Genomic DNA, 115,343 nt, shown 5'->3' with positions numbered 1-115,343 from the left:
TGCCTGTCCGCTCGCAGGCCTTGACAGACCTGGCCCACCCGCCCCAGTAGGTACCTGGAGAGCCTGTAGAGCCCATAAGCGACAATGCCTGCGAGAAGGCCTCCCGCCGTCAGCACAATTCCGCCCGCCACGGCGGGGGCCTGGTGCACGAGCACTAGGAACAGGGCCATGCCGAAAAGCAAGAGCAGCAGGGCCAGGCAGCCGCAGCCGCGGTAATCCTTTAACTGTCCCTTTCTCATCGCCTGATCCCCCTGTGTTGCCCCTGTTTCTTTTCCTGCCGGCTTTGCTGTTGCCTTGCCTTCTCCGCTAGCTTTTGCTCCTGCTGTTGTTTCATTCTCTCCGCCTGCTTCTCCTGCTGTTTCCGCTTCGCCTCCAGCGCCACCCTTTCCCGGGCCTGCTGCCGGATCGCCTCCACACTCCCCTTCTTCAGGGCGTGGCAGTAGGCGAAGCTTTCCTGCTGCTCTCTTTGGTAGCCCGTCTGGCGGTCGAACCGCTCCTCGCAGGCGCTCACGAAGGCCTCCCGGTCAAAGCCGCCCCTGACGGCTCCCTTCCCGGTGGCGCGGTGGTTGGTCATGGGGCTGAGCTTTATTTTGTTTTCCATGTCCTTGCGCGAGACGATGAGGTGGACGTGCATCTCTTCCCGCCCCGTCTGCCCGTCGCGCTCGTGGTGTACCTTGCCATAGTACAGGATGTCCTTAGCTTCCAGCCCCTTGTTGAAATTGGCCGCGTAGGCCGGCAGCACCTCCTCCCGCACGTAGGCCTTCAGCGCCCGGGCCTGCTCCTCCTTCGTTTGGCCCAGGTGCTTAAGCTCCCGCTCCGAGGGGCTGACGATCAAGGCGTAGAACTTGGCGTCGCTCTTCCCCAGCTGCCCCTTGTTGTGGTCGAGCCGGTAGATTACCTCCCGGGCGCTCACCCTCTCGCGCTCCTGGTCGAAGAAGGGCTCTGCGGCCTGCCCCTGCCGGAGGCGCTGCAGGTCCTCGTGCTGGAGGTAGTTGACCAGGGCCGCGCTGCTGCCCCGGTTTGCGTAGGTCCCTGAGCCGCCGCCGAGGATCTTGATGTTCACGGCTGGCCCCCTTCCTGGTAGAGTTTAGTGAGGTCCTGTAGAAAGCCGCTCTTGTTCTTGGCATCCACCAGGCGTGCCAGCAACTGCAGCGCCTCCAGCTCGCGCCGCGCGTGTTCAGAGAGCAGCCGCTCGGTGGCCGCCCTGGCGGCAGCTGCGGCCGGCACTAGCGTATTGAGCTGCCGGACCAGGCTAGCCAGGTGCTCCTCCAGGAGCTGCAGCTGTTTGGCCGTGGCCACGGTGTCCAGGCTGCGTTCGATGCGGGCCTCGCTCAGGCTCACGGCCTCGGTCATGGGGCGCAGCAGGTCGCTCTCCTGCTTGCGGATGAAGGCGATGACCTGGTCCACCCGCTTGATGAGCCGGTTCATCTCGGCCGTGGGGCTCTCGTGGGTCGCGGGGTTGAGGCCGTGCCGCTCGAAGTAGGTGAGCGAGGCGGCGATGCACTCGCCCAGGCCTAGGCCGTGGCGGGCGCAGTAGTGCTTGAGCCTGGCGTGCACGGCCTCGGGTATTCCGACTGTCTTCATAAGCGTTTTTATATAATTAGTTGTTAATAATCAGCTAGTTAGCTGTCTGTTTGTAACTGTTCTATAGATCCCGCGGCAGGCAGGGTGCCGGCAACCCCGCTTTGCAGGCGGCTATGGGCCTTTCGCCCCGCAGGGCAAGATTGAACCGGACGTCAGTCCTGTTCCATCTTGCTCTTTTCCGGCGGGCTTGCTTCGCGCCTCCCCCCCGGAAAAGACAGCCCCGGCTGGCTTTGAGCGGGGGGAGGTGCGTTGCTTGCCTGCCGGGAAAGCTCCCCCGGGACCCGCCGCTCCTGCAGGCTTGCTTCGCTCCCTGGGCAGGGCGGCCCTAGGCTCGCCCGGGGCCGGGGTGCATTGCTTGCCGGCAGGAGTTACCCTACAAGAGGCTGGCCAGGCGGAAGAGAAAAGGTGGGAGCAGGGCCATGGCAAAGTGCGTGTGGCTGGCCGTGCGTTGGAGAGAGGCGCCAGCAGCGCCTGGGGTTTTTGAAGCAGTAGCGATGGCAGCGGAAGGCCTCATGCCGGATCATCTTGCGGGTCGGGGATGTTGAGGACAGCGAGCTGGCGGATGATTTCGTCTAGGGTCTGCTCGCACTCGGGTTCGACCGGCCCCGGCCCCTCCCGCTGAACCTGCAGGCCTAGGAGGCTGAGCTTGAGGGCAACCTTTGAGCGCGTCGAAGGCTGTGTGCTTAGCCGGTGACATATTCGCATAGGTTTGCCCTCCCGAGGCCCCTTTGATGAGCCACTCTAGCGCACCCGTGCTCGCCTTTTCGGCAGATGCGCTGGTAGGCGTTCTCGCCTACTGCCAGACGGTCCCGCGGCTGGACCTCGCCTGAAGGGTTTTTCACCTGGCTTTTCGATGGGTTGGTGTTGGTTTCCATAATTATGCGGTTCGTTTTAAAGATTTGAATCGATGAAGTGGAAAGCGGGAGTAGGGACAGCCCTTGCCCCATAGCGACTTTTCTTTGACTCCCTCCAAAGGTGAGGGGCAAAGGCGGGGCGTGTTCACAAGGCAAGGCCGAGTTGGGGAAAACGGTACAGGCAATGGTTCTTTAGGTAGGATAATGGGGATTTGGCGGAAACAGCCCAGTTCAGGCGAATCTGGTGGGGTTAAGGGCTCGAAGGGGGGCTTACCTCCTTGTTTTTTACCCGGGAAAATTGTTTTTCACAAGTCGGGTTCAGCTTGTGAAAAGGGAGAGGTGAAAAAGGGCAACTTCACCCTATAACCAAAACGAGTAAAACGATGTCTGTAGAAATCATCACCAAGCAAGACCTGCAAGCCTTCCACCGGCAGCTGCTCGAGGACCTGGCCAGGCTGATCGGGAAGCAGCAGGCCGAGGCGCCGAAGAAGGTGCTCAAGTCCGCCGAGGTGCGGCGCATGCTGCAGGTCTCCCCCTCCACGCTGCAGAAGCTGCGGGTGGAGGGTACGCTGCCCTCAGTCAAGGTCGGAGGCACCCACTACTACCGCCTGGAGGATATCTCCAGGCTGCTGAACGGGAAGGAGGTTCGGTCATGGAGGTAAGTGCGCAACTGACGGGCTTTTACAGGAAAGCGGGAAGAGACAAGCGCCTGCGCCGCCCGCACCTGAACCTCTACATGGCGCTGCTGGTCCAGAGCCGGGGCGGCGGGGCTTTCCGGGTGAACAGGAAAGAGGTGATGGCATGGGCACGCATCAGATCCCGCACCACGTACCACCGCTGCCTCCGGGAGCTGGACAGGTGGGGGTATCTTTACTACCTGCCTTCCTATGATCCCTCCTCCAAAAGCTTGGTGTGCATCAGGCCCCTATCCAAAGAGGGTGCAGCAACTGAAACGGCCGGGGATGCTACGGTTATGAAGCTGGGTTTTTCCTGGAATTGAAATGTGAGCGGAGAGGCTGGGGGACTGCGTTGCCGCATCCTGCCAGCCTCCGGAAAGACGTTTTCTGGCAGCGGGAGGACAGCCTAGGCTTGCCTGTTTTTGATATGCACCGAATACCTTCTATCTTTATAGCGGATGTTTAGCTGCCTAAAGGTACAACCAGCTACGGGCAAACTAAGCTACGCTGAGGGGTAAGGTGGTTCACTTGTGATAAACAACTTTTTGCTTGTGAAAAACAAGTAGTTATTGATTGGTATTTTAAGAAGAAAATCGTAAATTAATCCTATGGAAACAACAGCCAGAAAACGACCGATCCACCTAGGCGATCACGTCCGCAGAATGCGTACTGCATTAGGCGCGAAGTAGTCCGCCCTAGCCAGTGAGCTGGGCACTACGCAACAGAACATTTCGCGTATTGAGCAAGACGAGGAGGTCGACAAATCTACGCTGGAGAAGATCGCTAAAGCTCTTGGCGTAACACCTGAAGCCATTGAGAACTTCTCGGAAGAAGGAGCGATGTTTAATGTACAAAATAACTATGAAGGGTCATCTAGTAATTATAGCGGACTACATCAGTGTACTTTCAACCCTATTGAAAAAATTGTGGAACTCTATGATGGCTTATTAAAAGCTGAACGGGAAAAAAATATGTTGTTGGAAAGAATGTTGAAGAGCCAGAATCTTGAGAAATAGTATCTTACAAATAAGTATACTTATAAGGCCTTTTAGATAATTGGTTATAAGTTAGAAATGTCGAAGTCACTCGAAAGAAAGCACTTTTAAGATAAAACTTAAAAGTGCTTTCTTTTTATGTCTAGAGAGGCTGTAAAATAAACTGTGTCAAAGGATTAGCAGTATTACCTTTAACACAGTCAACATGGAAGAGAAAAACGAGCTGGATCTGGAGAAGATCAAGCGCCAGTTCCTGGAGGAGTTCAGGAGCGGCAAACCCACCTTCGGCAAAGACGGCGCGCTTGGCCCCCTGCTGAAGCACTTTCTGGAAGCCGCCCTGTCGGCGGAGATGGACCTGCATTTGGATGCCCAACAGCGAGCGAAAGGCAACCGTCGCAACGGCAAAGTATCAAAGCAGGTGCGCACCTCGGACGGAATGATCGAGGTGGAATCATCCCGCGACCGCTCCTCAGATTTTGAGCCCTAAATCATCAAAAAAAGAGAGACGGTGCTGGCCGAGAACCTCGAGCCCCGCATTTTGAGCATGTACGGCTTGGGGATGAGTTTGCGCGACATCTCCTCGCACCTGAAGGAAATGTACGACATGGACATCTCCCATGACACGCTCGCTGCGCTCACCGAGAAGATCGTGCCCTAGGTCAAGGAGTGGCAGGCCCGGCCGCTGGACAGGCTCTACTGCATCGTCTGGCTGGACGCCATGCACTACAAGGTCAGACAGGAAGGGCGCACCGTCTCAAAAGCTGTCTACAACATCCTGGGCATTGACAGAGATGGCCACAAAGAACTGTTGGGCGTGTACGTCTCCGAAAGCGAGGGAGCTACCTTCTGGCTCTCAGTGCTCACCGACCTGCAGCAGCGTGGGCTACAAGACATACTTATTGCCTGCATCGACAACCTCAGGGGCTTTGCCGAGGCCATTGCCAGTGTCTTCCCGCAGGCTGAAGTCCAGAGCTGCATCGTGCATCAGATAAGAAACAGCCTCAAGTACGTGGGCTCCAGGGATCAGAAGGAGTTTATGCGGGACCTGAAGCCCGTCTACCGGGCAGAGACAAAGGAACTGGCTGAGCTGAGGCTGCTGGAGTTGGAGGAGAAGTGGGGCAAGAAATACCCCAAGGTGCTCGAGAGCTGGCAGCGGAACTGGGACAAACTGAGCACGTACTTTAAGTACACCGGGCCGATTCGCCACCTGATCTACACCACCAACACTATTGAGGGCTACCACCGCCAGGTGCGGAAGGTGACCAAAACGAAGGGGGCTTTCCCATCGGACATGGCCTTGCTGAAGCTGATTTACCTGGCGCACCAGAACATCAGTAAAAAGTGGGTCATGCCGCTAAGCAACTGGAGCCAGACGGCCCAGCAGCTCTCCATCTGGTTTGGGGAGCGGATGCAGCTGGACTTGAAGTGAGACGCACTTCAAAAGGTTGGCCCTGTTGCTGTAAGGATTCACACCACTACACCAACAGGGCCAGTAAACGAGGATATGGAAAGGACACAGTTTAAATTACACTCCCTCTAGAATTTTTACACTTTTTCCTGCCCATACTTCTTTACCAGTCAAGACATTTCAAACTAGATCAGCCTTAAACTTTACTGCTTTAACGTTCTATGATCGGTCGTTGGTAAAAGGTTATATGCGAAAATTCAGATCGATAAATGTGTTTTTATCTAAAAGCTTGTGAAGCCCAAGAGGGGAGAAGGAGAGCTTGTATACTTTTTCATTCTTCAAATGACACCCCATACTTCTTCACGTGTTGGTCATTTAAGTGCTTGAAATCTGACATATCTTTACTATAGCCATCTACATCCCCTAGCTTTTCTTTGGCTCTAGCGCTTAATGCATAGGACAAAGGGTGGTTCGGGAAAAGAGAAACTAATTTCGCGGCATCATCCAATGAGCCCTGAAAGTCATTTACTGCGAATTTTGCTTCTGAACAGCTTTTCAATGCGCCAAATAGCATGGGCTTGTATGCTGGATCTCGCTTAGCTTTACTTTCTTCTATTTCAATGGCTTTTTCTAAATCTGCAATAGCTTCCTTAAAGTCAGAGAGCTCGGCTTTGGCCTCTCCTCTAAATTGATAGGCATATGAGCTGTTATCATTTAAGGAAATTGCCTGACTGCAATCTTCTACTACACCGGTGTAGTCTTTGGCTTTCTTCTTGATAAGCGCTCTTGAGACAAAATTATCAGATGTCGGAGCAAGCTCTATCACTTTCGTATAGTCATCAATCTGGCCCAAAAGATCATCCAAGTGTCCTTTGCACAGCCCTCTACTAAAAAAGGTATCTTCGAGCTTTGGATTAAGCTCGATCACTTTTGTATAGTAGATAAATGCTTCCTGATAGTTCTTAATATTGAGCCTAAGATTTTGGGCGTGATTGTTCAACGCCTCGATGTAATCTGGTCTCAACTGAATCGCCTTCAGGTAAGACTCGCTCGCTGCTGTATAATTCCTCTGCTTATACTGCAGATCATTTCCTTCCTGGTAGTAGTGCTCTGCTTCCATTACCTTGCGGTTGCTATCACCCTCTTTTAAGGGTACAAAATCATATATTCCCATGTTTCCTTCAGCTATTTCCTAAAAGCTGGCACCCAGGCAAAAGCCAATCTTGTGCTTAATTATCCTCTACTTTTAAGACCTCCGTTTTTTGCTCTTTACAAGCTTGCTTTATTATATCCACAACCTGCTTATACTGTTCATCCCGAACAAACTCAAGTTTAGTCGATGCCAACAGAAAAAAGCCCAGGTGGCGAAGCACCTCTGCTTTCATAATCCGCTGCTCAGGGTCATTATCATCCAAGATACCCTCCAGTAGGGCCAAGTTTGTTTTCCATATCGTTTCCTCCCGAGGTGAGTTCACTAGGGGTTTACCTCGGCGTACACGATCATTGAATTTCCACCACAACTGTCTCCTCAGGTATAGCTCATCTTCCGTATTGCGGCTAAGGTTCCTCCTTAGTGCTTTGTCGTAATCCGTAATGGATAGGAACCGCACTGAGGGAAATTCTTTTTCACCGGGAAGCAGAGGCATAGGAAAGTACTCGCCTACTTCTTCCGCTTCATCTATCCAGAACAATTCTTTACAGGCTGGGCACTTGGTGATCTGCGGGAGCTCCGGCAGCATCGGTGCTTCCATCTTTCCATCAGTATAGCAAGCAGCTCCGAAGGTATTGCCAGAGTAAAGGACCTGCTTTTTCATCTGGTTCCCACACTTGGGGCACCTGATAACAACGGGTAGGGAGGGCATCATAATACTCGCATTTTAACCTGGCAGCCAATACTGCTCCAGCTCCCAAAAACACTCCAAATCAAACCGCTGCCTAAGCGAATTGATCAACGTGAAATACTCTGCTTCATTGAGCTTGGTCCATCTCACCTGGGCAACCTTTAGGTCTCTATGTTCTTTCGAAAGGTTCTTTAAAAGAATAGCGTCGATCGGGGGATGGGCCATTTTGCTCAGGCTGCATATCGGGTCAGGAATAACAAACTTTGTCTTTATATAAATGGCCATGATTTTCGCCACTCTTCCATAGGTGGCCTTGTGCGCGTTTGGCCCAAGCAAGGCCTTAAGCTGCTCAGCCATGGCGTTAACCGCCTCCTTGTGGAAAGAATCGAAAGTGGCTGGGCAAAGGGAACCGCACTCGGCTAACTGCTCCAGCATCGCCGGCAAACCGGATTCTTCAATGGCTTTTTGAACGGACTCAGTACCGATAAAGTCTCTGCTCACCGCTCTGGCGGCTGTCCAGACAGCGAAACGATGCGTGTGGGTGGAAAAGGTATAGGACACAATTGATATATACTTAGCTAATGAAGAAAACTTTCCTGAGAGAGACAGTTGTGCTAATTGGGAGCAAAAATGGCTGACGAATGCTCCTTATTCAAAGCCCAATCAAGAATAAACTAAGATCCAATGTATAAAATTAAAACATTATCATATTAGGTTTTTTATATACTTTAAAAAAGTAAATTGTCGAAACATTAAAAATTTCCCATATTCTTTCACTACTTTTGATTCAGGAGCACTTTAATTTTTCTTAAAGGGATTATGCTGAAAGCGTTGATAAAAGCACGTGGGGTAAAGCAAAAGTGGCTTGCCTCCAAGATGGGAGTGTCTGAGGTAACGGTAAGTAACTGGTGCAGCGGCAAAACCATGCCTAGTCCGGATCACCTGGAGAAATTAAGTGCCATCCTGGAAGTTGAAATAAGCGTGCTGAAGAATACAAATGGATAGGGAGAAGAAATACAGACTGTCTTTTACAGGGGCTTCCTTGATGCTGCCTGAAATGTCTGAGTTGGCTAGAGCCGGTTTAGAGCAGGGAATGGCAGGGATTGACAAGAGTTCTGTTGTGAAGGGGCAACGATCAAAAACCATCAGTACCCAGTTCAGAGAGATAAAACTCCGGATTGATACCCTGACAGGTGATCAGCTCGAAATCCTGGCCAACGGGGATATGGTGTCACAAAGGCAAATTGCCCTGCTTAGTGTATGCAAGGCATACGCCTTTATCAGAGACTTTGTGGTGGAGGCCGTTCGGGAGAAGGCCATTGTCTTTGATTACCAGCTCACAGAGGGGGAGTATGTTTCTTTCTTCAGAAGAAAGAGCCAGGCGCACCCCGAACTGGAAAACCTGACAGAAAACACAGCCAAAAAGGTAAGGCAGGTTACCTTCAAGTTTTTGGAGCAAACCGGGCTTATTGATAATGTGAAGTCAAGGAAAATTATCCCTCAGCTAGTGGACGAGAAAGTTGCACGGGCGGTGGTGGGGGATGACCCGGAGTGGCTGAAAATATATTTAATGCCGGACATGGAGTTGGTAAACAGAGCAAGTTAGCATGAACAGCGTAGCAGAAGGATTTGAGCATTTATATAAGGTAATATCCAGCAGCGACTTTCTGGAAATGAAGTCGCTTGGCGGTGAAATCCCCTTCTTTATTTCCCCCCATGAGGCGAAAGACCAGGTGGAGGTGGACAAAGCCATCAAAGGACTCCGGAACAAGCTGGAGAACCACGGTATTCCTGTGCTGGAGATAAACCTCTATGATCTAGCCATGATGATTATCAACCGGGAGCTGGGGCAGGGGGAGATTTTCGAGCTGGAGAAGGAAATGGACAAGGATGAGTTCAAAGAGGCGCTGCAATCCATACTGGATATTAATGAAGTGCTGATGCCTGCCATCCGGCAACTGATTGCCAGCAGCGGTGCCAAAGTGTACTTCCTGACCGGCATAGGCTTGGTTTTCCCTTTTATCCGCTCACACAACATACTCAACAACCTGCAAAACGTGGCAAAGGATGCCCCTACGGTGGCCTTCTTCCCTGGGAAATACAATGGGTACTCTTTAGAGTTGTTCGGCCTGCTGAAGGATGACAACTACTACAGGGCTTTTAACATCGACAACTACAAACTTAAGGCATGAAACTGCAAGACATTTTTGAGAGAGACATCACCCGAACCATCGAAACTGTTATCAAAGCCGATGACCAGGAGCACGTCTTTCAGGAGGTAGAGGAGTATGTGGTGACAAATGAGGTCTCCCGCAAGATCCGTGACTTCTTCGCCGCCTACAATGATTACCAGGGAGCCAACGGCGTTTGGATTTCTGGCTTCTTCGGGTCCGGTAAGTCCCACCTGCTCAAGATTCTCTCTTATGTGATGGAAAACAGGGAGTTTGACGGCTTTAAGCTTGGGGAGGTGTTTGCCAACAAGATAGAGGATGACGAAATGCTGAAGGCGGACGTGATCCAGGCAACCCGTATCCCTTCTGAGTCTATCCTATTCAATATAGACCAGCAGGCCCAGATTACGAGCAAGCAGGAGGAAGACGCTATCCTGAACGTGTTTTATAAAGTGCTTAACGACCACCAGGGCTTTTTCGGGGGGCAACGGCACGTGGCGGATTTTGAAAGGTGGCTGACCTCAAAAGGGGTTTATGCAGATTTCACAAAGAAGTTCGAGGAAGAGGCCGGGGAGTCTTGGTTTACGGGCAGGAGGAAGTACTTCGACCCGAAGGTTAAGGAGGCCATCAACAGAGCGCTTACTTCGCTGCTCGGCCCTGCCCAGGAAGGGTATCAGAACATCATCAAGACCTTGCGCGATGACAGCGCCATTTCCATCCTGGACTTTTGCGACAAGGTAAACGACTACATCAAAACAAAGCCCAAAGGCTTCAGGCTGAACTTCTTCGTGGATGAGGTGGGCCAGTACATCAGCGACAACACCAAGCTGATGCTCAACCTGCAGACGATAGCCGAGACACTGGCGACAAAGACAAAAGGCCAGGCCTGGGTGCTGGTGACCTCTCAGGAGGATATGGAGAAGGTAGTGGGCGACATGAACAAGTCCCAGCAAAACGACTTCTCCAGAATACAGGCCAGGTTCAAGATCAAAGTACCGCTTACCTCAGCCAACGTGGACGAGGTGATCGAGAAGCGTCTGCTCCAGAAGAAGGCGGAGCCAAAGGCCCTGCTGGCACATACCTGGCAAAAGCAGCACTCTAATCTCGAAACACTGCTTTCCTTCTCAGAGGTGGGAGTGCAGTTTAAAGGCTACAGGGAAGAGAAGAACTTCGTCAACAAATACCCTTTTGTGCCCTACCAGTTCGACCTGTTCCAGCAATGTATCCGGGCGCTGTCTAACCACAACGCCTTTCAGGGGAAGCATGCCTCGGTTGGGGAGCGCTCCATGCTGGGCGTGTTTCAGGACGTGGTGCTGCGCATGGCCGATTGCGATACCGATGCGCTCGTTACCTTTGATCTGCTTTATGAGGGTATTCGCTCCACCATTAGAGGGGAGATACAGACTTCTATTACCCTGGCAGAGAAAAACCTGGACGATACCTTTGCCATCAAGGTGCTCAAGGCACTCTTCCTGGTAAAGTATTTCACCAACTTTAAAACCACCACCCGCAATATATCGGTGCTGATGATCGACAGTATACATATCGATCTGAAGGCGCACGACAAAAAGGTGCTGGAGGCGCTTAACCTGCTGGAAGCACAGACTTATGTGCAGCGGAACGGTGACCTGTACGAGTTCCTGACCGATGATGAGAAGGACATCGAGCAGGAGATTAAAGCCACGGATGTGGATGAATCGAGTGTGACGCAGCTGCTGAACGAACTGATTTTTGATGAGGTTATCCGGGATACCAAGATCAGGTATGCGGAGAACAAGCAGGATTACGAGTTCACCCATAAGATAGACGGTGTGATACTTGGCAGGGAGAAGGAGCTGGTGATAGACGTAATCACGCCTAACAACGATAACTATGAGAACCCGGGCCTGCTGAGAGCGCAAACGCTGGGCTATAATACCATGATGATGGCCGTGCTGCCTGCCGATGAGCGCCTGCTAAAAGATGTGCGGCTTTACCTCAAAACGGATAAGTACATCAAGCAGAGCCAGTCCACCAACAACAAGGAAAGTATAAAGCGTCTGCTCTACGATAAGGGAACACAGAACGGAGAGAGAAGGCGCACCCTGAGACTACTCCTGCAGAAATTGCTGGGAGAAGCCGATATACTGTTGAACGGCAGCAAGCATGAGATCGGGAACACCTCGGACGGCAGGACAAAGGTGATCAACGCTTTCCAGGACCTGGTGAAAATCGCTTACCCAAATCTGAAAATGCTTGGTGCGACAGCTTTCTCTGAGGATACTGTTAAGCAGACAATCAAGACTAAGATGAATGATCTGTTCGGCACTGATGACAATACTATCTCAGAGCCTGAGAATGAGGTGCTCAACTATATCAACAGAAGAAAAAAGCAGTCTGACCGCACCTCACTGACCGATATCCGGGATCAGTTTGTGAAAAAACCCTACGGCTGGTACCCAAATGCCATCTGGACTGTGGTGGCCAGGCTTTACAAGCGGGGGAAGCTGGATGTTAGGCAAAACTCAAACCTCCTGGGCGATGAGGAGGTGCTAGCCTCGCTTCTGAACAACAGACTACAGCCTAACACCTTGCTGGAGCCGCAGATCGACTTTGACCCGAAGCAGGTAAGAGCACTGAAGGAAGTATATAATGAATTGTTTGATGAGACGTGTGCGGCTACCGAGGCAAAGGATGTGGCACTAGCCTTCAGAAGCAAGCTTAACAATGAGCTGACTTTTGTGAGGGACCTGGTGGCGCAGCGCAACAGCTATCCTTTTACGGCCTCTTTAGAGCCTTTACGTGATACGCTGGATAGGTTAGCCCAAAAAGAGCTCAACTACTTCCTGCTGAACCTGAAGGACTTTGAAGACGAGCTGCTGGATACCAAGGAAGATCTGCTGGACCCGATCAAGCGCTTCTGGAACAGTGACCAGAAGAAGATTTACGATGAGATAAAGGTTTTCCTGAACGGCGATCAGTCCAATTTTGAACATATTGAGGGGGACGAGCTGCAGACGCTGTGGACGGTTTACGCCGACAAAAAGCCTTATGCCGGTACAGGCATACGCGAAGCCAAGGCTGCTATGGAAGCACTGAGCAAGAAAGTGCTGAGCAAGCTGGAGGAGGAGAAAGAGAAGGCGGTAGAGACGGTGGAGCAGCATAAAGAGCAGTTATCTGCCAACGCTGACTTCCTGAAGCTTACCGAAAGACAGCAGGAGAATATTCTAAGGCCGCTGGATGAGGTGATCTATAGGATCAAGGGCAACCGGTACATCTCCAACATCAGGCAGTATGCCCTTGGTACAAACGACCTGAAAGTGCGATTGCTGAACGAAATTCAGAACCTACTGCCCAAACCAGATCCGGTGCCGGTGCCAGGAGGTAATGGCCAGAGTGGCGGTGGCGCGGGCAATGATGTGCAGGAGCGGCCGGTGGTATATGTACGACGCGCCAATGTAGAGGTAAAGTTCAAGAAAGGCACGCTAGAGACAGCCCAGGACGTGGACGATTACGTGAACACCATCCGGGAAGCCTACCTCAAACAAATTCAGGAGAACAAGAGAATTACGCTATAGCAGATGAATACCAATAAGCTAAAGAGATTTGCCCAGGAGGCGCGAAAGAAACTAATAGAGCAGGTAGGGGCCAAGCTGGAGTACGTTCTGAATACGGATACTGTAGAGCTTCGTGAGAAAGCAGTGCAAGTAAATGCGCTGAAGGAAGAGCTTGCCAGAACTAGTAAAGCACAGTTGATTGAGAAGGTAGCTTATACCTGGTTCAACCGCTTTATAGCGCTGCGATTCATGGACGTAAACAACTATCAGCCACTCGACATTCGGGTGATCTCCCCGAAGGAGGGCTATACCTTCCCGGAGTTGCTGGACGAGGCCAAGCAAGGGCACATCTCCGAAGACCTGAAGGTAAACGCCCAGCAAGTATACGACCTGTTGGATGGCAGGGTGCCGAGCGCTAACCCGCAGAATGAGGCTTATAAGGTGCTCCTGATCGCGGCCTGCAACCACCTGCACACGGTGCTGCCTTTCCTGTTTGAGCGCATAAACGACTACACTGAGCTCTTGCTGCCAGACGACCTGACCAGCGAGTTCTCCATTGTGCACGACGTGCGCGAAGGTATGGCCGACGAAGACTGCCAGCAGGTGGAGATTATCGGCTGGCTCTACCAGTTCTACATCTCCGAGAAAAAGGATGAGGTGTTTGCCTCCAAGGCCAAGGTGAAGAAAGAGGACATACCGGCCGCCACGCAGCTCTTTACGCCGCGCTGGATTGTGGAGTACATGGTGCAGAACACCGTGGGCAAACTGTGGCTGCAGAACAAGCCCAACTCTCGTCTCGGGGAATACATGCCATACTTTATAGAATCGGCTTCGCTGCAGAGCGAGGACTACCTGAAGATAAGCTCCCCGGAGGAAATCACCTTGCTGGACCAGGCCTGCGGCTCGGGGCACATCTTGGTGTATGGCTTTGAGTTGCTCACCAAGATTTACGAGGAGGAGGGATATAGCGCCAGCGAGATACCGAAGCTGATTATCCAGCACAACCTCTTCGGCTTCGAGATAGACGAGCGGGCAGCGCAGCTGGCGGCCATGGCCCTGATGATGAAGGCCCGCAGCTACCAGCGCCGCTTCTTCAAGAAAGGCGAGGTGCCACAGCCGCACATCCTGTGCTTCCAGGACCTGACGCTGGACGAGAAACAGGCAGCAAATGCGCTGGCAGGTATAGGCATAAGCCCATCCGATGAATTGCTGCACGACCTGAAGCACATGCGACAAGCCACCAACCTGGGCTCGCTGATTGTGCCGCATGCCGGTCTGCCGGAGATAGAGAATGTGCTGCGGAAAATTGAGGAGAAGCTGGTACAGGCTGATATGTACGAGCAGTACGATTTGCAGCAGCTGAAAATCACGATGGAGCAACTGCGCTTGCTGGGGCAGAAATATACCTGTATCGTGGACAACCCGCCGTACATGGGTGGTGGCAACATGAACACGTCACTTGCTGATTTCATAAAGCAAAACTATCCGGACAGTAAATCAGACTTGATGACTTGCTTTATGGAAAGAGCTTGGAATCAAGTAGTGATGAATGGTTTGGTTGGTATGATAAATTTACCATCATGGATGTTCCTGTCTTCTTTTGAGAAATTCAGGAAGAAATTACTAAAGACAGTCCAGATAGAAACGCTTTTACATTTAGGGAGGGGAATTTTTGGTTCTGATTTCGGAACTGTTGCATTCACTATTAAAAGGTCCTTTCAATTAGAAGAGAAGGGCATATATAGAAGATTATTCAAAAACCATGTAAATGTTCGTTCTGTTGATAAAATTAGGAGTCTATTCTTAGATAAGAACTATGGTTTTTATCTAACGAATCAAAGTGATTTTAACAAGATTCCAGGAAGTCCAATCGGCTATTGGTTGAGCGATAAGGTAAAAGATATCTTCTCAACTACCCAAAAGTTATCAGATGTAGGGGATGCAAAGCAAGGGTTAGCAACAGCTGATAACAATAGATTCATTAGGCTATGGTATGAAGTCGGTTTAGACCAAACTTGTTATAACGCATTAAATGCTCAAGATGCAAAACTTAGTAATAAAGTTTGGTTTCCTTATAATAAGGGTGGGAGTAAGAGAAAGTGGTATGGAAATCACGAGTACCTTGTGAACTGGTTTAATGATGGAGTTGAAATTAAAAATTTCAAAGATGATAAAGGAAAACTGCGTTCTCGACCACAAAACTTAGAGTATTTCTTCAAAGAATCTATTTCTTGGGGACTAGTAACGTCTGGTGGCTGTTCATTTAGGTATTTTCCTAAAGGTTTTATCTATGATATTGGTGGTATGAGCTATTTTGCTGATAAGAGAAGCTTGTTTATTTTAGGAATATTGAATACTAAATTTCATAGTGAAATAACCAAAGTTCTTAATCCCACTATAAATCTCCAAACTGGAGATATTGCTAATCTTCCTTTTACAGAGTTTGTGAGTGAAAGCTTCGAAAAAGCTGTGAGTAATTCTGTTGATATATCAAAAGCTGAATGGGATTTAAGCGAGTTGTCATGGAATTTTCAAAAAAACGAATTTGTCAAAATAAAGGGACAAGATTTGGAGGAAACTTACGACCTATTCCAGCAATACTGGAGTAATAAATTTTTTCAACTCCATAAAAACGAAGAGGAGCTTAACAAACAATTCATTGAAAATTACGAACTCCAAGACGAACTTACTCCTGATGTTCCCCTAGAAGACATCACCATCCTCCAACAAGAAACCAGCGTTGAAAACGGCGAATTAGTCTTTCATGCCGATGAAGTGATGGCCCAGTTCGTGAGCTACGCCGTGGGATGCATGTTCGGTCGTTACTCGCTGGACAAGCTGGGGCTTATACTGGCCAATCAGGGCGAAACGCTGCAAGACTACTTACAGAAACTGGAGAAGGAAGCACAGGAGGTCTCTTTCCTGCCCGATGCCGACAACATCATCCCAATACTCGACGACGAGTGGTTCGAAGACGACATTGTGGGCCGCTTCCACGAGTTCCTGAAAGTAACGTTCGGCGAGGCCAACTTCGCCAAGAACCTGGCTTTTGTGGAGGAGTGCCTCGGCAAAGACATCCGCAAATACTTCGTGAAAGACTTCTACAACGATCATGTGCGCCGATATAAGAAGCGCCCGATCTACTGGCAATTCTCTTCGCCTCAAGGGTCTTTCAACGTGCTGATTTACATGCACCGCTATACCCCGGATACAGTCAACAACATACTCAACAAATACCTGCGCGAGTACCAGGAGAAATTGCGCACACGCCGCGAGCACCTGGATAGAGTAGAGGTGAGCGGTTCTGCCACCGAGAAAACCAAAGCCATTAAGGAGCGAGCCAGGATTGACCAGGTGCTGCTGGAGCTGCAGGAGTATGAGCGTGAGATCCTGTACCCGCTAGCCACCGAGCGCCTTGCCATCGACCTGGACAACGGCGTACTGGTGAACTATAACCTTTTCGGCAAGGCTGTAAAAGCCGTTCCTGGCCTTAACGATGCTAAGACCAAAAAGAAAGTAGCGGAGTTTGACTGGGTAAAAACACCGGAGGTAGTATGAGCCAGATAGAAGATTCGCTACGCAAGCTTTTCGAAAGGTACAGGGTTATTTTCTGGCACGATGAGAAGGAGGAGCTAAAAGACAGGTTTGAGGAACTGGCCCTGCCTGGGGTGGAGCGCATTCATGTACAGAACAACGAGTTCTACATCAAGCATAAAGTTTCCAGGGAAGATACGGAAGGTCAGTATCTGATATACCGCACCTGCAAGCGACCAGCATATGTAAACAACTGGCTGCAGGACCTAGAGCTGGCGCACTACGAGTTCCATACCAACCAGGAGGCTACCTTCCTGCAGGAACTTGGCCTGGACTACGGCCTTAAAGACCTGGTAACAGAGCACATCGAGTTCTTCAAGAGCAAAGACCGCAGGCAGAAGCTGAAAGCCCTGTTGGGCAAAGAAGATACGTTCAGGGACATCCGCTACAAAATGCTGGCTGTCCTGTTCGGTACCAACACCATCAGTTTGACTGCCTTTATCCAGGCACACGCCAGCGCCTTTAACGATGGCAACGAGCGTCCGGATCGGGAGTTGGAGCGCTATAACCTGAACACGTTCTACTGGGGCCTAATTAGCGACAGCTTTAAGTATTATGCCGAGTCGCCTGGTATCTATGATTTCCTGCTGGAGGTGTTTTCTAATGTGTTCTCGCTTACCAAAAGCTCCGGCCTCACCAAGGATGCCAGCCTCTTATTATCGGTATGGAAAGACACCATCTCCTATCAGGAAGCCTTTCAGCAACTATCCGCCAAAATAGCGGAAGACCTGAACGTGCAGCCCCTGCTGGAAGACGCCAACCTGGAGGATATCCTGGAGGATGACCTTTTCCGTCTGGTAGATTTTAAAATCATACACGACCTGATTCACCTGGTGGTTAGCGAAAGCATTGGCAATGACAAAGCCAGCCAAGTGGTTAAGCACCGGGAGAACAAATACTGGTACCGAGAGTTCAAAGACTTCTATGCGGCCATCTCCCACGCTATGGAGATGATCTCGCTTGTGCGTAAATACGCTAGCGTAGCCTTTTCAAGTATAGAGCAGGGAGCCAAGCGCTACAGCCAGGATTTGCACCTGGTGGATTACAACTACCGTAAGTTCATCTGGCATTACCGCAATAAAAACCAGGATAGGGTGCTGAAGCCGCTCTTCGAGAAAGTAGAGAAAGTATACTCCAATGACTGGCTGCTGCAGCTAAACAACAACTGGCAGGCTGTGGTCGACGCTGCCCCGGAATGGCCGTTGCTGCCACGCGTGTCTCAGACTCGCTTTTATAAGGACCATGTAGAGCCAACCCTGAACAGAGGACAGCGTCAGTTCGTGATTATATCCGATGCGCTGCGCTACGAGTGCGGCTATGAGTACCTGCAGAAAGTGAACGCTCAGAACAGGTATGAAGGTGAGCTGCAGTACATGCTGACAGCCATGCCTTCCTACACGCAGCTGGGTATGGCGGCCCTGCTGCCTCACAAGTCGCTTTCTATAGTAGACGGCTCGGATGAAGTTTGTGTGGATGAGCTGCCGTGCCAAGGGCTGCAGGGAAGGAACAAGGTTTTGGCAGCGTTGGAAGGCTACAAGGCCGTTGGCATTCAGGCCGAAGACTTCATGAAGATGAATTCTTCTACTGAAGGCAGAGCCTTTGTGAAGCAGTACGATGTCATCTACATCTTCCATAACCAAATTGATAAGACCGGTGACGACAAGACGTCGGAGGACAAGGTGTTTGAGGCGGTTGAAAGGGAGCTGGTCTTCCTGATGGACGTGATCAAGCGCATTGCCAACATGAACGGCACCAATATGATCATCACCTCCGATCATGGCTTTATATACCAGCATACTGCACTGGAGGAGTCAGATTTCTCGGACGTGCAGGTAGACGGGGAAGTATGGAAAGAGAACAGGCGCTTTATCCTGGGCAGGAACCTGAAAGGCGACGCCAGCACCAGGCACTTTAAAGCGGGTGAGCTGAATCTGGCGGGAGACTTTGATGTGCTGATACCAAAGTCCATCAACAGGCACCGGGTAAAAGGGGCAGGTTCCAGATTCGTGCATGGCGGAGCTTCCCTGCAAGAGGTAGTTATTCCGCTGGTGAAAGTCACCAAGAAGCGCCAGGATACCCTCAAGCAGGTGGATGTGGATGTGATCCAGCAATCCAATAAGATCACTACAAACATCCTGTCCGTGTCTTTCCTGCAGACAGAAGTAGCCACGGATTCTATCCAGCCAAGAACTATACGGGCCGCCATCTTCTCGAATGACGGGGAGTTGCTGAGTGATCAGTTTAGCTATAATTTTGACATAGAGGAGGGCAGTGAGCGCCAGCGTGAGGTAAAGCACCGCTTCCAGCTGAGCAGTAAGGCCAGCGGCAAGTATAAAAACCAAACCGTGAAGCTGGTGCTGGAAGAGCCGGTGGAAGGATCCTCAAAATGGAAGCTTTACAAGGAGTACATGTATACGCTCAACATCTCCTTCTCCAACGATTTTGATGATTTTTAAGGATGAGTACCATTGATCAGCTTCTAAACACGCATTTCTCCGGTAAGGTGGTGCGCAAGGATCTCACTAAACTGGTGAAGGGAAATGCCATTGTGCCTACCTACGTACTGGAGTACCTGCTGGGCCAGTACTGCGCTACGGATGTGGAGGATACAATTGCAGAGGGCGTAGAGAACGTGAAAAACATCATCTCCAGGCACTTTGTGCACCGGGATGAGGCGCAGATGATCAAGTCCACTATCCGGGAAAAAGGCTCTCACCGGATCATCGACAAGGTATCGGTAAAGCTGAATGACCGAAAAGATGTGTACGAGGCCGACTTTGCCAATCTAGGCCTGAACAAGGTGGTTATCAGTGACCTGGTTGTGAAAGACCACAAGAAGCTGCTCTCCAGCGGGGTGTGGTGCATCGTCACCATGGGCTACATGCCATCCGATGAGCGCGACGTGTCGCCCTGGATCATCGATAACCTCAAACCAATCCAAATAGCCAACATTGATGTTGCCGAGTACAAAGCCACCCGCAGGCACTTTTCGAAAGAGGAGTGGATCGATGCGCTGATGCAGTCGATTGGCCTGAACCCAAAGGAGTTTTCTTTCCGCTCTAAGCTCCTCCAGCTCTCCCGATTGATCCCATTCGCTGAGAATAACTACAACCTGATTGAGCTGGGGCCAAAAGGGACGGGTAAATCACACATTTACTCGGAGATGTCGCCGCACGGCATGCTTATTTCCGGAGGCGAAGTCTCCAAAGCCAAGCTTTTCGTGAACAACACTACCGGTGACATTGGCTTGGTGGGCTATTGGGATGTAGTGGCTTATGACGAATTCGCTGGCAAGGATAAGCGGGCGGATCGTGGCCTGGTAGACATCCTGAAGAACTACATGGCCAACAAGTCTTTTTCGAGGGGTACGCAGGTATATGGCGCTTCTGCTTCCATGGTATTTGTCGGTAACACGGATCACTCTGTACCCTACATGCTCAAGCACTCTGACTTATTCGAAGCGCTGCCAAGAGACTATTACGATACCGCTTTCCTGGACAGGATACACGCCTACCTGCCAGGCTGGGAGGTGCAGAAGCTTCGCAACGAGATGTTCACCTCTGACTATGGCTTTATTGTCGATTACCTGGCTGAGGTACTGAAAGAACTGCGCAAAGAGGATCACACACATGCCTACACCGAGTTCTTTGAGCTATCCGACAGCATTACTACCCGTGATAAAACAGCCATTTCCAAGACCTTCTCAGGACTGGTAAAGGTAATCTTTCCGGATGGTAGTTTTGGTAAAGAAGATGCTCAGGAGCTACTGGAGTTTGCTATCGAATGCAGAAGGCGCGTGAAAGAGCAGCTTCATATCATGGATGAGACCTTTGAGAAGGTTGACTTCAGCTATACAGACAAATCCTCTGGCACGAAGAAGGAAGTACAGACGCTGGAAATTATCGAATATGGCGCTAAAGACAAGGCTCCGGAGCCAACGTTTGAAGCAGCATCTGAAAGCGATATAGTAGTAGCAACTAAACCAGAGGTTAAGGAGGCAGAACCGGAAGCAGGTCAAAAGATTATCCGAGATAACCAGACAGGAGTCTCCTATGAGAAACTGTTTGGTAGGCATCTGGCAGGAGCTACTGACATAAAGCTAACAGACCCTTATATCCGGCTGCCGTATCAGCTCCGGAATTTCATGGAATTCACCGCACTGGTCGCTAAAGTAAAAGTAGAGGGGCAGGAAATAAAGCTGCACTTGATCACCAGCAACAACGAAGACTATCTGGAGAATGCGAAAGGAGCCTTTAAAGAAATTATCGACTCGCTGGAGCCATCGGGCATCTTCTTCTCCTTTGAGTTTGATGAAAACATCCATGACCGCTCCATTGAGCTGAATAATGGCTGGAAGATTTTGCTAGGAAGAGGACTGGATATTTTCCAGAAAACTAATGGCAGGTGCGATATAGCGGAGTATTACCAGGAAAAGCGGTTGTGTAAGGCCTGCGAAATTACTTTTCTTTTTGATTCTAAAGTTTAAGCTTATTCAACTATAAGATTGATATTTTAGTTTATCATATGTATTTTGTAAACTTTAAAGTTGTATTTTGAAACTATGTTGTATACATTTGCGTTAAGGAATGGTAAGTAGAGAGGATGTAAAGAGATTCCTTAGCGATTTCCACACAAAGTTGAGCGTATTCAGTATTCTCTTCCGAGATGAGCGAGGAAAAAATAGCAGAGCCTTACTTGAGCTAGAGATTACCCCAACAAGCAGAAGGGAGATTATTGAGGAACTCGAGCTGAATGACTACTGTGAAGGACCGCTGGAGGATACCCTATATGGTGTTGCTCCAATGTGGGTGTTTGGCAAAGTCATACGCAAAAAAGAGGTCTATATTAAGGTTTCCATGGGCCGGCCGGGCTCCAATGTGATTTGTATTTCGTTTCATGTGGCCGAAAAGCCAATGGTGTACCCTTTCAAAAGCAAGTAATATGCAAAGCCCAATAACAGGTAAAGAGATGAAGTTAGTGATGGAGTCGGCAAAATTGCCATTCCGCAAGGAGGAGTTTGAGGTAATGTACCATTATTATTTGTGCGAAGACAGCGGAGAGCAGTTCACTGATGACATACTTGATTCCATCAACCTGAACCAGGTATACAACCAGTACCGTGAAAGATACGGCATCCCGTTTCCAGACGAGATCAAGGAGATCCGGGAGCAGTATGGTGTGTCGGCTAGTAAGATGTCTTTAATCTTGGGATTTGGTGCCAATCAGTATAGACTATATGAGACCGGAGAGATTCCATCCGTAGCTAACGGCCGACTTATCCTAGCCATTAGAGAGCCGGAGGATTTCATAAAGCAGGTGAAGGCAAGCGAGCATTTGCTTAGCCTTTCGGAAACGGAGAAATTTGAGCAGAGAGCTAAAAAGCTTATTGAGCATAGGGAAAAAAATCTTTGGGAATACCTGCTGGTAAGACAGATAACGCATGACGATTTGCCCAGCGAGTACTCAGGTTTTCATAAGCCGGACTTCTATAAGGTGGCCCAGATTATCTCATACTTTAGCCAAACGTTAGGAGTCACCAAGACAAAGCTGAACAAGTTGCTTTTCTACGCGGACTTCGGCTGCTACAAGCGGACCGGTTACTCCATAACGGGTCTTGAGTACAGAGCAATTAAGTTCGGACCGGTGCCTGCCGAATATGACAAGCTGTACGTGAAGTTACAGGAAGATGGCTTGGTTTCCATTGAACAAAGGTCGGTAGCAGACTACGTGGCGGAAAGCTTCTCAGGTTTACAGCCGTTTGATGCTTCCCTATTTAGTGCTGCGGAGCTGTCCGTTATGGAGAAAGTAAGGTCCAATTTTGGGAAAATATCAACCTCTGATCTGGTTGAGATAAGCCATGAGGAAGATGCTTGGATTAAAAACTATGAGGACCGGAAACTAATCAGTTACCAGAAGCACGCTTTTAAACTTAAGCATTTTAGCTGATCCTGCTTCGCCTTCCAGAAAAGCTGTAGCACTGCTTTGTGCTTGTGGAAAGGTGACAAGCACTTTATGGTTTATGACAATATGGCTGTTTATGCTCGTGCCATTTACACCTAAGTGATGGCATATATCTTAGAATAGGGAATTTAAAGAAATATTAATAATATATAGAAATAGGCAAATGTATGGCATGTTTCTTGCTTTAGTACAAAAAAACAAAACCAGCTCATCTATGCTAGCATAGTTTGCTGGTTTCTTTGGGTCAGAATCTTGCAGGATTCTGGAGTGAAGTTAGGGACTTCAATAATGGGAACGCAAAGGTAACAATAAGGTTGCAATTTGCAATACCTCTGAATTCTTCACTTGGTTTAGCCAGCCTGCCCTCCCGGCTATTTTCACTTATAACAGTTGCGGTGCGTTTTTAAGCACCATAGGTCATTCGTCTGCACCTCAATAAAGTCAGGCAAAGGTTTTAGAGCTCTTATATGACGAAACAGTAAAACCTGCATGTTGGAATCAAAACGGTACATGGGCCAGAGACATACATGTATCATGAATTGGCATGGGTGACATCCTTGCATCACGGATACCTGTATCCACAGCTGTGCTGTGGGCAGCTCCGTAACACAGGAGGTATGCTGCATCCTGCCATTTAGGATCTATAAAGCAACGCGTGCTGTCACAGCAATTCTTAGCCATTTAAATGGCCAAGGGATATCCATGCGCCAAGTCGGGCTGTGTGATCTATGGTGATAAATAGCTTTTTAAACGAATTGTTTATGGCAACTAACAAACCGGCCGGGGATGGCCACAGAAACGGAGCCGTAAGAGAGCGCTCCCAGACTTACAACCCGCAAAACGACCGCTGGGTGAAACGTGATTCAAATACTGGTCGCTTCATGGACCAGAAGTCCGATGGTAAGCCTTTTAAGGGTGTGCGTAAGGAAAAATAACCTTGCGAGAGCTGCTGTTGCGCCTATGGGTAACATAGACAGGAGAGCACCGGTTCTCTTGCATTTATTACTCAAGGCACAACAACAGCCTTATCAATGTGTGCTCTCGGGTTTAGGCCAGTTAAAGGGCACTTAGTGTATTTACTTAAATTAAACTTTTTAGCCAATGAAAAAAATTCTATCAATTGACGGCGGCGGTATTCGCGGCATCATACCCGGTCAAGTGCTGGTTGCTCTTGAGGAGAAACTACAGGTAAGGACAGGTAATCCCCAGGCACGCATTGCTGACTACTTTGACTTCTTCGCTGGAACCAGTACAGGCGGCATACTGACCTGTATCAGCCTTTGCCCTTCAAATGGGGACCCTACGAAAGCCAGATTCTCTGCCAAAGAGGCAGTTGACCTCTATGTGGAGAACGGAAAAGAAATTTTCGATGTGAGTATGTGGCAAAATATACACTCAGGTTTCGGCACGATGGACGAGAAATATAACGCTTCGGCTCTTGAGTCCCTGCTGGAAGGCTACTTTGGCGACCTGAGACTGAGCCAGCTGCTGAAACCCTGTCTGATCCCTGCCTACGATATCGAACGGAGAGTTTCTCACTTTTTCGCTCAGCATGACTTCGCGCAGAAGGGGAACGGAGGGGACTTCCTGGTCCGGGACGTGTGCCGTGCCACCTCCGCCGCGCCTACCTATTTTGAGGCAGCCCTAGTCAGGTCATGCAGTGGGATAAGTTACCCATTGGTGGACGGCGGGGTCTTTGCCAACAATCCTGCACTTTGCGCTTACTCGGAGGTGCGCAACGCAGTGGGTAAACCAAGCGCTAAGGACATGTTCATCGTCTCTATAGGCACAGGCAGTGAGCATACGCCCTATAGGTATCCTAATGCAAAGGACTGGGGTGCCATCGGATGGATTCGGCCGGTGATCGACATCATGATGGCAGGTGCCTCCGAAACCACAGACTACCACCTGAAAAAGATATTCTCAGCAGGTGGGCACGGGGACAACTACGTGCGGATCCAACCATCCAGAATGGGGAACGCCAATCTGGAAATGGACGATGCCAGGCAACCAAACATACAGGCATTAGTCGAAGTGGGAATCGAGACGGCGCAGAACTGCTCTCAGGAACTGGACCGAATCGTGGAGGTGCTGCTGCAAAGCTCTGACCCTGTGGAATACGCCCTTCCTCTTTACACTATCAATGAATCAAGATGAGAAAATCATTGAGAGGAACACTATCGTTGTGCGCAGCCGCAATGCTGCTGCTCATAACGAGCTGTGTCACTATCCCCAAGGCCTCCGTTGAGCTCAGCGGTGAGCTGACGCAAATGATCCTGCATGCCCGCGTGTCCCACCTGAGACTGCTGGACCAATACACCCGTCTACAGAAGGACAAGGTGGACAAGTTCATGGAGGAAGATTATGTTCCCTCCTTCACGGCCAATTTTGTTAAAGAGTCTGGAGTCTTAGCTAACATACAGTCTGCCAGCACCGATGAGGAAAAGGGGACAGAAATCATAGAGTTTGCCCAGGCAGCAATTCCGATCATTGATGGACGGAGAAGCTCCATGATGAAAGCCGTTGATGAGATGGACAGACTTATCCGCAGCCAAGTCGAGGCGCATTACCAGGAAATGCTGCATGTGAATCGAGCTTTGACAGCTCATCTGGGATCTGCTGCGGAGGTAGTTGAAACACGGAAGCAGCTACAGCGGCAGCTCAATGTGGACACGGAGAGCTTGATACCCATTGACAAGGTAAACCAGGTAATGGAGAAAATGCTGAAGGCAGGAGCAAAAGCTGAGGACATCCCTAGCCTAGTAAACGATTTCAAGGAAAAAGTAAACAAAGTAACAAATGGCAAAGCCGAATAAGTATGCAGCCGCTGCGCGCAGGGCGCAGCAGCAAACAGATGAGGAGTACCAGGCAATAATCTCTGGCATCACCCGACTTAAGGAGGAGGAAATCGAGGAGCTTTTCCCTGAGAAAGCTGACAAGGAAAAGCTACTGGAGCTGATAGCCCTTGTCAATTCCGGAACAAACGACAACCAGAAAGTCCTTAAACTGAAGGAAAACAGCGAAAAGTTCGGCTCAATAGCCATAAAACTCTTAAAGCTGTTAGTGTAAACCTTTCAAATTCATTATAACACGAAACGTTCTGCAGATGAACACTGCCGGGGAGATCGAGAAGTAATACCTATTATGCCTGTTAAAAGACCAAGAAAAGCCATTCCACAGGGCACGGCAAGAAAACTGTGGGTGAAATCAGCGGGACGTTGTCAGTACCGAGGGTGCAACATTGTGCTGTGGAGGGATTCCTTGATGCAGAAAGATATAAATAAGGCTTATATCTCTCATATCATTGCAGCTAAGGAAGATGGACCACGTGGAGACGAGGAGCTCTCCGAGAAACTTGAGATAGCTTATGAAAACCTTATGCTGCTTTGTGACGAGTGCCACAACAGAATTGATGAAGCCGATCCTAAGAACCATCCGGTAGCGTATCTTCAGGCAATGAAGGCCGAGCATGAGGAAAGGATTGAGGCACTAACCGACATAGATGTAGACAAGAGGAGTCATATTGTTGTCTACCGCGCTAATGTAGGTGAGCATACTCCTGTTCTCAACTTCGAGACCGTGAGAGGGTACTTGCCGCCTGAGCGTTATCCGGCAGCCCCTCACGCCATTGATTTAGGCTTGAGAAACAGTCCGCAGCGAGATAAAGACGACTTTTTTTGGCAGTCAGAGATTAGGAGCTTAGAGACCCTTTTCACCGAGCAGCTAAAGCCAAGGCTGCGTAGGGGAGAAATAGAGCACCTGTCCATTTTTGCCTTTGCGCCGATTCCGCTTCTGGTAAAGCTCGGGACCCTGATCAACGACATCCAGCACGCAGAAGTTCACCAGCCCATACGCAACCCTAAATCGTGGAAATGGCAACCAGATGGTGAATACAGTGATGTCCGCTACTTTGTCCACTCCTCCAAGGAAAAGCAAGCACAGGTGGCCCTAAATTTATCGTTGAGTGCTACTATCACCAACGACAGGATCCACCGAGTGCTTGGGGAGGACGTGGCGATCTTCACCCTCACTACAGAAGAGCCTTTCAATGACTTCCTCAAATGCATGAAACATTTACAGAGCTTTAGCAAAGAGCTCAGGCTTTTGCTGAATCAGATCAAGGCGCAGTACGGCTCTGAGGTGCCCTTGCACGTGTTTCCTGCTATGCCTATTAGCGCAGCGGTGGAGCTAGGCCGCTCCTGGATGCCCAAGGCAGATATGTCCTTGCTGCTGTATGATGAGAACACGGCGGCTGAGGGCTTTAGACAAGTTATTGAAATTCAAAACTACTAACCGAACATGCTATTTCCCTCACCTTTTAAAAAAACAGTAGGCACAGGTCAATTGTTAGAGCAAATCGCCGCTGCCCTTGACATTACAGAGGCACAATATCAAACCGTGGTGGACAGGTATACTGCTGTTGCCAAACACCTGTCGAAAGAAGGCTCCTCCCTTAGTCCTTATAATCCTGACATCAAACCCCAGGGGTCATTTCTGATAGGGACCATGATAAGGCCTCTCATCGAGGATGACGAGCTGGATGTGGACTTGGTCTGCAGGTTAAGCGGAAAAGGAGCAGCCTGGGCTCAGTGGCACTTAAAGCATGCCGTGGGTGGGCAGCTGAAGGCGGATGAAATTTATAAACGCATGCTTGATGAGGAAGGCAACCGGTGCTGGACGCTCGTTTACGCTGAGTCCGCTAAATTTCACATGGACATACTGCCCGCCATCGTAGGCACCGGCCACTATACCTTGCTCGAGAGTTCATTTGCCTCTTTGGACCAAAGCCAGGTGGATCAGCTGGCGCTCCGTATCACGGACAAGCGGCTTGGGAATTACACATCTGACACGAACACGACCAACTGGCTGAAGAGCAATCCATTCGGCTATGCGGCATGGTTCAAGGAAAGGTCGAGAGTTTCTCTGCTAGAGTCCCGCAGCATCAGGGCCTCCGTTGAGCCACTCCCAGTCTACGAAAAGCGAAAAGAGCCCCTGCAGAGGGTAGTTCAGCTTCTTAAAAGGCACAGGGACATCATGTATGGGGGAGACCCATGCAAGCCGATCTCCATCATCATCACAACTCTGGCCGCCAGGGCATATAATAGGGAGGCCGATGTTGCCCTGGCTCTCTCCAACGTGCTCCAGCGCATGGAAAGCTTCATAGAGGAGAGATACAGCCCAGCACTTGACAGGTACATCAAGTGGGTCGGCAACCCTGTTAACCCTGAGGAAAACTTCGCTGACAGGTGGTTTTTAGAGTCAGAAAGGGAGAAGAACTTCTATGAATGGCTCGAGAAAGCCAAAGAGGACTTTGCACTTCTTCTGTCATGCAATCTGACCGAGGCTTACAGATACTCCAAAGAGCTGTTCGGCACCCGATCGGTTAACGAGGCTGTAGAAGAGCTTGGTGTCAAAAACCTGATTACTGAGAGGTACCAGCAGCCATCCTATTTGCTAGCTGTTATAAACGCAGCCCATAGGCAGCAGCCTCAGTGGCCGGTTGTGATTCGCTATAAAGTAGAAATACATGGTCACTACAAAAACAGCAAAGGCAAGCGAGTTACTTTAACAGGGAATAATATTGTGCCTAAATATTGTGACATCTTCTTTGTCGCCTCCACCAACGTTCCTAAACCGTTTGATGTCTATTGGCAGATAGTGAATACAGGCGAAGAGGCAGAGAAGAACAAGGGACTGAGAGGAGGCATTTATCACTCTAGGACACTAGGCAAGGGAGGACTAAACCAGAAAGAGTACTCAAGCTATAAGGGGACACACTGGGCGGAGTGCTTTATCGTGAAAAACGGTGTATGTGTGGCCAGAAGCTATGAGTTCATCGTGAACATAGGTGAATAAGTTAAAGCACGTTTGTTCGTTCAACAGGGCAAAGTGTAAGCTAACAGAGAGATGGAGCGCAAAGTCATTGAATAGGCGCTCAGTCCCAGCCTCAAGCTAAATCAAATCTGAAAAGACGCTATAAAGTGATTAATTTATAAGTTCATAAACAGATGTGCATCATCAAACCTATAATTAGGTATTATGATACGGCATCTCTACAGGCGTTTCATCTTTACAAGCATGGACGGTATTCCAAGAATATTGTATAAATACAGGGATTGGGAAAACTCATTTCATAAAAATTTGTTAATTCAATTTGAGATTTTCCTGGCACCCGCCTGCTCGTTCAATGTTCCTTTTGATGCCTCATTTCCGCTTCGCTATGATCCTAAGGAATTAACCCCGGATAAGATTTTTATAAAGTATGTTCAATTAGCTAAATTGAATTATCCTCATTTCACTGAGAAAGAAATTCACGAGTATGTTTATAAGCACCAGTCTGAAGATTTATTGTTTGACGAGCATCACCTGGCGCGTCACAACGTGGAAAGTCAGGAGAGGTTTGACAGAGCTTTTGGAATCTTGAGCCTATCTGCAAAGCAGGATAATTTCCTGATGTGGTCTCACTACGCAAACTCGCATAAGGGTTTATGTGTCGGTATAGACAGTTCTAAACTCTTTGGCCAGTTAGGGGTAGCGCTCGGAAAGATCAATTAAGTGGAAGAGTTTCCTGCTTTCGGACTATTCGAGGACTATACATCACAGGCATACAAAAGTACGTTCTTCAAGTCCAGGAATTGGGCACATGAGGCTGAATACCGCTTGTTGAAAGGAGATCTGCCCGTATGAAGGCAAAGGAATTTCCAACAAGAGGAAGATACAATAGTGGAGGTAATCTTAGGTTTAAAGATGAGTTTCAACACAAAGAGGGAGATACTGAATCTGGTGCAACATAAGTATCCTGCTGCGGCAGTCTATGATGCTATTCTTCATAAATCCGAGTTTGCAGTGGAATTGATGCAGATCCGTTAGTAGGTTTTGCAAGTGTTGTAAGCTTCATCTTGCTGTATACGCTGTGAGCAAGTATCATCTAAGCAAATGTCTTCAGCCGAGTACTTAATCGGCATGGAGGTATCGCATAACAAGGGGTTAGCGAGAATATACGTTTTTTAACAAAATCCCAGCAAATGTCTTCTCGATGGGATGTGTCACTACTACCTGATATGGATGCGCAATTTTTGTAGCATCTGTAAAGTTCATAAGCTCTGTTGTTTTGAGATCTTAGTCTGATTAGCTAGGCTTTAATCAAAAGCGGAAGTATCAGCGATCACTAGGGGGTGTTACCAGTGGAGAGCATTTGGTACAAGTTCGAATAGTTTCCGGAGGTTGGGAAGCAGAGCAGACTGCCGCTGCATTTCCCGCCATACGGAGATATGCTGCTTCTTGAGCAACTCATTCCTGTATCGGAGAAGAGCACTTTCGGGTTCTTGCTCCCGGGTGGCCAGATAGTAGCTTTTCAGGCGTGCTGCAAAGTCCTGGAAGGCCTCCTCGCGCGCAACGCATAAGGGATCCTTGTTGATTTTCAGGATATCCCGTGTATAAATTGCCCTCGCCTCTTGAACCGGGTTTAATGTGGGTATCGGCTCATATCGAAAAGTATTACTCAAATCCAGGGAAAGATAAGCGAGCGGATCTTCCATTCGTGGATGCAGCAGGGCTTCCTGCCCAGCGGGAGGCAATGTGACAGGGGACTGCCTGTCACGTATCGCATGAGTAAGTTTACCGTTAGCATCCACGACAGCATAAGCGCTGTTTTTAGGGCCATTGCAAGGGCCACATGCGAAGAGGTAGTTGGCCGGATCAAACGCCTGATCCGGGAACCAGCTTTTGGGTCGAATATGTTCTATTTCATCTGCGAGCGAGTCCTCACAGTAATTACAACGCCTGGCGCCTGGGCAATTCTCTTCCAGCGCGCTGCGCACGCGCTGGAAGAGGGCCTTCGGTTTACTCTCCCAAAGCTTATCAGCACGCGACACCTGCATACCGTAGTTTGCCTCTTCGTCTATTTTCTGTTGGAGAGCCTGGAGTGCTGTCTGATCCTCCTCCCCAAGTACAAGCGGGATCTTTAAGTGGATCATATATCTCCCAATAGCTTTTTTATAAAGGCCTCAGAGTCACTGATTGGCAGCGCTGATCGTAATTGATCCCGTACCTGCTCTTCCTCATTTGACAAGCCGACTCGAAGTGCCTTTTCATTAAGAATGGCTAATTTTTTCGCCAATTCCTGACCAGTAGCGGATTGTGTGTGGGCTATACCAAAAACTTCCGTGCTATATGCTTCCAATACATTGCCATAGAGCAGACGGTTAAGTTCGGAACCTTTGACCATGCCCCCTGAGTCATCAGTTCCAGGGACTGGCAGGCGGAAAATAGAGCCTTTTTCAGCAGCCTGGCACACCAGTGGGCTATGTGTGGTGACCAAAAACTGGATGTGAGGGAAATGTCCCGTTAACCAATAGCCGATCTTCTTCTGCCATACAGGGTGCAGGTGTGCATCTATCTCATCGATCAACACCACTCCCGGCACTTTTACATAGATCTTGCCTGTCTCTGGGTCTAGCTCAAAGATCTCCTCCCCATACTGGTTCTCTAGTTGGCGGAGTAGCTCGAAAGTCAGGCTCAGTACGGAACGATAGCCGTCGCTCAACTCATAAATGTTCACCCTGCTTTGACTGGCATCGCAGAAGAAGACACCTTCAGAGGATACATCCTCCAATCGAGTACCGTGAGGCAAAAAGTCAGGTTGGTTGATAAATGCCTTCAATTGGTTCAAGAAATTTGCCGCATGTGACTCCAAGCTGCGGAATTTTAGTTCGCGTAGCCAGTTGAGTGCTTCCCCCAAGGCCACATTCTCCTTGAACAGGGATAAGTGGGCGGCCAGTCTCCTGTGTTTGGGCGCGTCTACCAGTTTCTCGTATTCAAGGTCGCTTCCCGTGAACCGCCTGAACGGACCGAAGCCGGCAGAGAACCACCCGCTGTTATTTCCCCAGATAGTTTGGTAGGAAAAGTCACTCCCGTTCTCCATCGCATTGGACCATGTAGTATTTGTGGTGGAGTTTAAGCCAAAGTCAATCTTCAATAAGTAACTCTGCTGAGGAGGAGTCTCCGCTTCAGCTGGACGAGCGGATAGATCAGTCTCATGGTCTTCATCAAATACTGCGGCCGTGGTGCTCTTAGGCTGCTGTCTTCCGTTTGTGAGGCCGGCAAAACCTGTCGCGATCACGGTTACACGAATGCGCTGACCCAGTGAAGGGTCAATACCGTGACCGAAGATGACCTCGGCTTCCTGACCTGCCTTGTCCTGCATGTACTCCGTGATTTCAACCAGTTCATCCATTTCCAGGTCTGCCTGCTCACCAGACATAATGGACAGCAAGATCTTCTGGGCACCGTAAATGTCAGTGTTGTTAAGCAAAGGAGATGCTAGTGCCTCTTGAGCGGCACGCAGGGCACGGCCCTGGCCCTCTGTGGTTGAAAAACCTATGACTGCAGTACCAGAGTCTTTCATTACAGCCTTTACGTCTTCAAAGTCAACGTTTACATCGGCTGTCACGGTTATGATTTCAGCGATGGCTTTAGCAGCTATCGCAAGGACATGGTCAGCTTTTGAAAAAGCCTCCCGAATGGTCAGGTTACCGTACAGCTCACGCAAGCTTTCGTTGCGTATAACCAGCACGGTGTCACAGTTCTCGCTTAGCGCTCTGATCCCACTTTCCGCAGATGACTGTTTTTTTCTGCCCTCAAAAACAAACGGAGCAGTCACAATGCCTATTGTCAAAATACCAAGTGCTTTGGCAATTTCAGCTATAACGGGAGTGGCGCCCGTACCTGTGCCGCCGCCCATGCCTGCGATGAGAAACAGCATCTTGGTGCCGTCATTGAGCAATGTACGAATTTCCTCCTTGCTTTCGAGCGCAGCGAGCTTGCCTTTTTCAGGGTTCGAGCCTGCACCAAGACCTTTTGTTAAATTAAGGCCAAGCTGTAGTATGTTTGGGATGCTGCTGCTTTTCAAGGCCCGAATATCTGTGTTGCAGATGACATAATCCACATCCCGGATGCCTTGGTGGTACATGTGGTTCACTGCGTTACTGCCACCACCCCCTACACCGATCACCTTGATGCCAGACCTTTTCGAGGTACTGCCGATCTGATCGACTGAATCAGGTTGAAGGGTTATAGAGATACTGGCCTCGCGGGCAGACTGTCGTATCCAGGAACTATAATCCACTAAAAGACCCGAGGAGCGCTCCAACCCGAGCAGGCCTACGGCTAGCGCTCGAAGGAAAGAAGATTTGCCAGAACCGTTGTCCCCCAGAATAACATGCCAACCCGCCGCCTGTCCATCTTCCGGTAGCTTCCAAATGAGTGTTTCAACAGACCTTATATTCTCAAGTTTGACTTCTGTAATCTTCATCTCTATATGGGTTGTAGATTGGGTGTGTAAGCGATGAACCCGCGAATTCCGGCGTATGGCTTAACATGGCATGCAAATTTAGCGGATATTTTGACATGGGGTTATTAATGGCTTCACGGCGGAGCTTCTCAAGTTATTAATAATAACTGAAGTGTGTCTCTGTCTTGTCCAAAGAGTGTACTGTTGCTGGGTAAACCCTATGGACTAAGGTTAAAAGATAACATTACTGCAGCTTCGGCTCAGGGTAGTTCTGAACGTGAGGCACGCTATACTTGGTCGGGATGTAGAAGAGCACCAAAATACCATCGCTTCTCCTACGACCTATACAGTCGTCCGTAATTTAAGCCGAAATGAAGAGTGGGGCTATTTCTATGGCAAATACTAGTTGTGAACCAAACGAGGTAACGGGATTGCTCTTTAAATCAGTTTTTCAAGTTTGTCAAGGAGAAGGTGATCCGTAGCAGAAGTTAAATCAGGTACAATCGAAGAGTACGAAATAATTAAATTGATTGAAGAAGCACAAGGCGAAAAGAATTTGCCTGATTTAAAATGGAAAAACTGAATTGAAAACAAAATTCGCTAACCACACCTATTAACCACACCTATAGTGCATAAATGCACCATAGCCAAACCGTTACCACAAATTAAAAGTATGAGATAAATTATTGTTTCTATACATTTTTGATAGCTGCATTACTGGGCTCATCATGGCCATAGGGAATTTCTTTAGAGTGTTACAGTGCTGGGCCTGGAAAAAGGCCTAGCGCAAGTGGGGCGACAAGAGAAGCTCGGCCGAAAATTGCAGAATGCTCAACTTTCAATGCGAAAGAGGGCTCCGAAGCATTCAAATAATACCTAAAAGAAGATGGCAAAGCTCAAGGTAATTAAAGCTATGCACGTGTACGCCGCCTAGGCCGAGCTAGGATAGCACCAATATATGGACACGCTGCATGCGAGCGTCGAGCAGGGTAAGGAAATTTTTTAAGCAATAACGAGTATACACTTTTTACTTTCTCAATTTGATGATTGTGAATTAAAGCGGTAATTTTGATTAAAGAAAATACTGAAATCCTCAGTAGGAGGAAAATTCGGGTGTCCGCTGTATTTGGGAGTAGTATGCGCTTGATGGTGAATAGGTTATGTGGAAAGTTCGAATCCCTGCATCTCCACTTAGTAACTTATCAAGTAGCATAAAAAGCCCTTAAATCAGCGATTTAAGGGCTTTTTTGTTTTTAGGCACCCGCCTATCCTCTGGTCATTGCAGCTGTTTATACCCCGAGCTTTCCCCAAACTTGAACAACGCATAGCCTTCGCCTTCCTTGTTTTTCTCCACTGCCTGCTGGCGCACCGGTGTTGTGAAAGGCATTTTACCGGTAGGGTTAAATTTCCCGGACACGACATCCAGCGATGCTTTGGAATCTACTCCAAAGGTGGCCGTTATCCCATTGAAACGGGTTCTTATCTGGCCATTATACACTTCATTGATCGCAAAGGGATTGGCATGGTTGATGACCAGCACAGTTGGCTTTTTGGCTGTGAGCGTGTTGACATACTTCATATCCATGGCGCAGGCTGAAAGGTTGACCCGCAGGGGAGAATCGTCCGCAGGGAAAAGCGGCCGGATGGAGGGCTTCAGCCAGAGCAGGATCACATCGGCTTCTGCGGGAGAGGAGACAAAAGTCAGTTCTTCATAGTTTCTCGCGTAGACCTTGCCCGGGCCCGGTGTTATTTTGCCATAGGTCTTGGCATACTCCTCAAAGTATACTTTTGTGTTTTTGGCTGACCTTAGTTGGCCCAGCGTGCCATGGTGTCGGCGGGAGCGGTAGTAGTGCGCCTGATAAAGTGGTGCATCTTATGCTGCGTAATTCCCTTGGTCATACCTACCGTGTTCATCACCGGAAAAGGGAGCGCCCCCCGGTAAACTGGTTTTTGTCGATGATACGCTCAGTGAAGACGGTGCTTGATGACTACTCCCAGGATTTATTTATTCAGGTAATCCAGGATGATTTGTACCTGGGCTTTCACCCCGTTCTGCAAGGCGTTTTCATCCACCGTAAATTTGGGGTTGTGGTTCGCGGCACCCTCACCGATGCCGAGCGTCATGAAACTGACAGGTGCTATTTTCCGGTAGTAGGCAAAATCCTCGCTGGCGGTCATCATCGGGGCATCAAAGACCTTGTCCTTGCCCAGCACGGCTGCCGCGCTCCTTCTGGCTAAGGAGTTCAGGGCTTCATCATTTTGGATGGCCGGGTAGGTAGAGATGTAATCCAGTTCGTAAGTAGCGCCATATGCCTTTGTGATGTTGTCTATGATTTCTTTTATCCTGGTTTCCACCAGCTTCCGGGTATCGTCTGAGGTGGTGCGTATGCTGGCAGCAAGCTCTGCCCTGTCCGCAATCACATTAAAAGCATCACCTGACTGAAATTTACCAATGGTCACCACCGTCATCTCCCCCGGCTCCACATTGCGGGATACGACAGATTGTAACGCGGTGACAATGGCTGCTCCTACCACAACCGGATCAATTCCAAGATGGGGCATCGAACCATGCGATCCCTTCCCGATGATGTGCAGATCGAATACATCCTGGGCAGTCGAGGCAGCGCCTACAGGCAAAATTCCCACATGCCCGGCCGGGAAGTTGGGCAGCACGTGCATTCCGAAAAAGGCATCCACATCCTTCAAAGCTCCAGCATTGATAATATCGACAGCCCCGCCCGGAGGAGTTTCTTCGGCGTGCTGAAAGATAAAGTACACCGTTCCCTTGATCTGGTCCTTCATTTTGGACAGGGTAGAAGCGGTTCCCAGCAGCATTGCCGTATGGGCGTCATGGCCACAGGAGTGCATCACATTTTCTACTTTGGAGCTATACGGCACCCCGCTCTCTTCCTGCATGGGCAAGGCGTCCATGTCAGCCCGAAAGGCAACGGTTTTGCCCGGCTTTGCGCCTTTCAGAATGCCAATAACGCTGGTTTTAGCAGGCCTGATAACTTCGATATTGGGCAAGGACTTGAGTACTTCCTCCACATACTTACTCGTGTTCTCTTCCTGGAAAGAAAGCTCCGGGTTCTGGTGGATATGGCGCCGCCACTGGATAACCTCTTCCGCCGGAACATTCTTTGCCCAGGAGACATTAGGCGTATTGCCGGCTTTTTTTGTTTGTGCATTGAGGGCTCCACTAAGCAGTAGGGCAAGTATGAGTGGTAGTACTTTCTTCATAGCAGTTATTAATAGTTTGGCTCATCTATTCGGTCCGTTCAAAAGAATACGGTTGCACTAAAGTGCCGCCTCCTTCCAGCTTGTACAGCCAAAGGAGAAGGGTGTTTTGGTCAGGTTTACCTATGCTGTACGCTGCTGCTTTACAGTCATAGAAACAAGACCAGGTTGTATAGGGTGATGGTGCTGAAGTTCAGAAGTGTGCAGCTGGTTATACGTTGCACGGTTCATACTTTATACGATGGACCCCTATACTTAACCGTGCTTTTCAGGAATTAAGGTCCAAAGAAATGCCGTCAGTTTATACTTGTATACTTGCAGGTGGAGGCATAAGGCCTGCTTCGCCAAAATAAGAGCGGGATCACTTCGATACCGTGGGCCTAATGCTTTATGACAGGAATCGTTACACATTCAAATTCGCCGGCAGGTTTTTTATAGATAAGCGACCCGGTGAGTTAGCGGAAGCCTGCCAGATAAAGTATAAATCCAATTGAAGTATAAATACACATAAAGTATGAATCCATCAAGTATAAATAAGGGTATGATGGAAGAATAAAATCTCCATCATACCCTCTGAAGTTATGCAGGCATGGCCTGCGGAGCGGGCGCTCCGGGCTTCAAACAGTTTAATGTTCTGCTGCTACAGCCGTGCCTGGTGTTTTGATCAAAGAGCCAAAGAAGATGGCATTGAAGAACAGGCGGTTGGTGCCGTACCAGGTGCCCCGGAAGTTGGGGTTATCGGCAAACAGAATCACACGCCCCTGTCCCTGATCGCTCACGAGCAGCGCCGCCGAGTTCCGAATCTTATCCAGGTTACTTTTCGACACGTAGCCGCTCAGCCATGGATCTTTGGTATACTGCGCCACGGTGCTGTACGGGTTTTTGGCGGGGGAGAGGATGGTGGTACTATTACGGTATACTGGTAGTTTACGACTCGTGAAGCCAAAGCCCAGCGGGTGCGTAATATCCAGGTCTACCTCGTAGATCGAGCCGCCAACAGACTGCGCCCCTTCCGTTGGGGCTGCATCAGCAAAAGCAATGCGCAGTTCCCCATTGGCTGTGTCACGCGCCGCAACCACGTTGCCCTGCGCTATCCCCTGTTTAATGGCCCACTCCGACGCAGACTTGAACGTGATGAGCGTTCCACCCTCCTGCACCCAACGTTTCAGTTTATCAGCCGCTGTTTTACCCAGGCTGTTGTATGCTCCGTTCACCAGCACAATCGTGTTGTAACGGCTCAGGCTGAGGCGCGGGAAGGAACTCAGATCCACTTTGGAGATAGGCATGTGGAGTTCCTGGTCAAGGAGGAACCATACTTCCCCTGCTTCATAAGACGTAACGCCCTGTCCGGTGAGAATCAGTGCCTCCGGCTTTTTCAGCGTCCGGATGTTGTTGCTGCCCAGGTCAATGCCCTGCACGCTCAGGCCAGTCTTCACCGACTCAAACGAGATCTGCTTCTTGGCTGCAACTTCCTGTATCACCTTATAAAGCGAGTCAGCCGAGATTTTCTGGGAAGCCACCGGTATGGTGATAGAACCCGGCTGGTAAGCTTTAGGGCCAGAAGATGTACTGGCCGTAAAGGGTTTGAAAACGGTCTGTGTGATCACACCTCTGTTCTGCAACAGGTATAGCGCGCCGGCTGCATTGTAATCTGCCCAGTCGAGCAGGTAGGCATACCGGGTTTGCTCCGGTACAGTAAAAGCGACAGGAGCAAGTTCGGTTACTCTTTTGCCTGCTGTGGCTTTGGATTTGAGTCCGGCATGCGGCAGGTTATAGGCCAGTGCCAGCGTCCAGGTAGAGGCATCGTAGAACACGCTGTCGTCAAACTCCTTATTCTTGGCAAAGATGGATTCCACCAGCCTGTACTGCGGCTGCTCGGTCGGTACCACATAGGCTTTGCCTTTCTCAAATTTCCTTCCGTCAGCTGTCAGCGGTTTTTCCAGCTCGTATACCTCGATGCGGTGGGCCAGCAGCAGCTCTGTGAACTTGCGCAGGCGGGTAGCATCATGGTTCTCGCCATACACATAAGCCCGCACGCCATTCTTGCGCCCGTCAGCCAGGGCCGACTGGTAGAACTCGCGCTGGTGCCTGAGCAGTGTCTCACGGTTCTCAGCAGAGGCCTTTACCGTAGCCAGCCCGGTAGCCAGGTGGTTGCGAATGGTGAAGGCGAAGGTGAGCACACCGAGCGAGTTCTCCTGCTTGTTGCCGCGGGAACTGGCTTGTTCAAAGGTAATGCCCACGCCGCCCTGAAAATCCGGATAGGTAGAGCCGTAACCGGGGTAGATATTGTCGTACTGCTCTTTGGTGAAGTATAGGGAACCGAGTTCGTCCAGGGCCTCAGCGTGGTACCTGGCCAGCAGCACGTTCAGCCCATCGTAGGTGCTGCGCGGAATCAGGCGGTTTTCGGAGCTGTAAGGCTTGCTTGGCTCAAAGTAGTAGGTGGAGTTGGTCCCCATTTCATGAAAGTCAATAAACACGTTGGGCAACCACTTGTGGTAGAACTCCAGCCGGTTCCTGCTCTCTACATGCGCCAGCGGTAGCCAGTCGCGGTTCAGGTCGAACCAGTAGTGGTTACCGCGCCCTCCAGGCCATACTTCGTTGTGCTCCCGGTCAGCCGGATCGCTTACGGCCGGGTTGCCCTGGTGCATGCTTACCCAATTGGTGTGGCGGTCGCGGCCATCGGGGTTCAGCGCCGGGTCGATGAACACCACTGCCTCCTGCAGGTGCTGCTGCGTTTCCGGGTCCTGGTTGGCAATGAGGTAATAGGCCGTCAGCATCGACACTTCGGTGCTCGACGATTCGTTGCCGTGCACGTTGTAGCCCAGGTGCACCAGCGCGGGCATGTTCGCCATGTCAGGGGCTGCTTTGGCAGGGTCTGTCAGCAGCAGGTGTTCCTGGCGGATCCGCTCCAGCCTGCCATGGTTCTCGGGCGAAGTGATGGTCAGGATGACCTGCGGGCGGTGTTCGTACGTATGGCCGATCGTCTCGATCGTAGCCTTGTCCGATACCCGGGCCAATTCCTCCAGGTAGGCTACCACACGGTCGTAGCGGGTTTGGCGCTCACCGATACCGTAGCCCAGGAAGGCTTCCGGCGTTGGGATGCTCGGGTCAAGGTTTTTAGCCTTCGGGAAGTAATAGCTGTTCTGCGCCAGGGCCGGCAGAACGAGTGCTCCCCAAAGCAGGAGCGTGGATAGAAGACCTTTAGCAGGTTTCCGGGTAAAAAAGTCCATCTGAATAGAAAGGGTAAAGTATGAATGATAATTTCAGGAAGAGGTATGCAAGCGTGTCCTCACAGGTGCATCCTCGCTTTCTGCTCTTTTGTGCTGAGCTGTAGGCAAGGCAACGCGTAGGGCAGGGGCATCCGGAAAGTAGTCAGCCAAAGCGAACAGCGGCTGTGGCAAGTTCAGGAAATGCCGGTGGGCTGCGTGCCGTCGTTTACCTGCTACAACAGCAGGAAAGGGAATAGGACGTAATGCTCAGGAATGAGATGAAGAAACTGGCGCGCCCTGCAAAAGGGCTTTGTGGAATTTTCATGATGCGAAACTTATAGGTCCCAAAATTGGGCAGGATGTAGCACCTGGTTCATCAACTGGTTGCTAGAGGGTCGCGGAGCCTGCTCTCTCACCTCTTCGGTATAAATTCACTGCAAAGGTATACCCACAGGATCCTGATTTGCAAATATTATTTTCACGGACCTCCTCCTGCTGCTACCCAAAGTCCCGCAAAGCCCCGCTTTAACCAGGTGGTAATGTGCTGTGAAAAAGGGCCAAAATCGTGGCTCAGCGGCCACTGCAAAACCATTTTGTGTTTTATTAAGTCACCCGAAAAAGCTTACCCGGGCGAGCTGTTTTAATTTTAGCATTAAAATATTTTTTGCAAAAAGCTTGCATCACTAAAAATCCTGCCCTTACCTTTGTGTCATCTTTATCGAAGATTTATAAAGAAGAGGTGAGAGAGCAGGCTCCACGACCCTCTAGCAACCAGCAGTGCAGACTGAAAAGGTGCTAACTCCTGCCCAATTTTGGGACATATAAATTGAAGCACATGAACACACAGCACACAACTCCAGCTTTTTTATCAACAGCCAAACTTCCTCATGCAGCGCCCGCTGTACGAATGTGCTGTTGCAGCTGTTGTTGCTAATCCTCTTATTTCTCAGGTTTTGCCATGCCTGCACCCGAGCGGTGTAAGGGCAGGTTGTTTACCTGACGCATTCAAATCAATCATTTTTTCAATCCAGACCATGGGAAACCTTCTACCCCAGCTAGTGCTGCGCCTTTATGCGGCAGCCTTTGCACAACGGAATCAGCAGTTGTTGTCCGTCCATATCATCACACCTGCCTGTAGGCGAATGCGCATGCGCAGCTACTGTTGTTAGTGCTGCGCCTTGTACTAATCCAATAATCTACATATAGTTTCTACCCTGACTGCAAGTATGCCAATTGCAGAACAGGGATGCTTTGTCCAAAATTTTATATAAAAATGCTAAATAATAGTTTAAATAGATTCGTGCGCTTACTCCTGTCGCTGGGACTCGTTCTGGTATCAGGTATGGCAGCACTCGCACAGGACGCCGTAACAAAGGGCGTCGTGAAGGATGGCAAGACAGGTGAGCCTTTGATAGGAGCCCGCGTACAGGTAAAAGGCACTGAAAAAGGCACCATAACGGGTGTGGACGGTAGTTTTAACCTGCCGGCAGAAGAAGGACAGACACTGATTATCTCCAGCCTCGGCTATACCCAGCGCGAGGTAAAGGTAGCAGGCGAGTCAGTAAGTATAGTACTGCAGGAAGACACTAAAGCCCTGAGTGAGGTGGTGGTGGTCGGCTACGGAACGCAGTCGCAGCGGGCCGTTTCCAGTGCCGTGACTTCCGTGAACCCAGCCGAGATGAAGGGTATCCCGGCTCCGTCGCCTGACCAGTTGCTGCAGGGCAAGGCCGCCGGCGTGCAAATTGCTGCGGCCAGCGGCACACCGGGAGGAGGCATCTTCGTGCGTATCCGGGGCAATACCTCTATCAACGCCAGCAACGAGCCACTCTACGTGGTAGATGGCGTGTTCATCAACAACCAGTCCCTTTCCGGCCTCAGCCTGGGGGGGCAGACCACGAACCCGCTGGCGGACCTGAACCCGGCTGACATTGAAAGTATAGAAATACTGAAAGACGCGAACGCCACCGCCATTTACGGGGCACGTGGCGCTAACGGGGTGGTGCTCATCACGACCAAGCGCGGCAAAACGAACGCCGGTACCCGAATCAATTTTCAAACCTATGCCGGTATAGCGAAAGCCCCTGAAATTTTTGAGACCGTGAATGGGCCACAGGAGGCGGAGCTGATCAACGAGACCTTTATCAATGATGGTGGTAATCCGGCTTTGGCGCCTTTCCGGCCGAAAAGCGAAGGAGGCCTGGGGTTGCCGGCGGAGCAGACCACTTATTCCCGCATACCGGATGTGTTCCAGACAGCCCTGACACAGAGTTACGACCTGTCGGCTTCCGGTGGCGGGGAGTCGAATCGCTTCTTCCTGGGAGGCGGCTACTTTAAGCAGGAAGGCATCGTAAAGCCGGCAGCCTTCGAGCGCTTCAGCGGCCGTTTCAATTACGATCACCTGGTGAACAATCGCCTCACCATCGGAACCAGCACCACGGTTTCCTACAGCAAGCGCAACCAGAGCCGCAACGACGACAGCGCCCAGGGCGTGATCAACTCAGCCCTGTATGTGCCGACCTATTTGCCGGTATACAACGAGGACGGTTCCTACGCCCGCCACTCGATATTCGATAACCACCTGGCCCTGATCGACAACCTGAATATACAGGGCGAGAGCAACCGGTTGATCAGCAACCTGTATGGCGAGTATGAGCTGCTGGATGGCCTGACATTTAAGTCGAGCTGGAGCCTGGACTACAACAGTTATTCCGACAAGGTATACAACAACTCGCAGATCAGCGTGGGCCTGCCAGCCGGTAACGCCAGCCGCACGGACACCCGCATGATTACCCTGTTAAACGAGCAGTTGCTGACCTATAACAAGCACTTCGGCAACGACCACTTCCTGAACGTGCTCCTGGGGAACACCGTGCAGCAGACAAAGTATAACACGCTGTCGCTGACCGGGCGCAATTTCCCGAGCGATGTTTTCCAGGAGATCGCTTCCTCATCCCTGCAGACCGGTTCCACCAACTCCAGTCAGAACGGCCTGGTTTCTTTCTTCTCCAGAGCAGGCTATACTTTTAAAGACAAGTATAGCGTGGACGGCAGTGTGCGTGCCGATGCCTCTTCCCGCTTCGGCGCCGCAAACCGCTGGGGTGTCTTCCCGTCGCTGGGCGCTTCCTGGATTGTCTCGGAGGAGGCCTTTGCCCGGGACCTGCCCTTCAACCTGATCAAGCTGCGCGCTAACATCGGTGTGACCGGTAACCAGAACGGCATCAACGACTTCGCCTCCCTTGGTTTGTGGAGAGCAGGCCGTAACTACGACGGGTTGCCGGGCATCAGCCACCAGCAACTGGCCAATCCGGACCTGAAGTGGGAGACTACCCGCCAGTGGAACGTGGGGCTGGACCTGGGCCTGCTGCAGAACCGCCTGAAGCTGGAGGTCAACTACTATAACAAGTATACCAAAGACCTGCTGCTGGAAGTGCCGGTGGCCGCCAAGTCAGGCTTCAGCAGCGTGTTTGAGAACCTGGGCGAAATCAGCAACAAGGGGGTGGAACTGAATATTTCTTCCACGAACATAGCGCGTGAGGACTTCACCTGGACCTCCAGCCTGAACCTGGCCCGCAACGTGAACCGCATCGAGAAGCTGCCTATCCCGATCAACCAGCACTCACGCGACTGGATACGCATGGAAGAGGGCGGCTCCGTGTATGATTTCTGGGTATACAAGCAGCTGTATGTGGACCCGCAGACAGGCGACGCCGTGTATGATGACGTGGATGGAAACGGGGCGATCACGGTGGCAGACCGTCAGATCGTGGCTAATGCGTCACCGGATTTCTTCGGTGGCCTGAACAACCAGATCAACTTTAAGCGCTTTGATTTTGGAGCCCTGCTCTACTTCGAGTACGGCAACGACATCCTGAACCTGAACCGCTTCTTTATGGAGCACGGGGGCACCCGCAACGGATCCATTACCTACCTGCCGGGACAGCTGGACAGGTGGCAGCAGCCGGGCGACATGACCGATGTGCCACGCCTGACCAGAACGGGCAACAACTACAACCTGCCCAACAGCCGCTACATCGAGGATGGTTCTTTCCTGCGCCTGCGCTCTGTGACCCTGGGCTATACGGTGCCAGCTGAGCTGCTGAGCAGGTACAAGGTATCAAACCTGCGCCTGTATGTATCCGGCACCAACCTATGGACCCTGACCAACTACAGTGGCCTGGACCCGGAAGTGAACGTGGCGGGCAACAACCAGAACGTGCGCGGCATCGACCACGCGGTGGTGCCACAGCCCCGCTCGTTCCAGGCAGGACTAAATGTAACTTTCTAACCATCGATTATCATGAAGCATATTTTCTATAACTACAAGGTACTGGCACTGGCTATACTTGTATCGCTCTCCAGCTGCGGCGACATTCTGGAACCACAGCCGCGCCTCGATATTTCCTCCGAATCAGCCATTACGGACAAGCGCGGGGCAGAGGCTGCGTTATTGGGTGCCTACAGCGAACTGCAAAGCAACAACTACTACGGTTTTGCCTATCCGGCTCTGGCTTACCTGTCAGCCGATGGCGTGGACTGGTCTGGCTCCTACAATTTTTACCAGCAGTTCGATCTGAACGCGATCCCTTCCGAGAACAGCTCCATCAAGTCCGTGTGGAGCCAGATCTACCGGGTGGTGAATGTGTCCAATAACCTGATTGAAAAGGTGCCTGGCATTCAGGACCGGAACCTGACGGAGGTGCAGCGACAGAAGCTGTTGGGCGAGGCCTATTTCCTGCGGGCACTGGCATACTTTGACCTGGGCCGCGCCTGGGGCGGCGTGCCGCTGGTGTTGCAGCCAACCGTTGATAAGAACAGCGGGAAAGGCATCGGGCGTGCCACACTGGAGCAGACCTACGGGCAAGTGCTGGCAGACCTGGAGCAGGCAGAAGAACTTCTGCCTACGCTCACGGTTCGCTCCAGAGCATCTAAGGAAGCTGTTTGGGCGCTGAAAGCCAGGTTATACTTGTACCAGCAGAACTGGGAGAAGGCAGAGGAGTACGCTACCCTGGTGATCAACAGCGGCAAGGCGAGCCTGGTGCAACCGTACAGCGCTTTTTATACAGACAAACTGACAGAGGAGAGCATCCTGGAGCTGGCGTACGACAACGCCGACCGCAACTCTCACGCCAACTACTGGCTGACCAGCAGCCGTGGTGGCCGCTACGAGTGGAAGCCATCGGCCAGCATCACCCAGGATCTGCTGAACCCGGCAATCGGCGGTTCCCGTAGCGCCCTGATCGGATCGCAGGTGAACGGTGGCACCGAGACCATTTACGGACAGAAGTATACAAAAGTAGCAACGGGAGAGGATGGAGCTTTTATCCTCCGGGTGGCGGAGCAGTACCTGATCCGTGCTGAAGCGAGGCTGAAGCAGAACAACCTGCCAGGCGGGCTGGCTGACCTGAACGAAGTGCGCGCACGGGCTGAGTTGCAGCCATTGGTTATACTTGACCTGCAGGCGGCGCTGCTGGCTGTAGAGCAGGAGCGCAGGGTAGAGCTGGCATTCGAGGGCCATCGCTGGTTTGACCTCATCCGCACGGACAGGGCAGAGGAGGTGCTGGGTATAAAGGACCGCAACAAGCTGCTTTTCCCTATTCCGAACAGCGAGCTACTGGCAGATCCGGACCTGGGGCCGGAAGACCAGAACCCGGGTTACTAACCCGATCGGCAAATGCTGCTCGTATGAAAGAGGGCGAGAGGACAGGGGCGTTTCCCCGTTCTTTCGCCCTCTTATACTTTAGAAGCAACCAGCCCCTTGTAGGCCCTGGCAGCGTTGCGGCACTGTTATTGTCATCGGTAAGTCTGCTGGTTTCGGTCCGGGGGCAGGCTGCTGTACTCTCGAACCCTTGCTCCCTGGCAGAGCAATGCACAGTGGTGTTTTCACGGGTTGTACAATTAACACACGACCAGGTATCTGCCTTAGGGTAAGGGCGAAATGAAAGTGTCCGGCCATCCTGGAAGGTATAGGACGCTATAGCAACCGGGAGTCACTCTGTTGATGCTCCTTGCGATTCGAATAATAAATTATACTTTTACCTCAGGGCCGGGGAAGTCTCCGGAGACTGTATTAAAAGTATGATCACAACAATTTTTGTATTCAAATATCGTATATTAAAACATATAGAAGTATAGATCCATGAAGAAACTACTATTCCTTTTGACGCTCCTTATTACAACTGCCGCTCATGCACAGGATTGGCCTAACCTGAACAAGTATAAGGCCTCCAACGAGGAAATCATTGCTTCCTCCAAATATCCCAAAGCCGTATTTATGGGCAATTCGATCACGGAGGGGTGGTGGCAGCAGCGCCCGGAGTTTTTTGCCAAGCATGATCTTGTAGGGAGAGGAATAGGAGGGCAGACCACGCCTCAAATGCTGGTACGGTTCACCCCGGATGTGATCGACCTGAAGCCTAAAGTAGTGGTTATCCTGGCCGGGACAAATGATATTGCCGGAAATACAGGCCCTTCCTCTGTGAAGATGATCACCGATAACCTGGCGGCTATGGCGCAGCTGGCAAAAGCAAACGGCATCAAGGTGGTGTTGAGTTCCATACTACCGGTAAAGGAGTATCCGTGGAGTAAAGACGCTGACGCGGTCGGGATGATAGCGCAGGTGAACGCGTGGATGAAGCAGTATGCTGCAGAGCAGGGATTTGTGTACCTGGATTATTTCCCCCAGATGGCAGACGAGGAGCAGGGGCTAAAAAAGGTATACTCCGGCGATGGCGTGCACCCGAACCTGGAAGGCTATGCCGTGATGGAGCCGCTGGTGTTGAAGGCGGTTGAAGATGCGCTGCAACAAGGCAAGGAGAACTCCGGGAAAAAGAAAGCCCACAGGAGCAAGAAAAAATAAGCTTTTTCCCTTCCTGAAGACGGACCAGCCTTAGGAGCTGTCGCAACGGCAGCAAATATCTCGTTCTCACCATGGATGGATTTATACTATAGCCAGCTCAATTATACAGTTTAAAAGCTCCCGCTCGCTACTGGTGGGCGGGAGCTTTTTTAGGAAACCCCGGTGCCCTGTTTATACTTTAGCCATACTTTTATACTTGAATTTATACTTGTAGGCAAACAGGCGGGGCACCACCAGGCAACTCACCTCCCGAAGGGCACCCGGAACGAGGGCCCTTGTAAGTATAAAAGGCTGATTGATTATCAGTATTATACTTTTATCGCTAACTGCTTACCGAATTTGAAACCCATACGACCTTCCATAAAAGACATTGCCGCTCATCTGAATGTCTCCGTGACCACCGTCTCCTTTGTTTTGAACGGCAAGGGGCCGGAGATGCGCATTTCAGAGGAAGTGATCCAAAAGATCCTCGGCTACGCCCGGGAGATCAACTATAGGCCCAATCAACTGGCACAAAGCCTTCGCACCGGCAAGACCAATGTCATCGTTTTTATGGTCGAGGATATCTCTAACCCCTTCTTCGCCCGGCTGGCCCGCATCATCGAAGTCATCGCCTACCAGAAAGGCTACAAGGTTATCTTTTGCAGCAACGAGAACGACGACCGGCACACCGGGGAGCTCCTTCAGGTGTTCCGGGATCAGCAGGTAACCGGCTATATCATCATCCCTTCGGCAGGGGCCAAAAAGCAGATCAAGGCCCTGCTCCAGGAGGGCGTCCCCGTGATCCTCTTCGACCGTTACTTCCCCGAGCTGGAAACGAATTATGTGGTGATAGACAATGAGAACGCCACTTACCAGGCAACAAAACACCTCATCGGGAATGGCTACAGGAAGATTGGATTTGTAACGATTGCCGCCAGCCAAACCCAGATGGTGGACCGCTTAAAGGGATATAAAAAGGCGGTGAAAGAGGCAAAATTGAGAAGCCGGGTGCTGGAGTTGCCCTTCGGGGAAGATGCTTCGGAAGGTGAGGAGCATATGCGGAAGTTTTTTGAGGCTAACCCGGACCTGGATGCTGTTTTCTTTGCCACCAACTACCTGGCCCAGCAGGGCTTGCTGGTAATGCGGGAGCATTTCCCCGGCAAGCTGCACGCGTGGGGGATTATGAGCTTCGATGACAATGAGTTTTTCCGGATCCATACACCCTCTATTTCGGCGGTAGCCCAGCCGCTGGAAGAAATTGGCAGCAAGCTGATGGAGATCATGCTGGATTTACTGAAAAATGAGAAGAAAGCCCTGCACCAGGTGGTGCTGACGGCCAGGCTGCAGGAGCGGGACTCCTCGCAGCAGAAGGATGTCAAGAGCCTTTGATCGTGTTTGATGCCGCATCCATAGCTTCCTGCCGCGAATCCGGGAAGAGTGTAAGTAATTACTTTCTTCGTCCTTGTAAAGCTGTAATCTGTGGGTGGAAATAACTTCATATTTGCAAATGGGTATTTTTTTCGCTTTTTTGCTAAAACGATTTAGGAATACGGTATGATCAAGAGTTCCCTCAAGGTTTTAGGAATTGTATGCAGCTTTATGCTGGGCAGCTGCGCTACCATGCAGAAAGCCGCCATAGAACCGGTAGACCAGGTTAATCCCTACATGGGAAATATAAGTCACCTGCTGGTGCCAACCTACCCTACCATGCACCTGCCGAACGGCATGCTCCGGGTATACCCCGAACGAAACGACTATACGGGCGTGCGCCTTCGCGGCCTTCCTGTGGCCGTTACCAGCCACCGCGGGAGCTCCGCCTTCAGCCTGAACCCCTACCAGGGGCCTGCATCAGGGTTGAGATCGGTTATCAAGTATAGCTACGATCAGGAGAAGATCACCCCTTATTCCTATTCCGTTTACCTCGATGAGCAGGAGATGGACGTCCGCTACGGCCTTGCCTCACAGGCCGCTCTCTATGAAATCGACTTTGGGCGCCGGGAAGACTCATACCTGGTGATCAGCTCCAGGCAGGGGGAAATAAAGTGGGATGGGGAAGCACTTTCCGGTTACCAGGAGCTGGCAAACAACACACGCATTTATGTTTACATAGCGCCTGAGACGCAGCCTTCGAAAGTATCTGTGTTGCAGGAAGGAAAGCTTTCTGCCGGAACTGCTGCTACTGGCCGCGAAGCCAGTATGGTACTGGAATATCCTGCCTCCCAGCAATCGCTGAGGGTTCGTTATGGCATTTCCTTTATTGATGCCGCCCAGGCCAAACAAAATATGCAGCGCGAGGTAGCCGGCAAAAGTATAGCCGAGTTACAGAACCAGGCGCGTAAACAGTGGAACGAGGCACTCGGGAAGATCAGCATTGAAGGTGGCTCTGCGGATGAACGCATGGTTTTTTATACTTCGTTATACCGTACGTTTGAGCGACCGGTGAACATCACGGAAGATGGCCGGTACTTCAGTGCATTCGATGGCAAAGTGCACCAAACGGAGCGCAATTTCTACACCGACGACTGGATCTGGGATTCTTACCGGGCGCACCACCCGCTGAACGTGCTCATCGATCCGGCTAAAGAGGAGGATATCCTGCATTCCTTCGTGCTGATGGCCCGGCAAATGGACAGGTTCTGGCTGCCCACTTTCCCGGAGATCACCGGCGACAGCAGGCGCATGAATTCTAATCATGGCGTGGCAACCCTGCTCGACGCCTGGCAGAAAGGCCTGCGCAACTTTGATCTGAAGGCAGGCTACGAGGCTGCCAAAAACGCGATCACAGAGAAAACACTGGCTCCCTGGTCGGCAGCGCCTGCCGGAGAACTGGACCGTTTTTATAAAGAAAAAGGCTTTATCCCGGCTCTCAGGCCCGGAGAGGGGGAATATATCCCGGAGGTGAATTCCTTTGAGCGCCGTCAGGCCATTGCTGTAACGCTGGGAACCGCCTACGACCAGTGGGCGTTGGCAGGAATTGCCGATGAACTTGGTTACGCCGCCGACGCGAAGTATTTTAAGGAGAAATCTTACAACTATAGAAACCTGTTTAATCCGAAAACGGGGTTTTTCCATCCGAAGGACTCAGCCGGAAACTTCATCGAGCCTTTTGATTACAAATTCGCTGGCGGCATGGGTGCCCGTGATTATTATGGGGAGAACAATGCCTGGACTTACCAGTGGGACGTGCAGCACAACGTAGCCGACCTGATCTCCCTGATGGGGGGACGCGAAGCTTTCCTGAAGAACCTGGACCAGCTGTTTGAGGAGCCGCTGGGCAGGAGCAAGTTTGACTTTTACGCCCAGTTACCCGATCAGACGGGCAACGTGGGGCAGTTCTCCATGGCCAATGAGCCTTCCCTCCACATTCCATACTTGTACAACTATGCAGGCCAGCCTTGGAAAACCCAGAAGATGATCCGCTTCCTGGTGGATACCTGGTTCCGGAACGACCTGATGGGGGTGCCTGGTGATGAAGACGGGGGAGGGATGTCTGCCTTTGTAGTCTTCTCGCAGCTTGGCTTCTACCCGGTAACGCCCGGCATGCCGGTTTATAACATCGGCAGCCCGGTGTTTGAGAAGGCGGTTGTGGATCTGGGGAATGGAAAGGAGTTCCGAATCATTGCTAAAAACTATGATCCGGAGCACAAGTACATCCAGTCGGCGCGCCTGAACGGGAAAGAGTGGAACAAGCCGTGGTTCTCGCATGAAGACATCAGCAACGGTGGGGAACTGGAACTGACCATGGGGCTAAAGCCTAATAAGAATTGGGGAACCGCTGTGGAAGCAGCTCCGCCTTCCTTGAAATAATGCGAAAACCGGCTTTTTATACTTTCATAATAGTACTCCTGCTGGGCATGGGCTTTCCGGCCTACGCCCGGCAGGAGCGGGACCTGGTGGCGTATGTGAATACCCTGCAAGGCACCAACTCGTCTTTCAAGCTCACCTACGGCAATACCTATCCTACCACGGCTTTGCCTTTTGGCATGCACACCTGGACCCCGCAGACCGGAAAGAACGGCAATGGCTGGAAATACCAGTATGCCAAGGATTCGATCCGGGGTTTTCAGCAGGCACACCAATGCAGCTCCTGGAGCGGAGACTACGCGGTTTTTTCACTCATGCCGGTTGTAGGGGAGTTGAAACTGCACGAAGAAGAGCGCGCTACCCGGTTCAGCCACGCTAACGAACTAGGCAAGCCCCACTACTATAAGGTCACTCTTGACAACCAGATCACCACGGAGATTTCCCCTACTGAACGTGGTGCTCACCTGCGCTTCAGCTTTCCTGAAGGAGCGAGATCATACTTAGTACTGGATGGCTACAACGGCCTCAGTTCCGTAAAGATCGACCCGGACAACAACCGCATTACCGGCTATGTTTCCAACGGCCGGCTGGTCGGGAAGCTGCTGAATTATTTTGTCATCGAGTTTGATCAGCCTTTTAAAGCCTACGGCACCTGGGACAACCGCAAAGGTGGGCAGTGGCCTGGAGAAACCGCTGCAGAAGGGAAAGGTGTTGGCGCTTATCTCGAGTTCGCTTCAGGAAAAAAAGTACAAGCCCGGACCGCCTCCTCTTATGTTAGTCTGCAGCAGGCCAGGCTTACCCTGGAACAGGAGCTCGGGAAACACACGGCTCTGGAGGACACCAGAGAGGCAGCCCGTAAAGTATGGAACAAGCAACTGGGGAAGGTGGTCGTGGAAGGCGGCACAGAAGAGCAGCTGCGCACCTTTTACTCCACCCTATTCCGGGCCAACCTGTTTTCCCGCAAGTTCTATGAAGTGAATGCAGCCGGAGAGCCGTATTATTTCAGCCCCTATGACCTGAAACTTCACGAAGGATATCTTTTTACCGATACCGGCTTCTGGGATACCTTCAGGGCGCAATTCCCCCTCAACACCATTTTGCACCCCACCCAGCACGGGCGCTACATGGCCGCCTTGCTGGATGTGCAGGAGCAAAGCGGCTGGCTGCCGAGCTGGTCTTTCCCGCATGAGAACGGCGGCATGATCGGGAACCACGCCATAACATTGCTTACCGATGCCTGGGTGAAGGGCATCCGCACTTTCGATCCGCAAAAGGCACTGGAAGCATACTACCACACGGCTACCAACAAAGGTCCCTGGGGGCCTTCGAACGGGCGGGAAGGCTGGCAGGAATATTACACCTTAGGGTATGTTCCCTATCCAAAGTATGAAGAAGGCACCGCCAAGACCCTGGAGTATGCCTACGACGATTTCACCGGCTACCAATTGGCTAAGATGACCGACAATGCCTTTTACCAAGGCGTCTTCGAGCGCCAGATGTATAATTACCGCTACGTGTTCGATCCTGCAACAGGCTTTATGCGTGGGCGTCAGGCTAATGGCAAATGGAACCCGGACTTTGACCCTTTCGAATGGGGAGGCCCCTTTACCGAAGCGAATGCCTGGCACTACCTCTGGTCAGTCTTCCACGATGTGCAGGGGCTGATCGGCTTGCTTGGCGGGGAGGAGCGGTTTGTGAGCAAGCTGGATTCGGTATTTTCCTCACCCAATACGGTAAACACGGGCTCCTATGGCTACATGATACACGAGATGACGGAAATGCAGCTGGCCAATATGGGCCAGTACGCGCACGGAAACCAGCCGATCCAGCACATGATCTATCTCTATAACTATGCCGGGCAGCCCTGGAAGGCGCAGTACTGGGCACGGCAGGTGATGGAGCGCCTGTACAATTCCACCGAGAACGGCTACCCCGGAGACGAGGACCAGGGACAGACATCTTCCTGGTATGTGCTGAGTGCCTTAGGCTTTTACAGTGTGACGCCGGGTACGGACGAGTATGTGCTGGGGAGTCCGGTTTTCAGGAAAGCGACCATTAACCTGGAAAACGGGAAACAATTTATCGTTGAGGCGGAAGGAAACAGCAAGGAGAACGTGTACATCCGGTCGGCCAGGTTAAACGGGAAAGCCTATTCGAAGAACTACATCCGGCATGCGGATATCGTGGATGGGGGGCACCTGAAGTATAAAATGAGCAGCAAACCCAACAAGTCGAGAGGGACCAAAGAAAGCGACAAGCCATACTCTGTTTCCCGTTGAGGTGAGGTTCAAATAGAAGTATAAAATCAAGCTTATAACCAGAGCTGCCATAGCAGAAGAAAGTGAAATAAGGAATCATATGAAAAGAAGAAACTTTATACAGAATGCAGCCCTTGCCGGAGGTTTTGTCATGCTGGACCCTTTGTCAGCCGTTGGGGCGCCGTCGCTGACCGATATTCTTTCCAAGCGTTTTCCGGAGGTGAGAACCCCGGAGGCGAAGCGTCATTTCAGCAGCAAGGTGATCGAGAAAGCCATTAAGGAGTTCGGCAAAAAGGTAAAGGACGAGGAACTGGCCTGGCTATTCAATAACTGCTTCCCTAACACGCTGGATACCACCGTTACCTATTCCGAAAAGAACGGCCGCCCGGATACCTATGTGATCACCGGCGACATCGACGCGATGTGGCTGCGCGACAGTTCGGCGCAAGTATGGCCCTACCTGCCGTTTACCAAGAAAGACAAGAACCTCAAGAACCTGATCGCGGGAGTCATCAACCGGCAGACCAGCTACGTCCTGAAGGACCCTTACGCAAACGCCTTCTACAACGATCCGACCCAGACAGGCCATTGGGTGAAAGACATCACCGACATGCAACCGGGCGTACACGAGCGCAAGTGGGAGATCGACTCCCTGTGCTACCCGATCCGCCTGGGCTACGGCTACTGGAAAACCACCGGAGATACGTCGCCTTTCAATGAGGACTGGCAAAACGCCATCAAGCTGATCCTGAAAACCTTTAAAAACCAGCAGCTGAAGGATGGGAAGGGTGACTATTCTTTTCAGCGGGAAACGGCCTCAGGTACCGATACCAGGGCGCTGCAAGGCTATGGTTATCCTGTCAAGCCGGTGGGGCTGATCGCTTCGGCTTTCCGGCCAAGCGATGATGCCACGGTGTTCTCCTTCCTGGTGCCCTCCAACTTCTTTGCCGTGGTTAGTTTGCAGCAGGCGGCCGAGATGATGACGGAGCTTGCCAAGGACAAGGCAACGGCTGACGAGTTAAAACAGCTGAGTGATGAGGTGAAAGTAGCCCTGCAAAACCATGCGGTGGTGAATCACCCTAACCACGGGAAAATCTATGCCTTTGAGGTGGACGGCTATGGCAACCATTTGCTGATGGATGACGCCAATGTTCCGAGCTTACTGTCCCTCCCATACCTGGGCGCTGTGGATAGCGAAGATCCTATTTACAAGAATACCCGCCGCTTTATACTTTCCCTGGACAACCCTTTCTTCTTTAAGGGCAAAGTCGCGGAAGGCATTGGTGGGCCTCACATTGCGGTCGATACGATCTGGCACATGTCCATCATCGTGCAGGCCTTGACCACTAAGGATGAGAAGGAAATCCAGAAGTGCATCGGTATGCTGAAGTCGACCCACGCGGGCACCGGGTTCATGCACGAGGCCTTCCACAAGGACGATGCCTCGCAATTTACGCGTAAGTGGTTTGCCTGGGCGAACACCTTATTTGGGGAGCTGCTCTGGAAGACGTACCAGGAAAAACCGCAATTGCTATAGGGAGAGTGGCTGTGGTCAGAATAAGTATGCTACAGCTAAATCAGAATGGATGAATGACAAAAGATAGGAAGATTGCCCTGGGAGTTGATATCGGGGGAAGCCACATTACGGCGGCGGCAGTGTGTCTGGACCAGTTCGAGGTCATTCCCGGCACCAGCATCAACCAGAAGCTTGATAGCAAGGCTTCGAAAGAAGCTATTTTGGAAGCCTGGGCCGGTACGATCCGGGAGGCGCTAAGCCACCGTGCATGTAATGAAAGTATGGAGCTTGCCGGCATTGGTATTGCCATGCCAGGTCCGTTCGATTACCCGAACGGTGTCGCGATGTTTGCCGGGAACGATAAGTATGAATGCCTTTATAGGGTGGACGTTCGCAAACCGTTGAGTGCGTTGATCAACATCCCGGAGGAGAAGATTCACTTCTTCAACGACGCCTCTTCCTTTGCGGTGGGCGCTGCCCTACAGCAGCAGGTGCTTCATAAAAGAACTGTGGCCCTCACCCTGGGCACCGGCTTTGGAGCAGCATTCCTGCTAAATGCCCTGCCCACGATCGAAGACGCGCTGATTCCGGAGAACGGGTGCCTGTGGGATAAGGAGTTTAAAGACGGCATTGCCGATGATTACTTTTCTACCCGCTGGTTTGTGCGTAAGTATAGGGCCATGACAGGAGAGACCCATACCGGCGTGCGGGAAATTGTGGCCTCACATAGTGAAGCAAAGCATGAGGTTTTCCAGGAGTTTGTGGAAAACCTGACCGTATTCCTGTCGCCGCACCTGGAGAAATTTAACGCGGAGGCGCTTTTGATCGGCGGGAACATCGCCAGATCACACCACCTTTTCGTGGAGGCATTGAGGGACACGCTGGGCGTGCCGCTTGGGCTGCAAATTGAGATTGTGGAGGACACCGAGAACTGTAACATGCTGGGCGCCTCACATTTGATGAAGCTGGATTACTGGAAGCAACAAGCGGCATTAAAGGCGTTCTTTTAAGGTTGGCTATACTTGTGGAACTGGCCTGTGCTAAAACAGACCTAACGTATTAAGGACCTGTTCGGTGAATCCGGGCAGGTCCTTATACTTTGTATAGTCACCTTAGTTTATACTTTAGTCCATACTTTCATACTTTATACTTCAGCCTATACTTATACTTCCTGGCTTTGCCCATGCTTTTATACTTTTAGCTACACCGCAGTGCGCGTGCCAAAGGTGTTCTAAATTCATACTTTCTGGTGATACTTTAGGCCGGTCCCGGGAGCAGAGTGTTCCTTTCGCTAGCTGCAAAGGTTTACTTCTTTAACTGACTTATACTTCTATACTTCCCATTGGCAGCCTCTGTCTGCTTGCTTATCCAAAGATGTCCCTTACCTGGCGTCAGGCGGTGCCGGATACTCCATGAATTCCTGAACGAAGGGGCTTATACTTTCAAATCCCTCCGGGGCTGGTCGGGTGCTGAGGGCGCGCAAGAACCAATCTGGCATCTGTATAACCTCACGATTTAAATGAATTTAATAGGGTTGAGTGGTTGATTACTATTATGTCAAACTGCTCCCTGAAATTCAGGTATCTCCCCTGTCGGGCCCGGCCTGACGAAGATCCTTCCACCGGACGGGGAGGGTGCTGCCCCGGCACTGTGGAGACTCACTCACTTTGGGATGGCCTTACTTCCATCAGATTCTCCAAAAGCCTGCCTTGGCATAGTATAATTGGGGCAGTCGCGCGCAGGCGGCAGCGGCAGGGCGTAGACGCCAGATTTGTATGGTAATATGACGGAAATTGCCCGCTGCCAGGCCTCATTTGGGAGCTGGTTACAGGCTGCCAGCCGGATATGTTTTTGGCCTCAGGAGGCCTCTAAGTGAGTACTAGCTCGCTTTATATATTTTATCAGCGATTTTCTAATATTTTGGTTGCATTTTACTAAAACGTTTTAGTACATTTGATTCTGTTGTGGAGCGATGCTTTTCAGCCACTTAGGGTTGATGCAAGGCCATAAAGGTTCAAAGTTCAATTAACATCCAAAAGTTATGACAGATATTTACTTTAACAGGCGTTTGCGCAAGGGATGGCGGTTGGTGTCTCTCGCTGCTCTCTTACCGCTCTTCCCTTCTCAGGCAAGTGCTACGTTCTACAAAGCGCCCGAAAGCGGTTTAGTCCTTGCATCCGTTCAGGACCGGACAACAGTTACGGGCAAAATAACAGACGACCAGGGGGTGTTACTTCCGGGTGCCAGCATCGTGGAGAAAGGAACTACAAACGGTGTAACGTCCGATTCCGATGGCAATTTCACCATTCGGGTGGGGCAGAGCGCCGTACTGGTTGTCACATACCTGGGGTATAAGCCACAGGAGGTAAACGTTTCCGGCCGAACTAACGTGACTGTTGCTCTGGAATTAGATGCAACCGGCCTGGGAGAGGTTGAGGTGGTTGCGGTTGGATACGGAACCCAGAAAAAGGAAAACCTGACGTCGGCTATTTCTACCATCAAAGCCGAGGACATCACCACCACTACCAGTTCGAGCCTGGCGCAGAGCCTTCAGGGAAAGGTCCCGGGACTGCAGATCCGCCAGCAGGACGGGGAGCCGGGTAGCTTTTCATCTTCCATCAATATCCGTGGGTTCGGGGAGCCGCTCTACGTGATCGACGGGATTGTGCGGGACGGAGGGGTAGAGTTCCAGCAGCTTAACCCGAACGATATCGAGAGCATCACCATCCTCAAGGATGCCTCTGCTGCCATCTACGGCCTGAACGCTGCCAACGGCGTTATCCTGGTAACCACCAAGAAAGGTGTTATCGGGAAGCCCACCTTTAACTATAATGGTACCGTAGGTTTTCAGACGCCCACCAACGTGCCGGAAATGTCGACGGCAGGGCAGTACCTCGAAATGTATAACGATGCCGTTTTCTATCGCGACGGCAACCACTACCTTTCGGCTGATGAGCTGCAGAATTGGCGCGAGGGAGGTGCCGGTTTCAGGAGCACGGACTGGTTTGACGAAACCTTCAAGGACTACGCTACCCAGCACCAGCATAACTTCTCCGTGCGTGGGGGCACAGAGAAGGCCGATTACTTCGTGAGCCTTGGAACCTTCTCCGAGGGTGGCTTATTCAAAAGCAACGACATCAATTATAACCGGTATAACTTCCGCTCCAACCTTGGCCTGCAGCTTACCGACAACCTGAGGGCGGAAGTGATGCTCTCCGGGAAGTATAGCGAAAGGGAATACCCGGGCGGTGACGGATTCATGTGGATCTACAAAGGCACCATCATCAGCCACCCGCACGAGCGTCCTTTCATCAACGATGACCCCAACTTCCCTGCCAACATCCACAACCAGCAGAACCCGGTGCTGATGGCTCAGGATAGCTATGCAGGCTACACCACCAACGAGAACAAGGACTTTACCTCCTCTGCTTCCCTGGCCTGGGATGTGCCCTTCCTGCAGGGGCTGGAAGCAAGGGCTACGGCCTCCTACGACAGCCGGAACATGTTTAACAAAAACGTATGGAAGAACTATACGGTCTACTCTCAGGACCTGGCGCCGCAGGTGATCAACCCGCCACGCATTGCCAATGCCATTGATGATGCCAACCGCCTGGTGTTCCAGGGGCAGCTGACGTATGAAAACACCTTCTTTGATAAGCACAACGTGAGTGCAACAGCGGTTTTCGAGCAGAAGCACTATGAGAAGAAGTACTCTTACCTGAAACGGGAGTATGACTTCTTCACCACCGACGTGGTGGACTTTGCCGGAGGTCTTCAGACCAATTCAGGCAGCGAAGTAGAGGAAGCCACCATGTCCTACATCGGGCGCGTCAACTACGACTTCGCAGCGAAGTACCTGGCGAGCTTTGCCTTCCGCTACGACGGCTCGTACCGCTACGCCCCAGGCCACCGCTGGGCTTTCTTCCCGACTGTATCTGCCGGCTGGAGGATTTCGGAAGAGAATTTTGTCAAAAACAACTTCAACTTTATCAACGACCTGAAGATCAGAGGATCTTATGGCCAGATTGGTGAAAACGTGGGCGCTGCCTTTCAGCACGTGCTGGGCTTCAGCCCTGCAGCCAACCAGGGTGCAGAATTCACCAACGGTATCGTGACGGGTGGCATGGTTGCCCCTGGGGTGATCAACCCGAACTTCACCTGGGTAGAGTCGACCATTGCCGATATCGGGGTAGAAGGTAGCTTCTTTAACGACAAGCTGAGCTTTGAGGCAGACTACTATGAGCGGGAGAAAACCGGGAAACTGAAAACCCGTGAAGGCGGCCTGCCCAACACTTTTGGGGGAGAGATGCCGATTGAGAACCTGGAGAGTGAACTGACAAGGGGTTTCGACTTCATTGTTTCCCACCGCAACAGCATCAACGATTTCACCTATGGCATCAGTGCCAACATGAACCTTGCCCGCACGATGCACAAGGTGGTGGATAAACCAGATCCGACCAGCAGCTGGGACCGCTGGAGACACGGTTTCCCGGACAGGTGGAACGACATGGTATGGGGCTACGACAGAATCGGGCAGTTCCAGAACCAGGATCAAATCAATGAGGGTCCGATCCATGGGGGCAACCTCGGCAACTCGCGTATCCTGCCTGGGGACTTCATGTATGATGACGTGAACGGCGACGGGATTATCGACGGAAAAGACGTGATGCCGATCTTTCGAAACGGTACGCCGAAGTTGTTCTATGGCTTCACGCTGACTGCCGATTATAAGAACTTCGATATGACTGCCGTGTTCCAGGGAGCGGCCCTGTACACCATCCGCTTCAATGAGGTATACAGCCAGATGTTCTTCAATGGCGGAAATATCCCCGCCTACTTCTACGACAGATGGCACCTGGCCAACCCGTATGACCCGAACTCGGAGTGGGTGCCCGGAAAATGGCCTGCCAACCGCTTTGCGGAGTACATGCAGTCTTCCTACAGGGAGAGCGACGCCTGGAGGATGAATGCCAGCTACCTGCGCATGAAGAGCTTAGAGGTCGGCTACACCATCCCGGCGCACATCACCGGCAAGTCTTTCCTGAATCAGGTACGGGTTTACGCCAACGCACACAACCTGCTGACATTCTCTGATTCCTTCCTGAAGCAATTCGACCCTGAGAAACACGAAGGGCAATATCAGGGCGGTTACAACTACCCGCTGATGCAGAGTTTCAACTTCGGCGTGAATGTTTCCTTTTAAATTAAATCGATCATGAAAAATAGAAGCTTTACATACTTGCTTATAGCGCTCCTGCTAGGAACCTTCAGCTCCTGTAATGATACCCTGGACGTGGAGCCGAAGAACAAGGTGCCTGCAGAGGCTGTGCTTTCCGACCCGAGCGGGATCAGGAGCTACCTGGCCAATATGTATTATGAGTTGCCTGTAGAAGATTTCGTGTACTTCCCGCGTGCCGGGTTCAACGCCCGCGGAAACACGGGTTCCCTGTCCTTATCCCAGTACGGCCTGGAGGCCATTCACTCCGAGTGGCCCAACTGGAACGAGTTCAACAACCAATGGTGGGGGCGGGGATACCAGCTTAACCGGGATATAAACCTGCTTGAAGAATCTGCGGCTAAGGTTGATTTCTCAGAAGCGGAAAGAAAGGGGATCGAAGGAGAGATCGCATTCCTGCGGGCCTATACTTACTATGGGCTGGTGAAGCGATATGGCGGGGTGCCCATTGTCACGGAGAACCAGGATTACACGACTGATTGGGAGAGCCTGCGTGTGCCGCGAAACACCGAAAAAGAGACCTGGGATTTTGTGCTGGCACAACTGGATATCGCCTTTGAAAAACTTCCGGAGACCCGGCAGAGCGTAGACGAAAGCAAGAGAAGAGCCACGAAATGGGCAGCGGCGGGCCTTAAGTCGCGCGTTGCCCTCCACGCAGCCTCCGTGGCGAAGTATTGGGATCGTGCTCCTCTTTCAGGCGAAGCTGTTTCCGCCGGATTGGTAGGGATGCCTGCCTCTGAAGCAAACCGGTACTACCAGGAGGCTATTGCGGCTTCCGAGGCAGTGATCAATTCCGGTCAGTTCGGACTATACATGTCGAGCCCGGCAAACCCGCAGGAGGCTGCCAAAAACTACCAGAAACTGTTCATGGAGCCGAATGACGCGCTGACGGAAGTGCTCTTTATGAAAGGCTACGGCTATGCCGGCGGACCGCTGGCGCACGACTATGATGGCTGGAACAATCCTAACCAGACCGGAGAGGGTTTCCCGCACGTAGGACGCACCAACCCTGTGCTGGAGCTTGTCGACCAATACGAGAGTTATGAGCACCCGGGAGAGGCTGCGCCAATTGTGACGACCACTGATGGGCAGGTACAGCTTGGGGAGTTCAATCCTTCAGCCGAGTACCTCCGGTTCGCTTCCCCGGAAGAGATTTTTGAGGGCAAAGATGCACGCTTCTTCGCTTCCGTCATCCATCCCGGAGCAGAATGGAAAGGCACGGAGATCGTTATTCAGGGAGGTATCGTCCGTCCGGATGGCAGTGTCCTGAGCACGAAGGGCTCCGTGGAGCACAATGGAACAACCTACCACGCCTACGGGGCTGCGACGACAAACCAATACTCGGGCTTTGACGGAACGCCAAACATGACGCGTACAGGCTTCCTGATGAAGAAATTCCTGGATGAGGGAGCTAGCATCAACACCTGGTTACAATCAACCACCGACTTTATTGACATACGGTATGCGGAAGTGCTGCTGAACTATGCCGAGGCGGTAGCCGAAAGCGGACTTGGGAATGCGGACCTTGCCGCCCAGGGGCTGAACGCCATCCGAAGAAGGGCAGGGCATACGGTCGATATCCCGCTGACGCTGGAGAATGTCCTGCGGGAGCGCTCTGTGGAACTGGCCTTCGAGAACAAGGAATACTGGGACCTGATAAGAAGACGCACTTACCACCAGATCTTTAACAACTACGTGAAGACGGCCCTGGTGCCCATGCTGGACCTACGCGGAGAGGAGCCGGCCTATATCTATATCCGGAAGAAAGTGCCGGGTGCGCAGCCTAACACCTTCCCGGAGAGAGATTACTACAGGAGCATCCCTGGTGTAAACAACAACGGAGTTATTCAGAACCCACAACATTAAGAAAGACGGTTATGAAAAGTATAAAGACCTTAAGCATTGCACTGCTCAGCCTGTTCCTTCTGGGGGGGTGTGAATTAAACGAGCTTGACAACTACGAGGGCCCGAACGCAAGCATCAACGGAGGGATCTATGACCAGGAAACAGGGGAACTGATTCAGCAGGACATCATCAACGGGATGCAGATCGAGTATACGGAGCACGGGTATGATAATCCGCAAATCCAGTATGTGGTGGTAAAGAACGACGGCACCTACCGCAACAACCTGATGTTCGCGGGTACCTATACCATCAGGCCGGTACGCGGAAACTTCGTGCCGGTGGAATCGGAGGAGATTGTGGTGAAGGGGAATACCGTGAAGAATTTTGAGGTACAGCCCTACATCCGCGTCCGGAATGTGCAGATCGAAAAGCAGGGAAACAAGGTCGTGGCTACGTTCAACCTGGACCAGACGGTGACGAATAAGGTCAGCCGGATTGGCTTATTTGCCCATCAGGAGCCGACCGTCGGGGCGCCCCTCAACGCTGTAGCGTCGGTGGTTAACTTCAACCAGGTGAGCAACGACGTGACGCAGTACAGACTCGAGATTAACCTGGAGGCCAACAGCGGCAATCTGAAGCCTGGCAATAAATACTACTTCAGGGTAGGAGCCTTGATTGACGCTCCCGAGGCAAAGTATAACTATGCGCCGCCCGTTCTTCTGGAAATATAATCTGCAAGGGAGTTAAAGCAGGAGCCTTTGCTAAGAGGCTCCTGCATGAAACTGCTTTAACTTGAAATCAATAAATCATTTGAAATTATGAGACCTTTTCTACAAGGACAAATGAAAGTGCTCCTGTACGTGTTACTGAGCCTTTTCACCCTGACGTCAGTATCCTGTGACAAAGACGATGATGTACAGGGCATTGAGCAGTCGGTGGTGTTGGATACTGACAAGGCAACGCTTCAGGTAGGGGATGAGCTGGTTGTAAAGCCCACCTTCACACCCAAGGTAAGTCCGCAGCGAACCTACAGCTGGGCAACCAATAATCCTGATGTGGCGGGCATCAGTATGAATGATGACTACTCCGCCGTGGTTACCGCCAAAAGAAGCGGGGTTGCCACCATGACTTTCTCCTCTTCCGACAGGAAGGTGAGTGCCTCTTTCGAGGTGACGGTTACTGGTCCGGAAGACGACGGCGTGATCAAGGTACTGGCCATCGGGAACAGCTTTTCTGAGGATGCCATAGAAAGCTACCTTTACGAACTGGCGGCGGCCGAGAATGTGCCGATCGTGATCGGTAACCTCTACATAGGAGGCGCTTCTTTGGATCTGCACTGGAGCAACGCACAGGGCAATGCCCCTGCCTATGATTACAGGAAGATAGAGAACGGAGAGAAAACAAGTACGCCTCAGACAACGATTGAATATGCGATAACCGACGAGAACTGGGATTATGTCAGCTTTCAGCAGGTAAGCGGCAACTCAGGGAAGTATGAAACCTTCACAACGCCGCTGCCCGCTCTCGTGAAGTATGTGAAAGAACACGCTACCAATCCGGAGGCGCGCTATATCCTGCACCAAACCTGGGCCTACGACGAAAGTTCCACCCACTCAGACTTTCCAAACTATGGGAATGACCAGAAGGTGATGTATGAGTCCATAGTGGAGGCGGTTCGGAAGGCAAAGATCGCCTTCGACATGGATTACGTGATTCCGGCGGGCACCGCCATACAGAACGGGCGCAACACCCTGATCGGCGACAACTTTACCCGGGACGGCTACCACCTGGACTTCGGGATTGGCAGATACACGGCTGCAAGCACCTGGTTTGAGGCGCTAACCGGAATCAATGTGGTGGGCAACTCCTATAAACCAGCTGGCCTGACGGAGCTTGATGCGGAGATAGCGCAACACGCCGCGCACGCCGCCGTGGTGAATCCGGATAAGGTTACCATACTTTCCGATTATCAGGCAGGGGAGGCCGCGCCGTTGACGGCACCGGTTTATGTGAACCTTGGGCACAAGATCGTTCCTAAATGGAACACGCTGGGAGACCATCACGAGGGAGCTTCCATTGGAAACCTGAAAGATGAGAATGATGCCTATACCAACATTTCCCTGGTTGTGACGCAGCGTTTCAATGCGATGAACGAGGCAGGGGAGAGTGTGACAAACACAGACTTCAACATGCCGGCTGAGGTTTCGACGCAATCATACTACGGGAATACCCGTGGCGTATGGCAGAACCTGGAGATCAGGCAGAGCCAGATCACCTTGTCTGGTTTGGATAAGAACACCACCTATAACCTGTGTTTCTATGGTTCAAGATCGGGTGTTGGCGATAACCGGGAGACGAAGTTCATCGTTGGCGGGGAGAACGCAAAAACAGTATACCTGCAGACGTCGAACAACAAGGACCAAACGGTGTGCGCAGATGGCATACAGCCGGATTTCAACGGAAATATCACGGTTACCGTGACGGCGGGCGAGAATAATAATAACGGGTCAGGGTTCTACTATTTTGGTGCCATGCGGCTCGCTCCGGGACAATAGGTTGATTGATTGTGAATAGATTGATTGGACCAGAGTTTACTTTAATGTGGACTCTGGTTCTTTTTTTAAGCTGTACCAAGTATAGTACACCAGTAAAAAGATGGCCATGAGATTTCTTTATTGCTTTTTGATGCTCTTCGCCCTAAGCTTCTCTGCTGGGGCACAGGAATACATTGCAGAAAAAGGGAAGAACCATGTAGTTCGGGCTGCCCCACTCAGAGGAGCTCACCCTGCGCAAGGGGAACGCGCCAAGCCAAATGTCATCGTTATATTGACTGATGATCAGGGTTCGATAGACCTGAACAGCTACGGCGCCACTGACTTACACACCCCCAACATGGACAGGCTTGCGAAGGAAGGCGTGAGGTTTACGCAGTTCTACGCAGCGGCCCCCGTATGCTCACCCTCCCGTGCGGCATTGCTGACAGGCAAGACCAACCTGAGGGCCGGGCTGCCCGATAATGTGCCTATCCCGGAGCGTGCGGATGAAAGAGGGCAGTACGGCCTGCCCACCGAACAGGTAACCATGGCCGAAATGCTGAAGAAGAACGGATACCATACTTCCCTCATTGGCAAATGGCATTTAGGGCATAGGCCACAGAACCTCCCCAATGCCCAGGGGTTTGACTATTTCTTTGGGCATCGCAATGGTGTTATAGATAATCACTCCCATTTTTTCTATTGGGATGGCCCTTTTATACACGATTTATACAGAAACGCTGAGGAGGTCTACAGGCCGGGAGAGCATTTTACAGATGTAATGGTGAAGGAGGTAAAATCCGTGATCGATAGAAATACCGCCACCCCCTTTTTTATCTATTGGGCATTCAACTCGCCGCACTACCCCTACCAGGGTGCTCCCAAGTGGCTGGAAAAGTATAAGCATCTGCCCACCCCCAGAAAGGAATACGCCGCCTTTGTCTCCAACACAGATGAGGCCATAGGCAAGGTACTAGACTACCTGGATGAGAAGGGCCTGACAGAGAATACGATCATCGTCTTCCAGTCAGATCATGGACATAGTAAAGAAGAGCGGGCTTATTGGGGAGGCGGCAACGCTGGGCCTTACCGGGGCAGCAAGTTCAGCCTGTTCGAGGGCGGGATACGCGTTCCAGCCATCATCAGGTACCCCAAAAAGATTCCGGCAGGTGAGGTGAGGGGCCAACTTACCATGCAGATGGACTGGTTCCCTACCATTGCGGAGCTGACAGGCTCGAAAGTCACAGAAAATATTGACGGCAAAAGCCTCATGCCTATAATAAAAAGAAGGAAGAAAAGTTCATCGCACAATATAGTTCACTGGCAGATAGGGAATTATAAGAGCGAGGAATCACAATGGGCCGTTAGAAAGGGGCCCTGGAAGCTGATTGGGAATGTAACGGAACCGATGGCAAAAGGAAAAAGCTCACAACTCCCTCAATTATTTCTGGTGAATGTAGAAGAAGATGTGTCTGAGAAAACGAATGTGGCTGCTGAGTATCCTGATAAGGTCGATGAGTTACTAAAGCTTCATCGCTCATGGATTGATCGGGTTCGTTCAGAAATGAAGATCGCAGATTAAATCCTTAGAATAGAAGGTGAAGGGACATTTGCCTCAGGGAAGCTGGCAACAGTGTAAGGCGGCAATTTGTAGAGGTAATGTTTTAAGGGATGCTACATATAGTTGCTACAAAAATACAATACACATATGAAAACTAATTTTCTTTTCGTGGTATTGGGTCTTTTTATAGGTTCCGCGGAAGCTCAGAGCCATTTGGTCAATATCGTTGCTAAATCTGAAGCTCAAGCTGTCACTCCTATGGGAGCCAGCTCAACTCAAAAGAATCAGGCTAAGCCAAATGTCATCATCATCATGACGGATGACCATGGTTCAATAGACCTGAACAGTTATGGTGCTAGAGACTTACACACCCCTAACATGGATAGGCTTGCGAAGGAAGGTGTGAGGTTTACGCAGTTCTACGCAGCCGCCCCCATTTGCTCTCCTTCACGCGCGGCGTTGCTGACAGGCAAGACCAACCTGAGGGCCGGGGTGCCCAATAATATGCCTCACCCTGATAACGCTGCTAAAACCGGCCAGTATGGCCTGCCCACCGAGCAGGTAACCATGGCCGAGATGCTCAAGGGGAACGAGTACCGCACCGCCCTAATTGGGAAGTGGCACTTGGGGGAGAGACTGCAGAACCTTCCGAATGCCCAGGGTTTCGATTATTTCTTTGGGCACCGGAATGGGTTTATAGATAACTATTCCCATTTCTATTATGGGCCTGGTATACACGATTTATACAGAAACGCTGAGGAGATCTACAGGCCGGGAGAGCATTTCACGGACTTGATGTTGAAGGAGGTAAAATCTGTCATTGACAATGATGCCGGCTCCCCCTTCTTTATCTACTGGGCCTTTAACTCGCCGCATTACCCCTACCAGGGTGCTCCCAGGTGGCTGGAACATTATAAAGACTTGCCTACGCCCAGAAAAGAATACGCCGCCTTTGTCTCGGATACCGATGAGGCGATAGGGAAAATACTGGATTACCTGGATGAGAAGGGCCTGACAGAGAATACGATCATCGTCTTCCAGTCAGACAATGGGCATAGCAAAGAAAGGATGGCTAATTGGGGGGGTGGCAACGCCGGGCCTTACCGGGGCAGCAAGTTTAGCCTGTTCGAGGGCGGGATACGTCTTCCGGCCATTATCAGGTACCCCAAAAAGATTCCGGCAGGCGAGGTAAGGGAGCAGCTTGTGATGCAGATGGATTGGTTCCCTACCATTGCGGAGCTGACAGGCTCAAAGTTTAAAGAAAGTATTGACGGCAAGAGCCTGATGCCCCTTATTAAGGATGCGAATTCAAAGACATTGCATGACGTGGTTTACTGGCAGATAGGAAACTACAGGAGTGAAGAGTCACAGTGGGTCGTTAGAAAAGGCTCCTGGAAACTGATTGGTAATGTGACAGAGCCTTTGGCAAAAGGAGAATCTTCAGCTGCAGAGCTTCCTAAATTATTTTTAGTGAATTTAGAGGAGGACGTGTCCGAGAAGAGGAACGTGGCCGCTGAGCATCCTGAAAGGGTTGAAGAGTTATTGCAACTCCATCAGGCATGGATTAAAAAGGTTCGGGCAGAGATGAAGAAGCCTGATTGAAGCATTAAGAAATCGGTTTTAAGTAATATCCATTGCATAGATGCCAGGAACCTTGTGATAAAGCAAAACCTAAGCATACTTTACCGGGTTTTATACTTTCAAAGATGATAAAACTTCAAAAGAAATGACCGCCGGGAGGCTATGTAGAAGCCCCCTCAAGTATAAACGAGACCGCAGGTGCCATCTTCTGTGGTCTGAAGAAGGCCTGACTGATCCCGATGGTATCTTTGCCTTTGCAACCGGAGAAAGACCTATACCCGGCTGATTAGAAACGCTCTGCCGGTTAACATATCAGGGAAGTATAAGAATTTCCCGCGTCGCCACATTGTACAAAGTATGAATAGGGGATCCCACGATAGCGTGGGTCCCCTATTCTTTTTAAAGCCTTGCCTTTGTCCTATCCCAGATTCCAGCTGGTTCTTTAAATATACGCTGCCTTCCTCAAGGCCCTTCTGTCGAAGGTTGCGGCCAAAGTATGGCCATACTTTATACTTTAGTTTTAGGGTGCCAACGGCTGTTATAACAAGAGGACATCAGCTTAACAGGCAGAACGACGTTTAAGTACGTGCTGTTGAAGCCTAAATAAATCCTGCTTTAAAAGAGAGGAAGCTTTACTCTTAATATTTAAATCTCTATATTGAAAGGCTTAAATGCTAATTTTCAGCCACCTGGCGTACAACCGGAATTGTGCAGAAAATCTAATCAAAACAAGAGAAGACCAGCCTACACTGCGCTTTCCTACCACTACCAACGCTAAAGGCAAGAAGCTACGATGAGCTCTCACGCCTGAACAGCGGCAAAGAACAGCTTACCTCCGAAGTGCCGCCGCCTAAAAGGGCCAGCACCTATTGGTTTCGGATTTTACGCTTACTGTTTGTTTTTACATGGCTCACCGCAGCCATATCCCTATAAAAATAAATTTGTAAAAATCTCTGTGCTTCATGAAACCAGACAAAGAGAACCCAAGACGAGACTTTATTAAGAAGTCTGCGATGGCTTTCGCCGCTTTTACCATTGTACCCAGGTTTGTGCTCGGCGGGAAAGGCTATGTAGCCCCTAGCGACCAGCTTACCAAAGGCGTAATTGGCGTAGGAGCCATGGGGCGCAACCACTTCGCTTATGCCGACACGAGGGTAGTAGCCGTCTGTGATGTAGACCAAAATCACCTGAAGAAAGCGGTGGACATGCTGGGCAAGGGCGTGAAAACCTTTACCGATTACCGGGAGCTGATCCAGATGCCGGAAGTGGATATTGTGCACATCGCCACTCCGCCGCACTGGCACGGCATTATGGCCGCGGATGCGGCCCGCGCCGGGAAAGACATCTGGTGTGAAAAGCCGATGACCCGGACGATAGGAGAGGGCAAGCGCGTGGTAGAAGCCGTGCAGCAGCACGGGCGCATCTTCCGCCTCAACACCTGGTTCCGCTTCGATGATATTTTCTACGGCATGGGCACCACTGTAAAGCCGATCAAGAAACTGGTGGATAGCGGCCTGCTGGGCTGGCCGCTGAAAGTAACCGTGGGCCGCGGCACCGGCTATGATTGGAAGTTCTATTGGGTAGGCCAGACCAATCTGAACCCGACGCCCGTGCCTAAAGAACTGGATTACAACATGTGGCTGGGCCCTGCCCCTTACAAGCCCTACAACCCGCACCGCGTGCACGGCACGTTCCGTGGCTACTGGGACTACGATGGTGGCGGCCTTGGCGATATGGGCCAGCATTACCTAGACCCCATCCAGTACTTCCTGGGCAAAGATAACACCAGCCCGGTTTCCGTGGAGATCGATGCGCCACAGCAACACACCGACGCCGTAGGAACCTGGCGCAGGATTACTTATACGTACGAAGACGGTTGCCAAATTATCCTGGATGGCGAGGGCAAGGAGGAAAACATTCCTTACATCGAGGGGCCTAAAGGCAAACTCTACCCGGGCTTCCGCTCCGACATTCCTGACCTTAGAAGGAAATTAGCCGCTTTCCCTGATCCGGAGCCACAGGTAACGGACTTTGTGCAGGCTGTGAAGAACCGCCAGAAGTTTGCCCTGAACGAAGAAAACGGCCACCGCTCCTGCACGCTGGTAAATATGGGCCTGGCAGCGTTGCGCTTAGGGCGCTCGCTCAAGTTCGACCCCGTAAAGCAGGAGTTCATCAACGACGAAGGGGCCAACCGCCTGGTATACCAACCGATGCGCTCCGACTGGACGCTGGTGTAACTGTTTGGCTAAGAAGTTAAAAGCATTCTTTAACAGGTTAGAATTATACTTTGCTAACATCATGAGAAAAATATCATTCGTGCTCCTGGCCTTGCTTCTGCTAAGCACAGGCGTTATGGGGCAACGCAAAAACGATCAGCGAACCCTTTCCACAAAGATCGCGGACTTACTGGCAGAACTGCCGGCCCGGGACGAGAAACACCTGGAAGCAAGTATGGCAGGCATCGCTGCCATGGGCGAGGAGGGAATCCTGCAAATGGCCGGCATGCTGTCGGCACCCGGCAAGGGCGACAATACAAGTATAGAGTATGCCTTGGGCGGCTTCTCTGCCTATGTGATGGAGTCGGAGCGGGAGGATTGGCGGAAAATGAGTGCCAACGCCTACTGCAAGGCCCTCCAGAGCACCGGGCATGAGGAAAACAAGGCCTTTTTGATCCGGCAGCTGCAAATGGTCGGTGATGATCAGGCTGTTGCTTGCCTGCAAGGGTACCTGGGCGATGGCCGTCTCTGCGGTCCCGCTGCCAGGGCCCTGACAAGTATAAACACTCCTGCCGCCAGCCAGGCACTCCAGCAAGCCCTGCAAAATGCGCAGGGTGATTGCCAGCTCGGCCTAGTAGGAGCTTTGGGCGATACACGCCATGCAGCAGCCGTGCCGGCCTTAACGCCCTTGGCCAACAGCCAAGACGAGAAACTGCGGAAGCTGACCCTCTACGCGCTGGCCAACATTGCGGATCCCGCTGCCGAGGCCGCCCTGACCAAGGCCGCGGAAGAGGATAACTACAAGTTCGACAAGGATAACGCGGTCGCCGCCTACCTGCTATATGCCAATCGCCTGGCCGAGAAGGGGCAGTCGGAGCAGGCTGTGCGTATCGCCCAGTCGATGCTGAGCAAAGCCACTACGGATGAACAGGTACACACGCGCACAGCAGCCCTGAAGCTTTTGAGCGATATCCAGAAAGAGCAAAGTATGCCGCTTCTGGTAAACGCAGCCGGTGACCCGAACAAGGAATACCGCGCCGCCGCCCTGAAGTTTGCCAGCCCATACTTGACAACAGAAAACACGGCACTGTGGGTGAAGAAACAGAAGAAGGCCGACCCGGCGGTGCAGGCAGAGATCATCACCATGCTGGGCAATAACGGCGCGAAAGGGGCTTTACCGGCAGTAGAAAAAGCATTGAAGAGCAAAGATGCCCAGGTGAGAATTGCCGCTATTGGCGCTGCCGGTAAGTTGGGCCAGCAAGAGGCGCTGCCCGCCCTGCTGAAAACCATGCGCAAAGGCGGTGATCAGGAAGCCGTTGCCGTTAGAAACGCTCTTTTGATTATGAAAGGAGATGGCATGACAGATAAAGTATCGAAGGCCCTTCCAAAAATGCCGGCGGTAGCGCAGGCGGAACTGTTAGCGGTACTGGGTGCTCGCGGTGAAAACAGGAGATTCCAGGAGGTGCTTCCGTACGCTAAGCATAAAGATGCTGCCGTGCGCAAGGCTGCGCTGGAGGCCCTTGCCAACATTGCCAGCAAAGAGAACCTGCCGCAACTGTTCACGCTCCTGAACGAAACCTCTCAGCCGGAAGAGCTTGCGGCGGTGCAAAAAGCCGTTGTAGCCGCCGTAGGGGATTATGAAAACCAGGCCGAAAAGGCAGATCTGGTGCTGCAAAAAATGAACGAGGCGCCGGCAGAAAAGCGGCCGGCTTACTTTAACATCCTGGCAAGTATAGGCGGAGACCAGGCGCTACAGGCGGTGGCACAGGCCTTCCAGAACGGTGATGCGAACATGAAAGCAGCTGCCCTGTCAGCACTGTCGCAGTGGTCGGATGTAAGTGCAGCAGAAGAGCTTTACAATATCAGCGCAAGTGCAAACAACAGCACCTACCTGGACCAGGCACTGAGAGGCTACATCCGCGCTGTAAGCATTGCGAAATATCCTGCCGACCAAAAGGTACTGATGCTTCGCAAGGCCATGGAGGTAGCTAAAACCACTGAGCAAAAGCAGCTTATCCTCACGCAAGTAGGCAGAAACCGGACCTTCCCGGCGCTGGTGTTTGCCGGCAAGTACCTGGATGAGCCTGCCTTGCAGCAACAGGCCGCCCATGCTGTCATGAACATCGCTTTGTCCAGCACTGATTTTCAGGGCAACGTGGTGCGGGAGTATCTCAACAAGACGATCCAGGTGCTGCAGGGGCCGGATAGCGAGTATCAGAAAGAGTCGATGCGCAAGTTCCTGGCGGAGATGCCAAAAGACGAAGGCTTCGTGCCGCTGTTCAACGGCAAAGACCTGACGGGCTGGAAAGGCCTGGTGGAAAATCCTATTGCGCGGGCAAAAATGGACAAGAAGACGCTGGCCCAGAAGCAGCAACAAGCCGATGAGCAGATGCAAAAAAGCTGGATTGTGGAGAACGGCGAACTGATCTTTACAGGTAAGGGAGACAACATCGCTACGGTTAAAAAGTATGGCGACATCGAAATGTTTGTGGATTGGAAAATCTTTGATGATGGACACAAGGAAGGCGATGCCGGCATTTACCTTCGCGGAACGCCGCAGGTGCAGATCTGGGATACTTCCCGTGTAGATGTAGGAGCACAGGTAGGTTCCGGTGGTCTGTACAACAACAAAGTACACCCGAGCAAGCCGCTGAAAGTAGCCGACAATCCTCTTGGCGAGTGGAACAATTTCCGCATTCTGATGCAAGGCGACCGGGTGACAGTGTACCTGAACGGAGAACTGGTGACAGATAATGTTATCCTGGAGAACTTCTGGAACCGCGATTTACCGATCTTTCAGGAAGAGCAGATAGAACTCCAGGCGCACGGCTCCAGAATAGCTTACCGCGATATTTATATCCGCGAGATCCCACGCCCGAAACCGTTTGAACTGAGTGCAGCAGAGAAGAAAGAAGGCTTTAAGGTACTGTTCGACGGTACCAACATGTACAACTGGCAGGGCAACACCACCGACTACGTGATAGAGGATGGGGTGATGGTGGTGCATAAGCCTAAATTTGGAAGCGGTGGTAACTTGTTCACCAAAGAAGAGTACGGCGATTTTGTATTCCGTTTCGAGTTTAAGCTTACCCCCGGAGCCAATAACGGGCTTGGCGTGCGTGCACCGCTTGAGGGCGATGCTGCCTATGAAGGGATGGAGTTGCAGATTCTGGACAACGACGCCGATATCTACAAAGATCTGGAGGAGTACCAGTACCATGGTTCTGTGTACGGTGTGCTTACCGCAAAGCGTGGCGCCTTAAAGCCGGTAGGAGAGTGGAACTACCAGGAAGTGATCCTGAAAGGGCCAAAGGTGAAAATCATACTTAACGGCACAACCATCCTGGACGGCGACCTTGCCCAGGCAAGCAAGAATGGTACGCTGGACGGAAAAGACCACCCGGGGCTGAAACGAGCAAAGGGCCACATCGGCTTCCTGGGACACGGCTCCACGGTTTGGTTCCGCAACATCCGCATCAAAGACCTGAGCAAGGACCAGAAAGCACTGTAATACTTTCGTGTAATTTATACTCTGAAGGCCGGCATGTACCGGCCTTCAGCCATTCAGAGGTTTAAAATTCAGCCATTCAGAGGCTTAAAACTACTTCAAGAAACAAGATGGCAAATATCAATACTTCTAAATTCGCTGACCAGACCTATGATGCCATCGTGATCGGGTCTGGGATTAGCGGCGGCTGGGCTGCCAAAGAATTCTGTGAAAAAGGCCTGAAAACCCTGGTGCTGGAGCGGGGCAGGAATGTGGAGCACCTGAAAGATTATCCTACAGCTACCAAAAATCCCTGGGACTTCCCGCACCGCGGTCGCCTGACGCAGGAACTCAGGGAGGAAAACCCGATCGCCTCCAGGTGCTATGCCTTTAAAGAGGATGCCACCCATTTCTTTGTGAAGGATCAGGAGCACCCCTACGTGCAGGAGAAGCCCTTCGACTGGATACGCGGCTACCAGGTGGGTGGCAAATCGCTTATGTGGGCGCGGCAAACCCAGCGCTGGAGCAAGTATGATTTCGAAGGCCCCGCCCGCGACGGCTTTGCCGTAGACTGGCCCATCCGCTACGAGGACATTGCTCCTTGGTACAGCCACGTAGAACGGTTCGTCGGCATCAGCGGAAACAAAGATGGCGTAGACACCCTGCCAGACGGGGAGTTCCTGCCACCCTGGGAGATGAACGTGGTCGAAAAAGCCATCCGCAAACGGATTGTAGAAACTTACCAGGACCGTCATGTGGTCATTGGCCGCTGCGCCCATTTAACCAAGCCGGAGGAAATCCATCACCAGCAGGGGCGGGGACAGTGCCAGGCCAGAACCATGTGCCAGCGCGGCTGTCCCTACGGCGGTTACTTCTCCTCCAACTCCTCTACCTTGCCTTGGGCTGCCAAAACCGGTAACCTTACCCTGCGCCCCGACTCCGTAGTACATTCCATACTTTATGATGAGCAAAAGGGCAAAGCCGCAGGCGTACGCGTGGTAGACGCGCACACCAAGGAAGTAACCGAGTACTTCGCCAGGATAATCTTCGTGAATGCGGCGGCACTGAACACCAACCTGATCCTGCTGAACTCCACCTCTTCCCGCTTCCCAAATGGCTTGGGGAACGATAATGGTCTTTTAGGCAAATATGTGGCCTTTCATAACTACCGGGGTTCGCTTTCGGCAAGTATGGAAGGCTACGAAGACAGCTATTACTACGGTCGCCGTCCGTGTGCGGTCATGATGCCCAACTTTAGGAACGTGCACAGGCAGGAAACTGACTTCCTGCGGGGGTACATGGTTTTTTATAGCGCTGGTAGGGGCAGAGCAGGCGCTGGCCCGAACGGCGAGCAGCTTGGAGCGGCCTACAAGGATGCGCTGTCGGAGCCCGGTGGCTGGGGTATTTACATGATGATGCAAGGGGAGACGATCCCGAAGGAGAGCAACTACGTTAGCCTTAGTACAACTGAAAAAGATGCCTGGGGAGTCCCTTTACTGAAAGTCTCGGTCGGGTATGATGACAATGACGAAAAATCCCTGAAAGATTTTCTGGTGCAAGGCGCAGAGATGCTGGACAAGGCAGGGTGCAAGAACATCCACGCCAATGACAGCAAACAGGCACCTGGGCTCGACATCCACGAAATGGGCGGGGTTAGAATGGGCCACGATCCGAAGACCTCGCTGCTGAACAAGTATAACCAGCTGCACGCCTGTCAAAACGTGTTCGTGACCGACGGGGCCTGCATGACCTCGACCGGCACGCAAAATCCTTCGCTCACCTACATGGCCCTGACGGCAAGAGCGGTGGACTATGCTGTTAGTGAACTGAAGAAAGGAAATTTGCAAGTATAAACTATGTAGTGCAGCGATCTAATCTGAAGATAAAGTATAAGAAGTATAAAGGATAAAAAGAAAACCACCTGCAGCGCTGCAGGTGGTTTTCTTTTATATACCTCGTTCTGCTAAAATGAGGTGTGAAGTATGAGGTATACCTACTTAATAATTAGGGTTTTGCTTCAGGGTAGATTCTCCGTTTACAGTCTGCAGGTCTATCTGTATTTGCGGAATCGGGAAGTACTCATTTTTCCCCGTAACAAAGTTTCCTCCTGCTACATCCGGTAGAATTGCACCTTCGTAGCTGAAGAAGGAGTTTAGCTCCTCTGCGGCCTTACCCCAGCGCACCAGGTCGAAGAAGCGATGGCCTTCCAGTGCCAGCTCCAGTTTGCGCTCGAAGTAGATTGCCTCCAGTGCCTGTTCTTTGCCAAGTCCTGCAAGATAGCCATCCGGATAAGGCGCCACGTTGTAATTGGCAGCCTCCTCGTTGGTGAAACCGGCTGTAGGGTTTGCCGGATCCTTGTAGTCATATACTTTGTTTACGGGCAGGGCAGCTCTGGCGCGCACCATGTTTACGTACTCCTGTGCCTGAGCCAGGTTACCTAACTGGGCCTCTGCTTCGGCGGCCATCAACAGCACGTCGGCATAACGGATCAACACCACGTTGATCGCTGAGCCCGGTGCCCAGGAACTTTGATCTGAGTAGGTGTCTGCCGTGGACTGCCAGTAAATGTGCTTTTTAGAAGAGTATGGTCCGGCAGTGTTCTGCTCACGTATCCAGGACTGGCCAGGATGATAGCCCCAATCCAGGAATGGAATATCACGACGGCCAACAGTCCAGTCCAGGCGCGGGTCCACAGGTTGTGCGTCCGGCGTAAATCCTGCACTGGACGAAATACCCTGATCGGTCTTCAAGGGCTGTGCGTTGTAGTTGTCCAGGTAAGGAAGGCCCTGGCTATTGGTGCGGAAAGAGTTCGCTAGGTCGAGGGTAGGCTGGAAGAAGCCGCAGCAGCGGAAAGGGCTGTTGTACGGATAGTTGAGCATTTCGCCCTGGTTGGCGTTTGAAATAGTACCCGTTCCATCATAGGCCACCATTTGTATGGCAAACACCGACTCCTTGTTATTCTCAGTCGAGGCGTCAAAGTTATCTTTAAACTTATCAACCAGGCCATACTTCAGGCCATTGGTCGTGACGCCCTCGTTGATAACCTGATCAAAGATGCTTTTGGCTTCCGCATACTTATGCTCGTACATGTACGTTTTGCCAAGGTATGCCGCCGCTGCCCATTTGTTGGCCCTGCCCACCTGCGCCTGCGTATTTGGCAGGTTATCCATGGCGAACTGGAAGTCGGCCTCAATCTTCGGCCAGATGTCCTGGTCGTTCGGCTGGGTATAGTCAGTGGTCGTTTCGTCTATCCACGGCACCATGTTGAACATCTTCTTCAACTCAAAATAATAGTGCCCGCGCAGGAAACGCGCCTCGCCTTCAATCCTCTGCCTGTCGGCGTCAGAGATATCGGTAGCCAGCGCCAAAAGCTTGAGCGTGGAATTAGCACGGGTGATGCCTTCGTACAACGCTTTCCATTTGGTGTTGAAGAAGCCGTTGCTTGGGTCCGAGATAAAGGTGGCGATAGAGTTGATGGCAGGCTGGTCGGCACCATCGCTGCCTTTGTGTGCCTCGCCGCCCGCTACGCTGCCGTAGATCCAGTTGGTAGGCGCTGCCTCCCACTGGCCACCGCCTGCAATCGCGGCGCCGTTGCCCTGCCCGTCCAGGGCGGCATAGGTGCCGATCAGCAGTTTCTCTACACCCACCTGGTTGGCGATGATGTCTTCACTTAAACCACCGATGGCGGGTTTCTCGAGGAAGTCCTCGCTGCAGGAGGTCGTTAGCTGCATAGAGCCAACACATGCAGCGGCTAACAGTAACAGTTTATATCTTTTCATACTTTTCAGAATTTAAAGTCTTAAAACTAGAAGGACAGGTTCAGGCCAACCAGGTACTGGCGCACGTTAGGGTAGTTGCCCTCGTCTATACCAAATGCAACTGTGCTGCCTGAGATCTCTGGGTCAATGCCGGAATAGTCTGTGATGGTGAACAGGTTTGTGGCCTGCAGGTACACTCTCAGGCTACCGATGCCATAGTTGTCCAGGATACTCTTTGGTAAAGTATAGCCTAACTGCATGTTCTTGGCTCTCAGGTAAGAACCATCCTCCACGAAGTAGGAGTTAGGAACGTTGGCGGAGCTGAAAGACCCGCTTCGCTCCTGGATAGGGGCGGTGGCGTTGCGGTTCTCCGGCGTCCAGGAATCATGCACGGCGGTTTTGCTCTTTGCACCCCCAAAGTTCGGGTAGAAATCTGTCCACCACTTTACCTGGTTCCATATCTCGTTACCCTGCGAACCATACAGGAACATGCTAAAGTCGAAGTTCTTATAGCTGGCACCAATGTTCAGGCCGTAAGTAAAGTCCGGGTTCGGGTTGCCAAGTATGGTCTTGTCATCCGGGGTGATGATGCCGTCGCCATCGGTATCCGCATAGCGGAAGCGTCCTACCGCTACGTCCGACTGATAAACTGCATTTGCATCGTCAGTGGCCGCCTGCGCCGCTTCGTTGGCTGCGTTAATCTCGGCTTCGTCGTCCCAGAAACCCTCTATCTGATAACCGTAGAAGGAGCTCATGGCATCGCCTACGCGGTTTCGGATAATGTTGCTGCCGTTGAAACGACGGGACTCACGATCAAAATAAGCTGAACTATTGGATACTTTCAGAATCTCATTGTCGTAAGTCGTCAACGTGCCGGTAATATCAAAACGAAGGTCGGAGGTTGCGTTGATATGGCCTGTGATTGCCAGGTCCAGGCCGCTGTTCTTCATCTTGGCGATGTTCACATTTGGCCTTGTTGCTCCTCCAGAAGTGGCCGGGAGTTCCGGGTCATACAGCATATCGTCGATCACTTTGCGATAATAATCCGCCGTAATGTCTATTTTGCCGTTAAAGAAAGTCGCATCAAAACCGATGTTGCTGTTGATGTTGGTTTCCCATACTGCACCCGGGTTACCAATGCGCGACTGTCGGAAGCCCTCTACTGTGGTTTTATTGGAGCCATCGATATCGTAATATGTCAGGTTCGGATCAGCGCCATACAGGTAAAAGGCATTTTCAGGAGCTACGTTCAACTGGTTACCCATCACGCCATAACCACCACGTATCTTCAGGTCGTTAACCCAGCTGATGCCCTGCATAAAGCTTTCCTCCGAAAGGCGCCAGCCGGCGCTTACTGCCGGGAAGGTGCCATAGCGTTTGTCGGCGCCAAACCTGGAAGATCCGTCGCGGCGGATGACAAAGCCCAACAGGTACTTGTCCATCAGGTTGTAATCCAGGCGCCCGATCAGCGAGTACAGCGCGTCCTCACCTCTTCCACTGAAGCTGTTGCGGGAAGTTGTTCCTGTGGAGAGGGTTGTGTAGTTCGGGTCGTAGGAGAAGTACCCCCTGGCCGTGCCGTTCAAATATTCCCAGTAGTTAGTGTAGGCCTCTGTGCCAGCCACCACAGTGATGTTGTGCACATCATTGAAGTTCTGCTTGTATGTCACGGTGTTGGTCCAGGTCCAGTTGTAGCCACTGTTTGCATTTTGGTCGAACTGGCTAAACGAGTTGTTCTCCGCGTTCTCATACTCCGGAAAGGTAAAGGCACGGCTGCTAGCGTTGTACATCTCACCGCCAAAGCTGGTGCGCAATGTAAAGTGCTGCAGCAGGTCCGCCTCCGCAAACACGTTACCAAACAGGCGGCTGCTCAGGGCTCTGTTGTTTTTAATTCGGTCGAGCTGTGCCACCGGGTTTCTGGCGTTACCCAGGCCATTGCCAAAAGAGCCGGCAAAGTTACCCATAATGTCATACACCGGGATGATGGTCTGCTGACGGTAGGCCATGTTAATCATGTTTTCGCCTCCGCCAACCATTCTGTTATTAATAATGGAGTAAGAGAGGTTCTCCCCGATGCGTACCTTCTCAGAAAGGTTGTAGGTGCTGTTGGCCCGTACAGTATAACGTTTGTAGTAGGTGTTCTTTAGCGTGCCCTCCTGGTTAAAGTAATTGGCGCCGAAATAGTAACTTCCCATGTCGCCGCCGCCGCTCACGCCTATGTTATGGCTGGTGATGGAGGCAGGGTTAAACACTTCGTCGAACCAGTCTGTACCTTCTTTGTTAGCCTTTACTATCCTGTAAAAAGAGCCCAGCTCGGAGCTTCCTCCAGTGTAAGAGGGATTTACGGAATAAAGCGACGGGTCTACTGCGGGGTCGCCTTCCATCAGGCCCGTCTGATTCCCTGCCACCAGGTAATCAGGCAGCGTGGGTGAGTTGCCCGATGTGTAGGTACCATATAATGGATCTACCGGATTTGGATTCTCTGGATTTGGGCTATTTTTATACACCATCCACTTCAGGTCGGCCATCTCCTGCGGGTTTGCCAGGTTCCAGTGGTTGCCTTCTGGTGGGCGTTGCGTGCCATAAAAGCCGTCATAAGTCACCTTAACTTTGTCCTTGCCCCTTTTGGTGGTGATGATGACCACACCGTTGGCGGCACGTGAACCGTAGATGGAGGCAGAACCGGCGTCCTTCAGCACCTGCATCGTTTCCACATCGTTCGGGTTCAGGTCGCCGATGTTCTGGGTTGGCACACCGTCCACCACGTAGAGCGGCGTGTTGTTGCCAAAGGTGTTAAAACCACGAATTCTAACTTGTTGTGATTCTCCCGGCTGTCCCGAGCCCAGAACAGTTACACCGGCCGCTCTACCCTGCAGCATACTTGTAACGGTGGGCTCCGGCTGCTTGGTCATCTCAGACACGTCTACCACGGCCACGGCGCCTGTCAGGTCTTTCTTCTCCTGTACCGCATATCCCGTTACCACCACTTCCTGAAGCGCCTTTGTGTCGGCAGCCATGGCTACGGTGATGGAGGCGCGGTTGTTTACCGGTATTTCCTGTGTCTTGTAGCCAATGAAAGAAACAACCAGGGTGCTGCTACCGTCTGGTACGCTCAGGCTGAAGTTGCCATTCACGTCAGTGGTCGTGCCGAGTGTCGTTCCCTTCACCACAACGGTGGCCCCCGGGATGCCTTCTCCGTCTTCGCCGGTTATCTTACCTTTTACCTCAACGTCCTGCAGCACCATGTCGCTCGCCGAGAGCAGGCTGCTTTCTATGGCGAAGGGGGCTGTAGCGGCGGTAGCGGGTGCCTGCAACAGACAGGCTAAAGCGAATGCCGTGGCCAGCTTCATCTGCCGGGACGTAAGCTTTGCATGTCTGCCCAATGGGGGAATCCATGCCTTAGAGTAATTCTGTTTCATTTTAGTAGGTTAGTTAGGTGAAATAGTATTGATGCTTTACAGAAGGTGTAAGCACACACCTTTAAGACTCTTGTAAAAGACTCTTGATTACCCGACAGATAACAGCAGGGGACCAGGAAGATTTGGGAATAGAGGTATTGATGTTACATAGGCATTAGCGTATAACTGAGTAATCAATCATATAAAATTGTTTATTTTTAAATAAAAAAGCAAGACTAGTCTGCTGTTATACTATCCTTTTATATAAAAGTATAGCAATATGCCCTGAAATTTAGTTAAGCGTAGGTTTTAGGGAGTTTTTCAAATAGGAAAGGCGTTGTGCAGGACGGCTAGCAGGCGGCATTTGTAGGTTGCTGGTGCCGTGGAATCTTAGAAAGGTCCGGTTGTGCAGATGTATGTGGTGATTAATCACATTTATTTTAGGCCGGTTTTATTTTTTGTAAAGCTCACGCATCTTATTATATTCGTGAGCTAGTAGCTTAAGGAAATGATGCCTGCATAAGTAGAACTTACCCGTCATAGCAGGTGTTGACCTTAGCGGCGACTCGTCTGGGTAGGCGAGACCAACACAATAGTATACTCTTTGTTATATACTTATGGATAGGCGATCGGCTGTAAAAGGCCTGTTGATTTTTGCGGGGAGCGTGGCCGTGCTGCCTTCCTGCGTGCTGGAGGAGGGTAAGGCCTCCATCCCGCTGGACCACCTGGATGTATCGGCCGGGGAGGAGGAACTGCTGGCCGAAGTGGTGGAGACGCTCATCCCCGCCACCGACACGCCCGGCGCCAAAGCCATGGGCCTGCACCTGTTCACGCTCAAGATGCTCGACGACTGCTATTCCAGGGAGGACCAGCAGACATTCATGACGGGCATGACCGCCTTCGCGGAGCTAGCAAAGGAACAGACGGGAAAGCGGTTTACCAAGTGTAGCCCGGAGCAGCGCCAGCAGGTGGTTGCCAGTGTAAACACCCGGCAGGCACCCGAGGAGGTGCTCACCTTCTACAACATCCTCAAGGGCGAGACGATCAAGGGCTACCTCAACTCCGAGCTGGTGATGACCACCCTCCGGGTATACGAGCTGGTGCCGGGTCGCTACGAGGCCTACTATCCTGTAACAGCAGAAGCACAGATAAGCTAATGGCGAATTTGAACATAGACAGCGTGAAAGCGCGCACCTTCGACGCGATCGTGGTCGGCTCGGGGATAAGCGGTGGCTGGGCAGCCAAGGAGCTGACGGAGAAGGGGCTGAAAACCCTGGTACTGGAGCGCGGCCGCGACGTGAAGCACAACCGCGACTACCCCACCACCAACAAGATGCCCTACGAGTTTGAGCACCGCGGGCAGGTGCCCCTGGAGATACGGGAGAAGGAGCCGGTGGTGAGCCGCTGCTACGCCTTCCGCGAGGATGCCATGCACTTCTTTACCAGGGACTCCGAGCACCCCTACGTGCAGGAGAAGCCCTTCGACTGGATACGCGGCTACCAGGTGGGCGGCAAGTCGCTTTTATGGGCGCGGCAAACACAGCGCTGGAGCGATTTTGACTTTGATGGGCCTGCCCGTGACGGCTTCGCTGTGGACTGGCCCATCCGTTACAAGGACCTGGCGCCCTGGTACAGCCACGTGGAGAAGTTTGCCGGCATCTCCGGTAACAGCGATGGACTGGCCGAGCTGCCGGACGGGGAGTTTTTGCCCCCTTACCCGCTCAACAGCGTGGAGAATTACTTCCGCCAGCAGCTCAAGACGCACTACGGCAACCGCCACGTCATCAGCGCCCGCTGCGCGCACCTGTCCAAGCCCAACCAGATCCACTTCGACCAGGGGCGTGGGCAGTGCCAGAACCGCACCCTCTGCCAGCGCGGCTGCCCCTTCGGCGGCTACTTTAGCAGTAACTCCTCCACACTGCCCTGGGCCGAGCGCACGGGCAACCTCACGCTCCGGCCGTTTTCGGTGGTGGAGTCGGTGATTTACGACGAGAAAGCCGGAAAAGCAACGGGCGTGCGTGTGGTGGATACCAACACCAAGGAGGTGATCGAATATTACGCCCGCATCATCTTCGTGAACGCCTCGGCGCTGCATACCAACCACATCCTGCTCAACTCCACTTCCGCGCGCTTCCCCAACGGGTTGGGCAACGACAGCGGGGTGCTGGGCAAGTACGTGGGCTTCCATAACTACCGGGCCAGGATATCGGCCGAGTATGACGGGCTGCTGCAGTACGCCACGGCAGGCCGCAACCCATCCGATGGGGGTTATATTCCGCGCTTCAGGAACCTGCACAAGCAGGAAACCGATTTCCTGAGAGGCTACGCCGCTGGCTTTGGGGCCCGCCGCTACCAGGTAGAGGACCGCTCCGGCTTTGGCGAGGACCTGAAGCAACAACTGTTGAATCCCACGTGGAGCAACTGGAATGTGGGCTCGCACATGATGGGGGAGACTATCCCGAAGGAGGGGAACTTCGTGGGCCTCGACAAGGACCAGAAGGACGCCTGGGGAGTGCCGCTCTTGCGCATCAACATCGGCTACGACGACAACGACGAGAAGATGATCAAAGACTACCTCGAGCAGATGACGGAGATGTTCACCAAGGCGGGCTTCACCAACATCAGAGCCACGGACTCGAAGCAGGCGCCGGGCCTGGACATCCACGAGATGGGCGGCGTGCGGATGGGCCATGACCCGAAGACCTCGCTGTTGAACAAGTATAACCAGCTGCACGCCTGCCAGAATGTGTTCGTTACCGATGGCGCCTGCATGACCTCGACCTCCACGCAGAACCCCTCGCTCACCTACATGGCCCTGACGGCCCGTGCCGTGGACCACGCCGTGAGCGAGATGAAGAAGGGGAATCTGTAAGCGTTATACTTTCATCAAACTATAAGTGTCTGCCGTTTCAGAACGGCAGACACTTATAGTTTATACTTTTCTATACTTTATACTTTCAGCTGCGATTCTCACGCTTCGTGAAGGTGTAGACCCACCCCTAACCCCTCCAAGGAGGGAATAATATCACAGTTAAGAAACTCCCCTCCTTGGAGGGGTTAGGGGTGGGCTCCTCGCAAATTGAGTTTATACTTTTAGCTACTCTTTGCCCGCCACATACTTGTACACCAACTCCGATACTTTCGCCATCGCCTCCATCCCGGCTTTCTCATCCTTTAAATCTTTAGATAAAAGCACCAGCACATACTTTTGTCCGTCGGGAAGTATAACAATGCCGGAGTCGTGGCGCACGCCGGTGATCCAGCCGGTTTTATGGGCCACCTTTACCTCTTTCGGCAATCGGGCTGGTATGATTTCCCGGTGGCGCTGGTCGAGCAGGATGCGGATCATTTCCTGAGAGGCTTCCGGATTTACGGCTTTGCCGGTAGCGATCTGCTCGAAGATCAGCATCAGGTCGTAGGCGGTGGTCGTGTTGTTGAGCCCCTGCTCGTAAGCCTTGCTGTCTTCCACGCCGCGCAGCACCTGTATATCCTGGGCGCCCAACTCACGCATGGTCTGGGTAACCTGCTTTGCGTCCAGTTCCTCTATCATCAGGTTGGTGGCCAGGTTGCTGCTCTGGATGATCATCTTGTAAAGCAGCTCCGACACGGGCCGCTTCTGTCCGACAAAAGTATAAAGCTCCTGCTCGCTGTCGTCCACGGGGCTGATGCTATACATGCTGCCGTCCATGATGCTCTTAAACCCGTTGCGGACAAGTATGGAATCTGACAAAGAGAGCTTCCCCGCAGCAGCCTGTTTGTAAGCCTCGATCAGCACGGGCGTTTTCATGGTGCTGGCTGCATGGAAGCTCTCCCGCTCGTTCAGCAGCAACTCCTCGCCAGTTGCCATGTCCTTGAACGCTACGGCAAAGGTTCCTTCCTGCTTTTCTAACTCTTCCGTTATTTGCTGGCGTAGCGCATGCATGGTTGTTTCGGGTTTAGACGCGGTGCAGCCTGCCAGAAGTATAAACAGGCCCGGCAAGTATAAAAGGGTACGTATCATCATTCGCATACGCTTAAAGGTTGCAGGAGAGGCTAGCGGAATTCCGGCCAAGGTCACAGCCCAGGCGCACCTCCTTTTCAAAGGGTAATGGAGCAACGAAAGCCTTGGGGATACGCTTAAGCAGCCCCAACTTATGAAATATTTAGTACATTTACAGTCGCTGTATGAACTGTTTTAGAAGCGCTGCCGCCAAGGAAAAATCTGCCAGGGTGACGTTACGATACATGCGGATCCAACTATAAATATACTGTTTTGATAGCCAATAAGAAGCGCCTCCTACTTTCTTCGTGCCTGTTGCTTTTAAGCTGCGCCCTTTTGCTGGCGGGGTGCAAGACTGTATCGGATAGGGGTACGGGAGCACCTGAAAACACACCCACGGTGCAGCACTTTAACGATGGCTGGGAGTTTGTCCGGGATGCAGACTCCGCCTCCGTTTTTTCAGGGCAGTCCAGCCTGACGTGGGAGCAGGTATCGCTGCCGCACACCGCCCGCCTGGAGCCCATCCGCAAAACAGCGCAGCAGTGGCAGGGAACAGCCTTCTACCGGAAATCTTTTAAGCTGCCGGCAGCCGACCAAGGGAAACACATCGCCCTGAAGTTTGAAGCCGCCATGCAGGTGGCCGATGTATACCTGAACGGGCAGCACTTTTTCCGGCACCTGGGCGGTTACCTGCCGTTTTACGTCGATATCTCTGATAAGGCAAAGTATGGCCAGGAGAACACGGTGCTGGTAAAGCTCAACAACGAGGACAACCCACGCGTGGCCCCCGGCAAACCCCTGGCCGACCTCGACTTCAACTACTACAGCGGCATCTACCGTAACGTATACCTCATCACCAAAGACAAACTGCATATTTCGGACGCCGTGGCTGCCAACCGGGTGGCTGGAGGCGGCGTGCTGCTGCACTACGAGCAGGTAAGTATAAATGGCGCCACCCTAAACGTGCAGACGGAGCTGAAGAACGACCACCCCGAGCAGCGGGAGGCGCAGGTCAGAGTCATACTTGCGGACAGCAGCGGCAACAAGGTAGGGGAGGCGCTCTCCGAAAGTATACTGGTGCAGCCGGGCCGGTTCGGTACGCTCAAACAACGTATCACCATCACCAACCCGAAGCTGTGGTCGCCGGTTGCGCCCTACTTATACAGCGTAACGGTGGAGCTGCTGCATGAAGGAAGGTTGATTGACCAACAAAGTATAAAAACAGGCGTGAAGACCTTCCGCTTCGCCAAGGACGGCTTTTACCTGAACGGCGTGAAGTTATACCTGCGCGGCACCAACCGCCACCAGGAGTATCCTTACGTAGGCTATGCCCTTTCCGACAATGCCAACTACCGCGATGCTTATAAGATAAAGGAGGCCGGTTTCAACTTCGTGCGTTTGTCGCATTACCCGCAGTCGCCGGCGTTTATGGAGGCTTGTGATGAACTGGGGCTGCTGACGATGGATGCCCTGCCGGGCTGGCAGTTCTTCGGGGATAGTGTATTTCAGAAAAACGCCCTGCAGGATGTGCGCGACATGGTGCGCCGCGACCGCAATTATACTTCCGTTATACTTTGGGAGGCCTCGCTGAACGAATCGGGGATGACGAAAGAGTTTATGCAAAAGGCCCACCAGGCCGTGCACGAGGAGCTGCCCTTCGATAACATTTATACTTGCGGCTGGCTCAACGACGTGTACGATGTGTTCATCCCCGCCCGACAGCACGCCAAGGCCCCCGATTACTGGAACAAGTATAGCCAGGACAAGCCGCTGCTTATTGCCGAGTACGGCGACTGGGAATACTACGCGCAGAACGCCGGCTTTAACCAGAAAGAGTTTGCCAACCTGAAGGAGGAGGAGCGCACCAGCCGCCAGTTGCGCGGCGCGGGGCAGAAGCGCTTGCTGCAGCAGGCCCTCAACTACCAGGAGGCGCATAACAGCAACCTGCAGGGCCCGGCCGTAGGCGATGCCAACTGGCTTATGTTCGACTACAAGCGCGGCTACGCCGACGACATCGAGGCCTCCGGTATCATGGACATCGTGCGCCTGCCCAAGTTTGCCTACTACTTCTACCAAAGCCAGGCCGGTCCGGACCTGAGCGGGAAATCCGCCTTCCATAAACCGATGGTTTTCATCGCCAACTACTGGAACGACCCGGAGAGTAAGACTGTGAAAGTATACAGCAACACCGAGGAGGTGGAACTGCAACTCAACGGCAAAACCATCGCCCGCCAGAAGCCGGATCAGGACAGGAATTCCACGCACCTGCCGCACCCACCGTTCACCTTTGAGGTACCCACGTATGAGCCCGGAAATTTAACTGCCATCGGCTACATCAACAACCAAAAGGTAGCCACGCACGGGCAACGCACGGCAGGCAAACCGGCTAAACTCATACTTCGCGCCGATTACAGCGGCAAAAAACTGCAGGCGGGCGTAAACGACGCGGTGCTTGTGTATGCCAGCGTAGCCGATGAACATGGAACGGTGGTGCCGGATGCCGTGAATGCAGTACGCTTTGCTGTAGAGGGAGATGCTGAGATTATAGGCGCAGAAGTGGTAGAGGCAGAAGCCGGCATTGCCGCCATACTTGTAAAAGCCGGAAAGCAGGCAGGTACGATTAAAGTAAAGGCGCAGGCGGATGACCTGGAAGCCGCGACTTATACTTTGGAGGCCGTGAAAGGGATAAAATAGAATATACCTTGTAAATTGCCCCTTGGGAAAAGGAGAGCGGAAAGCTCCCTGACAGCAAAAGCCATACTTACAAAAGATGTTACAAGAGATTAAAGATAAATTCAAAGAACTGTACGAGCAGGAGCCGCTCGTGGTGCGTTCACCCGGAAGGGTAAACCTGATTGGCGAGCACACCGATTACAACGACGGCTTTGTGCTGCCGGCCGCCATCAATAAGGAAATATACTTTGCCGTGGCGCCCAACAACACCAACACTTTTAGAGCCTACGCTTACGACCTGCAGGAAGGAGGCGAATTTGACCTGGGCCAGGTGCAGCGCTCTGAAAAGAGCTGGGCCAATTACCTGCTGGGCGTGGTCGCGCAACTGCAACAGGCAAAGTATGAGGTGAAGGGCTTCGACCTGGTGTACGGCGGCAACATCCCGATCGGGGCCGGGTTGTCGTCCTCAGCGGCCGTGGAGTGCGGGCTGGCCTATGCGCTAAACCATATCTTTGGGTTCAACATTCCGAAGTTCGACCTGGTGAAGATGGCGCAGCTGGCCGAGCACGAGTACGCAGGCGTCAAGTGCGGCATCATGGACCAGTTCGCCAGCATGTACGGCCGTCAGGACCACGCCGTGAAGCTTGACTGCCGCTCCCTCGACTTCGACTACTACCACCTGGAAATGGCCGATTACCGCATCGTGCTTTGCGACACGCAGGTGAAGCATAACCTGGCCTCCTCGGAGTACAACACCCGCCGCCAGGAGTGCGAAGCGGGCGTGGCGCTGCTGCAACGCCACTACCCGCAGGTAAAGAGCCTGCGCGATGTGACAGTGCCGATGCTGGAGCTGCACCAGGAGGAGTTTGAGCCTACCGTGTACAGGCGCTGCACCTACGTGGTGCACGAGAACATCCGCGTGGAGGAGGCCTGCCAGGCGCTGGAGCAGGGCGATATGAAAACCTTCGGCGAGAAGATGTACGCCTCGCACCGCGGCCTGCAGCACGACTACGGGGTGAGCTGCCCGGAACTCGACTTTTTGGTGGACCAGGCGCGGGAGATGGACAGTGTGCTGGGCGCGCGCATGATGGGCGGCGGCTTCGGTGGCTGCACCATTAACCTGGTAAAGCTGGAGGCGCTGGATGCCTTCATTCAAAGTATGGAAGAGGCCTACAAACTGCAGTTCGGCATCGCGCTGAAGACCTACGTGGCCGAGATCGTGGACGGCAGCAGCCTGGTGGAGCCAAGCCAGATTTAGAACCTTTAGCAATTAACCCAACTCCGGGGAGCAGGGCTGTTGAGCTCTAACTTAGAGCGCTGATTCATGACGTTAGAGCTGAAAATAGTTAGAGCCAGAGTCTCCCCTTGAGGGGAGTTAGAGGGGTGTCAGAACTTAGCAGATGACATTTGCCGCTGGCTTTACACCCCTGTAGTCCCCTCAAGGGAACAGTTTCTGTAGAACTTAACAGCCCTGCTCCTGGGAGGGAATAGAGGTGAGTTCACTCCTTAATAACAATAGTTAATCGTAACTTAAAGTATAAATGCCCCCAGCGGCATCAAATAAAAGAAGAATACCAATGCCTACGTTTGATTTAGCGGAGCACCCGCACAGAAGATACAACCCGCTCACCGGCGAATGGGTGCTCGTGTCGCCGCACCGGGCCAAGCGCCCGTGGCAGGGGCAGCAGGAGGAGCAAAGCCCCGACACGCGCCCTACCTATGACCCCAGCTGTTACCTTTGCCCCACCAATACCCGCGCCAACGGCGAGCAGAACCCGGATTACGCGTCCACTTATGTGTTTGACAATGACTTTGGCGCGCTGCAGGAGGAAACACCCGACGGAGCTTATGTGGTGGGCGATCTGATCCGGGCCGAGAGCGAGCGCGGCATCTGCCGGGTGATCTGTTTCTCTCCGCGCCACGACCTGACGCTGGCCGATATGGAACCCCAGGACATACGCAAAGTGGTGGACCTGTGGCAGCAGGAGTATGCCGAGCTAGGTTCAAGGGACTTCATCAACTACGTGCAGATCTTCGAGAACAAGGGCCAAATCATGGGTTGCAGCAACCCGCACCCGCACGGGCAGATCTGGGCGCAGCGCACCGTGCCCGTGGAGCCGGCCAAGGAGACCACGCAGCAGGGTTTATACTATGAGCAGCACCAGCGCAGCCTGCTGGCCGATTACCTGGCCCTGGAGCTGGAAACGCGCGAGCGGGTGGTGGCCGAGAATGAGCATTTCGTGGCGCTGGTGCCTTTCTGGGCCGTGTGGCCTTTTGAGACGATCCTCATCAGCAAGCGCCACTTCCAGCACATCGGGCAGATGCATGAGGAGGAGAAGAACAGCTTTGCGCAGATCATTAAGACCCTCACTGCCGCCTACGATCAGGTGTTCGGCATCTCGTTCCCGTACTCCTCGGGCATTCACCAAAGCCCCACTGACGGGCAGGCGTACCCGGGCTGGCACTTCCACATGCACTTTTACCCGCCGCTCTTGCGCTCGGCCACGGTGAAGAAATTCATGGTAGGCTACGAGATGATGGGCAACCCGCAGCGCGACATCACCCCGGAAGCGGCCGCCCAATTGCTCCGCTCCCTGGTGCGTTAAACCAGGGCCGGCTATACTTTGCTATACTTTTATCAGGCAGCTTCATAAGTATAAGCAGTTGTAAACGCGTGTATTAGGCGTTGCGCATGTGTTTTAAATATATCCTCCATATTAAGATTATAGACTAAATCCTCTATATTAGGCACCTAAAACGAACCTTACATGAATCTTTCTACACTCGACATTGCTATTTTCCTGGGGTATTGCGTGCTCATCATTGTGGTGGGCCTGTGGGTTTCCAGGGAGAAGAAAGGGCACGTCAAAAACTCTACCGACTACTTTCTGGCCAGCAAGTCGCTGCCCTGGTGGGCTATCGGAGCCTCGCTGATCGCCTCTAACATTTCGGCAGAGCAGTTTATCGGGATGTCGGGCTCGGGCTTCGCCATTGGCCTGGGCATTGCCAGCTATGAGTTCATGGCGGCTGTTACCCTGCTGTTGGTAGCCAAGTACTTCCTTCCTATTTACATTAAGGAGGGTATCTTCACCATGCCGCAATTCCTCAAGCTGCGCTACGACGACCGCATCCGAACCAGCCTGGCCGTTTTCTGGATCATGCTCTACATCTTCGTGAACCTGACCACCGTTTTATACTTGTCGGCGCTGGCGCTGAGCGTGGTGCTGGACATCAGCACGACAAGCGCCATCATCGGCCTGGCGGCGGTAGCGGTGACCTACTCTGTTTACGGTGGTCTTAAGGCGGTAGCCTGGACGGACGTGATCCAGGTGATCTTCCTGATCCTGGGCGGATTGGTAACCACTTACCTGGCGCTGGATGCCGTGAGTGGCGGAGAAGGCCCGGTTAAGGGCCTGGGTATGCTCTTTGAAAAGGCGCCGGAGAAATTCGATATGATCCTATCGGAGGACAATCCGTTTTACAAGGACCTGCCCGGCATGACGGTGCTCTTCGGCGGCATGTGGATTGCCAACATCAGCTACTGGGGCTTTAACCAGTACATCATACAGCGTGCGCTGGCCGCTAAAAGTATAAAGGAAGTACAGTGGGGCCTTGTGTTCGCTGCATTCCTGAAGCTGTTGATTCCGCTGGTAGTGGTGCTTCCTGGTATCGCGGCCTTTGCGCTGAATGCCGAGATCAGCCGTTACGACGAGGCTTACCCCTGGTTGCTGGGCAACCTGGTGCCTACCGGTGTCAAAGGGCTTGCGTTTGCAGCGCTGATTGCAGCGGCTCTGTCCTCACTGAGCTCGATGATGAACTCCACAGCCACCATCTTCACCATGGACATCTACAAGTCGCACCTGAAGAAAGATGCCTCGGAGACCCAGATGGTGACGGTAGGCCGACTGGTGAGCCTGGTTTCGATCATCATTGCGGGGCTGGTGGCCGAACCACTACTCGGTGGCGAGGAACAGATCTTCCAATTCATCCAGAAGTATACCGGCTACGTGAGCCCGGGCATTGTGGTCTTGTTCGTATTCGGCCTGTTCTGGAAGCGTGCTACTTCCAACGCGGCCCTGGCAACAGCCATTGCCTCGGTACCATTCAGCATCATCATTGACCTTGCTTTCCCAACCATGCCATTCCTGGATCAGATGGGGCTGGTGTTCCTGTTGCTGTCTGCGCTGATGGTGGGCATCTCTTTGTGGGAGAACAGCCGGGGCAAGTATCCGGAATATACGGTTAGCCTTGATAAAGGGCTTTTCCGCACGGACAGCGTCTTTAACGTGTCTGCCACTGCCATCTTGTTTGTAGTGGCCGCTATTTACATTGTGTTCTGGTAGAGGGACAAGCCTCCTATTTAATAGAAACAGAAACAGCCGGTACAAATGTGCCGGCTGTTTCTGTTTCATACTTGCCTGATGCCTGGCAGAAGGAACCAGGAGAAGCAAGACGTAGTACTGCTGTCCTCCGTCCGCTTAGCGAGAGGTAGTGTCTGCCTCTGTTTGGCTGGAGACGGTGTCTACCTCGAGGCGTCTGTTCTCGCCGCTATCCAGTTCAAGCTGTGGCGAGATCTCTTCTCCCGAGCCGATCTCCACGCTCTCGTCAATATTAGTCTCTTCCATCGTTGCCTCCTCCGCGGTGGTATTGTCCGAGGCATCGGAACAGGCAAAGGTGAAGGCTCCCAAGGCAATAAATAGTATCTTTTTCATAGCATAAGTCTTTGGTCTGAGTTCAATTTAACGCAGTGCAGGACAGATAGGTTATCACCAGTAGCTTCAAAAATGGTGTTTATCAGGCGGTTATACTTTGTGTAAAAGTATGGGAGCCATGCATGAGATAAGGGAAAGGATAGCGTTTTTATACTTTGGAGAGTTCAGGAAAGTATGGCTTTGGCAGGAAAGCAGAGCGCCCACCCTCCGAAGAAGGCAGGCGCTCCGTTTTATACTTGATCCACCGCAATGGTAGCACAAAGTATGGTTTTCTTACTTCAAAGCCTTTGTTTTGCGGGCGGAAGGGTAATCCGCCGCAGACACATCCTCATCGGCCTCCAGAGACCAGCCTGTTTTCAGGCCGATCACGAACCAGGCCAGCGCCACCACGCCACCGGCGAATATAGTGTCACCTACCACGCGGAGCCAGCGCAGGAGCTCCATCGTATCCGTCTGCATAAACTCCATGGAGCGGGCGTACCACAGGCCGTACTCCACGCTGGCCCAGGTTTGCAGCAGCCCGATCGGCAGCACGCTTATCAGCACCATCAGCATCAAACCGATGTTAATGGACCAGAACGCGAAGCTGATCACCCCATCCTTCCAGCGGCGGCGGGCCGAGAGGCCCTTCAGCACGAACAGCATCAGGCCGATGCCCAGCATGCCGTAGACCCCAAACAAGGCCGTGTGCGCGTGAACCGGTGTGGTATTGAGTCCCTGCATGTAGTAGAGCGCAATCGGCGGGTTGATCACGAAGCCGAACACACCGGCCCCCACCAGGTTCCAGAAGGCCACGGCCACAAACGAGTAGATCGGCCATTTGTAAGCCTTGATCCACTGTGTGGCGCGGCTGAGTTCGAGGTTATGGTAGGCCTCGAAGCCGATGAGCACGAGCGGCACCACTTCCAGCGCGCTGAAGGTGGCCCCCAGCGCCATCACGGCAGTTGGCGTGCCGCTAAAGTATAAGTGGTGGAATGTGCCGATGATACCCCCAAACAGGAAGATGATGGTGGAGAACAGCACCGTTGTGGTGGCCATTTTGGTATCCAGCAGGCCCATGCGCACAAACAGGAAGGCGATCACCACGGTGGCAAATACCTCGAAGAAGCCTTCTACCCACAGGTGTACCACCCACCAGCGCCAGTACTCGGCAATGGCCAGGTTGGTGTGCTGTCCCCACATCAGGCCGGAGGCGTAGAAGATGGCGATGGCAGCCGAGGAGATCAGGAACATGCCCAGCAGGTGGCGGCCTTCCACGTCATTTCTAAAGGCAGGCATAATGGCGCGCACCATCAATGCCAGCCACAGGAACAGGCCCACCAGCAGGAAGATCTGCCAGAAACGACCTAAATCCACATACTCGTAGCCCTGGTGGCCGAACCAGAAGTTCTCTCCGTAGCCCAGCTTCTGCATCACGCCGTACCACTGCCCGGCCAGCGAGCCCGCCACAATGATCAATAAGCACGTGAAGAGGAAGTTGACGCCCAGTTTCTGGAACTTGGGCTCGTGGCCCGACACGGCCGGGGCAATGTATAAGCCGGTAGCCAGCCAGGACGTTGCGATCCAGAAAATAGCCAGCTGCACGTGCCAGGTGCGGGTGATGGAGTAGGGGAGGTAATCAGCCAGCGGGAAGCCGTAGAGTGCCTGGCCTTCCACGCCGTAGTGCGCCGTCACCACGCCCAGCGTTACCTGCACCAGGATCAGGGCCGTCACGATCCAGAAGTATTTCAGCGTCGCCTTCATGGAGGGCGTAGCCTTCAGGCCCAGCAGCGGGTCCTGCTTCGGCAGTTTGGAGGTGTCGATCTCCTCCTCGCGGTTGGAGGCATAGTAATAAGCCAGCAGCCCCACGCCAGCGATAAGTATGATCACACTGAAGCCTGTCCAGATGATGAGGTCAGAGCTGGGCTCGTTGGCCACCAGTTTCTCGGCGGGCCAGTTGTTGGTATAGGTGATGTTCTTGCCGGGGCGCTCGGTAACGCAGGCCCAGGAAGTCCAGAAGAAGAAGGCGTTCATCTTGCGCATGCGCTCCGGGTCGCTCACCGTGTTGTCCTTCATGGCGTAGGCATCGCGGTACACGGCCAGCGCCGGGTCATTCATAAACAGGCCGGTGTAATGGCTGCTGACATCGGCAATGGCCGCCGCGCGCAGGTCGGACACGGTGAGCACGCCTGTTTCAGCGTCATAGGTGTTGGCCCGTATCTGCTTTTGCAGGCGCGCCTGCAGCATGGCCTGTATTTCCTCGTCCAACTCGTCGTGGGTTACGCCTTTCTCCTGCTGTGCCCAGGTATCCAGAAAGAACATGGCCTCTTTGTGCAGCCACTCGGCGCTCCAGTCGGGGGCAACGTAGGCGCCGTGGCCCCAGATAGAGCCCAGTTCCTGTCCGCCAACCGACTGCCATACGTTCTGCCCGTCCTTGATGTCATGTGCGGTGAACAGCACCTCGCCGGAGGCGGTTATCACTTTGTCGGGAATAGGCGGCGCTTGTCTGTAGATCTCGGTTCCGTAGTAGCCGAGTACAGCAAAGGATCCCACCATCACAGCGATGAATCCCAGCCAGAGTTTTTTATACTTCATTAGAGTAATGGTTAAATAGTAAACGTGTTTGTATGTAAAAATTGAGTGTGATTTAGCGGATAGTGGCCCTGCAACTCAGCTGTGGCTGCGGTGCGGGTTTCGGCCTTAAAACAAGTATGCCAGGCTGACAGGAGTCAAGGCGGTAGGTAAAGTCGTTTTTAAGGCCTAGCTTGCCGAGGTATGAAGTATGAATTCCAGTGTCGATATTATAGCTGCCGTTGCAGGCCTGGCTGGTAACTGGTATGGTCAAGAGGGCAGCAAGAAGTATGAACAGCCTTTTCATGCCTGTAACTCGTTAAAAGTATAGAGAAGCCCTGTGCGCTTCGCGCAGAGGTGGCTGGCGGCATAGGACCGGTCTGCCTGAAAAAGCATGTGGATGTCGGTACTGCTCAGTGGCTGCACCACTGCAATTACGACCAGCAACATCCATACAACACGCTTCATGCCTTCACCTATCAGGGTTTGGGCTCAAAGGTCTTATCAGGTGATTTCTGGAAAAATGACTTATGTCATCATTAAAAGAGATAAAGGTCTTTTGTTGGACAGGCCAACATGTATACTTTTGTACCGTAAACAATCACTTAAATTCCTAAGCACTAATTAAAATTTACGCAGACATGAGAAAAAATCCAAGTGAATCGATGATGACCAAATTGTTTAAACCACTGCAATTAGCCGTTATGGCCATGCTGTTTAGTACCGTGCTTTTCAGCTGCTCCTCAGGAGACGGCGAGAACACCGCTGCCACCGATCAAGAAGAGAGCGGGCTGGCTAACCAGGCTGAAGCACCTGCTGAGGACGATGGAAAAGGAGTAGGTCCTGTTACGTCTGTGGAAGTGGGTGAGGGAATAGACGAGGCGCTCGCCGCTGAGGGCAAGACTATCTTCGAGGGCAAGTGCTCGGCCTGCCACCAGTTGTCTGACCAGAAGATCGTGGGCCCTGGCCTGGCTGGTGTAACGGATCGCCGCAAGCCAGAGTGGATCATGAACATGATGATCAACCCAGAGGAGATGACCAAGAAGGACCCACAAGCCAAGAAACTGCTTGCTGAGCACTTAACACAGATGACAAACCAGAACATCACTGAGTCTGATGCCAGGGCCCTGCTGGAGTTCCTGAGACAGAACGACCAGAATAGCTAACAGCAACACTTCGATAATAAGCAAAAACCCATAATCATTATGGAAACCCTGATCAGTAAATTCAAGAAAGTAGCACCTAAGGCAGCCCTTCTAATGGCGGTGGCTGCCGGTGCGGCGCTACAAGGTTGTAACAAAACCGGCGGCGACGACAGCGATAAGGCTGTTGACTCTGATGCAGCCTCTGCCGTGTATGTGGCACCAGGCGAGCACGATGAGTTGTACTCCTTCCTGTCTGGCGGCTTTAACGGCCAGATGTCCGTGTACGGCATCCCTTCCGGCAGGCTGCTGAAGATCATCCCGGTATTCTCGCAGTTCCCGGAGAACGGCTACGGCTACAACGAGGAGACCAAGCCGATGCTGCAGACCTCGCATGGCTTTGTGCCCTGGGATGACCTGCACCACCCGAAACTGTCCCGTACCGACGGTATGGCCGATGGCCGCTGGCTTTTCGTGAACGGTAACAACACGCCGCGCGTGGCCCGTATCGACCTGAAAACCTTCGAGACCGTGGAGATCATGGAGATCCCGAACTCAGCAGGTAACCACTGCTCCCCATACCCAACCAATAACAACGAGTACGTTATTGCCGGTACACGCTTCTCTGTTCCGCTGGATATGAAAGGCGGCACTGCCGACGTAAGTATGGAAGAGTACAAGGACAAGTTCAGAGGCTCTATCTCCTTTATCAAGGTGGATAAGGAAGATGGCGACATGGAGCTGGACTTCCAGGTGCTGGTGCCAGGCTTCGACTACGACCTGGCCAACGGTGGCAAAGGCCCGTCTAACGACTGGGTGTTCTTTACCACGTACAATACCGAGAAATCCGCTACGCTGAAGGAACTGGGTGCTTCCCAGAACGACAGAGACTACCTGGCGGCCATTAACTGGAAACTGGCAGCCAAGTATGCGGCAGAAGGAAAGGCACACGAAATGCCGGCCAACTACTACCACAACAAGCTGGACCACGGTTCTTTCCAGGCTAAGTCCGAAGTGAAGAAAACCGTACGCTACCTGCTTCCGGAAGAGTGCCCGGGCATGATGTACCTGCTGCCGGCGCCTAAGTCACCGCACGGTATCGACGTAGACCCAACCGGCGAGTACATGGTGGTAAACGGCAAGCTTGCCTCTTCGCTGCCAGTGTTCTCCTTCTCTAAAATGGAGGAGGCGATCAAGAACAAGGACTTTGACGGTGAGGTGAACGGTATCCCGGTGTTCAAGTATGAGTCTGTACTTTACGGCGAAGTAAAAGAGCCGGGCTTAGGACCATTGCACACCGAGTTCGACGGCAAAGGCAATGCCTACTCTACCATGTTCGTATCGTCTGAGGTGGTGAAGTGGAACGTGAAAGACCTGAAGGTGACGGATAGGATCCCTGTGTACTACTCCCCAGGTCACTTGATGATCCCTGGTGGTGACACGGAGAAGCCTTATGGCAAGTACCTGGTGGTGATGAACAAGATCACAAAAGACCGCTTCCTGCCAACAGGACCGGAGTTGATGCACTCTGCCCAGCTGATCGACATCAGCGGAGAGAAAATGAAGATGCTTCTTGACTTCCCGACAGTAGCCGAACCGCACTACGCGCAGGCCATCAAGGCAGACTTAGTGGCACCGAACAGTGTCAAGTTCCACAAACTGGACGAGAACACGCACCCGGAGGCAGTTAAGAATGAGAAGGACGTGAGCGTGACCCGCAAGGGAAAAACAGTTACCGTGAAGATGACCGCCATCCGAAGCCACTTAACACCGGACAACATCGAGGGAATCCAGGTAGGCGACACCGTGCTCTTCCACGTGACGAACCTGGAGCAGGACTGGGACGTGCCGCACGGATTCGCGGTGATGGGCGCCAACAACGCCGAGACCCTGATCATGCCGGGCGCTACACAGACACTGCGCTGGGTACCGAAACAGGAAGGTGTGTTTCCGTTCTACTGTACTGACTTCTGCTCTGCGCTTCACCAGGAGATGCAGGGATATGTCAGGGTGTCCCCGAAAGGATCAAACGTGCCAATCAAGTTCAGGATGGGCGAGAAAAGGCCCGTTCCACCCGCAACGGCAAGTGTTAACTAACCATTTGCATCGGGCATAACCAAAGCGGAGGCTGCCCAGGCAGCTTCCGCTTATTTTTTGTAGCATAGTACCTAAAATTAAAAAGGATGAAAGCTCTAAGCAGAGTGCTGATGATCATAGCGGCACTATCATTAGGCTTGTTGTTCCTCTTTCCGATGTGGAAGATCTACCTCGAAGCCCCACAATACCCCGAAGGACTGGAAATGCATATCTGGGTGAACCAGATCTCAGGCAGCTCCGAAAGCGTCCTGCAAAACTTCAACATACTCAACCACTACATCGGCATGAGGCCGATCCACGCGGAATCGTTCGCAGAATTAAAGATCATGCCCTACGTTGTCATCTTCTTCATGATAACAGGGGTTATAGTAGGGCTGGTAGGCACACGCAAACTGGTCCTGGCCTGGGTGGCACTGCTGATGGTAGGCGGGGCTGTGGGTATACTTGACTTTTACCTGTGGCTGGTTCGGTTCGGCACGAACCTGGATCCAACCGCGCCTATCAAGATACCGGGCATGACCTACATACCGCCTTTGCTTGGTCATAAAGAATTGCTGAACTTTGATGCGCTCTCGCTACCCTCAACCGGCAGCCTGGGAATCCTGCTGGCCATCGTTTTTGCAGGTATAGCCTTTTATGTCAGCCGAAAAAAAGAAGTTAAAGAAAAGATAACCGCATAGCCATGAAACTGTTAGTAAGTAGCGTAAGCCTGCTTTTTATACTTGTAATCCTTGCCGGCTGCTCCGTGGAGCCCAAGCCGATCCCTTATGGGGAGGCCAACTGTGCCCATTGCAACATGACCGTGTCTGATAACCGGTACGGGGCAGAACTGGTGAATGAGAACGGCAAACCCTACTTCTTCGACTCTGCCGAGTGCCTTGCGGCCTACGTGGCAGAGCAGCCGGAGGTAGGCGACAAAGCGGCTTACCTACTTGTAACAGATTTCACCAACCCTGGCGAACTGGTGGATGCGCACAGCGCGCACTTCCTGCAAAGCGAGGCGCTGCCAAGCCCCATGGGGATGAACCTCACAGCCGTGAAGGATGAGGCGGCCGCCAATCAGATGCAACAGGAGCATGACGGCCAATTGCTCAACTGGGAACAGGTTGTTTTAGCTGTAAAGAATGATGACAAATTTCAGTAAATATACTTTTTTCATACTTGCCGCTGCTTTGCTGCTGTGGGGCCAGACGGCCTCCGGTAGCACCCTGAAGGTCTGTCCGAGCTGTAGCTATACTTCCGTAAAGCAGGCCGTGCAAAAGGCAAAGCCCGGAGATACCGTACTGGTGGACGGCGGCGTGTACCAGGAGTCCGGGATAGAGATTAATGTACCCCTCACCCTGATCGGGAAGAACAACCCTGTGATCGACGGCAACTTTACCGGGCAGCTTATCACCATCACGTCCGACGATGTGACTGTGCAGGGGCTCACGTTGAAAAACGTGGCCACCAGCTACAGGCAGAACGACGCCGCTATCCGGGCCAAGGGCAGGCGCAACCTCCGCATCCTGGACAATACCATCCTGAAGACCTTTTATGGTATTTACCTGGAGGGTTCAGAGGGTATTGTGATAAAGAATAATGTGGTGCAGGGGGAGAACAAGGATAAGATGGAATCCTCACTGGGCAACGCCATCCATTTATACTATACCGACGAAGTAGAGATCAGCGGCAACGATGTGCAGGGCCACCGCGACGGGATTTACCTGGAGGTGGTGAAGGACAGCCAGGTGCGCGATAACCTGAGCCATAAGAACCAGCGCTACGGGCTGCACTTTATGTTCTCGGACCGCAACGTGTACACCCATAACACCTTCCGTAGCAACGGGGCGGGCGTGGCCGTAATGTACACGAGCAACGTGCAGATGGAGCATAACACCTTTGAGGATAACTGGGGTGCCGCCTCCTACGGCCTGCTGCTGAAGGAGATCCGGGACAGCGTAATCCGCAACAACCACTTCCGGCGCAACACCACGGGCATCCACATGGAGAGCTCCAGCCGGCTGGATATAAAAAACAACGATTTTGACCGAAACGGCTGGGCGATAAAAGTGATGACCACGTGCCTGGAGGATACCTTCCGGCTAAACAACTTTACCGGAAACTCCTTTGACGTGAGCACCAACGGCAATTCGCAGCACAACCATTTTGAGAACAACTACTGGGACAAGTACAGCGGCTACGACCTGGACAAAGACAAGGTAGGCGACGTGCCCTACCGCCCGGTAAGCCTGTACTCGATGCTGGTGGAGCGGGTGCCTCCCTCCGTGATGTTTATGCGCAGCTTTATGGTAGACCTGATGGACAACATAGAAAAAGTGCTGCCGAGTTTTATACCTGAGAACCTGGTTGATGAACAACCAATGATGAGCAAAATAAATCATGATAACGATAGAAAACTTACGCAAGTCGTACGGGAAGCTGCAGGTGCTGAAGGACGTTAGCGTTAGCTTCGGCGCAGGCAGGGTAGTGTCGGTCATCGGCCCGAACGGCTCCGGCAAAACCACCATGAGCAAGTGTATCCTCGGCATGGTGTTACCCGACAGCGGGGATATTAAGATAGAGGGCGAGAGCGTGCTGAAGAAGTATGCCTACCGCAGCCAGATCGGCTATATGCCGCAGATAGGCCGCTACCCCGAGAACATGAAGATCCGGCAGGTGATCCAGATGATCCGCGACATCCGCAAGGATGCCAAGGTGGTGGATGAGGAGTTGATCGGGCTGTATGGCCTGGAGGGGATGTACGAGAAGCGCATGGGCTCGCTTTCTGGGGGCACCAAGCAGAAAGTAAGCGCCGCGCTGGCCTTCATGTTCGACCCGAAGATCCTCATCCTCGACGAGCCAACCGCCGGCCTGGACCCCATCTCGGCCGAGATTCTCAAGTGCAAAATTCTTAAAGAGAAGAAAAGAGGCAAGCTGATACTGATCACCTCGCACATTATGAGTGAGATAGAGGAGGTGGCCGATGAGGTGATGTGCATGATGGACGGGCATGTGAAGTTCCATGAGACCATCGCAGACATCAAGGCCCACACCAACGAGGAGCGCCTGGGCAAGGCCATCGCAAAAATTATGGAGGAGGAGTAAACCATGAACAAAGTTCTCAAATACGTTTTCTACGATATCATCCGGAACAAAATAGTGCTGGCGTATGCGGTGTTTTTGCTGCTGCTCTCCATCGGGTTGTTTAACCTGGGTGGCAGCCCCGACAAGGCCATACTTAGCCTCCTGAACCTGGTGCTGCTGACGGTGCCGCTGATAAGCATTGTGTTTGCCACCACGCACTTCTACAACTCCTATGAGTTTATGGAACTGCTCGTGGCGCAGCCCATCAACCGCAAAAAGATCTTCCTGAGCGAATACCTGGGCGTAGCCTGCTCGCTCTCCGGCGCGTTTTTGCTGGGCGTGGGCGTGCCGGTGCTGCTGTTCGGGGCCAGCCTCACGGGGTTGTACCTGGTGCTCACGGGTGTGTTCATCACGTTTATCTTTGTGGCGATGGCGTTCCTGGCCTCGGTCATCACCCGCGACAAAGCCAAGGGTATCGGTATTGCGCTGATGCTGTGGTTTTACTTCGCCCTGATCTATGACGGCATCGTGCTGTTTATACTTTACTCTTTCGGCGATTACCCGCTGGAGTATGCCACGCTGGTGATGACGGCACTCAACCCGGTAGACCTGGGCCGCATCATCGTGTTGCTGAACCTGGATGTGTCGGCGCTGATGGGCTACACCGGGGCGCTGTACAAAAGCATACTGGGCAGTCTGTGGGGGATAAGCATGGCCTTTGGCCTGCTGCTGCTGTGGGTGCTGGTGCCTTTCCTGAGTTCCAGAAGGATTTTCTCCAGGAGGGATCTGTAGTATAAAGTATAAAATGCCTGCCCCGGCGGGTGTTTGGAATTGATGTTTTATGATTTTCAGCGCGTAGGGCCACTGCCCTACGCGCTTCTTTTCTTACAGGCTTATGTCCGCGGGTGCCAGATACGTATGAGCTGGTAAGTATAAAGGATGGCAAGTTCACCCCTCCCCAACCCTCCCCTAAGAACAGGGGAGGGAGCTCTGCAGTACCGAATCCAACCACCCCTACCCCTCCTTATCCAAGGAGGGGAGCTTTGTAGTTACTCTGGTTAGGTACAAGTTTTATAGTTTCTGTCTCTGCAAAGTATGAATCCACCCCAGGCACCTCCGAGGAGGTGAATTTATACTTGTAGAGACACTTCATTGTCATCTCGAGCAGGGCGAGAGATCTATCCAGAATTCTAAAGAGATATCTCATTTCATTCGAGATGACAAAAAGGTGGCTATCGAATCTGTTCCAGTCTTTGGGTTGAGCGCCTATGCGAGTTTTTCCGGTGCCGAACGTGAGTGAGGCATTGCGACGTTAGGAGCAAAGGAAAAGCTCCCAGCGCGATGCCCAAAGGCGAGGCCTCCCGGCCATGAGGGCACCAAGGCAGGAAATGAAACTGTAGGTTTGTTGGAACTACAGGATCAGCGGCAACTAACAAGGATAGCTTGGTTCCAGTTGCAGGAGGCAGCGGCAAAGAAAACATAAGCCAGCAAGTATGAAGTATGGCTCACGCGGATTGCAAATCCGAAAGAGCGGTGAAAGTATAAATCAGCAAGTATAAAAGTATAACCAAAGCAAGTATGGCTCAGCGAGCCAGTCGAGGCACAGACTCGACACCATAGTAAGACACAAGTCTGGAGACTTGCGCCAGAGAGGCTTCAAGTATAAAAAGACACAGGCGGACACCCCAAAATGCTCCGCGACTTTCAGCTTGGGCCAGGGAAGTATAAAATGTAGCAGGAGCAGCGAAAGCCGGCGGACCAGCGGCAGAAACCCCTCGTTGTCAGTGGCAACATCAAATATTACCCCCGGAAAATACATCTTTTCCTTACCAAACTCAGTATGTATGGTTTAGCGGCACCCGCACTATAAGCTGCTGCCCTTTAAAGCGTTAAAGGGCCTTTCGTGTTATCTAACCACTTCAGCCTATGGCCACTACCGACATTACCCACAGCGGGGTGCATCCTGTACACGAGGAGCACGAGCATCATAAGCAGAATTTTTTCGAGAAGTATGTTTTCAGCCAGGATCACAAGACCATCTCCAAGCAGTACCTGATCACGGGCATCTTCTGGGCCTTTATCGGCAGCTTTTTGTCGGTGATCTTCCGCCTGCAGCTGGGCTGGCCCGAGGCAACCTTCACGTTCCTGGAGCCTATCCTGGGTGGCTGGATCGAGAACGGCAAAATCAACCCCGAGTTTTACCTGGCGCTGGTTACCATGCACGGCACCATCATGGTGTTCTTCGTGCTGACGGCGGGCCTGAGCGGCACCTTCAGCAACTTGCTCATCCCGCTGCAGATCGGGGCCCGCGACATGGCCTCCGGCTTCATGAACATGCTCTCGTACTGGCTCTTCTTCCTCTCCAGCCTTATCATGTTCTGGTCGCTGTTTCTGGATACTGGGCCTGCCGCCGGCGGCTGGACGGTGTACCCGCCGCTCAGCGTTATGCCCGAAGCCATCCAGGGCTCTGCCGCCGGCATGACGCTCTGGCTTATCGCCATGGCGCTGTTCATCGCCTCCACGCTGCTGGGCGGCATCAACTACATCACCACGGTCATCAACCTCAGAACAAGGGGCATGTCCATGACTCGCCTGCCGCTGACTATCTGGGCCCTCCTCCTGACGGCCATTGTGGGACTTTTGTCGTTCCCGGTGCTGCTGTCGGCAGCCATCCTGCTCATCTTCGACCGCAGCTTCGGCACCAGCTTCTTCCTTTCCGATATCTACATTGCCGGGGAGGCGCTGTCCAACTCGGGCGGCAGCCCTATCCTTTTCCAGCACCTGTTCTGGTTCCTGGGGCACCCGGAAGTATACATCGTGATCCTGCCGACCTTTGGCATCACCTCCGAGGTGATTGCCACCAACGCCCGCAAGCCTATTTTTGGCTACCGGGCCATGATCGGCTCGATGGTCGGTATCTCCGTGCTGTCCATCGTGGTGTGGGCGCACCACATGTTTGTGTCGGGGATGAACCCGTTCCTGGGCTCGGTGTTCATGTTCCTCACGCTGATCATCGCCGTGCCGTCGGCGGTGAAGGTGTTTAACTGGCTGGCTACGCTCTGGCGCGGCAACATCCGCTTTACCACCGCCATGCTGTTTGCCATTGGCTTCGTCTCTATTTTTATTTCGGGGGGCCTGACGGGCATCATACTCGGAAACGCCTCAGTTGACATACAGGTGCACGACACTTACTTTGTGGTGGCGCACTTCCATATGGTGATGGGGGCAGCGGCCTTCTTTGGCATGTTCTGCGGGGTATACCACTGGTTCCCGAAAATGTTTGGCCGCATGATGGATGAGAAACTAGGCTTTGTTCACTTCTGGCTTACCTTTTTGGCGGTGTACCTGGTATTCATCCCGATGCACTACATCGGCATAGCCGGTTTCCCGAGGAGATACTATAACTGGACGGGTTTTGAGACGTTCAGCACCTTCACGGACCTGAACACCTTTATCAGCATTGCGGCGATAGCGGGCTTCTTTGCGCAGTTCGTGTTCCTCTTCAACTTCCTGTACAGCATCTGGCGCGGCAGAAGGGCCTCTGAGAACCCGTGGCACTCCAACACGCTGGAGTGGACCACGCCTGTGGATCTGGGGCACGGCAACTGGCCCGGGGAGCTGCCCACTGTGTACCGCTGGCCCTACGATTACAGCAAGCCGGGCGCACCGGAGGACTACATCCCGCAAACAGTGCCCTACTCGCAAACGGCCTCCTCCAACCTGCCCCACGACAAGGACACCGATTAGACTATGGCTGATAAAACACAGGCCGGCCAAAGTATAATTTATACTTTGGCCGGCCTGCTTTCAGGGTTTTATACTTGGTATGCTATAGTTTGCGCCTGCGCATCTCCTTTTGCAGCAGCGCCAGTTCGCGGCCCATCTGCCCGGCGATGGAGGTGTTCTCCTCCGCCCGCCGGATAAGGTATGGCACGGCGGTGGCCACCTCGCCGTAAGGCAGGTACTTGGAGGCATTGTAGCCGGCGGCGGCCAGGTTATAGGTCAGGTTGTCGCTCATGCCGTAGAGCTGCGAGAAATGGATGCGGCTCCGGTGGTTGCTGATGTGCTCCCGCTGGATGCGCTCCGTCAGGTAGGTAATGCTCTGCTCGTTGTGGGTGGCGGCGCACAGTTCCACGCGGTGCAGGTTCTCCAGGCAAATGTCGATGGCATCGTTGAAGCTTTTGTCCGTATCCGCTTTCCGGAGGAACACGGGGCAGGGGTAATCCTGCGCTTTTGCCCGCAGCTGCTCCTTCTCCAGGTAGGCGCCCCGCACGATCTTGATGCCAAGTATAACAGGCTCGCCCTCGAAACGACGAATGCAGGCCTTCAGGTAAGCTACCCGATCGGTGCGGTACATTTGCAGCGTGTTAAAGACCACGGCCCGGTTTTGGTTGTAGCGGCGCATCATTTCCTCGGCCAGCTCATCCATCGGGTTCTGCAGCCAGCTCTCCTCCGCATCCAGGTATACGGTAATGTCAGCGGCGGCGGCGGCCCGGCAAATAGCATCCAGGCGCGTGGTGGTCCTGTCGTAAGCGGCCTGCTCGTCGGGGCTCAGCGTCTTCCGCAGGTGCAGTTTGTTAAAGATGCTGTTGCGGCCGATGCCCGTCAGTTTCACGCTGATGCAGGAAAAGCTCCGGCTGTCGCGGGCCAGGGCAATGTTACGCAGCACCTCATCGCGCACGGCATCAAACCCGGCTTCCGTGTCCTGCGCCTCGGCGGCATAGTCCAGCACGGTCTGCACGTGCGCACCCGCCATTTTCTGCACGGCCTTTTGCGCCTCCTCCACGGTCTCGCCGCCGCAGAAATGCTTGTATATCGTGTTCCGTATCAGTCCTTTGACTGGCAGGCCCAGGCGCAGCGCCAGAGTGGTGGCCGCGCCGCCGGCCTTCACCAGGGCGGGTTTGCCCATCATGCTGAACAGGAAGTAGGCCAGCTTCATTTCGCTGTCCGTTTTGTTGCAGAAGGTTACCTGCAGGTTCTCCGGGTCGAAACGCCCGGGTAGGGGTTGGGTGACAGTAGCCTGCTCCATTGTGTTAAAATTAAATCGTTCTTAGTTCCAGATGTTGATAATTACTTGCGTTTTTAGCCCCTTAGATAAGTTATGAGGACAGGGGATGAGGTTGTTCCAGCGGGGCGGCAGCTTCAACTCCGGTAGAAAGGTAGGCAATGTTATGCGGCGCGCGGATGAGGTTGGTCAGCTACAAAAATGATTTGTGTCACTTTCTGCCAATGGAGCAAACCGGCCGGCAGGAAGTATGGGAGTATCCTGGCAAGGGTGATGAATATCATTTTCTGGCTGAGGAATTTAGCCTACGTTTGTATGAACAAATAATAGACTGATGAACACCTCAATCATAACGAAACAGGAACTGGTGAACCCCATGACCTACCAGGAATTTAAAGCGCTAACAGACGAGCTGGTGGTACAGAACAAGACCACAGGCGAGGAGCAGAGCGAGCAGCGAATTAACTTTACCAAACTGAACCAGCAGCGCATGAAGCGTGTGGAGAAACAGTTTGTCTTGCAGCCCGAGCTAAAGGCCCTGCTGGAGGAGAACCAGCAGCCCTGGGAGTGGCTGGTGCTGGTGGAGGCCTGGTGCGGCGATGGCGCCCAGCTTTTACCGGCCATCGCGGCCATCGCCGAGGAGGCGCCAAACGTAACGCTGACCGTTTTGCTGCGCGACGAAAACCCCGCCCTGATGGATACCTGCCTGACCAACGGAAGCCGCGCCATTCCCAAACTGATCTGTATGGATGCCACGACCGGGGAACGCGTGTTTACCTGGGGCCCAAGGCCGGCGGCCATTCAGGAGCAGGTAAGGCAGCTGAAAGCCGCAAAGCCTGACGTGAGGCACGACGAGCTGGTGCAGCAGGTACAGCTCTGGTACGCCAAAGACCGCAGCCAGTCGCTGCAGCAGGACCTGGTGCAGCTACTGCAGGAGGCCCCGGCCCTGGAAGTATAAATTATGAAAGTATAAAGCAGGGGTAATCCACCTTGCTTCCTGAAGTATCAACCTTAACCTTTATACCATGAAATACGCTTTTATACTTTTGGCCATGGCAGGGATGCTGTTTTCCTGCTCGCAGGGCCACGGCGATGAAGCCAGCCACAGCGAGGCACACGCCACGCCCACCGCGCTTGCCCTGAATGACGGGGAGCGCTGGCAGGCCGACGAGCCCACCAATGACAATTTGCAGCAGCTGCAGCAACTGATGGAGGACCACCTGAACCAGCCGGAGGCAGACTCGATAGACGCCATCAATGAGCTGGGGCGCGGCATGCAGCTTGGTTTCCAGGAGGTGTTTAAGGAGTGCCGCATGCAGGGCACCGAGCACGACATGCTGCACGCCTACCTGATGCCGATGCTGGAGGATGTAAAGGCCCTTGAGACGAACAACCCGGAAACGGCCCTTGCCGCCCGCGACCGCCTGGCCGAAAGACTGGGTGAGTACCAGACATACTTTAAATAATGCCCCAAACCGGAGGAGAAATTGCTGGCGCAAGTATAAACCGTTGGCGGCTTCCGCTACTGTCGGCCTTGCTGAGCCTGGTGGTGATTGCGCTGCTGGGCCTGCTGCTGCGCTGGATGCTGGTGGCGCCTGTGGCAGGGCTTAATTACAAGCACCTGCTGCACGCCCACTCGCATGCGGCGCTGCTGGGCTGGCTGTACCCGGCGCTCTTTATTGCTTTGCTGCACGCCTACCTGCCCCCGGAGGTGCGCTGCCGGAAAGTATACTTCCGGCAGTTCTGGCTGGCGCAGGCGGCGGTGCTGGGCATGCTGCTCAGTTTCCCGGTGCAAGGTTACGGTGCGATTTCCATCACGTTCTCCACGGCGCACATCCTGCTGAGCTACTGGTTTATACTTTGTTTCCTGAAAGACGCCAGGGCCGCGCGCGTAAGCCAGGGGGTACATACCCTGTCGTTCCGGTTCATAAAAGCGGCCCTGTTTTTCCTGGCGCTCTCGTCGCTGGGCCCGTGGGCGATGGGGCCGATCATGGCCACGGGGCACAGCGGCTCGGCGCTTTACTATAACGCCATCTACTTCTACCTGCACTTCCTCTACAACGGCTGGTTTACGTTCGCGGTGCTGGGGCTACTGGTCTGGTTGCTCGAGAAGTATGAGATCGGCTTTAGTCAGAAGTATGGCCTGCTTTTTTTCAGGCTGATGTTCTGGACCTGCCTGCCTGCCTACCTGCTCTCGGTACTCTGGATTAAGCCCGGTGCTATGGTATACGTTGTAGGAGGACTGGCCGCGTTGGTGCAGGTGCTGGCGCTGGTTTTGCTGGTGCGGGTGCTGTGGCCGGTGCGTGGGCAGGTCTATACCTTGTTCCCGGGCTGGGGGCGGGCCATACTTATACTTGCCGCGCTGGCGTTTATACTGAAGACGCTGATGCAGTTCTCCACCGCCTTCCCCTACATGGCGGATCTGGCCTATAACCTGCGCTTCTTCATCATCGGGTACCTGCACCTGGTGCTCATCGGGTTTGTGAGCTTCTTCATACTTGCCTGGCTGGCGCAACAGGGTTGGGTGGAGTTTGAGCTAAGTATGAGCCGCTGGGGCATGGGTCTGTTTATACTGGCCTTTATAGGCAGCGAGGCATACCTTTTCGCGCAGGGGCTGTTCCTCTGGCTGGGGCTGGGCGCCATACCTGACTTCAACGAGTTGCTCTTTGGGGTAAGTATACTTTTGCCCGTGGGCATCGGGCTGTTCTTCCTTTCCCAACTGCGGCAAAAGCATCATCCTGCTCCCCAACAGGCTGTTGAGGACGTGGGTAGCCACGCTGCAACGACAGCAGCACGCGGCTAGGCGCCCACAGCAGCACAGCACACTGCAAGTATAAACGAACTGCCTTTACAGCAGGCTAATTCCGAAGCTAACCAGGAGCGCTAATTTGAGCACCTCGGCACCAATGTAGTAGAAATGCAGCGTTGACTTAGGGAGTTCCGCCCCTGCGATAGCCCGCTCAGCCCGCTTGTTCATGGCGGGCAACAGCCAGATGGTCTGCAGCAGCAGGAGCAGCAACGGGATGTACAGCAAGTATGAATTGCTCCCGCCCAAGCCCCCTCCCAGGAAAAGCAACAGGAAAGATGCCAGGCCAAAGACCCACTCCACACTGTTTAATCCCTTAAAGACCAGGCGGCCGATGCTCAGGCCGATAGGAAGCGTTACGCCCGGCGCCCGGAACTTCAGCCAGGCCTCCATAAAGCTGATGGCGCTCACGAATCCCACCCACACAAAGATGACGGGAATCACATACGACTCGTAGTTCATGTATAGCTGTGGTTCAGAGAATCGTTCTGCCGCTGTTTTGCTTGTAATATTCTATCTTGGAGGCAAACATATCAGCCATTTTCTGGGCGCGCCATTTCGCCTCCTCTGCCTTCTCGCCGGAAAACAGTTCGTCCAGCGTGGTATAGAAGATCGAGATCCACCTGTCGAAGTGCTCGGCGCCAACAGGCAGCGTGATGTGCTTGGTGCCCGGGCTGCCGTGATAGGTAAGTTCCTCCAGCAGCACCGTCTGCCAGAAGCGGTACATGATGTCGAGGTGGCGCGCCCAGCGGTCCTGTATCCTTTCGTCAAAGATCGGCCCCAGCAGCGCATCAGCGCGCACGCGGGTGTAAAAGGTGTCAACCAAAAGCTTCACGTCGTCCAGGGTTAGTATGTCTTGTTTATTCGTCATCGTATAAAGTTATGTCAGCATCAGGATCTACAGCCTCCCTTAACTCCCTCCCATGCTTTTAGTAGAGGATGAGAGGCGCAGATCCTGATTCTAACAATTAATCATCAGAAATAAGTCATTCGTATCAGGAACTGCTCCTAGCTGCAACCGAGGCTATTGCCACAGTTCAGGCATTTGTAGCAGGTGCCGGAGCGGATGGTGATGTGGCCGCAGACGTTGCAGGCCGGCGCGTCGCCCATCATGCTGGCGAGCACCTGCTGCGTTTGCTCCATCAGCACGGTCCGGCTCTGCGATACTACCTTATAGCTTTTGCCATTGCTGGCAGGCGTTGCCACGGGAGGCTCAACTGCTGCCTGCAGCGGCGCTTCAGCAGCCATGATCTCCGGGTCTTCCGGCTTCACATGCACCAGGTCGGTGCGGTTGAGGTACTCGTAGCCCAGCAGCCGGAACATATAGTCGAACACCGAGGTGGCCGATTTGATGTTGGGGTGCTCCACGCGGCCGGCCGGCTCGAATCGGGTAAAGGTAAAGCGGTTCACGAACTCCTCCAGCGGCACGCCATACTGCAGCCCCAGCGACACTGAAATGGCAAAGCAGTTGAGGATGGACCGGAACGAGGCCCCTTCCTTGTACATGTCGATAAACAGTTCACCCAGCGAGCCGTCGGGGTACTCACCCGTCCGCACGTACACGGTATGGCCGTCAATCTTGGCCTTCTGCGTGAAGCCGGTGCGCTTGTCGGGCATCTTGCGGCGCTCCACCATGCGGGCCAGCTCCTGCCGGAATCCCTCGTTGGCAGAATCGGCCAGGATGGACTGCGCTGCCTTGAGCACCTGCTCGGCGTTATACTTCTCGTCGGCGGTTACGGGGCTGGAAGCTTCCTCCGGCTCATCCTTCTCCTCGGTTTGGCTGCTTTTGGAGGTAAGCGGCTGCGAGAGCTTGCTGCCGTCGCGGTATATGGAGCAGGCCTTCAGCCCCAACTCCCATGACAACTCGTAACAGCGGGCCACGTCCTCCACGCTCACCTCGTTTGGCAGGTTGATGGTTTTGGAGATGGCCCCGGAGATGAAGGACTGCACGGCCGCCATCATGTAAATATGGCCCTCGGCCTTGATGAAGCGCGTACCCTTGTTGCCGCAGCGGTTGGCGCAGTCGAACACCGGGTAATGCTCCGGCTTCAGGAAAGGGGCTCCCTCCACGGTCATGGTGCCGCATACGTAGCTATTGGCCTCGTCTATCTGGCGGGCCGTGAAGCCAAGCGCCTGCAGCAGGTTAAAGTCCGGGTTGTTATACTTTGCCGACGTATAGCCTAGTCTTTCCAGGCAATCCGCTCCCAGGGTATACACACTGAACAGCGAGGCCACATCATAGGCTTTTGGCAGGGCCGCCTCCAGTTGCGCGACCTCCTCCGGCAGGAAGCCTTTTTGGAGCAAGGTCTCCGGGTTGATGTGCGGAGCCCCGTTAAAGGTGCCGTGGCCTTTGGCATAGTTCACGATCGCTTCGCGCTCCGCCAGCGTATAGCCCAGCTTCTGCAGCGCCACCGGTATGGATTGGTTGATGATCTTGAAATAGCCGCCCCCGGAAAGCTTTTTATACTTTACCAGCGCGTAGTCGGGCTCCACGCCGGTGGTGTCGCAGTCCATCAGCAGGCCGATGGTGCCGGTTGGCGCGATGACAGTGGCCTGCGCGTTGCGGTAGCCATACTGCTCGCCCTGCGTCAGAGCCTCATCCCAAGCTTGCCCCGCGGCCTTCAGGAGCTGTGGCGGGCAAAGCTGCTGATCCAGCCCAACAGGTTTTATACTTAGGTTTTCATACTTGCCAGCCTCGTCGTAGCAGGCGTGGCGGTGGTTGCGGATCACGCGCAGCATACTTTCCCTGTTCTGCTCATACTTGGCAAAGGCGCCCAGCGTGGCCGCCAGCTCTGCGGAGGTTCTGTAGGCCACGCCCGTCATAAGCGAGGTGATGCCGGCGGCCATGGCACGGGCGGCGTCGCTGTCGTAGGGCAGGCCCTGCACCATCAGCAGTGCACCCAGGTTGGCATAGCCCAGGCCGATGGTGCGGTAGTCGAAGGAGCGCTGCGCCACAATTTCGGAAGGGAACTGCGCCATCAGCACCGAGATCTCCAGCACCACCGTCCAGAGGCGGCAGGCGTGGGCAAAGGCCGCTACATCAAACTCCTGCTTTTCGGCGTCAAAAAAGCGCATCAGGTTCAGCGAGGCAAGGTTGCAGGCGGTATTATCGAGGAACATGTACTCTGAGCAGGGGTTGGAGCCCTGTATCTTGCCTTCTGCCGGGGAGGTATGCCACTCATTAATAGTAGTGTCGAACTGCACGCCCGGGTCGGCACAGGCCCAGGCGGCCTCGGCCACTTGCCGCCACAGCTTGCGGGCAGGTATGGATCTCAGGATACTGCCATCGGTACGGGCGGTCAGGTGCCAGTCGGCGTTTTGATGCAGGGCCTTAAAGAAGCTGTTGGGCACGCGCACCGAGTTGTTGGAGTTCTGGCCCGACACGGTCTGGTACGCCTCGCCCTCGTAATCGGAGGAGTAGCCGCCGGCGATCAGCGCCGCCACCTTTTTCTCCTCGTCCTTTTTCCAGTTGATGAATTCCTCAATCTCGGGGTGGTCCAGGTCCAGGCTCACCATTTTGGCTGCCCGGCGCGTGGTGCCGCCCGACTTGATGGCCCCGGCCGCGCGGTCGCTCACCTTCAGGAACGACATCAGGCCCGAGGAGCTGCCACCGCCGGAGAGCGGCTCGTTCTTGCCCCGGATGCTGGAGAAGTTCGTGCCCACGCCCGAGCCATACTTAAAGATGCGCGCCTCCTGCACCAGCAGGTCCATTATGCCGCCCTTCTGGGCCAGGTCGTCCTCCACCGAAAGTATAAAGCAGGCATGCGGCTGCGGGTGCTCAAAGGCCGAGTCCGACTCGCGCAGCTCCCCGTTGGACGGGTCTACGTAATAGTGCCCCTGCGCTTTTCCTGCTATCCCATAAGAGGCAAAAAGGCCCGTGTTGAACCACTGCGGCGAGTTAGGCGCGGCGTACTGGCCCAGCAGCATGTACACCAGTTCATCATAGAACACCTGCGCATCGTCCTGCTTTTTAAAGTAGCCATACTTCAGGCCCCATTGCTGCCAGCAGTTCACTAGGCGGTGCACCACCTGCTTCACCGATTTCTCGGAGCCGGTGCTGCCATCGGGTTGCGGCACGCCGGCGCGGCGCAGGTACTTCTGGGCCAGGATGTCGGTGGCTATCTGCGACCATTGCGCCGGCACCTCCACGCCCTGCAGCTCGGCCACCACGTCGCCGGACGGGTTGCGGATGGTGGAGGAGCGGAGCTCGTACGCGAATTGGTCGTAGGCACTCTGGCCTTGTTTGGTGAAGTGGCGGGAGAAAGGGAGGCCGGTGCCTGCAGCTGGTTTTTTCATGAGGGATTTCCTGTTTAAGGGTAAGGGGATATATCTATATAGGTATAAGAATACTAAGCTAAGGCTTGCCCACCTCGGAAAGGATGAGCAAGGTCAACTGTAAAGATGACATCGGTCATTTTCGCCTACTATACTTTCAGTTATACTTGTAAATGTTCTTTAAGTGACTGTGAGCCATGGTTATACAGCCATGCTTAAGGAGCCCGCAGTAAAAAGCAGGCGGCTTTGGAACCTGTTGTAAAGGTAATGCGTTGAATAAAATAATAAAATACCTTTAACTCTTTTATTTTTAAAAACCGTCTTTTACCTTTACAGCGGTGATTGATTAGAAACCCAAAAAATTTTTACCACAATGGCAATTACACAAACAATAGAAACACTGGACGTAACCGTACTGGAGCCACGCATGAAGCACCCAACCATTTTTCAGTGGTTTGACAAACTCAAAGGTGGCGAGGCCTTTATCATTCATAACGACCACGACCCGAAGCCGCTGTACTACCAGCTGCTGGGCGAGCGCGGCAACGTGTTTAAGTGGGAGTACCTGGAGCAGGGCCCCGCAGTATGGGAGGTGCAGATCTCGAAGCTGACGCCGGAAGAAGGGGAGAGCGTGGGCGAGCTGGTAGCCAAAGACTACCGCAAAGCGCAGGTGTTTAAGAAGTATGGCATCGATTTCTGCTGCGGCGGTAAAAAGTCGGTGAAGCAGGTGTGCGCCGAGAAAGGCATCAGCCAGGACGAACTGGAAGCCGAGCTGATTGCTATGGACCAGGCCGAGAAGGAGCGCGATGCGGAGTACGACAAGTGGGACCTGGGCTTTTTAGCGGATTACATCGTGAACATGCACCATAAGTACCTGCGTGAGGCGATCCCGGCCCTATATGAATACACCACCAAAATTGCCCGCGTGCACGGCAGCCGCCATCCGGAGCTAGTAGAGGTAGTAAAGCACTACACCAACGTGGCCAACGAGCTGGAGGCGCACATGCCGAAAGAGGAGCGCGTGCTGTTCCCATACATCAAGCAGCTGGAAGAGGCCAAGAAGAGCGGCGTGAAACTGGAGCCGGCCGGCTTTGGCTCTATCCAGAACCCGATCAACATGATGGAGATGGAGCACGAGAGTGCGGGCGGTGAGATGGAGCGAATCCGTGAGCTGACTGACAACTATACCTTGCCTGCCGATGCCTGCGCCACCTACACGGTTGCGTTCAAGAAGCTAAAGGAGTTCGAGGATGACCTTTTCCGCCACATCCACCTCGAGAACAACATCCTGTTCCCGAAGGCGATCGAGATGGAGAAGGAAGTACTGAAGTAAGATACCCTAGTACCCTAACCCGGCCCTCCCCTGAAAACAGGGGGGAGCCAAGACTAACTCCCCCTCCTGTTTTTAGGAGGGGGTTAGTTAGGGGGAGGTAAAAACCATTAATACCCACGATCATGAAAAAGACGATGGCACCCCAGAAAAGGGATAAAAGCCTGGTTCCGCTGTCACGGGAGCACCACTTTGGGCTGCTGTTTTGCTGGAAGCTGCGCCAGGGGCTGAAGAACGGGACTGATCTGGAGGTGATGCGCGCCTACGTGCGTTATTTCTGGGAAAACATACTAAAGGAGCACTGCCAGGAGGAGGAGTGGCTGATGGAAAGGCTGCTGCCCCACGAGGACACCCAACGCACCAGGATGCATGAAGAGCATAAGCTGATCGAGGCGCTGGTGGAGCTGATAGAAGAGGGCAGCCCGATGAACAGGGACCTGTTTAAAGTGCTGGACCAGGACCTGACCGACCACATCCGCTGGGAGGAAAGAGAGCTGTTCCCGTACCTGCAGGCCGCAGCCCATTCGGATGAACTGGAGCTGGCCGGCCAGCTGCTTGAGCACAAGCACGACCCGCGCCTGGACAACTTCACACCGGAGTTCTGGGTTAAAAAAGCCAAAGTCGCCTAACCATGCGCATAGCAGCCAACACCAAGATATCAGCCCTGATAAAAGAGAATCCGGCTGCCATAGAAGCCATCGCAAGTATAAACAGGCATTTTGAGAAGCTGCGCAACCCGCTGCTGCGCAAGGTGCTGGCCTCCCGGGTAACCATCGCGGATGCTGCCCGCATCGGGGGCTGTGATGTGGAGCGCTTCTATGAAAAGCTGAGGCCGCTGGGCTTTACCGTCAGTGATGAGACAACTACCAAAGGCATGACACAGTCCCAATCCATACCTGCTACTACCGGAATGCCGGCTTTCCTGGTCGAGCTGCCCGCAGAGCGCCTGCTGCAGCTGGATGTGCGCGAGGATATTGCCACCGGCAGCGACCCGTTTCTGAAGATAATGGACGCCGTGGACGGCATAGACGCCACCAACGCGCTGCTGATCATCAACACGTTCGAGCCCACACCGCTCATCGCCATACTTAAAAAGAAAGGCTACGGCTACTTTACCGACACCAAGTCACCAGACCTGGTTTATACTTATTTCTGGCTGGAGAAAGCGCCGGAGGCCACAGCAGTGGAAAGTATAGCTCCTGCCGGAAACGACTTTGAAAAGACCCTGGCCAGGTTTGCCGGCAAGGTGAAACGCGTGGATGTGCGCCACCTGGAAATGCCGCAGCCTATGATCACCATTCTGGGCGAGCTGGAAAACCTGCCAACCGAGGAGGCGCTATACGTGGTGCACAAGCGGGTGCCGCAGTTCCTGTTACCACAGCTGGAGGAGCGTGGCTTTAAGGTAGCCATAAACGAAGTCGGCCCGAACGAAGTATACCTTCTTATTTACAGATAACGAATTACCATGAGCACCGCCACTACATCTAACTCGCCGGGAAAATGGGTTGTGCTGCCGCACTACGCCTTTGCCTCTCTGGCATTTGTGGCCCTGAGCGTGTTGCTGCTTTTCTCCACCGATGCCTTTAGCGGCCACTACTTCCACCCTAAACTGCTCACCCTGACGCACGTGGCGGCACTGGGCTGGGCTACCATGCTTATCTTCGGGGCCCTGTACCAACTGCTGCCGGTGGTGCTGGATTGCAAGCTTTACTCAGAGAAGCTGGCCGTAGCCGCCTTCGCGTTCCTGGGCGTGGGATCCATCCTTCTGGCCTGGTCCTTCTGGAACTTTGAGCTGGGCTGGGTGCTGCACGTGGCAGCCTGTAGCCTGGTCATCGCCTTTATACTTTTTAACATCAACGTGGCGCAAACAGCCCGCAAGGCCCCCAAATGGACCGTAGAGTCCGATTTTATCGTTACCTCGGCTATCTGGCTGCTGGTAACCGGGCTGGTGGGGCTGCTGATGGCGGTGAACTTCACGACGCCGTTCCTGCCGGTGGAGCACACGCACTACCTTAAGCTGCACGCCCACATCGGCATGGCCGGCTGGTTTCTGCTGCTCATCATCGGGGTGGGGTCCAAGCTGATTCCCATGTTTTTGCTGGCGCACCACGAGGACACCAAAAAGCTCAGCTGGTCCTATAACCTGATCAACGCGGGGCTGGTCCTTTTCATCATCGATCACCTGCTTTTCCAGACAGCTCTGCTGCCGGTATACGCGGCGTTGGTGATAGGCGGCGTGGCGCTGTTCCTGTTATACCTGCGCGACGCGGCCAGGACCCGCCAGCGCCAGGACCTGGACCTGGGCATGAGGCAAACCTTTG

The 115,343-nt window shown here is 52.8% G+C and carries 76 protein-coding genes, 2 pseudogenes and 2 riboswitches (2 of these 80 running past the window's edge); of the genes and pseudogenes, 57 read left to right on the top strand and 21 right to left on the bottom strand.

The window, feature by feature from the left end:
• The 3 genes in view from A3841_RS01625 to A3841_RS01615 are tightly spaced (each overlapping or abutting the next) and all read right to left on the bottom strand, a layout consistent with a single transcriptional unit that may run on beyond the window.
• Positions 1 to 239, bottom strand: the 5' end (the start) of a protein-coding gene (locus A3841_RS01625; protein WP_073850533.1) for a type IV secretory system conjugative DNA transfer family protein. Its footprint begins 1,429 nt before the window's first position; 239 of the gene's 1,668 nt are visible here — the first part of the coding sequence; it begins with the start codon at positions 237 to 239; its stop codon lies beyond the left edge, outside the window.
• The gene (locus A3841_RS01620; protein WP_073850532.1) at positions 236 to 1,063 is read right to left on the bottom strand and encodes a DUF5712 family protein; all 828 of its coding nucleotides are present in this window, start codon (positions 1,061 to 1,063) and stop codon (positions 236 to 238) included. The genes A3841_RS01625 and A3841_RS01620 overlap by 4 nt, the downstream gene beginning before the upstream one ends.
• Positions 1,060 to 1,584, bottom strand: a complete 525-nt coding sequence (locus A3841_RS01615; protein ID WP_073850531.1) for a BfmA/BtgA family mobilization protein — start codon at positions 1,582 to 1,584, stop codon at positions 1,060 to 1,062. The genes A3841_RS01620 and A3841_RS01615 overlap by 4 nt, the downstream gene beginning before the upstream one ends.
• Before the next feature lie 1,237 nt (positions 1,585 to 2,821).
• Between A3841_RS01615 and A3841_RS01600 the strand changes: the two genes are divergently transcribed.
• The 4 genes and pseudogenes from A3841_RS01600 to A3841_RS01585 all read left to right on the top strand — a co-directional run bounded on the left by A3841_RS01600 (position 2,822) and on the right by A3841_RS01585 (position 5,539).
• Positions 2,822 to 3,100: a helix-turn-helix domain-containing protein gene (locus A3841_RS01600; protein ID WP_073850528.1), complete on the top strand. Its 279-nt coding sequence runs from the start codon at positions 2,822 to 2,824 to the stop codon at positions 3,098 to 3,100.
• Positions 3,091 to 3,438, top strand: coding sequence for a hypothetical protein (locus tag A3841_RS01595; RefSeq protein WP_073850527.1), 348 nt, complete (start codon positions 3,091 to 3,093; stop codon positions 3,436 to 3,438). The genes A3841_RS01600 and A3841_RS01595 overlap by 10 nt, the downstream gene beginning before the upstream one ends.
• A gap of 381 nt (positions 3,439 to 3,819) precedes the next feature.
• A pseudogene (locus tag A3841_RS01590) lies at positions 3,820 to 4,131 on the top strand (helix-turn-helix domain-containing protein); the annotation flags it as partial.
• A 184-nt stretch (positions 4,132 to 4,315) separates the two neighbouring features.
• A pseudogene (locus A3841_RS01585) lies at positions 4,316 to 5,539 on the top strand (IS256 family transposase).
• A 310-nt stretch (positions 5,540 to 5,849) separates the two neighbouring features.
• On the opposite strand, the gene A3841_RS01580 reads toward A3841_RS01585, so the two are convergent.
• Genes A3841_RS01580 through A3841_RS01570 form a run of 3 tightly spaced genes read right to left on the bottom strand, consistent with a single transcriptional unit; the run spans position 5,850 to position 7,920 of the window.
• Entirely contained in the window at positions 5,850 to 6,692 is an 843-nt protein-coding gene (locus A3841_RS01580; protein WP_073850526.1) for a tetratricopeptide repeat protein, read from the bottom strand.
• A 55-nt stretch (positions 6,693 to 6,747) separates the two neighbouring features.
• Positions 6,748 to 7,383, bottom strand: coding sequence for a hypothetical protein (locus A3841_RS01575; protein ID WP_073850525.1), 636 nt, complete (start codon positions 7,381 to 7,383; stop codon positions 6,748 to 6,750).
• 12 nt (positions 7,384 to 7,395) lie between these two features.
• A complete protein-coding gene (locus A3841_RS01570; RefSeq protein ID WP_083610130.1) occupies positions 7,396 to 7,920 on the bottom strand; it encodes a hypothetical protein in 525 nt (174 codons plus the stop codon).
• A 258-nt stretch (positions 7,921 to 8,178) separates the two neighbouring features.
• On the opposite strand from A3841_RS01570, the gene A3841_RS01565 reads away from it, so the two are divergent.
• From A3841_RS01565 to A3841_RS01495, 15 genes are all read left to right on the top strand, one after another.
• A complete protein-coding gene (locus A3841_RS01565; RefSeq protein WP_073850523.1) occupies positions 8,179 to 8,364 on the top strand; it encodes a helix-turn-helix domain-containing protein in 186 nt (61 codons plus the stop codon).
• Positions 8,357 to 8,965 (top strand): DUF1819 family protein, encoded by a 609-nt coding sequence (locus tag A3841_RS01560; protein WP_073850522.1) that lies wholly within the window; start codon positions 8,357 to 8,359, stop codon positions 8,963 to 8,965. The genes A3841_RS01565 and A3841_RS01560 overlap by 8 nt, the downstream gene beginning before the upstream one ends.
• 1 nt (position 8,966) lies before the next feature.
• Positions 8,967 to 9,551: a DUF1788 domain-containing protein gene (locus tag A3841_RS01555; RefSeq protein ID WP_073850521.1), complete on the top strand. Its 585-nt coding sequence runs from the start codon at positions 8,967 to 8,969 to the stop codon at positions 9,549 to 9,551.
• Positions 9,548 to 13,087, top strand: a complete 3,540-nt coding sequence (gene brxC, locus A3841_RS01550; RefSeq protein ID WP_073850520.1) for a BREX system P-loop protein BrxC — start codon at positions 9,548 to 9,550, stop codon at positions 13,085 to 13,087. The genes A3841_RS01555 and brxC overlap by 4 nt, the downstream gene beginning before the upstream one ends.
• Before the next feature lie 3 nt (positions 13,088 to 13,090).
• On the top strand, positions 13,091 to 16,624 hold the full coding sequence (pglX, locus tag A3841_RS01545; protein WP_073850519.1) for a BREX-1 system adenine-specific DNA-methyltransferase PglX: 3,534 nt from the start codon (positions 13,091 to 13,093) through the stop codon (positions 16,622 to 16,624).
• A complete protein-coding gene (pglZ, locus tag A3841_RS01540) occupies positions 16,621 to 19,116 on the top strand; it encodes a BREX-1 system phosphatase PglZ type A (RefSeq protein ID WP_073850518.1) in 2,496 nt (831 codons plus the stop codon). Before pglX ends, pglZ begins: the two co-directional genes overlap by 4 nt.
• A 2-nt stretch (positions 19,117 to 19,118) precedes the next feature.
• The gene (brxL, locus tag A3841_RS01535; RefSeq protein ID WP_073850517.1) at positions 19,119 to 21,146 is read left to right on the top strand and encodes a BREX system Lon protease-like protein BrxL; all 2,028 of its coding nucleotides are present in this window, start codon (positions 19,119 to 19,121) and stop codon (positions 21,144 to 21,146) included.
• A 455-nt stretch (positions 21,147 to 21,601) separates the two neighbouring features.
• Entirely contained in the window at positions 21,602 to 22,606 is a 1,005-nt protein-coding gene (locus A3841_RS01525) for a type II toxin-antitoxin system antitoxin SocA domain-containing protein (protein ID WP_073850515.1), read from the top strand.
• A 776-nt stretch (positions 22,607 to 23,382) separates the two neighbouring features.
• Positions 23,383 to 23,556 (top strand): hypothetical protein, encoded by a 174-nt coding sequence (locus A3841_RS20170; RefSeq protein WP_170866126.1) that lies wholly within the window; start codon positions 23,383 to 23,385, stop codon positions 23,554 to 23,556.
• A 166-nt stretch (positions 23,557 to 23,722) separates the two neighbouring features.
• The gene (locus tag A3841_RS01520; RefSeq protein WP_073850514.1) at positions 23,723 to 24,778 is read left to right on the top strand and encodes a patatin-like phospholipase family protein; all 1,056 of its coding nucleotides are present in this window, start codon (positions 23,723 to 23,725) and stop codon (positions 24,776 to 24,778) included.
• Positions 24,775 to 25,437 (top strand): hypothetical protein, encoded by a 663-nt coding sequence (locus tag A3841_RS01515; RefSeq protein ID WP_073850513.1) that lies wholly within the window; start codon positions 24,775 to 24,777, stop codon positions 25,435 to 25,437. Before A3841_RS01520 ends, A3841_RS01515 begins: the two co-directional genes overlap by 4 nt.
• Positions 25,421 to 25,690 carry a hypothetical protein gene (locus tag A3841_RS01510; protein WP_073850512.1) on the top strand — a complete coding sequence of 90 codons (270 nt, stop codon included), beginning with the start codon at positions 25,421 to 25,423 and terminating at the stop codon, positions 25,688 to 25,690. Before A3841_RS01515 ends, A3841_RS01510 begins: the two co-directional genes overlap by 17 nt.
• A 75-nt stretch (positions 25,691 to 25,765) precedes the next feature.
• Positions 25,766 to 26,914 (top strand): SAVED domain-containing protein, encoded by a 1,149-nt coding sequence (locus A3841_RS01505; protein WP_073850511.1) that lies wholly within the window; start codon positions 25,766 to 25,768, stop codon positions 26,912 to 26,914.
• A gap of 6 nt (positions 26,915 to 26,920) precedes the next feature.
• Positions 26,921 to 28,477, top strand: a complete 1,557-nt coding sequence (locus tag A3841_RS01500; RefSeq protein ID WP_139307854.1) for a nucleotidyltransferase — start codon at positions 26,921 to 26,923, stop codon at positions 28,475 to 28,477.
• Between the two features lie 183 nt (positions 28,478 to 28,660).
• The gene (locus A3841_RS01495) at positions 28,661 to 29,176 is read left to right on the top strand and encodes a DUF2971 domain-containing protein (RefSeq protein WP_073850509.1); all 516 of its coding nucleotides are present in this window, start codon (positions 28,661 to 28,663) and stop codon (positions 29,174 to 29,176) included.
• A gap of 623 nt (positions 29,177 to 29,799) precedes the next feature.
• Here the strand turns inward: A3841_RS01495 and A3841_RS01490 are convergent.
• The 5 genes from A3841_RS01490 to A3841_RS01465 all read right to left on the bottom strand — a co-directional run bounded on the left by A3841_RS01490 (position 29,800) and on the right by A3841_RS01465 (position 39,379).
• Entirely contained in the window at positions 29,800 to 30,597 is a 798-nt protein-coding gene (locus A3841_RS01490; RefSeq protein WP_073850508.1) for an HNH endonuclease family protein, read from the bottom strand.
• Positions 30,594 to 32,666, bottom strand: a complete 2,073-nt coding sequence (gene ftsZ / locus A3841_RS20810) for a cell division protein FtsZ (protein ID WP_394332880.1) — start codon at positions 32,664 to 32,666, stop codon at positions 30,594 to 30,596. The genes A3841_RS01490 and ftsZ overlap by 4 nt, the downstream gene beginning before the upstream one ends.
• 1,522 nt (positions 32,667 to 34,188) lie before the next feature.
• Positions 34,189 to 34,617 (bottom strand): glycoside hydrolase family 3 C-terminal domain-containing protein, encoded by a 429-nt coding sequence (locus A3841_RS01475; RefSeq protein WP_262502545.1) that lies wholly within the window; start codon positions 34,615 to 34,617, stop codon positions 34,189 to 34,191.
• Positions 34,618 to 34,913: 296 nt separating this feature from the next.
• The gene (locus A3841_RS01470) at positions 34,914 to 36,152 is read right to left on the bottom strand and encodes a M20 metallopeptidase family protein (RefSeq protein ID WP_235861247.1); all 1,239 of its coding nucleotides are present in this window, start codon (positions 36,150 to 36,152) and stop codon (positions 34,914 to 34,916) included.
• A gap of 623 nt (positions 36,153 to 36,775) precedes the next feature.
• A complete protein-coding gene (locus tag A3841_RS01465) occupies positions 36,776 to 39,379 on the bottom strand; it encodes a M14 metallopeptidase family protein (RefSeq protein ID WP_083610120.1) in 2,604 nt (867 codons plus the stop codon).
• 311 nt (positions 39,380 to 39,690) lie between these two features.
• Positions 39,691 to 39,790, bottom strand: a riboswitch (SAM riboswitch).
• 291 nt (positions 39,791 to 40,081) lie between these two features.
• Positions 40,082 to 40,186, top strand: a riboswitch (SAM riboswitch).
• A 514-nt stretch (positions 40,187 to 40,700) separates the two neighbouring features.
• Here A3841_RS01465 and A3841_RS01460 point away from each other — a divergent pair.
• The 17 genes from A3841_RS01460 (at position 40,701) to A3841_RS01380 (ending at position 74,087) form a co-directional block, all read left to right on the top strand.
• Complete coding sequence (locus A3841_RS01460; protein ID WP_170866125.1) at positions 40,701 to 43,643, top strand: SusC/RagA family TonB-linked outer membrane protein; 2,943 nt, start codon at positions 40,701 to 40,703, stop codon at positions 43,641 to 43,643.
• Positions 43,644 to 43,655: 12 nt separating this feature from the next.
• Entirely contained in the window at positions 43,656 to 45,017 is a 1,362-nt protein-coding gene (locus A3841_RS01455) for a RagB/SusD family nutrient uptake outer membrane protein (protein ID WP_073850505.1), read from the top strand.
• A 477-nt stretch (positions 45,018 to 45,494) separates the two neighbouring features.
• Complete coding sequence (locus A3841_RS01450) at positions 45,495 to 46,214, top strand: SGNH/GDSL hydrolase family protein (RefSeq protein WP_073850504.1); 720 nt, start codon at positions 45,495 to 45,497, stop codon at positions 46,212 to 46,214.
• Positions 46,215 to 46,553: 339 nt separating this feature from the next.
• A complete protein-coding gene (locus A3841_RS01445; RefSeq protein WP_073850503.1) occupies positions 46,554 to 47,585 on the top strand; it encodes a LacI family DNA-binding transcriptional regulator in 1,032 nt (343 codons plus the stop codon).
• Positions 47,586 to 47,750: 165 nt separating this feature from the next.
• A complete protein-coding gene (locus A3841_RS01440) occupies positions 47,751 to 50,003 on the top strand; it encodes a GH92 family glycosyl hydrolase (RefSeq protein WP_073850502.1) in 2,253 nt (750 codons plus the stop codon).
• Positions 50,003 to 52,279, top strand: a complete 2,277-nt coding sequence (locus tag A3841_RS01435) for a GH92 family glycosyl hydrolase (protein ID WP_073850501.1) — start codon at positions 50,003 to 50,005, stop codon at positions 52,277 to 52,279. Before A3841_RS01440 ends, A3841_RS01435 begins: the two co-directional genes overlap by 1 nt.
• A gap of 79 nt (positions 52,280 to 52,358) precedes the next feature.
• On the top strand, positions 52,359 to 53,795 hold the full coding sequence (locus A3841_RS01430; protein ID WP_073850500.1) for a glycoside hydrolase family 125 protein: 1,437 nt from the start codon (positions 52,359 to 52,361) through the stop codon (positions 53,793 to 53,795).
• A gap of 53 nt (positions 53,796 to 53,848) precedes the next feature.
• Positions 53,849 to 54,784, top strand: a complete 936-nt coding sequence (locus tag A3841_RS01425) for an ROK family protein (RefSeq protein WP_073850499.1) — start codon at positions 53,849 to 53,851, stop codon at positions 54,782 to 54,784.
• Between the two features lie 1,031 nt (positions 54,785 to 55,815).
• Entirely contained in the window at positions 55,816 to 58,977 is a 3,162-nt protein-coding gene (locus tag A3841_RS01420; protein ID WP_083610115.1) for a SusC/RagA family TonB-linked outer membrane protein, read from the top strand.
• A gap of 12 nt (positions 58,978 to 58,989) precedes the next feature.
• On the top strand, positions 58,990 to 60,876 hold the full coding sequence (locus A3841_RS01415; RefSeq protein WP_073850498.1) for a RagB/SusD family nutrient uptake outer membrane protein: 1,887 nt from the start codon (positions 58,990 to 58,992) through the stop codon (positions 60,874 to 60,876).
• An 11-nt stretch (positions 60,877 to 60,887) separates the two neighbouring features.
• Entirely contained in the window at positions 60,888 to 61,586 is a 699-nt protein-coding gene (locus tag A3841_RS01410) for a DUF3823 domain-containing protein (RefSeq protein ID WP_073850497.1), read from the top strand.
• A gap of 87 nt (positions 61,587 to 61,673) precedes the next feature.
• On the top strand, positions 61,674 to 63,410 hold the full coding sequence (locus A3841_RS01405; RefSeq protein WP_083610112.1) for a DUF4886 domain-containing protein: 1,737 nt from the start codon (positions 61,674 to 61,676) through the stop codon (positions 63,408 to 63,410).
• Between the two features lie 100 nt (positions 63,411 to 63,510).
• Positions 63,511 to 64,971: a sulfatase family protein gene (locus tag A3841_RS01400; RefSeq protein ID WP_235861246.1), complete on the top strand. Its 1,461-nt coding sequence runs from the start codon at positions 63,511 to 63,513 to the stop codon at positions 64,969 to 64,971.
• A 126-nt stretch (positions 64,972 to 65,097) separates the two neighbouring features.
• Positions 65,098 to 66,552, top strand: a complete 1,455-nt coding sequence (locus tag A3841_RS01395) for a sulfatase-like hydrolase/transferase (RefSeq protein WP_235861245.1) — start codon at positions 65,098 to 65,100, stop codon at positions 66,550 to 66,552.
• Positions 66,553 to 67,493: 941 nt separating this feature from the next.
• Entirely contained in the window at positions 67,494 to 68,768 is a 1,275-nt protein-coding gene (locus tag A3841_RS01390; RefSeq protein WP_073850495.1) for a Gfo/Idh/MocA family oxidoreductase, read from the top strand.
• A gap of 61 nt (positions 68,769 to 68,829) precedes the next feature.
• Positions 68,830 to 72,258, top strand: coding sequence for a family 16 glycoside hydrolase (locus A3841_RS01385; protein WP_073850494.1), 3,429 nt, complete (start codon positions 68,830 to 68,832; stop codon positions 72,256 to 72,258).
• A gap of 107 nt (positions 72,259 to 72,365) precedes the next feature.
• Positions 72,366 to 74,087 (top strand): GMC oxidoreductase, encoded by a 1,722-nt coding sequence (locus A3841_RS01380; RefSeq protein WP_073850493.1) that lies wholly within the window; start codon positions 72,366 to 72,368, stop codon positions 74,085 to 74,087.
• A gap of 144 nt (positions 74,088 to 74,231) precedes the next feature.
• Here A3841_RS01380 and A3841_RS01375 read toward each other — a convergent pair whose 3' ends face one another.
• On the bottom strand, positions 74,232 to 76,013 hold the full coding sequence (locus A3841_RS01375; RefSeq protein ID WP_073850492.1) for a RagB/SusD family nutrient uptake outer membrane protein: 1,782 nt from the start codon (positions 76,011 to 76,013) through the stop codon (positions 74,232 to 74,234).
• 26 nt (positions 76,014 to 76,039) lie between these two features.
• Positions 76,040 to 79,408 carry a SusC/RagA family TonB-linked outer membrane protein gene (locus tag A3841_RS01370; protein ID WP_235861244.1) on the bottom strand — a complete coding sequence of 1,123 codons (3,369 nt, stop codon included), beginning with the start codon at positions 79,406 to 79,408 and terminating at the stop codon, positions 76,040 to 76,042.
• A gap of 596 nt (positions 79,409 to 80,004) precedes the next feature.
• Between A3841_RS01370 and A3841_RS01365 the strand changes: the two genes are divergently transcribed.
• Positions 80,005 to 80,544 (top strand): gluconate 2-dehydrogenase subunit 3 family protein, encoded by a 540-nt coding sequence (locus tag A3841_RS01365; RefSeq protein ID WP_073850491.1) that lies wholly within the window; start codon positions 80,005 to 80,007, stop codon positions 80,542 to 80,544.
• Complete coding sequence (locus tag A3841_RS01360; RefSeq protein ID WP_073850490.1) at positions 80,544 to 82,259, top strand: GMC oxidoreductase; 1,716 nt, start codon at positions 80,544 to 80,546, stop codon at positions 82,257 to 82,259. The genes A3841_RS01365 and A3841_RS01360 overlap by 1 nt, the downstream gene beginning before the upstream one ends.
• 225 nt (positions 82,260 to 82,484) lie before the next feature.
• On the opposite strand, the gene A3841_RS01355 is transcribed toward A3841_RS01360, so the two are convergent.
• Positions 82,485 to 83,390, bottom strand: a complete 906-nt coding sequence (locus tag A3841_RS01355; protein WP_235861243.1) for a serine hydrolase — start codon at positions 83,388 to 83,390, stop codon at positions 82,485 to 82,487.
• A 375-nt stretch (positions 83,391 to 83,765) separates the two neighbouring features.
• On the opposite strand from A3841_RS01355, the gene A3841_RS01350 reads away from it, so the two are divergent.
• The 4 genes from A3841_RS01350 to A3841_RS01335 all read left to right on the top strand — a co-directional run bounded on the left by A3841_RS01350 (position 83,766) and on the right by A3841_RS01335 (position 90,382).
• Positions 83,766 to 86,060 carry a glycoside hydrolase family 2 protein gene (locus A3841_RS01350; protein ID WP_235861242.1) on the top strand — a complete coding sequence of 765 codons (2,295 nt, stop codon included), beginning with the start codon at positions 83,766 to 83,768 and terminating at the stop codon, positions 86,058 to 86,060.
• A gap of 76 nt (positions 86,061 to 86,136) precedes the next feature.
• Positions 86,137 to 87,297, top strand: a complete 1,161-nt coding sequence (locus A3841_RS01345) for a galactokinase (RefSeq protein ID WP_073850487.1) — start codon at positions 86,137 to 86,139, stop codon at positions 87,295 to 87,297.
• Between the two features lie 319 nt (positions 87,298 to 87,616).
• On the top strand, positions 87,617 to 88,645 hold the full coding sequence (locus A3841_RS01340; RefSeq protein WP_073850486.1) for a UDP-glucose--hexose-1-phosphate uridylyltransferase: 1,029 nt from the start codon (positions 87,617 to 87,619) through the stop codon (positions 88,643 to 88,645).
• 162 nt (positions 88,646 to 88,807) lie between these two features.
• Positions 88,808 to 90,382, top strand: a complete 1,575-nt coding sequence (locus A3841_RS01335; RefSeq protein ID WP_073850485.1) for a sodium/sugar symporter — start codon at positions 88,808 to 88,810, stop codon at positions 90,380 to 90,382.
• A 135-nt stretch (positions 90,383 to 90,517) separates the two neighbouring features.
• Here A3841_RS01335 and A3841_RS01330 read toward each other — a convergent pair whose 3' ends face one another.
• From A3841_RS01330 to A3841_RS20155, 3 genes are all read right to left on the bottom strand, one after another.
• A complete protein-coding gene (locus A3841_RS01330) occupies positions 90,518 to 90,751 on the bottom strand; it encodes a hypothetical protein (RefSeq protein ID WP_073850484.1) in 234 nt (77 codons plus the stop codon).
• Between the two features lie 273 nt (positions 90,752 to 91,024).
• The gene (locus A3841_RS01325) at positions 91,025 to 93,325 is read right to left on the bottom strand and encodes a nitric-oxide reductase large subunit (protein ID WP_073850483.1); all 2,301 of its coding nucleotides are present in this window, start codon (positions 93,323 to 93,325) and stop codon (positions 91,025 to 91,027) included.
• Between the two features lie 279 nt (positions 93,326 to 93,604).
• Positions 93,605 to 93,769 carry a hypothetical protein gene (locus A3841_RS20155; protein ID WP_170866124.1) on the bottom strand — a complete coding sequence of 55 codons (165 nt, stop codon included), beginning with the start codon at positions 93,767 to 93,769 and terminating at the stop codon, positions 93,605 to 93,607.
• Positions 93,770 to 93,942: 173 nt separating this feature from the next.
• On the opposite strand from A3841_RS20155, the gene A3841_RS01315 reads away from it, so the two are divergent.
• The 8 genes from A3841_RS01315 (at position 93,943) to A3841_RS01275 (ending at position 103,353) form a co-directional block, all read left to right on the top strand.
• On the top strand, positions 93,943 to 94,467 hold the full coding sequence (locus A3841_RS01315) for a c-type cytochrome (protein WP_073850481.1): 525 nt from the start codon (positions 93,943 to 93,945) through the stop codon (positions 94,465 to 94,467).
• 39 nt (positions 94,468 to 94,506) lie between these two features.
• Positions 94,507 to 96,540 carry a Sec-dependent nitrous-oxide reductase gene (nosZ, locus tag A3841_RS01310; protein WP_073850480.1) on the top strand — a complete coding sequence of 678 codons (2,034 nt, stop codon included), beginning with the start codon at positions 94,507 to 94,509 and terminating at the stop codon, positions 96,538 to 96,540.
• Positions 96,541 to 96,626: 86 nt separating this feature from the next.
• Entirely contained in the window at positions 96,627 to 97,220 is a 594-nt protein-coding gene (locus A3841_RS01305; RefSeq protein ID WP_073850479.1) for a hypothetical protein, read from the top strand.
• Positions 97,221 to 97,222: 2 nt separating this feature from the next.
• On the top strand, positions 97,223 to 97,684 hold the full coding sequence (locus A3841_RS01300; protein WP_073850478.1) for a nitrous oxide reductase accessory protein NosL: 462 nt from the start codon (positions 97,223 to 97,225) through the stop codon (positions 97,682 to 97,684).
• On the top strand, positions 97,665 to 98,984 hold the full coding sequence (locus tag A3841_RS01295; RefSeq protein ID WP_235861240.1) for a nitrous oxide reductase family maturation protein NosD: 1,320 nt from the start codon (positions 97,665 to 97,667) through the stop codon (positions 98,982 to 98,984). Before A3841_RS01300 ends, A3841_RS01295 begins: the two co-directional genes overlap by 20 nt.
• The gene (locus tag A3841_RS01290) at positions 98,923 to 99,627 is read left to right on the top strand and encodes an ABC transporter ATP-binding protein (protein WP_073850476.1); all 705 of its coding nucleotides are present in this window, start codon (positions 98,923 to 98,925) and stop codon (positions 99,625 to 99,627) included. The genes A3841_RS01295 and A3841_RS01290 overlap by 62 nt, the downstream gene beginning before the upstream one ends.
• A 3-nt stretch (positions 99,628 to 99,630) precedes the next feature.
• Positions 99,631 to 100,398: an ABC transporter permease subunit gene (locus A3841_RS01285; protein WP_073850475.1), complete on the top strand. Its 768-nt coding sequence runs from the start codon at positions 99,631 to 99,633 to the stop codon at positions 100,396 to 100,398.
• A gap of 1,134 nt (positions 100,399 to 101,532) precedes the next feature.
• Entirely contained in the window at positions 101,533 to 103,353 is a 1,821-nt protein-coding gene (locus A3841_RS01275; protein WP_073850473.1) for a cytochrome c oxidase subunit I, read from the top strand.
• 82 nt (positions 103,354 to 103,435) lie between these two features.
• On the opposite strand, the gene A3841_RS01270 is transcribed toward A3841_RS01275, so the two are convergent.
• The gene (locus A3841_RS01270; RefSeq protein ID WP_073850472.1) at positions 103,436 to 104,635 is read right to left on the bottom strand and encodes a proline dehydrogenase family protein; all 1,200 of its coding nucleotides are present in this window, start codon (positions 104,633 to 104,635) and stop codon (positions 103,436 to 103,438) included.
• Between the two features lie 310 nt (positions 104,636 to 104,945).
• Here A3841_RS01270 and A3841_RS01265 point away from each other — a divergent pair, with 310 nt between their 5' ends.
• The 3 genes from A3841_RS01265 (at position 104,946) to A3841_RS20675 (ending at position 107,414) form a co-directional block, all read left to right on the top strand.
• The gene (locus A3841_RS01265) at positions 104,946 to 105,569 is read left to right on the top strand and encodes a thioredoxin family protein (RefSeq protein WP_073850471.1); all 624 of its coding nucleotides are present in this window, start codon (positions 104,946 to 104,948) and stop codon (positions 105,567 to 105,569) included.
• Between the two features lie 67 nt (positions 105,570 to 105,636).
• A complete protein-coding gene (locus A3841_RS01260; RefSeq protein ID WP_073850470.1) occupies positions 105,637 to 106,077 on the top strand; it encodes a hypothetical protein in 441 nt (146 codons plus the stop codon).
• Positions 106,077 to 107,414, top strand: coding sequence for a hypothetical protein (locus A3841_RS20675; protein WP_139307851.1), 1,338 nt, complete (start codon positions 106,077 to 106,079; stop codon positions 107,412 to 107,414). Before A3841_RS01260 ends, A3841_RS20675 begins: the two co-directional genes overlap by 1 nt.
• Before the next feature lie 45 nt (positions 107,415 to 107,459).
• Here the strand turns inward: A3841_RS20675 and A3841_RS01250 are convergent, their stop codons facing one another.
• The 3 genes from A3841_RS01250 to A3841_RS01240 form a co-directional block, all read right to left on the bottom strand.
• A complete protein-coding gene (locus A3841_RS01250; RefSeq protein ID WP_073850468.1) occupies positions 107,460 to 107,879 on the bottom strand; it encodes a hypothetical protein in 420 nt (139 codons plus the stop codon).
• A gap of 13 nt (positions 107,880 to 107,892) precedes the next feature.
• Positions 107,893 to 108,288 (bottom strand): group III truncated hemoglobin, encoded by a 396-nt coding sequence (locus tag A3841_RS01245; RefSeq protein WP_073850467.1) that lies wholly within the window; start codon positions 108,286 to 108,288, stop codon positions 107,893 to 107,895.
• Positions 108,289 to 108,425: 137 nt separating this feature from the next.
• A complete protein-coding gene (locus tag A3841_RS01240) occupies positions 108,426 to 111,713 on the bottom strand; it encodes a vitamin B12-dependent ribonucleotide reductase (protein ID WP_073850466.1) in 3,288 nt (1,095 codons plus the stop codon).
• A gap of 352 nt (positions 111,714 to 112,065) precedes the next feature.
• On the opposite strand from A3841_RS01240, the gene ric reads away from it, so the two are divergent.
• From ric to A3841_RS01220, 4 genes are all read left to right on the top strand, one after another.
• Complete coding sequence (gene ric / locus A3841_RS01235) at positions 112,066 to 113,025, top strand: iron-sulfur cluster repair di-iron protein (RefSeq protein WP_073850465.1); 960 nt, start codon at positions 112,066 to 112,068, stop codon at positions 113,023 to 113,025.
• Positions 113,026 to 113,147: 122 nt separating this feature from the next.
• The gene (locus A3841_RS01230; protein ID WP_073850464.1) at positions 113,148 to 113,651 is read left to right on the top strand and encodes a hemerythrin domain-containing protein; all 504 of its coding nucleotides are present in this window, start codon (positions 113,148 to 113,150) and stop codon (positions 113,649 to 113,651) included.
• 2 nt (positions 113,652 to 113,653) lie between these two features.
• Positions 113,654 to 114,478, top strand: coding sequence for a DUF2249 domain-containing protein (locus A3841_RS01225; RefSeq protein WP_073850463.1), 825 nt, complete (start codon positions 113,654 to 113,656; stop codon positions 114,476 to 114,478).
• A gap of 9 nt (positions 114,479 to 114,487) precedes the next feature.
• Positions 114,488 to 115,343 carry the 5' portion of a hypothetical protein gene (locus tag A3841_RS01220; protein WP_073850462.1) on the top strand. 455 nt of this gene lie beyond the right edge of the window, so the window shows 856 of its 1,311 coding nt (coding positions 1-856); it begins with the start codon at positions 114,488 to 114,490; the stop codon falls past the right edge of the window.

The organism is Pontibacter flavimaris, from assembly GCF_001907195.1.
Classification (GTDB): Bacteria; Bacteroidota; Bacteroidia; order Cytophagales; family Hymenobacteraceae; genus Pontibacter; species Pontibacter flavimaris.
This window is presented reverse-complemented; position numbering and strand designations above follow the sequence as displayed.

Coding starts and splice junctions, on each gene's coding strand:
- A3841_RS01260 (WP_073850470.1), top strand. CDS start 105,637: ATGAAATACGCTTTTATACTTTTGGCCATGGCAGGGATGCTGTTTTCC.
- A3841_RS01440 (WP_073850502.1), top strand. CDS start 47,751: ATGATCAAGAGTTCCCTCAAGGTTTTAGGAATTGTATGCAGCTTTATG.
- A3841_RS01325 (WP_073850483.1), bottom strand. CDS start 93,325: ATGAAGTATAAAAAACTCTGGCTGGGATTCATCGCTGTGATGGTGGGA.
- A3841_RS01405 (WP_083610112.1), top strand. CDS start 61,674: ATGAGACCTTTTCTACAAGGACAAATGAAAGTGCTCCTGTACGTGTTA.
- pglZ (WP_073850518.1), top strand. CDS start 16,621: ATGAGCCAGATAGAAGATTCGCTACGCAAGCTTTTCGAAAGGTACAGG.
- A3841_RS01345 (WP_073850487.1), top strand. CDS start 86,137: ATGTTACAAGAGATTAAAGATAAATTCAAAGAACTGTACGAGCAGGAG.
- A3841_RS01285 (WP_073850475.1), top strand. CDS start 99,631: ATGAACAAAGTTCTCAAATACGTTTTCTACGATATCATCCGGAACAAA.
- A3841_RS01500 (WP_139307854.1), top strand. CDS start 26,921: ATGCTATTTCCCTCACCTTTTAAAAAAACAGTAGGCACAGGTCAATTG.
- A3841_RS01470 (WP_235861247.1), bottom strand. CDS start 36,152: ATGAAGAAAGTACTACCACTCATACTTGCCCTACTGCTTAGTGGAGCC.
- A3841_RS01385 (WP_073850494.1), top strand. CDS start 68,830: ATGAGAAAAATATCATTCGTGCTCCTGGCCTTGCTTCTGCTAAGCACA.
- A3841_RS01615 (WP_073850531.1), bottom strand. CDS start 1,584: ATGAAGACAGTCGGAATACCCGAGGCCGTGCACGCCAGGCTCAAGCAC.
- nosZ (WP_073850480.1), top strand. CDS start 94,507: ATGGAAACCCTGATCAGTAAATTCAAGAAAGTAGCACCTAAGGCAGCC.
- A3841_RS01460 (WP_170866125.1), top strand. CDS start 40,701: ATGGCAGCACTCGCACAGGACGCCGTAACAAAGGGCGTCGTGAAGGAT.
- A3841_RS01365 (WP_073850491.1), top strand. CDS start 80,005: ATGGATAGGCGATCGGCTGTAAAAGGCCTGTTGATTTTTGCGGGGAGC.
- A3841_RS01450 (WP_073850504.1), top strand. CDS start 45,495: ATGAAGAAACTACTATTCCTTTTGACGCTCCTTATTACAACTGCCGCT.
- A3841_RS01305 (WP_073850479.1), top strand. CDS start 96,627: ATGAAAGCTCTAAGCAGAGTGCTGATGATCATAGCGGCACTATCATTA.
- A3841_RS01355 (WP_235861243.1), bottom strand. CDS start 83,390: ATGATGATACGTACCCTTTTATACTTGCCGGGCCTGTTTATACTTCTG.
- A3841_RS01335 (WP_073850485.1), top strand. CDS start 88,808: ATGAATCTTTCTACACTCGACATTGCTATTTTCCTGGGGTATTGCGTG.
- A3841_RS01315 (WP_073850481.1), top strand. CDS start 93,943: ATGAGAAAAAATCCAAGTGAATCGATGATGACCAAATTGTTTAAACCA.
- A3841_RS01575 (WP_073850525.1), bottom strand. CDS start 7,383: ATGATGCCCTCCCTACCCGTTGTTATCAGGTGCCCCAAGTGTGGGAAC.
- brxC (WP_073850520.1), top strand. CDS start 9,548: ATGAAACTGCAAGACATTTTTGAGAGAGACATCACCCGAACCATCGAA.
- A3841_RS01515 (WP_073850513.1), top strand. CDS start 24,775: ATGAGAAAATCATTGAGAGGAACACTATCGTTGTGCGCAGCCGCAATG.
- A3841_RS01360 (WP_073850490.1), top strand. CDS start 80,544: ATGGCGAATTTGAACATAGACAGCGTGAAAGCGCGCACCTTCGACGCG.
- A3841_RS01340 (WP_073850486.1), top strand. CDS start 87,617: ATGCCTACGTTTGATTTAGCGGAGCACCCGCACAGAAGATACAACCCG.
- brxL (WP_073850517.1), top strand. CDS start 19,119: ATGAGTACCATTGATCAGCTTCTAAACACGCATTTCTCCGGTAAGGTG.
- A3841_RS01290 (WP_073850476.1), top strand. CDS start 98,923: ATGATAACGATAGAAAACTTACGCAAGTCGTACGGGAAGCTGCAGGTG.
- A3841_RS01490 (WP_073850508.1), bottom strand. CDS start 30,597: ATGATCCACTTAAAGATCCCGCTTGTACTTGGGGAGGAGGATCAGACA.
- A3841_RS01230 (WP_073850464.1), top strand. CDS start 113,148: ATGAAAAAGACGATGGCACCCCAGAAAAGGGATAAAAGCCTGGTTCCG.
- A3841_RS01375 (WP_073850492.1), bottom strand. CDS start 76,013: ATGAAAAGATATAAACTGTTACTGTTAGCCGCTGCATGTGTTGGCTCT.
- A3841_RS01505 (WP_073850511.1), top strand. CDS start 25,766: ATGCCTGTTAAAAGACCAAGAAAAGCCATTCCACAGGGCACGGCAAGA.
- A3841_RS20675 (WP_139307851.1), top strand. CDS start 106,077: ATGCCCCAAACCGGAGGAGAAATTGCTGGCGCAAGTATAAACCGTTGG.
- A3841_RS01600 (WP_073850528.1), top strand. CDS start 2,822: ATGTCTGTAGAAATCATCACCAAGCAAGACCTGCAAGCCTTCCACCGG.
- A3841_RS01275 (WP_073850473.1), top strand. CDS start 101,533: ATGGCCACTACCGACATTACCCACAGCGGGGTGCATCCTGTACACGAG.
- A3841_RS01525 (WP_073850515.1), top strand. CDS start 21,602: ATGCAAAGCCCAATAACAGGTAAAGAGATGAAGTTAGTGATGGAGTCG.
- A3841_RS01240 (WP_073850466.1), bottom strand. CDS start 111,713: ATGAAAAAACCAGCTGCAGGCACCGGCCTCCCTTTCTCCCGCCACTTC.
- A3841_RS01410 (WP_073850497.1), top strand. CDS start 60,888: ATGAAAAGTATAAAGACCTTAAGCATTGCACTGCTCAGCCTGTTCCTT.
- A3841_RS01390 (WP_073850495.1), top strand. CDS start 67,494: ATGAAACCAGACAAAGAGAACCCAAGACGAGACTTTATTAAGAAGTCT.
- A3841_RS01300 (WP_073850478.1), top strand. CDS start 97,223: ATGAAACTGTTAGTAAGTAGCGTAAGCCTGCTTTTTATACTTGTAATC.
- A3841_RS01435 (WP_073850501.1), top strand. CDS start 50,003: ATGCGAAAACCGGCTTTTTATACTTTCATAATAGTACTCCTGCTGGGC.
- A3841_RS01595 (WP_073850527.1), top strand. CDS start 3,091: ATGGAGGTAAGTGCGCAACTGACGGGCTTTTACAGGAAAGCGGGAAGA.
- ric (WP_073850465.1), top strand. CDS start 112,066: ATGGCAATTACACAAACAATAGAAACACTGGACGTAACCGTACTGGAG.
- A3841_RS01295 (WP_235861240.1), top strand. CDS start 97,665: ATGATGACAAATTTCAGTAAATATACTTTTTTCATACTTGCCGCTGCT.
- A3841_RS01330 (WP_073850484.1), bottom strand. CDS start 90,751: ATGAAAAAGATACTATTTATTGCCTTGGGAGCCTTCACCTTTGCCTGT.
- A3841_RS01495 (WP_073850509.1), top strand. CDS start 28,661: ATGATACGGCATCTCTACAGGCGTTTCATCTTTACAAGCATGGACGGT.
- A3841_RS01420 (WP_083610115.1), top strand. CDS start 55,816: ATGACAGATATTTACTTTAACAGGCGTTTGCGCAAGGGATGGCGGTTG.
- A3841_RS01370 (WP_235861244.1), bottom strand. CDS start 79,408: ATGAAACAGAATTACTCTAAGGCATGGATTCCCCCATTGGGCAGACAT.
- A3841_RS01560 (WP_073850522.1), top strand. CDS start 8,357: ATGGATAGGGAGAAGAAATACAGACTGTCTTTTACAGGGGCTTCCTTG.
- A3841_RS01425 (WP_073850499.1), top strand. CDS start 53,849: ATGACAAAAGATAGGAAGATTGCCCTGGGAGTTGATATCGGGGGAAGC.
- A3841_RS01520 (WP_073850514.1), top strand. CDS start 23,723: ATGAAAAAAATTCTATCAATTGACGGCGGCGGTATTCGCGGCATCATA.
- A3841_RS01400 (WP_235861246.1), top strand. CDS start 63,511: ATGGCCATGAGATTTCTTTATTGCTTTTTGATGCTCTTCGCCCTAAGC.
- A3841_RS01555 (WP_073850521.1), top strand. CDS start 8,967: ATGAACAGCGTAGCAGAAGGATTTGAGCATTTATATAAGGTAATATCC.
- pglX (WP_073850519.1), top strand. CDS start 13,091: ATGAATACCAATAAGCTAAAGAGATTTGCCCAGGAGGCGCGAAAGAAA.
- A3841_RS01565 (WP_073850523.1), top strand. CDS start 8,179: ATGCTGAAAGCGTTGATAAAAGCACGTGGGGTAAAGCAAAAGTGGCTT.
- A3841_RS01225 (WP_073850463.1), top strand. CDS start 113,654: ATGCGCATAGCAGCCAACACCAAGATATCAGCCCTGATAAAAGAGAAT.
- A3841_RS01580 (WP_073850526.1), bottom strand. CDS start 6,692: ATGGGAATATATGATTTTGTACCCTTAAAAGAGGGTGATAGCAACCGC.
- A3841_RS01245 (WP_073850467.1), bottom strand. CDS start 108,288: ATGACGAATAAACAAGACATACTAACCCTGGACGACGTGAAGCTTTTG.
- A3841_RS01265 (WP_073850471.1), top strand. CDS start 104,946: ATGAACACCTCAATCATAACGAAACAGGAACTGGTGAACCCCATGACC.
- A3841_RS01510 (WP_073850512.1), top strand. CDS start 25,421: ATGGCAAAGCCGAATAAGTATGCAGCCGCTGCGCGCAGGGCGCAGCAG.
- A3841_RS01250 (WP_073850468.1), bottom strand. CDS start 107,879: ATGAACTACGAGTCGTATGTGATTCCCGTCATCTTTGTGTGGGTGGGA.
- A3841_RS01380 (WP_073850493.1), top strand. CDS start 72,366: ATGGCAAATATCAATACTTCTAAATTCGCTGACCAGACCTATGATGCC.
- A3841_RS01465 (WP_083610120.1), bottom strand. CDS start 39,379: ATGGACTTTTTTACCCGGAAACCTGCTAAAGGTCTTCTATCCACGCTC.
- A3841_RS01415 (WP_073850498.1), top strand. CDS start 58,990: ATGAAAAATAGAAGCTTTACATACTTGCTTATAGCGCTCCTGCTAGGA.
- A3841_RS01270 (WP_073850472.1), bottom strand. CDS start 104,635: ATGGAGCAGGCTACTGTCACCCAACCCCTACCCGGGCGTTTCGACCCG.
- A3841_RS01430 (WP_073850500.1), top strand. CDS start 52,359: ATGAAAAGAAGAAACTTTATACAGAATGCAGCCCTTGCCGGAGGTTTT.
- A3841_RS01395 (WP_235861245.1), top strand. CDS start 65,098: ATGAAAACTAATTTTCTTTTCGTGGTATTGGGTCTTTTTATAGGTTCC.
- A3841_RS20155 (WP_170866124.1), bottom strand. CDS start 93,769: ATGAAGCGTGTTGTATGGATGTTGCTGGTCGTAATTGCAGTGGTGCAG.
- A3841_RS20170 (WP_170866126.1), top strand. CDS start 23,383: ATGGCAACTAACAAACCGGCCGGGGATGGCCACAGAAACGGAGCCGTA.
- A3841_RS01455 (WP_073850505.1), top strand. CDS start 43,656: ATGAAGCATATTTTCTATAACTACAAGGTACTGGCACTGGCTATACTT.